At 71.0% G+C, this 109,820-nt stretch carries 120 protein-coding genes, 2 tRNA genes and 2 pseudogenes (1 of these 124 only partly in view); 61 read left to right on the forward strand and 63 right to left on the reverse strand.

Going from position 1 to position 109,820, the window contains the following annotated elements:
- Positions 1–1,194: the 5' portion of a glycerol kinase GlpK gene (gene glpK, locus FHP06_RS04330; protein WP_147684158.1), read on the reverse strand. Its footprint begins 300 nt before the window's first position; 1,194 of the gene's 1,494 nt are visible here — the first part of the coding sequence; it begins with the start codon at positions 1,192–1,194; its stop codon lies beyond the left edge, outside the window.
- A gap of 162 nt (positions 1,195–1,356) precedes the next feature.
- Positions 1,357–2,346 carry a pirin family protein gene (locus FHP06_RS04335; protein WP_147684160.1) on the reverse strand — a complete coding sequence of 330 codons (990 nt, stop codon included), beginning with the start codon at positions 2,344–2,346 and terminating at the stop codon, positions 1,357–1,359.
- Positions 2,347–2,417: 71 nt separating this feature from the next.
- Between FHP06_RS04335 and FHP06_RS04340 the strand changes: the two genes are divergently transcribed.
- Positions 2,418–3,092: a DNA alkylation repair protein gene (locus FHP06_RS04340; RefSeq protein ID WP_147684162.1), complete on the forward strand. Its 675-nt coding sequence runs from the start codon at positions 2,418–2,420 to the stop codon at positions 3,090–3,092.
- Here the strand turns inward: FHP06_RS04340 and FHP06_RS04345 are convergent.
- Positions 3,076–3,711, reverse strand: a complete 636-nt coding sequence (locus tag FHP06_RS04345; protein WP_147684163.1) for a UdgX family uracil-DNA binding protein — start codon at positions 3,709–3,711, stop codon at positions 3,076–3,078. The two genes, FHP06_RS04340 and FHP06_RS04345, sit on opposite strands and share 17 nt — an antisense overlap.
- A gap of 17 nt (positions 3,712–3,728) precedes the next feature.
- Here FHP06_RS04345 and FHP06_RS04350 point away from each other — a divergent pair, with 17 nt between their 5' ends.
- A complete protein-coding gene (locus FHP06_RS04350) occupies positions 3,729–5,249 on the forward strand; it encodes a phytoene desaturase family protein (protein WP_147684165.1) in 1,521 nt (506 codons plus the stop codon).
- Between the two features lie 25 nt (positions 5,250–5,274).
- Positions 5,275–5,350, forward strand: a tRNA-Lys gene (locus tag FHP06_RS04355).
- 42 nt (positions 5,351–5,392) lie between these two features.
- On the opposite strand, the gene FHP06_RS15890 is transcribed toward FHP06_RS04355, so the two are convergent.
- Positions 5,393–5,563 (reverse strand): hypothetical protein, encoded by a 171-nt coding sequence (locus FHP06_RS15890; RefSeq protein ID WP_187271775.1) that lies wholly within the window; start codon positions 5,561–5,563, stop codon positions 5,393–5,395.
- Positions 5,564–5,655: 92 nt separating this feature from the next.
- Positions 5,656–7,155: an adenylate/guanylate cyclase domain-containing protein gene (locus tag FHP06_RS04360; protein ID WP_147684166.1), complete on the reverse strand. Its 1,500-nt coding sequence runs from the start codon at positions 7,153–7,155 to the stop codon at positions 5,656–5,658.
- Between the two features lie 78 nt (positions 7,156–7,233).
- On the opposite strand from FHP06_RS04360, the gene FHP06_RS04365 reads away from it, so the two are divergent.
- Together FHP06_RS04365 and FHP06_RS04370 are read left to right on the forward strand one after the other, a co-directional pair.
- Positions 7,234–8,505: a magnesium transporter MgtE N-terminal domain-containing protein gene (locus FHP06_RS04365; protein ID WP_147684168.1), complete on the forward strand. Its 1,272-nt coding sequence runs from the start codon at positions 7,234–7,236 to the stop codon at positions 8,503–8,505.
- Complete coding sequence (locus tag FHP06_RS04370; protein ID WP_147684170.1) at positions 8,498–8,992, forward strand: DUF1003 domain-containing protein; 495 nt, start codon at positions 8,498–8,500, stop codon at positions 8,990–8,992. The genes FHP06_RS04365 and FHP06_RS04370 overlap by 8 nt, the downstream gene beginning before the upstream one ends.
- Here the strand turns inward: FHP06_RS04370 and FHP06_RS04375 are convergent, their stop codons facing one another.
- Positions 8,993–9,295 (reverse strand): YciI family protein, encoded by a 303-nt coding sequence (locus tag FHP06_RS04375; protein ID WP_147684172.1) that lies wholly within the window; start codon positions 9,293–9,295, stop codon positions 8,993–8,995.
- Positions 9,295–9,636 (reverse strand): ArsR/SmtB family transcription factor, encoded by a 342-nt coding sequence (locus FHP06_RS04380; protein WP_187271776.1) that lies wholly within the window; start codon positions 9,634–9,636, stop codon positions 9,295–9,297. Before FHP06_RS04380 ends, FHP06_RS04375 begins: the two co-directional genes overlap by 1 nt.
- 88 nt (positions 9,637–9,724) lie before the next feature.
- Here FHP06_RS04380 and FHP06_RS04385 point away from each other — a divergent pair, with 88 nt between their 5' ends.
- Together FHP06_RS04385 and FHP06_RS04390 are read left to right on the forward strand one after the other, a co-directional pair.
- Positions 9,725–10,897: an Mrp/NBP35 family ATP-binding protein gene (locus FHP06_RS04385; RefSeq protein ID WP_147684176.1), complete on the forward strand. Its 1,173-nt coding sequence runs from the start codon at positions 9,725–9,727 to the stop codon at positions 10,895–10,897.
- A gap of 9 nt (positions 10,898–10,906) precedes the next feature.
- Positions 10,907–11,233 carry a sec-independent translocase gene (locus FHP06_RS04390; RefSeq protein WP_147684178.1) on the forward strand — a complete coding sequence of 109 codons (327 nt, stop codon included), beginning with the start codon at positions 10,907–10,909 and terminating at the stop codon, positions 11,231–11,233.
- A 4-nt stretch (positions 11,234–11,237) separates the two neighbouring features.
- Here FHP06_RS04390 and FHP06_RS04395 read toward each other — a convergent pair whose 3' ends face one another.
- On the reverse strand, positions 11,238–12,041 hold the full coding sequence (locus FHP06_RS04395) for an anti-sigma factor family protein (protein WP_187271777.1): 804 nt from the start codon (positions 12,039–12,041) through the stop codon (positions 11,238–11,240).
- Between the two features lie 34 nt (positions 12,042–12,075).
- Positions 12,076–12,642, reverse strand: a complete 567-nt coding sequence (gene sigE, locus FHP06_RS04400) for an RNA polymerase sigma factor SigE (protein WP_147684182.1) — start codon at positions 12,640–12,642, stop codon at positions 12,076–12,078.
- 230 nt (positions 12,643–12,872) lie between these two features.
- Here sigE and FHP06_RS04405 point away from each other — a divergent pair, with 230 nt between their 5' ends.
- Positions 12,873–13,409: an O-methyltransferase gene (locus FHP06_RS04405; protein ID WP_456236635.1), complete on the forward strand. Its 537-nt coding sequence runs from the start codon at positions 12,873–12,875 to the stop codon at positions 13,407–13,409.
- A gap of 67 nt (positions 13,410–13,476) precedes the next feature.
- Here the strand turns inward: FHP06_RS04405 and FHP06_RS04410 are convergent, their stop codons facing one another.
- From FHP06_RS04410 to dapE, 6 genes are all read right to left on the reverse strand, one after another.
- Positions 13,477–13,821: a hypothetical protein gene (locus FHP06_RS04410; RefSeq protein WP_147684185.1), complete on the reverse strand. Its 345-nt coding sequence runs from the start codon at positions 13,819–13,821 to the stop codon at positions 13,477–13,479.
- A 7-nt stretch (positions 13,822–13,828) separates the two neighbouring features.
- Positions 13,829–13,990 (reverse strand): DUF3117 domain-containing protein, encoded by a 162-nt coding sequence (locus FHP06_RS04415; protein ID WP_019145023.1) that lies wholly within the window; start codon positions 13,988–13,990, stop codon positions 13,829–13,831.
- Positions 13,991–14,057: 67 nt separating this feature from the next.
- On the reverse strand, positions 14,058–14,579 hold the full coding sequence (locus tag FHP06_RS04420) for a hypothetical protein (RefSeq protein WP_147684187.1): 522 nt from the start codon (positions 14,577–14,579) through the stop codon (positions 14,058–14,060).
- Positions 14,580–14,593: 14 nt separating this feature from the next.
- Positions 14,594–15,139 (reverse strand): DNA-3-methyladenine glycosylase I, encoded by a 546-nt coding sequence (locus FHP06_RS04425; RefSeq protein ID WP_330999600.1) that lies wholly within the window; start codon positions 15,137–15,139, stop codon positions 14,594–14,596.
- 235 nt (positions 15,140–15,374) lie between these two features.
- Positions 15,375–16,115 (reverse strand): LOG family protein, encoded by a 741-nt coding sequence (locus tag FHP06_RS04430; protein WP_147684191.1) that lies wholly within the window; start codon positions 16,113–16,115, stop codon positions 15,375–15,377.
- Positions 16,100–17,161, reverse strand: a complete 1,062-nt coding sequence (gene dapE / locus FHP06_RS04435; RefSeq protein ID WP_147684193.1) for a succinyl-diaminopimelate desuccinylase — start codon at positions 17,159–17,161, stop codon at positions 16,100–16,102. The genes FHP06_RS04430 and dapE overlap by 16 nt, the downstream gene beginning before the upstream one ends.
- Before the next feature lie 36 nt (positions 17,162–17,197).
- On the opposite strand from dapE, the gene FHP06_RS04440 reads away from it, so the two are divergent.
- On the forward strand, positions 17,198–18,562 hold the full coding sequence (locus tag FHP06_RS04440) for a DHA2 family efflux MFS transporter permease subunit (RefSeq protein ID WP_222706358.1): 1,365 nt from the start codon (positions 17,198–17,200) through the stop codon (positions 18,560–18,562).
- Positions 18,559–19,062 (forward strand): mycothiol transferase, encoded by a 504-nt coding sequence (locus FHP06_RS04445; RefSeq protein ID WP_147684194.1) that lies wholly within the window; start codon positions 18,559–18,561, stop codon positions 19,060–19,062. The genes FHP06_RS04440 and FHP06_RS04445 overlap by 4 nt, the downstream gene beginning before the upstream one ends.
- Here FHP06_RS04445 and FHP06_RS04450 read toward each other — a convergent pair.
- Positions 19,059–19,751, reverse strand: coding sequence for a VOC family protein (locus FHP06_RS04450; RefSeq protein WP_147684196.1), 693 nt, complete (start codon positions 19,749–19,751; stop codon positions 19,059–19,061). The two genes, FHP06_RS04445 and FHP06_RS04450, sit on opposite strands and share 4 nt — an antisense overlap.
- A 13-nt stretch (positions 19,752–19,764) precedes the next feature.
- Positions 19,765–20,367, reverse strand: coding sequence for a VOC family protein (locus tag FHP06_RS04455; RefSeq protein WP_147684198.1), 603 nt, complete (start codon positions 20,365–20,367; stop codon positions 19,765–19,767).
- 33 nt (positions 20,368–20,400) lie between these two features.
- Here FHP06_RS04455 and dapD point away from each other — a divergent pair, with 33 nt between their 5' ends.
- Both dapD and FHP06_RS04465 read left to right on the forward strand, forming a co-directional pair.
- On the forward strand, positions 20,401–21,360 hold the full coding sequence (gene dapD, locus FHP06_RS04460) for a 2,3,4,5-tetrahydropyridine-2,6-dicarboxylate N-succinyltransferase (RefSeq protein ID WP_147684200.1): 960 nt from the start codon (positions 20,401–20,403) through the stop codon (positions 21,358–21,360).
- Positions 21,357–22,181 (forward strand): hypothetical protein, encoded by an 825-nt coding sequence (locus FHP06_RS04465; RefSeq protein ID WP_147684202.1) that lies wholly within the window; start codon positions 21,357–21,359, stop codon positions 22,179–22,181. The genes dapD and FHP06_RS04465 overlap by 4 nt, the downstream gene beginning before the upstream one ends.
- Here FHP06_RS04465 and FHP06_RS04470 read toward each other — a convergent pair.
- Positions 22,178–24,157, reverse strand: coding sequence for an ATP-dependent helicase (locus FHP06_RS04470; protein ID WP_147684204.1), 1,980 nt, complete (start codon positions 24,155–24,157; stop codon positions 22,178–22,180). The two genes, FHP06_RS04465 and FHP06_RS04470, sit on opposite strands and share 4 nt — an antisense overlap.
- Positions 24,158–24,213: 56 nt before the next feature.
- Between FHP06_RS04470 and FHP06_RS04475 the strand changes: the two genes are divergently transcribed.
- Entirely contained in the window at positions 24,214–24,456 is a 243-nt protein-coding gene (locus FHP06_RS04475) for a mycoredoxin (RefSeq protein ID WP_147684206.1), read from the forward strand.
- Here the strand turns inward: FHP06_RS04475 and FHP06_RS04480 are convergent.
- From FHP06_RS04480 to moeZ, 7 genes and pseudogenes are all read right to left on the reverse strand, one after another.
- Entirely contained in the window at positions 24,441–25,643 is a 1,203-nt protein-coding gene (locus tag FHP06_RS04480; protein WP_147684208.1) for a cytochrome P450, read from the reverse strand. The genes FHP06_RS04475 and FHP06_RS04480 overlap by 16 nt on opposite strands.
- Positions 25,644–25,752: 109 nt before the next feature.
- The gene (gene nudC / locus FHP06_RS04485; RefSeq protein WP_230973405.1) at positions 25,753–26,610 is read right to left on the reverse strand and encodes an NAD(+) diphosphatase; all 858 of its coding nucleotides are present in this window, start codon (positions 26,608–26,610) and stop codon (positions 25,753–25,755) included.
- Positions 26,611–26,614: 4 nt separating this feature from the next.
- The gene (locus tag FHP06_RS04490) at positions 26,615–28,720 is read right to left on the reverse strand and encodes a 3'-5' exonuclease (RefSeq protein ID WP_456236636.1); all 2,106 of its coding nucleotides are present in this window, start codon (positions 28,718–28,720) and stop codon (positions 26,615–26,617) included.
- 51 nt (positions 28,721–28,771) lie between these two features.
- A pseudogene (locus FHP06_RS16350) lies at positions 28,772–29,728 on the reverse strand (UvrD-helicase domain-containing protein); the annotation flags it as partial.
- A complete protein-coding gene (locus FHP06_RS04495) occupies positions 29,725–32,847 on the reverse strand; it encodes an ATP-dependent helicase (protein WP_222706359.1) in 3,123 nt (1,040 codons plus the stop codon). The gene FHP06_RS04495 and the pseudogene FHP06_RS16350, both read right to left, overlap by 4 nt.
- On the reverse strand, positions 32,840–33,178 hold the full coding sequence (locus FHP06_RS04500; RefSeq protein WP_147684215.1) for an MGMT family protein: 339 nt from the start codon (positions 33,176–33,178) through the stop codon (positions 32,840–32,842). Before FHP06_RS04500 ends, FHP06_RS04495 begins: the two co-directional genes overlap by 8 nt.
- 34 nt (positions 33,179–33,212) lie before the next feature.
- Positions 33,213–34,385 carry an adenylyltransferase/sulfurtransferase MoeZ gene (gene moeZ, locus FHP06_RS04505; RefSeq protein ID WP_222706360.1) on the reverse strand — a complete coding sequence of 391 codons (1,173 nt, stop codon included), beginning with the start codon at positions 34,383–34,385 and terminating at the stop codon, positions 33,213–33,215.
- Positions 34,386–34,506: 121 nt separating this feature from the next.
- On the opposite strand from moeZ, the gene FHP06_RS04510 reads away from it, so the two are divergent.
- Entirely contained in the window at positions 34,507–35,145 is a 639-nt protein-coding gene (locus tag FHP06_RS04510) for a TetR/AcrR family transcriptional regulator (RefSeq protein ID WP_147684219.1), read from the forward strand.
- Positions 35,146–35,147: 2 nt separating this feature from the next.
- Complete coding sequence (locus tag FHP06_RS04515) at positions 35,148–35,381, forward strand: DUF3107 domain-containing protein (protein WP_147684221.1); 234 nt, start codon at positions 35,148–35,150, stop codon at positions 35,379–35,381.
- Here FHP06_RS04515 and FHP06_RS04520 read toward each other — a convergent pair.
- A complete protein-coding gene (locus FHP06_RS04520; protein ID WP_147684223.1) occupies positions 35,370–36,068 on the reverse strand; it encodes a ferritin-like fold-containing protein in 699 nt (232 codons plus the stop codon). The two genes, FHP06_RS04515 and FHP06_RS04520, sit on opposite strands and share 12 nt — an antisense overlap.
- Positions 36,069–36,088: 20 nt before the next feature.
- On the opposite strand from FHP06_RS04520, the gene FHP06_RS04525 reads away from it, so the two are divergent.
- The gene (locus FHP06_RS04525; RefSeq protein WP_222706361.1) at positions 36,089–37,450 is read left to right on the forward strand and encodes a DEAD/DEAH box helicase; all 1,362 of its coding nucleotides are present in this window, start codon (positions 36,089–36,091) and stop codon (positions 37,448–37,450) included.
- Between the two features lie 9 nt (positions 37,451–37,459).
- On the opposite strand, the gene FHP06_RS04530 is transcribed toward FHP06_RS04525, so the two are convergent.
- Both FHP06_RS04530 and FHP06_RS04535 read right to left on the reverse strand, forming a co-directional pair.
- Positions 37,460–38,125 (reverse strand): L,D-transpeptidase, encoded by a 666-nt coding sequence (locus FHP06_RS04530; protein ID WP_147684225.1) that lies wholly within the window; start codon positions 38,123–38,125, stop codon positions 37,460–37,462.
- Between the two features lie 9 nt (positions 38,126–38,134).
- Complete coding sequence (locus FHP06_RS04535) at positions 38,135–38,887, reverse strand: ParA family protein (RefSeq protein ID WP_187271778.1); 753 nt, start codon at positions 38,885–38,887, stop codon at positions 38,135–38,137.
- A 23-nt stretch (positions 38,888–38,910) separates the two neighbouring features.
- Between FHP06_RS04535 and FHP06_RS04540 the strand changes: the two genes are divergently transcribed.
- The gene (locus tag FHP06_RS04540) at positions 38,911–39,669 is read left to right on the forward strand and encodes an SDR family NAD(P)-dependent oxidoreductase (RefSeq protein WP_147684229.1); all 759 of its coding nucleotides are present in this window, start codon (positions 38,911–38,913) and stop codon (positions 39,667–39,669) included.
- Here the strand turns inward: FHP06_RS04540 and FHP06_RS04545 are convergent.
- The 8 genes from FHP06_RS04545 to FHP06_RS04580 form a co-directional block, all read right to left on the reverse strand.
- Positions 39,653–40,486 (reverse strand): PHP domain-containing protein, encoded by an 834-nt coding sequence (locus tag FHP06_RS04545; RefSeq protein ID WP_147684231.1) that lies wholly within the window; start codon positions 40,484–40,486, stop codon positions 39,653–39,655. The two genes, FHP06_RS04540 and FHP06_RS04545, sit on opposite strands and share 17 nt — an antisense overlap.
- A 16-nt stretch (positions 40,487–40,502) precedes the next feature.
- Positions 40,503–41,069 (reverse strand): histidine phosphatase family protein, encoded by a 567-nt coding sequence (locus FHP06_RS04550; protein ID WP_147684233.1) that lies wholly within the window; start codon positions 41,067–41,069, stop codon positions 40,503–40,505.
- A gap of 1 nt (position 41,070) precedes the next feature.
- On the reverse strand, positions 41,071–42,108 hold the full coding sequence (locus FHP06_RS04555; protein WP_147684235.1) for a MaoC family dehydratase: 1,038 nt from the start codon (positions 42,106–42,108) through the stop codon (positions 41,071–41,073).
- Positions 42,105–42,578 (reverse strand): general stress protein, encoded by a 474-nt coding sequence (locus FHP06_RS04560; RefSeq protein ID WP_147684237.1) that lies wholly within the window; start codon positions 42,576–42,578, stop codon positions 42,105–42,107. The genes FHP06_RS04555 and FHP06_RS04560 overlap by 4 nt, the downstream gene beginning before the upstream one ends.
- 157 nt (positions 42,579–42,735) lie before the next feature.
- Positions 42,736–43,929 carry an acyl-CoA dehydrogenase family protein gene (locus FHP06_RS04565; RefSeq protein ID WP_147684238.1) on the reverse strand — a complete coding sequence of 398 codons (1,194 nt, stop codon included), beginning with the start codon at positions 43,927–43,929 and terminating at the stop codon, positions 42,736–42,738.
- Positions 43,930–43,952: 23 nt separating this feature from the next.
- The gene (locus tag FHP06_RS04570; protein ID WP_147684240.1) at positions 43,953–44,651 is read right to left on the reverse strand and encodes a phosphocholine cytidylyltransferase family protein; all 699 of its coding nucleotides are present in this window, start codon (positions 44,649–44,651) and stop codon (positions 43,953–43,955) included.
- A gap of 8 nt (positions 44,652–44,659) precedes the next feature.
- Positions 44,660–45,511, reverse strand: a complete 852-nt coding sequence (locus tag FHP06_RS04575) for a DMT family transporter (RefSeq protein ID WP_222706362.1) — start codon at positions 45,509–45,511, stop codon at positions 44,660–44,662.
- On the reverse strand, positions 45,508–47,352 hold the full coding sequence (locus FHP06_RS04580; RefSeq protein ID WP_147684242.1) for a vWA domain-containing protein: 1,845 nt from the start codon (positions 47,350–47,352) through the stop codon (positions 45,508–45,510). Before FHP06_RS04580 ends, FHP06_RS04575 begins: the two co-directional genes overlap by 4 nt.
- Before the next feature lie 125 nt (positions 47,353–47,477).
- Between FHP06_RS04580 and FHP06_RS04585 the strand changes: the two genes are divergently transcribed.
- From FHP06_RS04585 to FHP06_RS04635, 11 genes are all read left to right on the forward strand, one after another.
- The gene (locus FHP06_RS04585) at positions 47,478–48,296 is read left to right on the forward strand and encodes a hypothetical protein (RefSeq protein WP_147684244.1); all 819 of its coding nucleotides are present in this window, start codon (positions 47,478–47,480) and stop codon (positions 48,294–48,296) included.
- Positions 48,293–49,015, forward strand: coding sequence for a Flp pilus assembly protein CpaB (gene cpaB, locus FHP06_RS04590; protein WP_147684246.1), 723 nt, complete (start codon positions 48,293–48,295; stop codon positions 49,013–49,015). Before FHP06_RS04585 ends, cpaB begins: the two co-directional genes overlap by 4 nt.
- Complete coding sequence (locus FHP06_RS04595) at positions 49,015–50,598, forward strand: AAA family ATPase (RefSeq protein WP_147684248.1); 1,584 nt, start codon at positions 49,015–49,017, stop codon at positions 50,596–50,598. Before cpaB ends, FHP06_RS04595 begins: the two co-directional genes overlap by 1 nt.
- Positions 50,595–50,957 (forward strand): TadE/TadG family type IV pilus assembly protein, encoded by a 363-nt coding sequence (locus FHP06_RS04600; protein ID WP_147684250.1) that lies wholly within the window; start codon positions 50,595–50,597, stop codon positions 50,955–50,957. The genes FHP06_RS04595 and FHP06_RS04600 overlap by 4 nt, the downstream gene beginning before the upstream one ends.
- Positions 50,954–52,306: a CpaF family protein gene (locus tag FHP06_RS04605; protein WP_147684252.1), complete on the forward strand. Its 1,353-nt coding sequence runs from the start codon at positions 50,954–50,956 to the stop codon at positions 52,304–52,306. Before FHP06_RS04600 ends, FHP06_RS04605 begins: the two co-directional genes overlap by 4 nt.
- Positions 52,306–53,226, forward strand: coding sequence for a type II secretion system F family protein (locus tag FHP06_RS04610; RefSeq protein WP_147684253.1), 921 nt, complete (start codon positions 52,306–52,308; stop codon positions 53,224–53,226). Before FHP06_RS04605 ends, FHP06_RS04610 begins: the two co-directional genes overlap by 1 nt.
- A complete protein-coding gene (locus FHP06_RS04615; RefSeq protein WP_147684255.1) occupies positions 53,226–54,119 on the forward strand; it encodes a type II secretion system F family protein in 894 nt (297 codons plus the stop codon). The genes FHP06_RS04610 and FHP06_RS04615 overlap by 1 nt, the downstream gene beginning before the upstream one ends.
- A complete protein-coding gene (locus FHP06_RS04620) occupies positions 54,112–55,263 on the forward strand; it encodes a sensor histidine kinase (RefSeq protein ID WP_147684257.1) in 1,152 nt (383 codons plus the stop codon). The genes FHP06_RS04615 and FHP06_RS04620 overlap by 8 nt, the downstream gene beginning before the upstream one ends.
- A 67-nt stretch (positions 55,264–55,330) precedes the next feature.
- On the forward strand, positions 55,331–55,978 hold the full coding sequence (locus FHP06_RS04625; RefSeq protein WP_147684259.1) for a response regulator: 648 nt from the start codon (positions 55,331–55,333) through the stop codon (positions 55,976–55,978).
- A 116-nt stretch (positions 55,979–56,094) separates the two neighbouring features.
- Complete coding sequence (locus FHP06_RS04630) at positions 56,095–56,304, forward strand: hypothetical protein (RefSeq protein WP_147684261.1); 210 nt, start codon at positions 56,095–56,097, stop codon at positions 56,302–56,304.
- On the forward strand, positions 56,304–56,936 hold the full coding sequence (locus FHP06_RS04635; RefSeq protein WP_147684263.1) for a pilus assembly protein TadG-related protein: 633 nt from the start codon (positions 56,304–56,306) through the stop codon (positions 56,934–56,936). Before FHP06_RS04630 ends, FHP06_RS04635 begins: the two co-directional genes overlap by 1 nt.
- Here the strand turns inward: FHP06_RS04635 and FHP06_RS04640 are convergent.
- Positions 56,933–57,277, reverse strand: a complete 345-nt coding sequence (locus FHP06_RS04640) for a DUF192 domain-containing protein (RefSeq protein ID WP_147684265.1) — start codon at positions 57,275–57,277, stop codon at positions 56,933–56,935. The genes FHP06_RS04635 and FHP06_RS04640 overlap by 4 nt on opposite strands.
- Positions 57,278–57,294: 17 nt before the next feature.
- Between FHP06_RS04640 and FHP06_RS04645 the strand changes: the two genes are divergently transcribed.
- From FHP06_RS04645 to FHP06_RS04675, 8 genes and pseudogenes are all read left to right on the forward strand, one after another.
- Positions 57,295–57,684, forward strand: coding sequence for a hypothetical protein (locus FHP06_RS04645; protein ID WP_147684267.1), 390 nt, complete (start codon positions 57,295–57,297; stop codon positions 57,682–57,684).
- Between the two features lie 4 nt (positions 57,685–57,688).
- Positions 57,689–58,273 (forward strand): hypothetical protein, encoded by a 585-nt coding sequence (locus FHP06_RS04650; protein ID WP_147684269.1) that lies wholly within the window; start codon positions 57,689–57,691, stop codon positions 58,271–58,273.
- Between the two features lie 82 nt (positions 58,274–58,355).
- Positions 58,356–59,651 (forward strand): hypothetical protein, encoded by a 1,296-nt coding sequence (locus FHP06_RS04655; protein ID WP_147684271.1) that lies wholly within the window; start codon positions 58,356–58,358, stop codon positions 59,649–59,651.
- Positions 59,651–60,067 carry a DUF3592 domain-containing protein gene (locus FHP06_RS04660; protein WP_147684273.1) on the forward strand — a complete coding sequence of 139 codons (417 nt, stop codon included), beginning with the start codon at positions 59,651–59,653 and terminating at the stop codon, positions 60,065–60,067. The genes FHP06_RS04655 and FHP06_RS04660 overlap by 1 nt, the downstream gene beginning before the upstream one ends.
- A 221-nt stretch (positions 60,068–60,288) precedes the next feature.
- The gene (locus tag FHP06_RS04665) at positions 60,289–60,957 is read left to right on the forward strand and encodes a DUF222 domain-containing protein (protein WP_147684275.1); all 669 of its coding nucleotides are present in this window, start codon (positions 60,289–60,291) and stop codon (positions 60,955–60,957) included.
- Positions 60,890–61,477, forward strand: a complete 588-nt coding sequence (locus tag FHP06_RS04670) for an HNH endonuclease (protein WP_147684277.1) — start codon at positions 60,890–60,892, stop codon at positions 61,475–61,477. Before FHP06_RS04665 ends, FHP06_RS04670 begins: the two co-directional genes overlap by 68 nt.
- Positions 61,478–61,497: 20 nt before the next feature.
- Positions 61,498–61,671, forward strand: a complete 174-nt coding sequence (locus FHP06_RS16100; RefSeq protein WP_222706363.1) for a hypothetical protein — start codon at positions 61,498–61,500, stop codon at positions 61,669–61,671.
- 18 nt (positions 61,672–61,689) lie between these two features.
- A pseudogene (locus tag FHP06_RS04675) lies at positions 61,690–62,277 on the forward strand (inositol monophosphatase family protein); the annotation flags it as partial.
- Positions 62,278–62,350: 73 nt separating this feature from the next.
- Here the strand turns inward: FHP06_RS04675 and FHP06_RS04680 are convergent.
- Positions 62,351–63,730 carry a WS/DGAT/MGAT family O-acyltransferase gene (locus FHP06_RS04680; RefSeq protein ID WP_230973407.1) on the reverse strand — a complete coding sequence of 460 codons (1,380 nt, stop codon included), beginning with the start codon at positions 63,728–63,730 and terminating at the stop codon, positions 62,351–62,353.
- A gap of 110 nt (positions 63,731–63,840) precedes the next feature.
- On the opposite strand from FHP06_RS04680, the gene FHP06_RS04685 reads away from it, so the two are divergent.
- From FHP06_RS04685 to FHP06_RS04695, 3 genes are read left to right on the forward strand one after another with little or no spacing between them, the layout of a single operon-like run.
- Positions 63,841–64,893 (forward strand): alpha/beta hydrolase, encoded by a 1,053-nt coding sequence (locus FHP06_RS04685; protein ID WP_147684280.1) that lies wholly within the window; start codon positions 63,841–63,843, stop codon positions 64,891–64,893.
- Between the two features lie 9 nt (positions 64,894–64,902).
- A complete protein-coding gene (locus FHP06_RS04690) occupies positions 64,903–65,352 on the forward strand; it encodes a hypothetical protein (RefSeq protein ID WP_147684282.1) in 450 nt (149 codons plus the stop codon).
- Complete coding sequence (locus FHP06_RS04695) at positions 65,349–67,613, forward strand: FdhF/YdeP family oxidoreductase (protein WP_147684284.1); 2,265 nt, start codon at positions 65,349–65,351, stop codon at positions 67,611–67,613. The genes FHP06_RS04690 and FHP06_RS04695 overlap by 4 nt, the downstream gene beginning before the upstream one ends.
- A gap of 48 nt (positions 67,614–67,661) precedes the next feature.
- Here the strand turns inward: FHP06_RS04695 and FHP06_RS15895 are convergent, their stop codons facing one another.
- The gene (locus FHP06_RS15895; protein ID WP_187271779.1) at positions 67,662–68,900 is read right to left on the reverse strand and encodes an LPXTG cell wall anchor domain-containing protein; all 1,239 of its coding nucleotides are present in this window, start codon (positions 68,898–68,900) and stop codon (positions 67,662–67,664) included.
- 489 nt (positions 68,901–69,389) lie between these two features.
- On the opposite strand from FHP06_RS15895, the gene FHP06_RS04705 reads away from it, so the two are divergent.
- Positions 69,390–70,439 carry an HpcH/HpaI aldolase/citrate lyase family protein gene (locus FHP06_RS04705; RefSeq protein WP_147684286.1) on the forward strand — a complete coding sequence of 350 codons (1,050 nt, stop codon included), beginning with the start codon at positions 69,390–69,392 and terminating at the stop codon, positions 70,437–70,439.
- The gene (locus FHP06_RS04710) at positions 70,439–71,314 is read left to right on the forward strand and encodes an HpcH/HpaI aldolase/citrate lyase family protein (RefSeq protein WP_147684288.1); all 876 of its coding nucleotides are present in this window, start codon (positions 70,439–70,441) and stop codon (positions 71,312–71,314) included. The genes FHP06_RS04705 and FHP06_RS04710 overlap by 1 nt, the downstream gene beginning before the upstream one ends.
- 28 nt (positions 71,315–71,342) lie before the next feature.
- Here FHP06_RS04710 and FHP06_RS04715 read toward each other — a convergent pair whose 3' ends face one another.
- The 3 genes from FHP06_RS04715 to FHP06_RS04725 all read right to left on the reverse strand — a co-directional run bounded on the left by FHP06_RS04715 (position 71,343) and on the right by FHP06_RS04725 (position 73,393).
- Positions 71,343–71,603, reverse strand: coding sequence for a hypothetical protein (locus tag FHP06_RS04715; protein WP_147684290.1), 261 nt, complete (start codon positions 71,601–71,603; stop codon positions 71,343–71,345).
- Positions 71,604–72,057: 454 nt separating this feature from the next.
- Positions 72,058–73,143, reverse strand: coding sequence for an FUSC family protein (locus FHP06_RS04720; protein ID WP_269140120.1), 1,086 nt, complete (start codon positions 73,141–73,143; stop codon positions 72,058–72,060).
- Position 73,144: 1 nt separating this feature from the next.
- Positions 73,145–73,393, reverse strand: a complete 249-nt coding sequence (locus tag FHP06_RS04725; RefSeq protein ID WP_147684294.1) for a DUF3618 domain-containing protein — start codon at positions 73,391–73,393, stop codon at positions 73,145–73,147.
- 48 nt (positions 73,394–73,441) lie between these two features.
- On the opposite strand from FHP06_RS04725, the gene bcp reads away from it, so the two are divergent.
- From bcp to FHP06_RS04755, 6 genes are all read left to right on the forward strand, one after another.
- Positions 73,442–73,918 carry a thioredoxin-dependent thiol peroxidase gene (gene bcp, locus FHP06_RS04730; RefSeq protein ID WP_147684296.1) on the forward strand — a complete coding sequence of 159 codons (477 nt, stop codon included), beginning with the start codon at positions 73,442–73,444 and terminating at the stop codon, positions 73,916–73,918.
- Positions 73,919–73,948: 30 nt separating this feature from the next.
- Complete coding sequence (locus FHP06_RS04735; protein ID WP_147684298.1) at positions 73,949–74,317, forward strand: VOC family protein; 369 nt, start codon at positions 73,949–73,951, stop codon at positions 74,315–74,317.
- Positions 74,318–74,421: 104 nt separating this feature from the next.
- Positions 74,422–74,506, forward strand: a tRNA-Leu gene (locus FHP06_RS04740).
- Between the two features lie 16 nt (positions 74,507–74,522).
- Complete coding sequence (locus tag FHP06_RS04745; RefSeq protein ID WP_147684300.1) at positions 74,523–75,152, forward strand: LysE family translocator; 630 nt, start codon at positions 74,523–74,525, stop codon at positions 75,150–75,152.
- A gap of 29 nt (positions 75,153–75,181) precedes the next feature.
- Complete coding sequence (locus FHP06_RS04750; protein WP_147684302.1) at positions 75,182–76,456, forward strand: DUF4032 domain-containing protein; 1,275 nt, start codon at positions 75,182–75,184, stop codon at positions 76,454–76,456.
- Positions 76,453–77,262, forward strand: a complete 810-nt coding sequence (locus FHP06_RS04755; RefSeq protein ID WP_147684303.1) for a carbohydrate kinase family protein — start codon at positions 76,453–76,455, stop codon at positions 77,260–77,262. The genes FHP06_RS04750 and FHP06_RS04755 overlap by 4 nt, the downstream gene beginning before the upstream one ends.
- Here the strand turns inward: FHP06_RS04755 and FHP06_RS04760 are convergent.
- Positions 77,259–77,684, reverse strand: coding sequence for an SRPBCC family protein (locus FHP06_RS04760; protein ID WP_147684305.1), 426 nt, complete (start codon positions 77,682–77,684; stop codon positions 77,259–77,261). The genes FHP06_RS04755 and FHP06_RS04760 overlap by 4 nt on opposite strands.
- Positions 77,685–77,726: 42 nt before the next feature.
- On the opposite strand from FHP06_RS04760, the gene FHP06_RS04765 reads away from it, so the two are divergent.
- From FHP06_RS04765 to FHP06_RS04775, 3 genes are all read left to right on the forward strand, one after another.
- Positions 77,727–78,188: a tRNA (cytidine(34)-2'-O)-methyltransferase gene (locus FHP06_RS04765; RefSeq protein WP_147684307.1), complete on the forward strand. Its 462-nt coding sequence runs from the start codon at positions 77,727–77,729 to the stop codon at positions 78,186–78,188.
- A gap of 29 nt (positions 78,189–78,217) precedes the next feature.
- Positions 78,218–79,873: an APC family permease gene (locus FHP06_RS04770; RefSeq protein ID WP_147684309.1), complete on the forward strand. Its 1,656-nt coding sequence runs from the start codon at positions 78,218–78,220 to the stop codon at positions 79,871–79,873.
- A 77-nt stretch (positions 79,874–79,950) separates the two neighbouring features.
- Entirely contained in the window at positions 79,951–80,676 is a 726-nt protein-coding gene (locus tag FHP06_RS04775; protein ID WP_147684311.1) for an SGNH/GDSL hydrolase family protein, read from the forward strand.
- On the opposite strand, the gene rdgB is transcribed toward FHP06_RS04775, so the two are convergent.
- From rdgB to FHP06_RS04815, 8 genes are all read right to left on the reverse strand, one after another.
- Positions 80,673–81,269 carry an RdgB/HAM1 family non-canonical purine NTP pyrophosphatase gene (gene rdgB / locus FHP06_RS04780; RefSeq protein WP_147684312.1) on the reverse strand — a complete coding sequence of 199 codons (597 nt, stop codon included), beginning with the start codon at positions 81,267–81,269 and terminating at the stop codon, positions 80,673–80,675. The genes FHP06_RS04775 and rdgB overlap by 4 nt on opposite strands.
- Positions 81,266–81,988, reverse strand: coding sequence for a ribonuclease PH (gene rph / locus FHP06_RS04785; protein WP_147684314.1), 723 nt, complete (start codon positions 81,986–81,988; stop codon positions 81,266–81,268). The genes rdgB and rph overlap by 4 nt, the downstream gene beginning before the upstream one ends.
- A gap of 22 nt (positions 81,989–82,010) precedes the next feature.
- Positions 82,011–82,775: an MBL fold metallo-hydrolase gene (locus FHP06_RS04790; RefSeq protein WP_147684316.1), complete on the reverse strand. Its 765-nt coding sequence runs from the start codon at positions 82,773–82,775 to the stop codon at positions 82,011–82,013.
- An 82-nt stretch (positions 82,776–82,857) separates the two neighbouring features.
- Positions 82,858–83,667 (reverse strand): glutamate racemase, encoded by an 810-nt coding sequence (gene murI / locus FHP06_RS04795; protein ID WP_147684318.1) that lies wholly within the window; start codon positions 83,665–83,667, stop codon positions 82,858–82,860.
- 13 nt (positions 83,668–83,680) lie between these two features.
- Entirely contained in the window at positions 83,681–84,658 is a 978-nt protein-coding gene (locus FHP06_RS04800; RefSeq protein ID WP_147684320.1) for a ribose-phosphate diphosphokinase, read from the reverse strand.
- Between the two features lie 22 nt (positions 84,659–84,680).
- The gene (locus FHP06_RS04805; protein WP_147684322.1) at positions 84,681–85,628 is read right to left on the reverse strand and encodes a PLP-dependent cysteine synthase family protein; all 948 of its coding nucleotides are present in this window, start codon (positions 85,626–85,628) and stop codon (positions 84,681–84,683) included.
- Positions 85,625–85,945, reverse strand: a complete 321-nt coding sequence (locus FHP06_RS04810; protein WP_147684324.1) for a MoaD/ThiS family protein — start codon at positions 85,943–85,945, stop codon at positions 85,625–85,627. The genes FHP06_RS04805 and FHP06_RS04810 overlap by 4 nt, the downstream gene beginning before the upstream one ends.
- Positions 85,945–86,442, reverse strand: coding sequence for a Mov34/MPN/PAD-1 family protein (locus FHP06_RS04815; RefSeq protein ID WP_147684326.1), 498 nt, complete (start codon positions 86,440–86,442; stop codon positions 85,945–85,947). The genes FHP06_RS04810 and FHP06_RS04815 overlap by 1 nt, the downstream gene beginning before the upstream one ends.
- Before the next feature lie 67 nt (positions 86,443–86,509).
- Between FHP06_RS04815 and FHP06_RS04820 the strand changes: the two genes are divergently transcribed.
- Entirely contained in the window at positions 86,510–86,911 is a 402-nt protein-coding gene (locus FHP06_RS04820) for an OsmC family protein (protein ID WP_147684328.1), read from the forward strand.
- On the opposite strand, the gene FHP06_RS04825 is transcribed toward FHP06_RS04820, so the two are convergent.
- Together FHP06_RS04825 and clpS are read right to left on the reverse strand one after the other, a co-directional pair.
- A complete protein-coding gene (locus FHP06_RS04825) occupies positions 86,895–87,467 on the reverse strand; it encodes a DUF2017 domain-containing protein (RefSeq protein WP_147684329.1) in 573 nt (190 codons plus the stop codon). The two genes, FHP06_RS04820 and FHP06_RS04825, sit on opposite strands and share 17 nt — an antisense overlap.
- Positions 87,464–87,769, reverse strand: coding sequence for an ATP-dependent Clp protease adapter ClpS (gene clpS / locus FHP06_RS04830; RefSeq protein WP_147684331.1), 306 nt, complete (start codon positions 87,767–87,769; stop codon positions 87,464–87,466). The genes FHP06_RS04825 and clpS overlap by 4 nt, the downstream gene beginning before the upstream one ends.
- Positions 87,770–87,815: 46 nt before the next feature.
- Between clpS and FHP06_RS04835 the strand changes: the two genes are divergently transcribed.
- Positions 87,816–89,108, forward strand: coding sequence for a nicotinate phosphoribosyltransferase (locus FHP06_RS04835; protein ID WP_230973409.1), 1,293 nt, complete (start codon positions 87,816–87,818; stop codon positions 89,106–89,108).
- Entirely contained in the window at positions 89,105–89,659 is a 555-nt protein-coding gene (locus tag FHP06_RS04840) for an isochorismatase family protein (protein ID WP_147684335.1), read from the forward strand. Before FHP06_RS04835 ends, FHP06_RS04840 begins: the two co-directional genes overlap by 4 nt.
- On the opposite strand, the gene FHP06_RS04845 is transcribed toward FHP06_RS04840, so the two are convergent.
- The 5 genes from FHP06_RS04845 to FHP06_RS04865 all read right to left on the reverse strand — a co-directional run bounded on the left by FHP06_RS04845 (position 89,656) and on the right by FHP06_RS04865 (position 95,836).
- Positions 89,656–90,696, reverse strand: a complete 1,041-nt coding sequence (locus FHP06_RS04845; protein ID WP_147684337.1) for an LLM class flavin-dependent oxidoreductase — start codon at positions 90,694–90,696, stop codon at positions 89,656–89,658. The two genes, FHP06_RS04840 and FHP06_RS04845, sit on opposite strands and share 4 nt — an antisense overlap.
- 122 nt (positions 90,697–90,818) lie before the next feature.
- Positions 90,819–93,284: an amidohydrolase family protein gene (locus FHP06_RS04850; protein ID WP_147684339.1), complete on the reverse strand. Its 2,466-nt coding sequence runs from the start codon at positions 93,282–93,284 to the stop codon at positions 90,819–90,821.
- 48 nt (positions 93,285–93,332) lie between these two features.
- Positions 93,333–94,985, reverse strand: coding sequence for a DEAD/DEAH box helicase (locus FHP06_RS04855; protein WP_147684341.1), 1,653 nt, complete (start codon positions 94,983–94,985; stop codon positions 93,333–93,335).
- Complete coding sequence (locus tag FHP06_RS04860) at positions 94,978–95,256, reverse strand: DUF3039 domain-containing protein (RefSeq protein WP_147684343.1); 279 nt, start codon at positions 95,254–95,256, stop codon at positions 94,978–94,980. The genes FHP06_RS04855 and FHP06_RS04860 overlap by 8 nt, the downstream gene beginning before the upstream one ends.
- 31 nt (positions 95,257–95,287) lie before the next feature.
- The gene (locus FHP06_RS04865) at positions 95,288–95,836 is read right to left on the reverse strand and encodes a YqgE/AlgH family protein (protein WP_147684345.1); all 549 of its coding nucleotides are present in this window, start codon (positions 95,834–95,836) and stop codon (positions 95,288–95,290) included.
- Between the two features lie 17 nt (positions 95,837–95,853).
- On the opposite strand from FHP06_RS04865, the gene FHP06_RS15900 reads away from it, so the two are divergent.
- A complete protein-coding gene (locus tag FHP06_RS15900; protein ID WP_187271782.1) occupies positions 95,854–96,624 on the forward strand; it encodes a MerR family transcriptional regulator in 771 nt (256 codons plus the stop codon).
- A 63-nt stretch (positions 96,625–96,687) separates the two neighbouring features.
- Here the strand turns inward: FHP06_RS15900 and FHP06_RS04875 are convergent, their stop codons facing one another.
- Complete coding sequence (locus tag FHP06_RS04875) at positions 96,688–97,173, reverse strand: hypothetical protein (protein ID WP_147684346.1); 486 nt, start codon at positions 97,171–97,173, stop codon at positions 96,688–96,690.
- A 131-nt stretch (positions 97,174–97,304) separates the two neighbouring features.
- Between FHP06_RS04875 and FHP06_RS04880 the strand changes: the two genes are divergently transcribed.
- Complete coding sequence (locus tag FHP06_RS04880; RefSeq protein WP_147684348.1) at positions 97,305–97,982, forward strand: TetR/AcrR family transcriptional regulator; 678 nt, start codon at positions 97,305–97,307, stop codon at positions 97,980–97,982.
- Here FHP06_RS04880 and FHP06_RS04885 read toward each other — a convergent pair.
- Positions 97,979–98,995: a DUF3048 domain-containing protein gene (locus FHP06_RS04885; RefSeq protein ID WP_187271783.1), complete on the reverse strand. Its 1,017-nt coding sequence runs from the start codon at positions 98,993–98,995 to the stop codon at positions 97,979–97,981. The two genes, FHP06_RS04880 and FHP06_RS04885, sit on opposite strands and share 4 nt — an antisense overlap.
- A gap of 196 nt (positions 98,996–99,191) precedes the next feature.
- On the opposite strand from FHP06_RS04885, the gene FHP06_RS04890 reads away from it, so the two are divergent.
- Positions 99,192–103,709 carry an ATP-dependent helicase gene (locus tag FHP06_RS04890; protein ID WP_222706364.1) on the forward strand — a complete coding sequence of 1,506 codons (4,518 nt, stop codon included), beginning with the start codon at positions 99,192–99,194 and terminating at the stop codon, positions 103,707–103,709.
- On the forward strand, positions 103,696–104,475 hold the full coding sequence (locus tag FHP06_RS04895) for a DNA-formamidopyrimidine glycosylase family protein (protein ID WP_147684362.1): 780 nt from the start codon (positions 103,696–103,698) through the stop codon (positions 104,473–104,475). Before FHP06_RS04890 ends, FHP06_RS04895 begins: the two co-directional genes overlap by 14 nt.
- On the opposite strand, the gene FHP06_RS04900 is transcribed toward FHP06_RS04895, so the two are convergent.
- Positions 104,432–105,913, reverse strand: a complete 1,482-nt coding sequence (locus FHP06_RS04900) for a flavin-containing monooxygenase (RefSeq protein WP_147684364.1) — start codon at positions 105,911–105,913, stop codon at positions 104,432–104,434. The two genes, FHP06_RS04895 and FHP06_RS04900, sit on opposite strands and share 44 nt — an antisense overlap.
- Positions 105,914–106,012: 99 nt before the next feature.
- Here FHP06_RS04900 and FHP06_RS04905 point away from each other — a divergent pair, with 99 nt between their 5' ends.
- Genes FHP06_RS04905 through FHP06_RS04915 form a run of 3 tightly spaced genes read left to right on the forward strand, consistent with a single transcriptional unit; the run spans position 106,013 to position 108,512 of the window.
- Positions 106,013–106,597, forward strand: coding sequence for a vitamin K epoxide reductase family protein (locus tag FHP06_RS04905; RefSeq protein ID WP_187271784.1), 585 nt, complete (start codon positions 106,013–106,015; stop codon positions 106,595–106,597).
- A 60-nt stretch (positions 106,598–106,657) separates the two neighbouring features.
- Entirely contained in the window at positions 106,658–107,560 is a 903-nt protein-coding gene (locus tag FHP06_RS04910; RefSeq protein ID WP_147684367.1) for a glycoside hydrolase family 16 protein, read from the forward strand.
- A gap of 58 nt (positions 107,561–107,618) precedes the next feature.
- On the forward strand, positions 107,619–108,512 hold the full coding sequence (locus FHP06_RS04915; protein ID WP_147684369.1) for a glycoside hydrolase family 16 protein: 894 nt from the start codon (positions 107,619–107,621) through the stop codon (positions 108,510–108,512).
- 1 nt (position 108,513) lies between these two features.
- Here the strand turns inward: FHP06_RS04915 and FHP06_RS04920 are convergent, their stop codons facing one another.
- Together FHP06_RS04920 and FHP06_RS04925 are read right to left on the reverse strand one after the other, a co-directional pair.
- On the reverse strand, positions 108,514–108,768 hold the full coding sequence (locus tag FHP06_RS04920) for a 4a-hydroxytetrahydrobiopterin dehydratase (RefSeq protein WP_147684371.1): 255 nt from the start codon (positions 108,766–108,768) through the stop codon (positions 108,514–108,516).
- Between the two features lie 2 nt (positions 108,769–108,770).
- Entirely contained in the window at positions 108,771–109,343 is a 573-nt protein-coding gene (locus FHP06_RS04925) for a hypothetical protein (protein ID WP_147684373.1), read from the reverse strand.
- A gap of 62 nt (positions 109,344–109,405) precedes the next feature.
- Here FHP06_RS04925 and FHP06_RS04930 point away from each other — a divergent pair, with 62 nt between their 5' ends.
- Positions 109,406–109,816, forward strand: a complete 411-nt coding sequence (locus tag FHP06_RS04930; RefSeq protein ID WP_222706365.1) for a hypothetical protein — start codon at positions 109,406–109,408, stop codon at positions 109,814–109,816.
- The last annotated feature ends 4 nt before the right edge of the window (positions 109,817–109,820 follow it).

Raw genomic sequence — 109,820 nt, forward strand, 5'->3', positions numbered from 1 at the left:
GCCGGCGTCCGCGACCATCGCCTCGACGACGTCCGCGCTCTGGTGGCAGATCGCCTCGAGGGCGGCGCGGGCGAGGTGCGCCTTGGTGTTGAAGCGGGAGAGCCCGACGATCGCGCCCCGGGCGTCGGAGCGCCAGTACGGGGCGAAGAGCCCGGAGAACGCGGGGACGAACGCGACGCCGCCGGTGTCGTCGACGCTCGCGGCGAGCGTCTCTGACTCGGCGGCGTCGTCGATGATGCCGAGCTGGTCGCGCAGCCACTGGATGGCCGAGCCGGTGACGGCGATCGAGCCCTCGAGCGCATAGGCCGCGGGCTGGTCGCCCAACCGGTACGCGACCGTGGTGATCAGCCCGTTCTGCGAGCGGACGATCTCCGTCCCGGTGTTGAGGACCAGGAAGTTGCCGGTGCCGTAGGTGTTCTTGAGGCCGCCGGCGTCGAAGCAGGCCTGGCCGACGAGGGCGGCGTGCTGGTCGCCGAGGTCACCGGCGACCGGCACCTCCGCGCCGAACGGACCGTCGGCGCGGGTGTTGCCGTACACCTCCGAGCTCGACCGGATCTCCGGGAGCATCTGGCGCGGGACGCCGAACAGCCCGAGCAGCTCGTCGTCCCAGTCGAGCGTCTCCAGGTCCATCAGCATCGTGCGGCTGGCGTTGGTGACGTCGGTGAGGTGCTCGCCCGTGAGGTTCCAGATGACCCAGGTGTCCATCGTGCCGAACAGCGCGTGCCCGGCCTCGGCGTCGGCGCGGACCCCGTCGACGTTGTCGAGGATCCACTTGAGCTTGCCGCCGGCGAAGTAGGCCGCGGGCGGCAGACCGGTGCGTTGCCGGATCAGGTCGCCGTGGCCGTCGCGCTCAAGCTGCTTGACGATGCCGTCGGTGCGGGTGTCCTGCCAGACGATGGCGTTGCCGTAGGGCTCGCCGGTGCGGCGGTCCCACACGACGGTGGTCTCGCGCTGGTTGGTGATGCCGACGGCCGCGAGGTCGGCGGCCGTGATGCCGGCCGCCTCGAGCCCGCCGCGGACGACGTCCTGCGTGCGCGCCCAGACCTCCGCGGCGTCGTGCTCGACCCAGCCGGCCTGCGGCAGGATCTGCTCGTGCTCGAGCTGGTGCCGGCCCACCTCGGCACCCGCGTGGTCGAAGACCATGAAGCGGGTGCTCGTGGTGCCCTGGTCGATCGCGCCGACGTACTCAGACATGGGCCAACCCTAGGGTCTCGCTGAGACGCGGTTTACCCGGTTCAGTGGGTAAACCGACACATCACCGGGCAAATCTGCCCGGTGATGTGTCAGGTTGCCGTGGGAAGTCCGCGACGCCCGTCGGTTTACCCACTGAACCGGGTAAACCGACAACGAGTGACGTCAGTCGTCGGGGTTGAACTCCCCGTGCACCTCAGCGTGCGGAACGCTCGGGATGGTGCCGAGCTTGCCCTTCTGGAAGTCCTCGAACGCCTGCAGGACCTCGGCCTTGGTGTTCATCACGAACGGGCCGGCCCAGGCGATCGGCTCACGGATCGGCAGGCCGCCGAGCACGATGACGTCGAGCGTGGGGTGACGGCCCTCCTGCGTGCTGTCCGCGCCGACGGTGATCGTCTCGCCGTGCCCGAGCACCGCGAGCTGGCCGGTGCGGATGGGACGGCGCTCCTTGCCGACGTACCCGTCGCCGTTCATGACGTAGACGAGGGCGTTGAAGTCGGTGCGCCACGGCAGAGTCATCTCCGCGCCCGGGGACACGGTCGCGTGCACCATCGCCATCGGCGTGTGCGTGCTGCCCGGCCCCTTGATGCCGTCGACCTCACCGGCGATGACGCGGATCAGCGCGCCGGCGTCGTGCGAGGCGCCGAGACCGACGTCGCCGCCGCGGATGTCCTGGTAGTGCGGCGGCAGCCACTTGTCGGCCTTGGGCAGGTTCACCCACAGCTGGAAGCCGTGGAACAGGCCGCCCCTGACGACCAGCCACTCCGGCGGCGCCTCGATGTGCAGCAGCCCCGAGCCGGCCGTCATCCACTGGGTGTCGCCGTCGGTGATGGTGCCGCCACCACCGTGGCTGTCCTGGTGGTCGAAGACGCCGTCGATGATGTACGTGACGGTCTCGAAGCCGCGGTGCGGGTGCCACGGCGTGCCCTTGGGCTCGCCCGGCGCGTAGTCGACCTCACCCATCTGGTCCATGTGGATGAACGGGTCGAGCAGGCTCGGGTCGACGCCGGCGAACGCGCGGCGGACCGGGAAGCCCTCGCCCTCGTAGCCCTGCGGGGCGGTGGTGACGCTGACGACCTGACGGTCCTCGGCATCGGGGCGGGCGGCCACGGTGCGGGGCAGGACGGTCCAGTCGGGTGCGGTGACGGCGGGCATCTCAGTCTCCTTCGATTGACTTCAATCTAGTTCAACATTCAACTAGCGTCAATATTCCCTAGAGTCGTGGCGTGGACCAGCTCGTCTCGACCGTACGCGCTCAGCTGCGCGAGCAGGCCGATTCCGCCCTGGCTCCCGGGCAGCAGACGTACATGAAGTCGGCCATGCCGTTCCTCGGCGTGCGGGTCCCCCAGGTCCGACGGCTCACGCTCGCCGCCGCGCGCTCGCACCCGCCGGCGGACGTCGAGGCGCTCGAGCGGGCCGCCCGCGCGCTGTGGGACGAGGCGCAGTACCGCGAGGAGCGCTACGCCGCGACGGCCCTCACCGGGCTCCCGATGGCGCGCGGCCGCCTCGAGCTGATGGACCTGCACGAGCACATGGCCGTGACCGGCGCCTGGTGGGACCACGTCGACGACATCTCGCACCGGATCGGCGCGACGCTCGCGGCCCATCCCGAGGAGACGGCTCGCATCGTGCGTCGTTGGATCGCGTCCGACGACCTCTGGTTGCGACGGCTCTCGATCATCTGCCAGCTCGACCGCGGCGCGGACACCGATCGCGCCCTGCTGACCGAGGCCGTCGACGCCGCGGCCTCGAGCGACGAGTTCTTCCTGCGCAAGGCGATCGGCTGGGCGCTGCGCCAGCACGCCCGGGTCGACCCGGACTGGGTGCGCGCGTTCGTCGGCGAGCGCGAGGACGCCCTCAGCCCGCTGTCGCAGCGCGAGGCGCTCAAGCACCTCCGGTGAGACCGGCGGCAGCTCGCAGGTCGTCGACGATCGCGGCGATCCCCGCCTCGCGCTCGTCGCGGTCCCGGGTGCGCAAGACCGACGACGGGTGACTGGTGACGACGACCGGCACACCGAGGTCCGGGGCGTCGATCGGCGTCCCGCGCTCGGCGCCGATCCGCACCGGTCGTCCGAGCACGGCGCGGCCCGCCGTGGCCCCGAGACACACGACCACGTCCGGGCGCACGGCGGCGAGCTCGGACTCCAGCCAGGGGCGGCACGCCTCGATGTGCGCCACCGCCGGCTTCTGGTGGATCCGCCGCTTGCCGCGCTGCTCGTGACGGAAGTGCTTCACCGCGTTGGTCAGGTAGACCCTCGTGCGGTCGATGCCGGCCTGCTGCAGCGCGTCGTCGAGGACGCGGCCGGCCGGGCCCACGAACGGCTCGCCCTCACGGTCCTCGACGTCACCGGGCTGCTCGCCGACGAGCATCACGGTGGCCGACCGAGGTCCGGCGGAGAACACGACCTGCGTCGCGTCGACCCACAGCTCGCACCCGCGGCACGACTCCGCGGCCTCGCGCAGCCGTGGGAGCGACCGGGTGTCGGGCACCCACTCCTCCGCTCCCGGCCGGTCAGCCATGCACCTAGTGTCGGACCATGGCAGCGGAGTCGCATGACGTCCTGATCGTCGGTGGTGGCCACAACGCGCTGGTCGCCGCCACCTACCTGGCCCGCGCCGGGCTCGACGTCGTCGTGCTGGAGCGGCTCGACCACGTCGGCGGCGCGGCGGTGAGCACGCCGTCGTTCGGCGGCCACGACGCCCGCCTCTCCCGGTTCTCCTACTTGGTGAGCCTCATGCCGGACGCGCTGATCGAGGAGCTCGGCCTCGACCTCGAGCTCCGGTCGCGGCCCACCGCGTCGTACACGCCGTACGACGGCGGCGGCCTGCTCGTCGAGACCGACGAGGGCGAGGCCACGCGTGCGTCGTTCCGTGCGCTGACCGGCTCCGACGCCGAGCACGACGCCTGGCAGCGCTTCTACGCCGACGTCGCCACACTCGCCGACGCCGTCGCGCCGACCTTGCTGGGCCCGCTCCCCCACATCGGCGACGTCCGGGACAAGGTGGAGATGGCCACGTGGACGGACCTCGTCGACGAGCCGATCGGCCGGGCCATCGAGCGCCGGTTCGCGAACGACCTCGTGCGCGGCGTCGTCGGCACCGACGCCCTGATCGGCACGTTCGCCTCCTTGCACGACCGGTCGCTCGTGCAGAACCGGTGCTTCCTCTACCACCTGGTCGGCAACGGCACCGGCGAGTGGCGCGTGCCCGTCGGCGGCATGGGCGCGGTGACCGGCGAGCTGGAGCGGGTCGCCCGCGCAGCAGGTGCCGAGATCCGCACCGGCTGCGAGGTCACCGCCGTGGACGCCGGTGACGACCGGGTGACCGTGCGCGGCGACGGGTTCGAGGTGACCGCCGGCTGGATGCTCTCGGGTGTCGCGCCGTACGTGCTGGCCGGGCTGGTCGGCGACCGGACGCCGCCGCCGAAGCCGTCGGGCGCCCAGCTCAAGGTGAACGTCCTCGTCTCGCGGCTCCCCCGCTTGCGCTCGGGCGACGATCCGGCCGTCGCGTTCGCCGGCACGTTCCACGTCAACGAGTCGATGTCGCAGGTGGAGGCGCTGCACGCTGCCGCGAGCCGGGGAGAGGCGCCGTTCGCGTCGGGCGAGCTGTACTGCCACACCCTGACCGACCGCTCGATCCTCGGACCTGAGCTCGCGGCGTCGGACGCGCAGACACTCACCTGGTTCGGACTGCACGCGCCGTACGAGAACCTGCCCGACGAGTCCGCCGGCGAGGCCGCGTACCGCCAGTTCGTCGAGGCACTCGACGCCCATCTCGCCGAGCCGCTCGAGCCGCTGATCCTGGCCGTGGAGCACAAGACGCCGGCCCAGGTGGAGGCCGCGCTGAACATGCCCGGCGGCCACATCTTCCATGGCGACCTGCAGTGGCCGTGGCTCGAGGAGGGCGAGAAGCCGCACACCCCGGCGGAGCGCTGGGGCGTCGCGACGAGCCATCCGCGCGTGCTGCTGTGCGGCAGCGGAGCACGGCGCGGCGGCGCCGTCAGCGGCCTCGCGGGCCACCACGCGGCGCACGCCCTCCTCGATTTCATCGAGGCGTGACCCGGCTGCTAAAGTCGACCTTCGCGCACCCCTAGCTCAATTGGCAGAGCAGCTGACTCTTAATCAGCGGGTTCAGGGTTCGAGTCCCTGGGGGTGTACCAGACTTCCTTCGCGCGGCGCCGAACCCCGACATCTCGGGTGGATCAGGCGCCGTTCGCCATTCGGGGCTCCTGCGCCATGGCCGGGGCCGGCATCGGGGCCCGGGCCAGCTCGACGCGGATGTCGACGCCCGCAGGCGGGTCGAACGCGCTCAGCAGACGCGCCATCGTGCGGCGGACGACCAGGTAGGGAAGCGGTGCGTGGGTGGTGGACATGGCGGAGCTCATTTCTCCCGTGCACGTGAGCAGCTGATTGCGCAACCGCCGAACCAGCGTGCGGTGCACACGGACGCGGCGCAAATCGGCGGCTACGCCACGGCGTGCACCCGGATCGGTGCCGACTTCCCCTTCAGCTCGTGCTCACCGCGGTCCACGAGCACCGGCGGCTGCTCGAGCCCGTCGACGGTGTGCTGCGTCAGCAGGATCGTGTCCCCCGTCGCCTTCGTGAGCTGCTCGACCCGGGCCGCGACGTTGACGGTGTCACCGATCAGCGTGAACTCGAGCTTCCCGCCCCCGCCGATCGTCCCGGCGATGACCGTGCCGGTGTTCACGCCGATGCCGATGCGAACGTCCCCGCCGAACCGTTCGTCGACGAGCTCGTGGATGTGGACCGCCGACGCGACGGCCGCGTCAGCGTGGTGATCCAGCGCGATCGGCGCACCGAAGACCGCGAGCGCGCCGTCGCCGAGGTACTTGTTCACGTGCCCGCCGGCCTCCAGCACCGTCGGGACGACGATCTCGAACAGCGCGTTCAGGTGCGAGACCGTCACCTCCGCCGGGTTCGCCTCGGCGAAGGGCGTGAAGTCGCGGATGTCGATGAACATCACGGTCACCTCGCGGCGCTCACCCGCGAACACGTCGTCGCCCTGTTCCAGGAGCCGGGTGGCGAGCGCCGGGTCGACGTATGACCCGAAGGCGGCCCGCAGGCGCTCCCGCTCGGCCAGTCCGGCCTGCATCCGGTTGAACGACGCCGCCAGGGCACCCAGGTCGTCGTCCTGCACCACCGGCAGCCGCTGGGTGTAGTCGCCGGCCGCGACGCGCTCGGTGCCTTCGGCGAGGTCACGGAGCGGTCGCAGAGCGGGCGCGAAGGACGTCCCCACCGTGATCGGCACGGCGAAGCCGATCGTGAGCCCGACCGCGATGACGATCGACAGGATCGCTCCGCGGTCGCCGATGGCGTCGAAAGCCACTGCGAAGGCCGCCCCGGCGAACGAGAAGGCGAACGCGGTGGCGAGCGTGGCCAGGTTGGACCACGTCGCGAACGTCGGCCGCGACCGCGGCAACTTGTCACCGACATCCGAGTCGCCGGCGATCGCGATGCGCGCAGGACGCAGGAGCGCCTCGGCGAACTGGTGGAGCGCGATCGCTTGCACCGCGATGGTGATGGACGCCCCGGCGACCGCGTACTGCGCGAGGTCGGGACCACGCTCACCACCGATCGCCCCGACCGTGCCACCCATGCCCGCCCCACCGAGGCCGTAGACGAGGGTGCTGCGGACCAGGCTGATCCGCCCCCAGGCGTAGGTCGCCGCGAGGGCCGCGACGCGGTCGGTTCGTTCGCCCGCGGCCCAACGCTCGACCGGGCGCCACACCCGACCACCCGGACGCTCGATGAGCGCGAGGGCGATCAGACCGAACGCGAGCCCGAGTGCGACCGCCACCGCGTAGTGACCGGCGTCCGTCATCCCTGTCAGGACGATCGCGACCGTCACCCAGATCGGCAGGATCACCGTGTTGCCGACGGCGAAGACGGCCCACGAGTAGTGGGGCCCGTGCCGGTCCCAGACCCACTGCCAGACGTGCTCCACTCGCGGAGCGTACGTCCGGCCCGAGGTGCCGCGCCGGGGTTTCCCGGTGACCGCCGTCCCCGCCGGTAGGGTCGGAGCGTGAGCGCAACGCCCAGTCGGATCTTCCTGTCCCGGATCGTCGGGCAGGCCGTGTTCGACCCCGCGGGCGACCAGGTGGGCAAGCTCCGCGACGTCGTCGTCGCCGTGCGCACGGCGCGCCAGCGGCCGCGTGTCGTCGGCCTGGTGGTCGAGGTGCTCGGCCGCCGCCGCGTGTTCCTGCCCATCACCCGGGTGACGTCGCTCGACTCGGGGCAGGTCATCACCACCGGCGTGCTCAACGTCCGCCGGTTCGAGAAGCGCCGCCACGAGACGCTCGCCATGCACGAGCTCGTCGACCGCGTCGTCACGCTGCCCGACGACCGGCGCGGCACGGTCTACGACCTCGCCATCGAGCAGGATCCGCGGCACGACTGGTTCGTCAGCCACCTCGCGGTGCAGGAGGGCGGCAAGCGCTTCGGCCGCCGCGGGCCGACGCAGGTCGTCGAGTGGGACGAGGCCAGCGGGCTCGCCGGCGAGGAGCCGAGCCAGGGCGCCACGCACCTGCTCGCGATGATGGACGAGATGCGGCCGGCCGACCTCGCCAACGCCCTGATCGACCTGCCGCCCAAGCGCCGCACCGAGGTCGCGGGCGAGATGGGCGACGAGCGGCTCGCCGACGTGCTGGAGGAGCTGCCCGACGCGATCCAGGTCGAGCTGCTCGGGGTGCTCGACCCGGAGCGGGCCGCCGACGTGCTCGGCGAGATGGACCCCGACGACGCGGCCGACCTGCTGGGTGAGCTGCCGCTCGCCACGTCGGAGCACCTTCTGCAGCTGATGGAGCCCGACGACGCCGAGGACGTCCGCCGCCTGCTCACCTACGAGGACCGCACGGCCGGCGGCATGATGACCACCGAACCGGTCATGCTGCCGCCCGACGCCACCCTGGCCGAGGCGCTGGCCCGCGTGCGCGAGCCCGAGCTCGGCCCGGCGCTCGCATCGATGGTCTACGTCTGCCGCCCGCCCGTCGAGACGCCCACCGGGCGCTTCCTCGGCGTCGTGCACTTCCAGGCGCTCCTGCGCGAGCCGCCGTCGACGCTCGTGGGCCAGCTCGCGGACAACGACATCGACTGGCCGCGGCCTGACGCGAGCCTGGAGCACGTCGCCAGCCTGCTCGCGTCGTACGACATGGTCGCTCTGCCCGTGGTGGACGAGAACCAGCACCTGTTGGGCGTCGTCACCATCGACGACGTGCTCGACCACCTCCTCCCCGAGGGCTGGCGCGAGCGCGACGCCGACGCGACCGCGGCCGAGGAGGTGGCCTCCCATGGCTGACACCGGCCGCCTCGACCAGCCGCGCGCCCGCCGCCGCTCGCTGCGGCCGCGTCAGGACGCCGACCGCCTCGGCCGGTTCTCGGAGTCCTTCGCCCGGTTCATGGGCACGGCGACGTTCCTGGCCTGGATGACGCTGGTCATCGTCGTCTGGATCATCTGGAACTCCTCCTGGGGCCCGGACCGGCCGCGCTGGGACGAGTACCCGTTCATCTTCCTGACGCTGATCCTGTCGCTGCAGGCGTCGTACGCCGCGCCGCTCATCCTGCTCGCGCAGAACCGGCAGGAGTCCCGCGACCGCGTCCAGCAGGAGCAGGACCGCGAGGCCACGGCGCAGTCGCACGCCGACATGCAGTTCCTCGCCCGCGAGGTCGCGAGCCTGCGCCTCGGCATCGGCGAGGTCGCCACCCGCGACTTCATCCGCGGCGAGCTGCGCGGCCTCCTCGAGTCGCTCGAGGACGACGACCGCGACGACGACACCGACGACTGACTACATCGGTACCGCTTCGAACACCTGGATGGAGCGCACGATCGGGTGCGACAGCGCGATCTTCTCGGCGGCGTCGAGGTCGGGGGCGTTGATCAGCGTGTAGCCGGTGACGCCCTCGTCGGACCGCTCGATGTCGGTGGTGCCGTCGGCACTCACCTGGCGGCCGAGCGAGAACGGGTTGCCGGCGTCGATCACCGCGTCGCCGAGCGACGCGAACCACTCGATCCAGGCGGCGGAGCTCTCCTCGGTGGGCACCTGGTCGCGGGTGCCTTGGTACAGCAGCACGAACTTCTTCATGGTCATCAGCCCTTCTCGGCGCCAGCTCGGGCGAGGTGGCGGTCGTAGTTGGCCAGCGACGCGTCGTCGCTGCCCCAGTAGGTGTGGAACTGCGCGAGCCAGTCCTGCAGGCCGCGCATGGCGTTGCGTTCGAGCGTCAGGTAGGTGGTCCGCCCGCGCTTGCGACGCGTGACGAGCCCGGCGTCCTCGAGCACGGCGACATGCTTGTGGATCGCCGGCAGCGACAGGTCCCGCATGTCGGCCAGCTGGCTGATCGCCATCGGCTGGAGGCCGAGGACGTAGACCATCTCGCGCCGGTGCTTGTTGGCCAGGGCGGCCAGCACGTCGTCGAGGTCCTGGGGAATCATCGCGCTCCAATAGTTAACTTCTGAGTTAACTGTAGGGAGTCCGCCAGCGCCGGTCAAGGGCCAGACGCCGGCCCGTACGATGGAGGACATGGCTTCCGTCACCGAAGAGCAGGTCCGCGAGGCGCTCAGCGCCGTCAACGACCCGGAGATCAAGCGTCCGATCACCGAGCTCGGCATGGTCGACGCCGTCACGATCAACCCTTCGACAGGGTCCGGGAGCGCGGAAAGCGTCACCGTGCGCCTGCTGCTCACCGTCGCCGGCTGCCCGCTCAAGGACACGCTGAACCGCGACATCACCGCCGCCGTCAAGGGCATCGCCCCGGAGGCCGACGTCGTGGTGGACATGGGCGTCATGACCGACGAGCAGCGCAAGTCCATGCGCGACCAGCTGCGCGGCAGCCACAGCGACCGCGAGATCCCGTTCGCCAAGCCCGGCTCCCTCACCAAGGTCTACGCGATCGCGTCCGGCAAGGGCGGCGTCGGCAAGTCCTCGGTCACCGTCAACCTCGCGCTCGCCATGGCGCAGCGCGGCCTGAAGGTCGGTGTCATCGACGCGGACATCTACGGCCACTCGATCCCCGACATGCTCGGCGTCGGCGACCGCCGCCCGACCCAGGTCGAGGACATGATCATGCCCGTCCCGGTGCCCAACGCCACGGGCACCGACATCCAAGTCATGAGCGTCGGCATGCTGAAGCCGCGCAAGGACCAGGTCGTCGCATGGCGCGGCCCGATGCTCGACCGCGCGCTCGTCCAGATGCTCAGCGACGTCTTCTGGGGCGACCTCGACGCCCTCCTCCTCGACCTCCCGCCCGGCACCGGCGACATGGCCATCAGCCTGGGCCAGCACCTGCCGAACGCCGAGGTCCTCGTGGTCACCACGCCGCAGCAGGCCGCCGCGTCGGTGGCCGAGCGCGCCGGCACGATGGCGTCGATGATGCACCAGCGCGTCGTCGGCATCGTGGAGAACATGTCGTACCTCGTCACCCCCACCGGTGACCGCATGGAGATCTTCGGGTCCGGCGGCGCCGCCACCGTCGCGAAGACCTTGAGCCACCGCTTCGGCTACGACGTCCCGGTGCTCGGCCAGGTGCCGCTCGACGAGAAGCTGCGCGTCGGTGGCGACACCGGCGAGCCGATCGTGGTCAGCGACCCCGACACCGAGGCGGCCAAGGTGCTGCAGGGTGTGGCCGACCAGCTCAGCGGTCGCTCGCGCGGCCTGGCCGGGATGCAGCTCGGGCTCTCCCCCGCCGGACGCTAGAGTCCCAGCATGTTCGGGATGGGCTGGCCCGAGATCGCCCTCATCGGCGTCGTGGCCATCATCGTCTTCGGACCCGACAAGCTGCCCGACCTCGCCAAGCAGGCGGGCCGCTTCGTGCGCACCGTGCGGCGGATGGCGGAGAACGCCAAGAACGACCTCGGCCGCGAGATGGGTCAAGACCTGTCGAACCTCAACCTCCGCGACCTCGACCCCCGCGAGGTCGTCCGCCGAAACATCCTCGACGCCCCGGCGTCGAAGCCGCGGACGCCGACGTCCTCGAACGACCGGCCCCTGAACCCCGGCGAGCAGCCGCCGTTCGACGCCGAGGCGACCTAGAAGATCAGGCCGCCGACATCCAGGTGGTCATCCGGTTCAGGCCGTTGCCCACCTTCTGCACCAGGTCCGGCTCGTCCTCGGGCCGAGGCAGATCGGCGATGGCGCCGGTCAGCGCCGAGTCGTCGAGGTCCGTGACGATCGTGTACGTGATGCCGTCGGCGTCCCAGGTGACGACGCGCGGGTGGCCGTCGCGCACCCAGACCCGGTGGTCGGCGTAGCGCCGCTGCTCGAAGCCGCGCAGCGCGTCCTTCGACAGCACGCCGGTCTGCTCGAACAGGTTCAGCAGCTGCCCGTCGCCTGCGTAGACCAGGGCGACGGTGCTGCCGCGGCTCTGCCAGCGGCCGGCGACCCGCTCGAGCCCGGCGCCCAGCTGCGCGTGGCAGGGCCAGCCGTACTCGTCGAGCTCGTCCAGGGCATCGGTGGTCAGCGAGCCGGTGGGCCGGCCGACCTCGACGTATTCGGCCGTGTAGCGGTCGAACGGTGGCGTGACCTCGTCGGCCACGGCGTCCTCGGGCGCTCCGATGATGTACGCGACCGCCACGACCGCCATCGACGCGCCGAGCACGACCAGGCTGGCGCCGAGGAAGGACGAGCTGAGGAGACGGTTCAGCCATGAGGGGCTGCTCGGCGGAGCCTGGGGCAGGGTGCTCAGCGACTCCAGCAGGCCGGGCGGCGGCTCCGGAGCGAAGACCTCACGCATGCGTGCCTTGAGCTGCTGCTGCTGGTGGACCGCCAGACGGCAGTCGACGCACCCCTCGAGGTGTGACGCAGCAGCATCCATGGCCTCGGGCGACAGCTGCCCGTCCACGAATGCTGCGACATCGTTCCCGAGGTGCGCCAAGTCAGGCTCCGATCGGTCCGAGGACGCGGGTGCGGCCACGACCGGGCGCGCGGTGGGCCAGGGCGTCGCGCAGCTGGGTCCGGCCGCGGTGGATGCGCGAGCGGACCGTGCCGAGCTTGATGCCGAGCACGTGGGCGATCTCCTCGTAGCTGAGCCCCTCGATGTCGCAGAGCACGACCGCGACGCGGAACTCCTCGGGCAGCGACGCCAGCGCCGCCTCGATGTCCGGGTCGAACGCGGCGTCGTGGACGACGGCCTCCGGCAGCACCTCCTCGCTCAGGAGGCGATCCTCGGCGCCCTCGGCGAACGCATCCATCCGGATGCGCGAGGTGCGGCGCACGCGGTCGAGGAAGAGGTTGGTGGTGATCCGGTGGATCCAGCCGTTGAAGTTGCCGGGCTCGTACGAGTCGAGCGAGCGGAAGACGCGGATGAACACGTCCTGAGTGAGGTCCTCGGCGTCCTGACGGTTGCCGGTGAGCCGGTACGCGAGCCGGTACACCCGGGCGGAGTGCTCCGCCACGATGTCGTCCCAGGTGGGTGTCCGGGTTTCCACGTCGTCTGCTTCCATGCCTCGATCGTCGATCTTCTGCCTGAGAGAACGCCCAGAGCAGGCTGACCGTTCCCCATTTTCCACCGGAGTGGGATCCCGCGCTCGGCGCGCGTGTCTCGCTAGGCTGAGCCCGAGTACTGACGAAGGAGCCGACCATCGCCACCGAAGCCAGCCTCGAGTACGTCGAGAGCTACCTGAGCGAGGACGACCACCTCGCGGCCGCGCGGCGACGCGCCGAGGAGGTCTCGGTGTCCCCGATCGGCCCCGCCGGCGGTGCGGCCCTCCAGTTCCTGGCGTCCGTCCTGGGCGCCAAGGCCGTGGCCGAGGTCGGCACCGGCACCGGCGTCTCCGGTCTCTGGCTGCTGCGCGGCATGGCGTCCGACGGCGTCCTCACGTCCGTCGACCTCGAGGCCGAGAACCAGCGTCACGCGCGGGAGGTCTTCACCGAGGCCGGCATCGCTCCACAGCGCTTCCGCCTGATCGCCGGGTCCGCGCTCGATGTCATGCCCCGGCTCACCGACGCGGCCTACGACCTGGTGTTCCTCGACGGCGACAAGGTCGAGTACGGCGAGTACCTCCAGCAGGCGCTGCGGCTCGTGCGGCCCGGCGGCGTCATCGCGTTCGACAACGCGCTGTGGCACGACCGGGTGGCCGACCCGACGCAGCGCGACCCGCAGACCGCCGCCATCCGCGAGCTGCTCCAGCAGGTGGCCAACGACGAGCGACTGCGCCCGGTGCTGCTGCCCGTCGGCGACGGTCTCCTCGCCGCCCAGCTGATCGGTTGACGTCCTTTCGACAAGCTCAAGGACCGTGGGTGAAGCGAGCCTCGGTGGTTGAGCCTGTCGAAGCCACCTAGCGCTCGAACGTCGCGGACGCGCGGAAGCTCTCCGGACCCTCCACGACGGCGACGATCTCGCACGCCTCGATGGTCACCGGCGCGCTGCCGATGATCCGGCTCCCGGGCGACTCGGCGGCTCCGGCCTCGAACCGGGTCTGGAACGCCTCGCGGGCCTCGGCGGTGGCGAAGGCGTAGCTGCCCTCGAACCACTCACCGGGGCGAGCGCGCCAGGACTTGAACCGCAGGCCGTCGAGGCCAGCGAAGTTCGCGAACGAGACGTCCTCGACGTAGGCGCGCAGCTCGTCGAGGACGTCAGGTGCGGCGCCGGCGAGCGACCACCGCACCGTGAGACCGTGCATCAGCGGGTCAGACAGCCTTGAGGGCGTCGCCCAGCGTCGCGGCCTCCTCGTTGTTCAGCTCCACCACGAGACGGCCTCCGCCCTCGAGCGGGACGCGCATGACGATGCAGCGTCCTTCTTTGGTGACCTCCATCGGTCCGTCGCCGGTCCGAGGCTTCATGGCCGCCATGGATTCCCCTCTCGTCTGGGCGTCCCACCGGGCAGCGGGACATACAGACCATTATCGCCCATGGTGCCTAGGCCGTGCGCGTCGCCTCGGACTCCCAGGCGACCAGCTCGGCGCGGGCCCGCTTCTCGGCGGCCTCGCTCGCGGCGAGGGCCTGACGGAGCTGTTGGAGCTCGGCCTCGAGCGCTGCGGCGCGCTCCTGCTCGTCGGCGAGCGACTGCCCGAGCTCGTCACGACGACGCTCGGCGGCTGCGATGGCGGCCTCGAGGCGCTCGACGCGGGCCTGCCGCGCTGCCACCTTGGCGGCCATGTCCTCGGCGAACGCGATCTGCTCCTGCGAGCGGGCCTTCACCCGGTCGCGGTACGCGGACGCCTGGAGGGCGCGGTCGCCGGCCCACTGCCGGCGGACGGCGCGGACCTGCGACCGGGTGACCAGGGTGGCCACGACGCCGGCCACGACGGCGTAGACGCCGGTGGCCACGAGGACGGTGGTGGTGCCGACCACGACGCCGGCCGCGACCGCTGCCGCAGCGCTGACCAGGAGGACGGCGGCGACGACGGAACGGGGGGATCGGGAGGCACGCGACGACATGCCGCCAGCGTACGTCAGCGAGTGGGTCGAAACGCGCAACCCGCGAGGTGGTCGTCGACCATTCCGGTGGCCTGCATCAGGGCGTACGCGGTGGTGGGTCCGACGAACCGGAACCCGCGTCGCTTGAGCTCCTTGGCCATGGCCGCGGATTCCACCGTCTGGGCCGGGACGTCGGCGAACGTGACCGGGGCGGGGCGCGCCGGCGGCGCGAACGACCACAGCAGGTCGCTGAACGACTCGTCCATCGCCAGGATCGCGCGGGCGTTGTTGATCGTGGCCTCGATCTTGAGCCGGTTGCGGACGATGCCGGCGTCCGCCAGCAGGCGATCGACGTCGGCGTCGCCGTACTCCGCCACGGCGGTGGGGTCGAACCCGTCGAAGGCCGCGCGGAAGCCCTCGCGCTTGCGCAGGATGACCGCCCACGACAGGCCGGACTGGAACGCCTCCAGGCTCAGCCGCTCGAACAGCGCGACGTCACCGCGCAGCTCGTGCCCCCACTCGGTGTCGTGGTACTCCTGCATCGCCGGGTCGGCGCCCCAGGGGCAGCGAACGACGTCCATGGGCCTCATCCTCTCCGCCCGGCCGCGGTTTACCAGGTTCAGTAGGCAAATCCGCACTCCTCAGGGCAGATCTGCCGTGAGGGGTGCGAGGTTCCCTTGGTAGGTGATGTGAGGTGGTGACGTCGGACCGTCACAGCCCGACGCCGTGACGTAGAACGTACCGAGGCAAACCGACACATCACCGGGCAGATTCGCCTTGAGATGTGGAACCTTCCCTACAGAACCTGGTAAACCGTCATCCCGGCGCGACGGCGTCGAAGAACTCGACGGCCTCGTCGACGTCGTCGGTGAGCTTGAGCATGTCGAGGTCCGGGGCATTGATCTTGGACGACTGGAGCATCGTGTCGCGCAGCCAGTCGATCAGGCCGCCCCAGTACGCGGTGTCGAACAGCACGATCGGGAACGACGTGACCTTCTGCGTCTGGGCCAGGGTGAGCGCCTCGAACAGCTCGTCCATCGTGCCGAAGCCACCGGGCATCACGACGTAGCCCTGGGCGTACTTCACGAACATCGTCTTGCGCACGAAGAAGTAGCGGAAGTTGATGCCGAGGTCGACCCAGTCGTTCAGGCCTTGCTCGTGCGGCAGCTCGATGCCGAGACCGACGGACACGCCGCCGCACTCGCTCGCGCCGCGGTTGGCGGCCTCCATGACGCCGGGGCCGCCGCCGGTGATGATGCCGTAGCCCCGCTGGCAGAGCTTCTCCGCGATGAGCCGCGTCTTCTCGTACGTGGGGTCGTCGGGCTTGATCCGGGCCGAGCCGAAGATGCTGACGGCCGGGCCGAGCTCCGCGAGCGCGCCGAAGCCCTCGACGAACTCCGCCTGGATGCGCAACACGCGCCACGGGTCGGTGTGCACCCACTCGCCGGGGCCGCGGGAGTCCAGCAGCCGCTGGTCCGTGGTGCTCGTCTCGAGGTGACCGCGGCGCAGCCGGACCGGTCCCTTGTGACTCTCGCGCTCGATCATCTCGTCAGCCATCTGGTCAGTGCCTCCTCGACCGCCGTCAGGTGTGCCACCGGCACGTGCTCGTCCGCCTTGTGGGCGTACAGCGGGTCGCCCGGTCCGTAGTTCACCGCCGGCACCCCGAGCTGGCTGAACTGGGCGACGTCGGTCCAGCCGAACTTGGGCGCCACGTCGACGCCGATCGCCTCGATGAAGGCCGCGGCGGCCGGACGGTCCAGTCCGGGGAGCGCGCCGGGCGCGCTGTCGGTGACGACGAGCTCGTACCCGTCGAACAGGTCGCGGACGTGCGCGAGGGCCTCGGACTCGCTGCGATCGGGCGCGAACCGGTAGTTCACCGAGACACGCGCCTCGTCGGGGATCACGTTGCCGGCGACGCCCCCGCTGATGCCCACCGCGTTCATGCCCTCGCGGTAGAGCATCCCGTCGATGGTGACCTGGCGCGGCTCGTAGCTCGTCAGGCGCGCCAGGACGTCCGACGCCGCGTGGATCGCGTTGACGCCGTTCCAGGACCGCGCGGAGTGGGCACGCTCTCCGCGGGTGACGACGTCCACCCGCATCGTGCCCTGGCAACCGGCCTCGACCTGGGCGTTGGACGGCTCCATGAGGATCGCGAAGTCGGCGGCCAGCAGGTCGGGGCGCTCCCGGGCGAGGCGGCCGAGACCGTTGAACTCGGCCGCGATCTCCTCAGCCTCGTAGAAGACGTAGGTGACGTCGCGGGTGGGCTCCGGAACGGTGGCGGCCGTCCGCAAGGCGACGGCCACACCGCCCTTCATGTCGCAGGAGCCGAGGCCCCAGAGGACGTCCCCGTCGAGGCGCGACGGCAGGTTCGCGTTGGCCGGGACCGTGTCGAGGTGACCGGCGATCACCACGCGCTCGTCGCGGCCCAGCGAGGTGCGGGCGACGATCGAGTGCTGGTCGCGGACGACCTCGAGGTGCGCCAGCGGGGTCAGCGCGGCCTCGACGGCGTCGGCGATCTCCTGCTCCTGCTGACTCTCGGAGGCGATGTCGACCAGGTCCGCGGTGAGGGTGACGACGTCGCGGGAGAGGTCGAGGCTTGCCATGGCCCCACTCTCCCACGCGAGGCACAGTGGGTAGTGATGAGCAACGAACAACGGGGGCGGCTCGTCCTGCTCGTGATGTGCGTCGGGTACTTCCTCGTCCTCCTCGACGTGACGGCGGTCAACGTCGCCCTGCCTCGCATCGACGCGGACCTGGGCGCCGGGGTGGACGGGCTGCAGTGGGTGGTCGACGCGTATGCCGTGGCGCTGGCAGCACTGTTGCTGGTCGGCGGGGCGGTCGGCGACGTCCGGGGTCACCGGCGGATCGTGCTCCTCGGGCTGGGGATCTTCGCGGCTGCTTCCCTCGCCTGCGGACTGGCGCCGACCATCGGCGTGCTCCTGGCGAGCCGCGCGGTGCAGGGTGTGGGAGCCGCGCTGCTCCTGCCCGGGACGCTCGCGATCGTCGTCGACAGCGCACCCGACCGGCGGGCGCGGGCCCGAGCCATCGGCGTGTGGGCCGCCGTGGGCAGCTGCGCGCTCCCGGCCGGGCCGATCGTGGGCGGCGCGCTCGTCGACGCGGTCGGCTGGCGCTCGGTGTTCCTGATCAATGTTCCGATCGCGGTGGTCGCGGGAGCGGTGGCCATCCGCATCGTCGCCGACGACCGGCCGGCGACCCGGCGTCGCGTGGACTGGGCCGGAGCGACCCTGGCAGCGCTCACCCTGGCCTCGCTCGTCTTCGCGATCATCGAGCTCGGGCGGACCGGGCCAGGACCTACGGCTGACGCATCGATCGTGGCGGCCCTCGCACTCGGCAGCGCCTTCGTGCTCGCCGAGAAGCGGCAGGCCGATCCGATGCTGCCGCTCTCGCTGTTCCGGCGCCTCGAGTTCACCAGCGCGACACTGATCGCCGGGGCCATGAACCTGGGCACGCTCGGCCTGCTGTTCGTCGTCACGCTCTACCTCCAGTCGGTGCACGGCGACTCCCCGCTCCGCGCCGGCGTCGCGCTGCTCCCGCTGTTCCTGCCGCTCACGGTGATCGCGCCGATCTCCGGCCGATGGACCGCTCAGCAAGGCCCGCGCGTGCCCATGGCCGCGGGCCTGCTGCTCGCCGGAGCCGGCGTGGCGCTGATGACACGGCTGGAGCCGGACTCGTCGTACGCCGTCCTGCTGCCGGCGACCCTCGGTTGGGGCATCGGCATCGGCCTGCTGACGCCCGCGGTGGTGGCCGCCGCTGTCGGCGCCGCCGATCCCGCGAGGTCGGGCCTCGCCTCCGGCGTCAACAACACCTCGCGGCAGGCCGCCGGAGCCGTCGGCGTGGCGGCCTACGGCGCGGCGGCCGGACGACCGGCCCACACGGTGGCGTTCGTCGCCGGCCTGCACCAGCTCGCGGTTGCCACCGCGATCCTGTTCGGGATCGCCGCCCTCGTCGCCATCGCCACCACCACCCCAGGAGGAGACCCATGACCGACACGATCACCCTGCTCGACGACGCCTTCGACCGGGTCGCCGAGCTCGTGCGCCGTACCTGCGCGGATCTCGACGAGGAGAGCGCGACGTTCCGCGTCGACCCGGAGGCGAACACGCCGACCTGGCTGTTGTGGCACCTCAGCCGCGTCCAGGACGACCACGTGGCCGAGCTCGCGGGCGTCGACCAGGTCTGGGAGCAGTGGCGGGACCGGTTCGGCCTGCCGTTCGACGACCATGCCACCGGCTACGGGCAGAGCAGCGACGACGTCGCGGCCGTGCGCGTGGCGCCGGACCTGCTCGCCGGCTACCACGCCGACGTCGACGCGATGACGCGCTCGTACCTGCAGCGTCTGGACAGCGAGGAGCTGGCCCGCGTCGTCGACGAGCGCTGGGACCCGCCGGTCACGGCGTCAGCGCGGCTGGTCAGCGTGCTCGGCGACTGCCTGCAGCACGTCGGCCAAGCGGCCTACGTGGTCGGAGTCGCGCAGCGCTCCTAGACGTCCGCGGGCGCGAAGACGCAGAACTCGTTGCCCTCGGGGTCGGCCATGACGGTCCAGCGGATCTCGTCGTCCGGCTCGCGCAGCACGGTGGCACCGGCGGCGACCAGGTCGTCGACGGTGCCGTCGGCGAGCGTGACGTCCCAGTGCACGCGGTTCTTGACCGTCTTGGGCTCGGGCACCGGGACGAAGTCGAACGACTCCACCGGCGCCCCGGGGATGTTGTCGATCCAGTACCAGTCGTTCTCCGGCTTGGAGCCGAGGTCGCCGCCCCAGACGCTTTGCCACCACAGGGCGATGGCCTTCGGGTGGGCGGCGTCGACGACGACGTCCTTGAGCCGGAGCTCGCCCGGGTTGTCGACGACGAAGACACAGAACTCGTTGCCCTCCGGGTCGGCGAACACCGTCCAGGGGAACTCGCCGGGCTCGCTGAGCCGCGGCAGCTGCTCGAACGGCTCGAGCGACGAGGCCACGACGTCGAGGTGCACCCGGTTCTTCACGGGGTGCGGCTCCGGCACGACGCACGGCCAGATGGTGTGCTGCGGGTACGGGCCGACGAGGGCGATGCCGTCGGGATCGTCGGCCCCGAGGTCCTTCACCGAGAGCCCCAGCGTGGGCGCCCAGAAGTCACGGGCGACCGCGATGTCGTTGACGTCGATGCAGAGGTCCTTGTACGTCACCAGAGGCATGGGCCCAACCTAGTCACGGGACCAGACAGAACTCGTTGCCTTCGGGGTCGGCGAGATCCGTCTCGCTGAGCACGGTCGCGCCGGCGGCGACCAGGTCGTCGACCGTGCCGCCGGCGAGCCGGACCTCCCACCGCACGCGGTTGGGCACGGTCTTCGGCTCCGGCACCGCGGCGAAGTCGAGGCCCTCGAACGGCACGCCGGGCAGGCCGGTGATCGACCAGCAGTCCTCGTCGTCCACGCTGAGCTCGCCGCCGAGCACCCCCTGCCACCAGCGTGCGGACACCTCCGCGTCGACGCAGTCGACCTCCACGGCCTTGAGCCGGTACTCCCCCGGGGAGTCGACGACGAACACGCAGAAGTCGTCGCCCTCCGGCGCGTGGAACGTCGTCCACGGGAACCGTCCCGGCTCGTTCACCAGCTCGAGCCCCTCGTACGGCGCCAGCGAGGCGTCGAACACGTCGAGGTGCACGCGGTTCTTCACCGTGTACGGCTCGGTCACGACCTCGGTGCGGACCGTCTGCTCGAGCGCGGAGCCGAGCGTCGGCGCCCAGAACTGCTCGACGACCGCGAGGTCGTTGACGTGCATGCGGATACCGGCGAACGTCACCAGAGGCATCAACTCATCGTATGCCCCGATACGTTGGGAGCCATGACCGAGCAGTCCTCCCCCGGCGCTCACGCCTGGGGCGTCGCGACCCTCACGGACGGCGCCTCGAACAGCGGTCGCGTCCTCGACGTCTGGTACCCCGAGCCCCGGCTCGGCGCGGCTCCGGAGCGCACGCGCGAGCCGGAGGAGCTGACGGCGTTGTCGGGCGAGGACAAGGTCCGGCAGGTCCGGACCGTCGTCGTGCACACCGTCATCGACGACCTGCAGCAGCCGCCCACCGACGCCTACGACGTCTACCTGCGACTGCACCTTCTGTCGCACCGGCTCGTGCAGCCCCGCGGCCAGAGCCTCGACGGCATCTTCGGGCTGCTCACCAACGTCGTCTGGACGTCGATCGGTCCGTGCGCCGTCCCGGGGTTCGAGACCACACGCGCCCGCGCCCGTGCCGCCGGGATCCCGCTGCAGGTGACCAGCATCGACAAGTTCCCGCGCATGACCGACTACGTCGTGCCGTCCGGCGTCCGCATCGCCGACGCCGACCGCGTGCGCCTCGGGGCCCACCTCGCCGAGGGCACCACCGTGATGCACGAGGGCTTCGTCAACTACAACGCCGGCACGCTCGGCACCGCGATGGTGGAGGGCCGCATCTCCGCCGGCGTCGTCGTCGGCAACGGGTCCGACGTCGGCGGTGGCGCCTCGATCATGGGCACGCTCTCCGGCGGCGGCACCACCGTCATCAGCGTCGGCGAGAACAGCCTGATCGGCGCGAACGCCGGCATCGGCATCTCCCTCGGCAACGACTGCGTCGTCGCCGCCGGCACGTACGTCACCGCCGGCAGCAAGGTGCGGATGCCCGACGGCAGCGTGGTCAAGGCCGCCGAGCTGTCCGGCCAGGACGGCATCCTGTTCCTCACTAACACCGAGACGGGCGTCCTCGAGGCCCGGCCGCGAGGCGAGCGCACCGGCATCGAGCTGAACTCCGAGCTGCACGCCAACGAATGAGGTTGCGCTGGATCGTCGTCGCCGGACTGCTGGTCGCGGGGCTGCTCGTCGCCATCGTGGTCCGTGACCGCGAGCCCGCCCGCAGCGAGTACTGCGTCGCCGACGTCGGCACGACGCGGGCCCAGATCGACCTGGAACAGGCCCGCTGGACCACCCTGATGTCGGCCGTCGCCCAGCGCCGCGGCATGCCGCCCCGCGCCACGACGATCGCCATCGCCACGGCGTTCCAGGAGTCGAAGATCCACAACATCGACTACGGCGACCGCGACTCCGTCGGCCTGTTCCAGCAGCGGCCGTCCCAGGGGTGGGGCACGCGCGAGCAGATCCTCGACCCATTCCACTCGATCGCGAAGTTCTACGACGGCCTGGCCAAGGTGAAGGGCTACGGCTCGATGGCGATCACCGACGCCGCGCAGCGCGTGCAACGGTCCGCCCATCCCGGCGCCTACGCCCAGCACGAGGACTACGCCCGCGCGCTTGCCTCGGCCCTGCGCGGCTACAGCCCGGCGTCGTTCACCTGCCAGGTCGAGGAGCGCGGCGGCGGCCGGGCCCTCGGCGTCGCCGACGACCTCACGAAGGCGTTCGGCGAGGTCTCGGTGAACGTCGAGAAGAACACGCTCGCCGTCCCGCTGTCCGGCAAGGCTGCCGACGTGCGGGCGCGCGGGTGGATGTTCGCGCACTACCTGGTGGGCAACGCCGCCCGGCTGCGGATCACCGAGATCTCCTTCGACGGGAGACGGTGGACTGCTGCTGACTCCCCGGACGGCTGGGTGAAGGACGGCGACGCACGGGCCAACCGGGTGTCGGTGGACGCCAGCTAGTTGTTGACCAGCGCCAGCACCTCGTCGGCGTAGCGCTCCAGCTTGGCCGGCCCGACGCCCGGGACGTCGGCGAGTGCCGAGGAGTCGCTGGGCCGCGACGCCGCGATGGCGAGCAGCGTGGCGTCGTTGAAGACCGTGTACGCCGGTTTGCCGGTGTCGGTGGCCTGCTGGAGCCGCCAGGTCTTGAGCCGCTCGAACAGCGCGCGGTCCTCCGGCGGGAGCGCGGCCACGACGGACGCCTGCCGCTTGCGGGCCGTGCGCTTGGACGAGACCTGGCGTGACGGGTGGTCGGCCGGGAGCAGCGGGTCGAGGAACCGGCTCGGCTTCCGCTGGCCTCGGCCGCCCGGCTTGCGGGCCGCCGACCAGGAGATGACGAGGACCTGCCGAGCGCGGGTGACGCCGACGTAGAACAGCCGGCGCTCCTCCTCGACCGCCTCCGGGGTGTCGGCCTGCACGTACGGCACCATCCCCTCGTGCATGCCGGCGCAGAACACGGCGTCCCACTCCAGGCCCTTGGCCGAGTGCAGCGTGGCCAGGGTGACGCCGTCGGCCGCGGGAGCGTGGGCGCTCTGGGAGCGGCGGTCGAGGTCGGCGACGAGCATGGTGAGGTCGGCCGACGCGTCGGACTCGGCGAGGTCGGCGGCCATGGAGACGATGGCGTGCAGGGACTCCCAGCGGTCGCGCACCGCGCCGGCGCCGGCCGGCGCCTCGTCGGTGTGACCCATGCTCGCCAGCACGGCCCGGACCTCCTCGACGAGCGCGCCGTCCTGACCGGCCCGGGCGGCGCCGCGCAGCAGCGTGACCGCCTGACGGACCTCGGCCCGTTGGAAGAACCCCTCGCCTCCGCGCAGGGTGTACGGGATGCCGCGCTCGCCGAGCGCCTCCTCGAACGTCTCGGACTGCGCGTTGATGCGATACAGGACTGCGATCTCGCGGTACGGCACACCGTCGTCGTGCAGCTGCGCGATCTCGTCGGCGATGGCCGCGGCCTCGGCGACCTCGTCGGGGTGGCCGACGTAGGTGACCGGGTCACCCGGTGCGGCCTGGGCCTGCAGGGGTGCGATGTTCCCGCGGCCGAACACCGCGTTGGCGACGGCGACGACCTGCGGGGTGGAGCGGTAGTTGCGCACCAGCTCGAGCCGCTCGGCCTCGGGGAACTTCCGGGTGAAGTCGGTCAGCAGGCGGGGCGACGCACCGGCGAACGAGTAGATGGTCTGGCGCGGGTCGCCGACGACGCAGACGTCGTCGCGGCCGCCGAGCCAGAGGTCGAGCAACGTGGACTGCAGCGGGTTGACGTCCTGGAACTCGTCGACGACGAACCAGCGGTACTGACGCCGCACCTGCGCGGCGACGCGCTCGTCGTCGGCCAGGATGGCGGCGGTGATGAGGAGGATGTCCTCCATGTCGATGCGGCCGCGCTCACGCTTGACGTCCTCGTACGCGGCGAGGAGCGCGGAGACGTCGGCGGGGGTCATGCCGGCCACCTCGCGGTGGGCGCGCGCCGCGGCCTGCGGGTAGTCGGCGGCGCGGACGTTGCTGACCTTGGACCACTCGATCTCCGCGGAGAGGTCGCGCATCAGGGCGGTGTCGCCGCGCTCGCCGACCCGGCGGAGCGCCTCGCCGACCAGCGCGAACTTGGACTGCACCACCTCGGGGAACTCGCTGCCGTAGACCTGCGGCCAGAAGTACCGGGCCTGCCGGAGCGCTGCGGAGTGGAACGTGCGGGTCTGGACGCCCGGGGCCTCGAGCTGGCGCAGCCGTTCTCCCATCTCTCCGGCGGCGCGGCGGGTGTACGTGACCGCCAGCACCTCCTGCGGGCGGTACAGACCGGTGGCGACGCCGTAGGCGATCCGGTGCGTGATGGCCCGTGTCTTGCCCGTGCCGGCACCGGCCACGACGCACACCGGACCGCGCAGGGTGGTGGCGACCTCGCGCTGCTCGGGATCGAGGCGTTGCAGCAGGTCGTCGGGAATCATCGGGGGTCCGAAATGGTTGACATCAGCGCCAGAGTAATCGCCTGAGGAGACACTCGATGACCGCCCAGTTCACGCTCTACTCCACCCCGTGGTGCGGCTACTGCCACCGCTTGAAGGGGCAGCTGCAGCGGGAGGGCATCGACTTCGTCGAGGTCGACATCGAGCGCGACGAGGCCGCCGCGATCACCGTCATGAACATCAACCAGGGCAACCAGACCGTGCCCACCCTGGTGTTCGAGGACGGCACCGCGCTGACCAACCCGTCGGTCGCGCAGGTGAAGGCTCAGCTCACGTCCTGATCCCTGCGGGTCCCGGGCGTGAACCGGATCGGGAACCGCACCGGCCCGGTGTTGCCGGAGACCGGCAGCCACTCGCCCGGACCGTCCGGCCGGGCGTCGGGCATGCGTGCTGCCAGCAGTGGCAGGGCCACCGACATGTCGACGCGGGCCACGAAGTGGCCGAGGCAGTGGTGCACGCCGGCGCCGAACCCGAGGTGCGGCGGCCGGACCTGCGTGATGTCGAACGCCGGGTCGGGCATCGCCGACGGGTCGGTCCCCGCCGCGTGTGAGATGACCTGGACGATGCCGCCGGCCGGGATGTGCAGCCCGCGGAAGTCGACGTCCTCGACGGCCTCCCGGGTCACCCACGTCACCGTCGGGTTCACCCGCATGACCTCCTCGACGGCCTGGCGACCGAGGTCCGCTCGCTCGCCGAGCAGCCTCCACTGGTCCGGGTGGGCGAGCAGGGTCTGCAGGGCGAGGCCGATCTGGTTCCGCGTCGTCTCCATGCCCGCGAAGGCGAGGAAGACGAGCGCGACGCTCAGCTCGTGCCGGTCCAGCCGGCCCTCGTCGGTGTGCGCCTGGAGGAGCGTCGTGACGAGGTCGTCGCGCGGGTTGGCCGCGCGGTCCTCGATGACCGCCTCGACGTAGCCCTCCAGTCCGGTCAGCGCAGCCTCGATGACCGGCACGTCGCGCGCGACGTTGACGCCGAAGCTCTTGCCGAGGTCGTCGGCCCAGTGCGCCACCTGCGGCCAGTCGTCCTCAGGCAGCCCGAGCAGGATGCAGATGATCCGCGCGGCATAGGGCTCGGCGAACTCCGAGACGAGCTCGACCTCCCCGCGCTCGACGAATCCGTCGATCAGCTCGTGCGCCAGCTTCTGGAACGTCGGCGACATCGCGGCGATGGTCTTGTTCCGGAACGCCGGCCGCAGCAGCGTGCGCAGCCGGGCGTGGTCCTCGCCCTCGAGGCTCAGCAGCGTCTCCGCCCACCAGTCGGAGAACAGCCCGGAGTGGATGCCGTTCTGCGCCGGCCACTTCGCGTTGCCCTGGATGAACCGCCGGTCCTTGAGGATCGCCTGCGCCTCGTCGTACCGGAGCACCGCCCACCCGAGGTTCGTCTCGACGTACCAGTCGTCCTCCCGCGCCGCATGCACCTGTGGCGCTGTGACGTCGAACGTCGGGTCGGAGAGGTCGAAGCGCGCCGGCATGGCGTCAGCGTAGTGAGGCGCTCGGCCCCGGCCCCGAGATTTGCTCCGCCAACCACCACCAGTCACCCACCGCGTGGTGGTCAGGGGAGCACATCTCGTGGCCCCGGGCTCACCACTTGCCGCTGATCTCGCCGCCGTGCCACTCGTTGACGAGCCAGCGCGAGATGGACACGAGCGGCGGGAGCAGGAGCTCGTTCGCCTTGCTCAGCTCGGTCATCTCCGCGCGGGTGAACCAGCGGGCCTCCTCGATCTCGTTGCCGTCGACGCGGATGTCATGCGACAACGCCGTGCCGAAGAAGCCGAGCATCAGGCTCGACGGGAACGGCCACGGCTGGCTGCCCGCGTACGTCACCTCGCCGACCTCGACGCCGACCTCCTCCATCACCTCGCGGCGCACCGCGTCGGGCAGTGACTCCCCCGGCTCCACGAAACCGGCGAGGGTCGAGAACCGGTTCGGGGGCCAGACCTTCTGCCGGCCGAGCAGCGCGCGGTCGTCGCCGTCGGTGATGAGCATGATCACCGCCGGGTCCGTGCGCGGGAAGTGGTGCGTGCCGCACGACGGGCACTGGCGCACGTGTCCGGCGTCGTGCACCTCGGTGGGGGAACCACAGTTCGAGCAGAAGCCGTTCAGCTGGTGCCACCGCGCCAGACCGACGGCGTGGACCGCGAGCGAGGCGTCCTCCGGGGCGATCGTGGGGCCCACCATGCGCAGGCTCTGCGGATGGAGGGAGTCGTCGACACGATCGACGACGACCGCGGCGTACGACTCGCCGTCGCGCTCGCCGAGGAACAGCCACTCGCCGTCCGGAGCCTGGTCCGCGGGGATCCAGCGGATGCCGCCGGTCTCGTCAGTCGCGAGGTGCTCGCCACCAAGGACCATCACCTTGAGGTCGCCCTCGCGCCAGGCCTCGTTCAGGCGGCGATGCGCGGCGCGGTCGTGCTGCGTGCTCTGGAACGCGTAGTCCACGTCCTCAACCTAGACGGAGCAGCCTCACGAGCTCGTCGCGGCCGGGCAGCTGGTCCGGCGTGAACCGCTGCACCTCGTCGAGGCGGACGTAGTAGAACGCCGCGCTCACCCCGGACGGGTCGACGCCGGCCAGCTCCGACCAGGCCAGCCGGTACACGGCGAGCTGGAGCGGGTCGGCCGAGGCGGTGGCGTTGGTCTTCCAGTCGACCACCTCGAACCCCGCATCGGTGGCGAAGACCGCGTCGATCCGGCCGATGACCTGCTCGCCGCCGACGTCGAACGCGAACGGCACCTCGACGCCCACCGGGGTCAGGTCGGCATACGGGCCGGCGAGGAACAGCTCCTTGATGCGGTCGAGCTCGGCGTCGGTGTCGACGTCGGCGTCGCCGCGGCCGGGCAGCTCGGTGGGGTCGAGCAGCGGCTGGATGCCGTAGTGGGCCTCGACCCAGGCGTGGAACCGCGAGCCGAATCGGGCCGCCTCGGACGGAGCCCGCGGCACCGGCCGGGCCAGGGACCGGGCGAACGCCTGCTCGTCGTCGGCCAGCGCGAGCACCTGTGTGGCGGACAACGCAGACGGCAGCGGCACGACGACCGGGCCGGCCGCGAGCTCTTCCTCCGCGCGCCAGGCCGTCACCTCGGCGTCGAGCTTCTCGAGCGTGGCGAGCTCGGCGGCCTCGTCCTCGTCGCCCGTGGGATCGGCCGGCGGGTGGTCGACCGCCGCGCGACGGGCCGCCATCTCGGCGGGCTGGCGCGGCCAGGCGACCGGCTCGACGTCCAGCTCCGGGTTCTTCCCGCCGAGCGGGCCGTCGTCCCACACGTCGACCGTTCGCCCCTGGCCGCGGCAGACGTCGGCGACCTCGAGCAGGAACGGCGAGACCTCGTACGGGTTCTTCGCGCGGCGCCCCCAGCGGTGACCGCTGACGTGCAGCGCGGTGCGGGCACGGGTGAACGCGACGTAGGCCAGACGGATCTCCTCGGAGAGGTCGTCGTCGCGGAACTGCTCGATCAGCTGGGACAGACCCTTGTTCGACCACTCCGGCAGGCTCGGCAGGACGTCGGCGTCGCCGCGCAGCGGGTACGGGAAGCCCTTGGAGGTGGACGTCCAGCGGTCGCGACCGCGCGTGGACGGGAACGTGCCCTTCACGACGAGGGGGACGAAGACGCGGTCCCACTCGAGGCCCTTGGCGGTGTGGATGGTGAGCACCTGCACGGCACCCGGCCGGGCGCGGTCCGGCACCTCGAGGCCCTGGCCGAGCTCCTGCTCGGCGCGGAGGTAGGCGATGAACCCGGCGAGGGAGTCGATGTCGCTGCGGCCGCCGACGTCGGCCGCGACGTCGACGAGGCGGGCGAGGTCGTCGGACGCGCCGGTGTCGAGCAGGGCGGTCTCGATGTCCAGGTCGAGCCGGCGGATGGCCGCCTGCACGATGTCGGCGATCGAGCCGCCCAGCGACCGGCGCACGGTGCGGATGACGGCAGACACCTCCGCGAACCGTCGCAGCGCCTCGGCGGAGTATGCGAGATCGCCCGGGTCGTCGACCGCGTCGGCGAGCGAGACGATCTCGGTGGGGTCGCTGCCCGCGACGGCCGCGGAGAGCTTGCCGCTCAGCGACTCGTCGGGCTCCGGCTCCAGCTCGCGGGCCAGGGTGGAAGCCCGGTGGCCGAGCATGGCCAGGTCGCGGGCACCGATCCGCCAGCGGTCGCCGGTGAGCAGGCGCAGCATCGCCGGGTTGGCCGTGGCGTCGGCGACGACCTCGAGCAGGCTGACGACGTCGCCGACGTGCGGCAGGGTGAGCAGGCCGGCGAGTCCGACGACCTCGGCGTCGACGCCGGCGCGGCGCAGTCCGGCCGTGATGACCGGCATCTCCTCACGCGTGCGGAGCAGGATGGCGACCGACTCCGCGGGGTCGGCCGCGCGCGCCGCGGCCACCCGCTTGACCAGCGCGTCGAGCTCCTCGGTGATCGTCGGGTGCAGCTCCACGGTGACGTCCGCACGGCCGAACGTGGTGTTCTCGTCGGGCAGCAGCGGCTCGAGCTCATCGTGCCGCTCGAAGTACGGCTCGGCCACCCGGTTGGCGACGGCCAGGATGTCCGGATGGCAGCGGCGGCTCACCCGCAGCCCGTACAACGGCCCCTCGGAGCCGTCGGCCGCCGGGAAGTGCTGCCGGAAGCGCGCGATGTTGTCCGACGACGCGCCGCGCCAGCCGTAGATGCCCTGCGTCGGGTCGCCGACTGCCGTGATCGGGTGCCCGTCGCCGAACAACCCCTGCAGCATCAGCCGCTGGGCGACCGAGGTGTCCTGGTACTCGTCGAGCAGCACCACGCCGAACCGCTCGCGCAGGATCTCGCCGACCTCCGGGCACTCGATGCCGAGCCGCGCTCCCCCGGCCATCTGGTCGGAGAAGTCCATGACGCCGGCCATCAGCTTGTCGGCGCGGTACGCCTCGACCAGCCGCGTGAGGTCGATGCGCTCGAGCGCTGCGGCGCGTGCCTTGGTGAGGTCGTTGGTCAGCTTGGGCAGCGCGTCGATGACGGCGACGACCTGCTGGTCGTGCTCGCGCAGCTTCTCGGGAGTGACCAGGTGCTCCGACAGCGCGCCGTCCAGCGCGAGGACGCGGTCGACGGTGGCAGCCAGCAGGATCGTCAGGTTGGGCAGCGGCTCGCGGTACCGGCGCACGACGCGCGCCGCCCGCTGGAACCGCGTGGCGTCGGACGTGACCAGCAGGTCGGTCTCGAGGCCGAGCCGCAGGCCGTGCTCGGTGATCAGCGACCCTGCGAACGCGTGGTACGTGGAGACGACGGGCTCGCCGTGCTCGTCGAACAGCGTGCGCATCCGCTCGGGGTCGCCGGCAGCGAGGAGGCTGGTGCGGACGCGGTGCCCCAGCTCGGCCGCGGCCTTCTTGGTGAACGTCAGGCCGAGCACCTGGCCGGGCGGCACCTCGTCGTGGCCGACCAGCCAGACGACCCGGGCCGCCATCACCGTGGTCTTGCCCGAGCCGGCACCGGCGACGATGACGCCGGGCGCGGTCAGTGGTGCGGTGATCGCCGCCATCTGCTCCGCACTGAACGGGATGCCGAGCAGCTGGCGGAGGTGGTCCTCGTCGCGGACGAACCGGCTCATGCGACGTCACCCACGGTGGGGCCGCCGTCGTGCTGAGCCGGGCAGGAGCGACGGAACGGGCAGCGGTCGCAGTGCTGGTTGAGGGTGGCGGCGAACCGCTCGAGCCGCACCGCGTCCCGTGACGTGGCGATGAGGTCGTCGGCGAAGAACGGCTCACCGTCGCGCGGCGCGTCCTGCTCCTGGACGACCGGCATGCCCGGGTCGGCCTTGAGCTCCTTGCGGAGGTGCACCAGCTCGGCACCGCCGCTCTGCGTGTGCTCCGGCACGGCGCCGTGCAGCACGGCGACCTGGTAGACGCCGAGCTGCGGGTGCTGCGAGATCTCCTCGACGGTGGGCTTGTTCTTGCCGGTCTTGAAGTCGACGACGTGCACGCGGCCGTCGGCGTCGACCTCCACACGATCCATCGAGCCGCGCAGCCGGACCGTGTCCTCACCGACCGGCACATCGACGACGAACTCGTGCTCCGCGCCCACGGTGGTGCGGTCGCCGCGGTCCTGGTGCCAGCGGACCAGCCGGCGGACGGCGGCCGCCGCCTCGTCGCGCTCGCGGGCCGCGATCCACGGGGTGTCGTAGTCGAGCTGGTGCCAGATCGAGTCGAGGTGGGCGATGAGCTCGGTGGCGTCGGCATCGACGGTCAGCTGGTCGACCAGCTCCTTGGCGAGGACGTGGATGGCTGAGCCAAAGCCCTGCGCGGTGCTGGTGGGCTCGGTGCCCTTGGCCTCACGGGACAGGAACCAGCGCAGCGAGCACAGTGAGAGGTCGGAGACGGCCGATCCGGACAGCGCGAGCGGCTCGTCAGCAGGACGGATCGGCACGTCGGCCTGGGTGTGCTCGCGGATGCCCCACCAGGTCTCCGGGTCGGCGGCCGGAACGACGTCGCGCAGCTCGCGCAGGCGGCTCGATGCCCCGGCCCGCACGGCCGGGGTGGCACCGCGCTCGGCCAGCCACCGCAGCTGCGTGACCGCGCCGCGCAGGGTGACCGGGCGCATCGGACGGCGCAGCGGCTCCGGCGACGACCGGGGCACCCCGTGCTCGATCAGCTCCTCGACGAAGCGGGACGGCTGCTCGCCGTCGCTCGCCATGCTCTCGACCGCCGTGACGACCAGGCGCCGCTTGGCACGCGTCATCGCCACGTAGAACAGCCGGCGCTCCTCGGCGAGCAGGCTGCCGAAGCTCGGCGGCCGGCCGTCACCCCGCGGGTCGAGCCGTTCGGTGCGGAGCAGGGTGCCGGCCGTGCGGGTGGCCGGCCAGCGGCCGTCCTGGACGCCGGCCAGCACGACGAGGTCCCACTCCAGGCCCTTGGCGCGGTGCGCCGTCATGACGCGGACGGCGTGCGGTCGCGTCCCCCGCTCGGCGAGCGTGTCGCCCGGGATCTCCTGGCCCTGCAGGCCGTCGATGTAGGCGGCGATCTCGACGCGGGCCCCTCGCTCCTGCGAGCGCGCGGCGTCGTCGAACAGGGCCACCATCGCGTCGAGGTCGCGGTGCGCCGACTCGTCGCCGTGGTCCGCGGCGGCCGACAGCCGGCGCGGCCAGCCCGTGCCGTCCCACAGCGCCCAGAGGACGCGCTCGGCCGTGGCGCGGTCGGTGATCAGCGCAGCGGCCTTCTGCAGAGCCGTCGCGAGCCGTGCGGCCGGGCCGTCGGGCATGCCGAGCGGCTCGGCCAGGCGCTCGGCGACGACCTCGCGGGAGTCGCGCAGCACGCCGTTCTCCTCGGCGTCCTCACGTCGGAGCGTGCGAGCCAGCCGGCGCATCTCGCTGGGGTCGAGGTGGCCGAGCGGCCCGGTGAGCAGCGCCTCCGCCTCCTCCGGCACCAGCGGCCGGCCAGCGGCGAGCGCCATCGCGGCACGGGCGGCGAGCAGCAGCGACCGGACCGCGGGCTGCTCGGCGAGCGGGATCTCGTCGCCGGCCACCTCGACCGGCAGGCCGACGGCGCGGAGCGCCCGCTCGTACGGTCCGAGCGACTCCCGGCCGGTGCGGACCAGCACGGCCATCTGGTCGAACGGCACCCCGTCGTCGAGCGCGGCGCGACGCAGCAGCGACGCGATGTGCTCCGCCTCGGCCCGTGGATCGGTGGCCGTGAGCACCTCGATCGACCCGTCGGCGTCGTCGGGCTCGGGGTTCCGGAACGCGGCGAACTGCTCGGCCGACAGCGATCCGGTGACGCCGATCCGGTTGATGATCGCCCGCGACGCGGCGCTCAGCGTGGGCCCGAACCGCCGGGTGCGCTGCAGCGCGAGCGTGGTGGCCGGCCGCTGCGGGGTGCCGAAGATGTCCGGGAAGTCCCAGATGCCGCGGACGTCGGCGCCGCGGAACGCGTAGATGGACTGGTCCGGGTCGCCGACGGCCACGAGCTCGGTGGCCGGGCCGACGAGTCGCTGCAGCAACGCCACCTGCGCCGGGTCCGTGTCCTGGTACTCGTCGACGACGAGCAGCCGCGGCTGCGGCACCTCCTCGAGCGACGTGGCGTCGTCCACGAGACCCGAGTAGTCGGTCTCGCCGGCGATGGCGAGCACCTGCTCGTACTCGGTCCAGAGGTCGGCGACGGGGTGCCAGGCGGCCTCGCCGCGCTCGTCGGCGAGCCGGTGCACGTCGGACGGGTCGAGGCCGTACGAGCGGGCGCGGCCGATGAAGTCGGCGAGCTCACGGGAGAAGCCACGCGTCCGCAGGGCCGGCTGGAGCTGCTGCGGCCAGGTGACGCGGCCCATCTCGGTGGCGCCGAGCAGCAGCTCGGACAGCCGCCACAGCTGCTCCGGCGCGCTGAGCAGCCGCAACGGCTCGGCGAACTGCTCCGGCGGCGCGGCCTGGCGCACCAGGGCGTAGCAGTAGGCGTGGAACGTCATGGCCGGCACGACGCCCTTGCCGGGCAGGCGGCGCGCGATGCGGGCGCGCAGCTCCTGCGCCGCCTTGCGCCCGAACGTCAGGACGAGCGCGTCGGCGGGGTCGAGGCCGCGCTCCACCCTGTCGACGACGAGCTCGACGAGCGTGGCGGTCTTGCCGGTGCCCGGCCCCGCGAGGACGAGCAGCGGGCCACCCCGATGATCGACGACGGCTTGCTGGCTGGGATCGAGCTGAGGCGGCGCGTCCCCCGGCGGCGGGGGCTGCAGGACGTACTCAGGCACGGGCTCCATCAGACCAGAGGGCTCGGACAACGTCGACGTGCCCACGCACCACCGGCGTGCCCTCGGCGCGCCAGTGCTCCTGGGCGTCGGTCATCAGGTGCGGCGGGAGCGTCCCGTTGGCCCGGACGACGCGCCACCAGGAGACCGCTGCGCCCTCCAGCGACATCACCCGGCCGACCTGCCGCGCCCCGCCCTCGCCGAGCAGGTCGGCGATCCAGCCGTACGTGACGACGTGACCGGGCGGGATCGACTCCACCACCGACAAAACGCGTTCCGTGAAGTCCCCGTCCTCGCTGGCAGTGACGTTTTCGCCCTTGTTTTCCGGATTCATGGGCGAAAACGTCACGCTCAGCGGGAGGGCGCGGTCAGTACGCGGGCTGCGACGGGTCGATCTGGTTGACCCAGGCGGAGACGCCGCCACCGACGTGCACGGCGTCCGCGTAGCCGGCGCCCTTGAGCACCGCGAGCGCCTCGGCGGACCGGACACCCGTCTTGCAGTACAGGACCGCCTGCTTGTCGGACGGGACCTTCTCCAGCGCCTTGCCGTTGAGGAACTCGCCCTTGGGGATCAGCACCGAGCCCGGGATCTTGTTGATCTCGTACTCGCCCGGCTCCCGGACGTCGACGAGGACGAAGTCACGTCCGCCGTCGTGGCGCTCCTTGAGCCAGCCGTCGAGCGTGTGCACCGAGATGGTGGAGTCGGCGGCGGCGTCGGCGGCCTCGTCGCTGAGCGCGCCGCAGAAGGCCTCGTAGTCGCTCATCAGCTCGGTGGGCAGGACGCCGTTCGGGTCGCGCTGGATCTTCAGCGTCGAGTACCGCATCTCCAACGCGTCGTAGACCATCAGGCGGCCGATCAGCGGGTCGCCGATGCCGGTGATGAGCTTGATGGCCTCGGTGACCATGATCGAGCCGATCGACGCGCACAGGACGCCGAGCACGCCGCCCTCGGCGCACGACGGGACCATGCCGGGCGGCGGGGGCTCCGGGTACAGGTCGCGGTACTGCGGACCCTCCTGGGCCCAGAACACCGACACCTGGCCCTCGAAGCGGTAGATGGAGCCCCAGACGTAGGGCTTGCCGAGGATGACCGCGGCGTCGTTGACGAGGTAGCGCGTCGCGAAGTTGTCCGTGCCGTCGAGGATCAGGTCGTACTGGCTGAAGATGTCGAGCACGTTGTCGTTGTCGAGACGTTCGTTGTGCTGGACGACCTTCACGTACGGGTTGATCTCGGCCACTGACTCCGCCGCCGACTGGGTCTTCGGCTTGTCGAGGTCGGACTGCCCGTGGATGACCTGGCGCTGCAGGTTCGACTCGTCGACGACGTCGTCGTCGATGATGCCGAGCGTGCCGACGCCGGCCGCGGCGAGGTAGAGCAGCGCGGGGCTGCCGAGACCGCCGGCGCCGATGATCAGCACCTTGGCGTTCTTGAGCCGCTTCTGTCCGTCCATGCCGACGTCGGGGATGATCAGGTGCCGGCTGTACCGACGGACTTCGTCGATCGTCAGCTCATCGGCGGGTTCCACGAGTGGCGCGACCACGGGATCTCCTTCTACGGGGGTTTCTCCAGTCAACAGTGGCTCGACCCTCCATGTTCCCCGACCGGTCACCACAAGGGACCGCTCGTCCGGATCGTGGGCAGGCACCGTCTAGTGTTGAGGCGTGACCGAAGCCCCGCCGGTGCGACCCCGCACCAACCGCCTCCCGCGGTCGGCCCGACGCGCGCAGCTCCTGCAGGTCGCGCTGGGCGTGTTCGTCGAGCAGGGCTACCACTCCGCGTCGATGGACGAGATCGCCGAGCGGGCGGGCGTCTCCAAGCCCGTGCTCTACCAGCACTTCCCCGGCAAGCTCGACCTCTACCTCGCGCTGCTGGAGACGTCGTGCGACACCGTGGTGGCCGAGGTCAAGGAGGCGCTCGCCTCCACCACCGACAACCGCCGACGCGTGCAGGCCACGATGGAGCTCTGGTACGACTACGTCGCCGACCAGGGCGAGGCGTTCCGGCTGGTGTTCGAGTCCGACCTCACCAACGACCCCGCCGTCCGCACCCTCGTCGACCGCGTGATCGACGAGTCCGCGTCGGCGATCGCCGAGATCATCCACGAGGACACCGGCCTGCCGGGCCCGGCCGCGCACCTGCTGGCCGTCAGCCTGGTCGGCATGGGCCACGTGGGCGCCCGCAACTGGCTCTCCACGGACTCGGCCCTGAGCCGGTCCGAGGCCGCCGAGCTCGCAGCCGGCCTGGCGTGGCGCGGCATCGGTGGATTCCCGAAGGACCCCGACCAGAACGAAGGAGACTGACCATGGAGGTCAAGATCGGCGTCCAGAACGCCGCGCGCGAGCTGTCCGTCGAGACCGACGGCGACGCCGACTCGGTGCTCGACGCGCTGCAGCAGTCGATCAAGGACGAGTCCGTCTTCAGCCTGACCGACGACAAGGGCCGCACCGTCGCGGTCCCGGCCGACAAGGTGGCGTACCTCTACTTCACCGACAACTCCGGCCGCAAGGTCGGGTTCGGCCTCGTCTCAGGCGGCTAGACCCAGCGTCTCCATGCGGGCCGCGTGCGCCTCGGTGATCCGGGTGAACATGCGGCCGATCGCGGCGAGGTCCATGCCGGGCCGGTCGATCCCGCCGACGAGCACCGTGCTCAGCGCGTCGCGCTCGGCCACCACCATCTGGGCCTGGCTCAGCGCCTCGCCCATCAGGCGTCGGCCCCACAGCGCCAGGCGTCCGCCGACGCGGGGTTCGGCCTCGATCGCCGCGCGCACCTGGTCGACGACGAACTCGGAGTGGCCCGTGCCGCTCATCGTGTCCAGCACGAGCTCGCGCGTGCTCGGGTCCAGGTACGTCGCGACCTCACGGTAGAAGTCGGACGCGAGCCCGTCGCCCACGTACGCCTTGACCAGGCCTTCCAGCCAGTCCGACGGCGACGTCTGGCGGTGGAACCGCTCGAACGTGTCACGGAACGGCGCCATCGCGTCGAACGGGTCCTCGCCCATCTCGACGAGCCGGTCGCGGAGCTGCTCGAAGTGCCCGAACTCCGCCACCGCCATCGCCGCGATCTCCACCTTGACCCGGAGGTCGGGCGCCATGCGGGCGTCCTCGGCGAGCCGCTCGCAGGCGCTGATCTCGCCGTAGGCGAGGACGCCGAGCAGCTCGACGATGCCGGTGCGGTAGGTGGGGTCGTCGAAGGCCGATGGTGCGGCGGTCTCGGTCGGTGCCATGGCCGATACGATAGGACGAAATGACTACCTTCAAAGATCTGGGCGTGATGCCCGAGATCGCCGACGCACTCGACGCGGTCGGCATCACGAATCCCTTTCCCATCCAGGAGATGACGCTCTCGGTGGCCCTCATGGGTACCGACCTCATCGGCCAGGCTCGAACCGGCACGGGCAAGACCCTCGCGTTCGCCATCCCCGTCATCCAGCGCACCGTCGCGCCGCACGACCCCGACTACGACCAGCTCGCCGCCCCCGGCAAGCCGCAGGCTCTGATCGTCACGCCCACCCGTGAGCTGACGATCCAGGTCGCCAACGACGTCGAGACGGCGTCGTCCAAGCGCGGCACGCGCAACCTGACCATCTACGGCGGTGTGCCCTACGAGCCGCAGCTCGACGCGCTCAAGTCCGGCGTCGACATCGTGGTCGGCACCCCCGGCCGACTGCTCGACCTCGCCAACCGCGGTGCGCTCGACCTCTCCCACGTGAAGTCGCTCGTGCTCGACGAGGCCGACGAGATGCTCGACCTCGGCTTCCTGCCCGACGTCGAGGCGATCCTCGCCAAGACGCCGGAGCTGCGCCAGACGATGCTGTTCTCGGCCACCATGCCGTCGGCGATCGTCGGCCTCGCCCGCAAGCACATGCGGCACCCGATGAACATCCGCGCGGAGGCGCCGGACGAGGACCACATGGTCCCCACCACCGCGCAGTTCGTGTGGCAGGCGCACGACATGGACAAGCCGGAGGTCGTGGCCCGCATCCTGCAGGCCGAGGACGTCGGCCGCGTCATCATCTTCACGCGCACCAAGCGCACCGCCCAGCGCGTCGCCGACGACCTCGCCGACCGTGGCTTCCCGGCCGCCCCGCTGCACGGCGACATGGCGCAGACGGCCCGTGAGAAGGCGCTCCAGCGCTTCCGTGACGGCAAGATCAACATCCTCGTCGCCACCGACGTCGCCGCCCGCGGCATCGACGTCGCCGGCATCTCGCACGTCATCAACTACAACTGCCCCGAGGACCACAAGACCTACGTGCACCGCATCGGCCGCACGGGTCGCGCGGGCGCCTCGGGCATCGCGGTGACGTTCGTCGACTGGGCCGACCTGACGCGCTGGAAGCTCATCAACAAGGAGCTCGACCTGCCGTTCGACGAGCCCCAGGAGACGTACTCCACGTCGGAGCACCTGTTCCACGACCTCGGCATCCCGCACGACGCCAAGGGCCGCCTCAAGCCGGCCGCTCCCAAGGAGCCGCGCCGCGAGGCTGGGTCGCGTCCCCGCTCGGAGGGCCAGAAGTCCTCGTCGGGCGGTGGCCAGCAGCGCAGCCGCAACCGGCGTCGCCGCAACCGCACCCGCGGCGGCGAGGCCGTCAAGAAGGCCGAGTAGACCCGACCGTCAGGCCGTGACGACGACCGGCGTGCCCACCGGAGCGAAGTTCCACAGGGCGATGGCGTCGTCGCGCCACTGACGCACGCACCCGGCCGACAACGGGGTGCCGAGCTGGGCCTTGGTCTGCTCGAGCTTCCCGGACCGGTCCACGGGAACGGTGTGGAAGCCGATCGGCGCGGTCCAGCCGGTGGCGAACCGCACGAAGTACTCCATCGTGCCGCTGGAGTCGAACGCGGTGGCGTGCCGCTGCTTCGACTGCACGCGGTACGAGCCGGGGTCCAGGTTGTCGAACTTGCTGCCGGAGACCAGGTAGGTGCGGTCGACCTTGCCGTCGTCGCCCACCAGCCACACGCGCTGCTGCGACTCCGAGAACACGATCCGGCGTCCGGATCCCGATGCCTGCGGCAGCGCGACGGACACGGTCTTCGCCGCGGGCGTCACCTCCGGCTTCGGGGCCGGCAGCGTCAGCGCGTCCATCGAGGCACGCTCCAGCGAGCTGACCCCGGCGGCCGCCGCGGGCGGCGTGGTGGCGCGCAGGTGCGGCAGCACGCCGACGGCCGCGGCGCCGATCACGACGGTCAGCATGATCGCGCCACCGAGCGCGCCGATCCGACGCCGGCGTTCCGCCCGGTGGCGGGCGGCTCGACGTGAGTTCGGGCGGCGCTGGTTCACCCCTCGATTCTAGGCGAGGAGAGAGGCCGCAACCTGGCGATACGCCTCAGCGCCCTTGTGCGTCCTGCTGGTGCCGAGGATGGAGCGACCGAATGCCGGGGCCTCCGCGAACCGGATGGTCTTCGGGATGGCCGGCTCGATGATCGGCAGCTCGTAGGTCTCCTGGATCGCAGTGATCACCGCCTGCGCGTGCCGGGTGCGGCCGTCGAACATCGTCGGCAGCACGCCGAGGACGTGCAGCTCGGAGTTCACGAACTGCTTCACGTCGTGGATCGTGTCGAGCAGCTGGCCGACGCCGCGGTGCGACAGCGTCTCCGCCTGGAGCGGGATCAGCACCTGCTGGGCGGCCGAGAGGGCGCCGACGGTCATGACGCCGAGCGTGGGCGGGCAGTCGATGAGGATCCAGTCGTACTCGTCCGCCACCTTGGTCAGCGCCACGCGGAGACGCTGCTCGCGGCCGGTGCGGCTGACCAGGGCCTCCTCAGCCTGGGTGACGGTGATGTTGCTCGGGAGCAGGTGCATCCCGTCGTCGGTGACGACGATGGCGTCCTCGGTCTTCGAGGTGCCCAGCAGCACGGCCCCGACGGTGACGTCGACGTCCTCGGGATCGATGCCGAGGGAGAAGGTCAGGCCGCCCTGCGGGTCGAGGTCGACGAGCAGCACACGCTGCTTCTTCTCGGTGAGTGCTGCACCCAGGGAGGCGACGGTCGTGGTCTTGCCGACGCCGCCCTTCTGGTTCACCACCGCGATCGTCGTCGTCATAGGTGGCACGCTACCGTTTCGCCATGAGAGGTCGCGCGCTGATCACCGGGCCCACTGCGGGCATCGGGAACGCGTTCGCGCGGGAGCTGGCCAAGCGTGGTCACGACCTCGTCCTGGTGGCCCGCGACACCGCCCGGCTGGAGAAGATCGCCGCCGAGCTGCGCGAGAAGCACGGCGTCGCCGTCGACGTCATCACCGCCGACCTCACCACCGACGACGGCCTCGCGGCGGCGGTCAACGCGCTCACCGACACGTCGCACCCGGTCGACCTTCTGGTGAACAACGCCGGGTCGTCCATCGCCGGCTGGTTCGGCACCACCGACATCGTCGAGGAGGACCGCCACCTCGACCTCATGGTCCGTGCTCCCATGCACCTGATGGACGCCGCGATCAAGGCCATGGCGGGTCGCGGCCACGGCGAGATCATCAACGTCGCGAGCGTCGCCGCGTTCACGCCGCGCGGCACGTACTCCGCGCACAAGGCGTGGATGGTGAACCTGTCGCGCTGGGCCCACATGCAGTACTCCGACGCCGGCCTCACGATCATGGCGCTGTGCCCGGGCTTCGTGCGGACCGAGTTCCACCAGCGCATGGGCGCCGACACCTCGACGATCCCGCGCTGGATGTGGCTGAAGGCCGACAAGCTCGTGAAGGCCGCACTGAAGGACCTCGACAAGGGCAAGTCGCTGTCGATCCCGTCGGTCCGCTACAAGGTGCTCGCGACGATCTCCCAGTACGCGCCGAAGTCCGTGGTCATGCGGGCGGCTAAGCGGGGGCGCTGAGCAGCCGCTCCAGCTGGTCGGGCGCGGTGGTGTTGGCGCCGAGCGCGAAGGCCTCCGACTTCCCGAGCCCGTGGTAGTCGCTGGACCCGGTGACCACCAGGCCCAGGTCCTCGGCGAGGCCGCGCAGCTGCGCCCGCTGGTCGGCGTCGTGGTCGGTGTGGTCGACCTCGAGTCCGTCGAGTCCTGCGGCGCACAGCTCGGCGATGCGCTCCGCGGTGAGCACGCGGTGGCTCCCCCGTGACCACGGGTGCGCCAGCACCGTGACGCCGCCGGCGGCCGAGACGAGGCGGATGGCCTCGTCGGTCGGCACCGCGTAGCGGCTCACGTAGCCGGGCCGTCCGGGGTTGAGGTAGGCGTCGAACGCCTCGTTCCGGTCGGCGACGACGCCCTTGTCGACGAGCACGTCGGCCACGTGCGGGCGGCCGGACGCCTCCGCGGCACCCGAGCGGGCTCGCACCTCGGCCTCGGTGATGTCGATGCCGACCTCGTTGAGGGCGGCGATGATGCGCGGGAGCCGGTCGTCGCGGCCGCCGAGGATGCGGTCGAGCTCGGCGAGGAGCGGCGCGTCGGTCGGGTCCATCTCGTAGCCGAGCAGGTGGATGCTCTTGTGCTCCAGCTTGGTGGAGATCTCGATGCCCTTGACCAGCCGGACGCCGACCTCGTCGGCGGCGGCCTGCGCCTCGACCCAGCCGACGGTGGTGTCGTGGTCGGTCAGCGCGACGACGTCCAGCCCCACCCGAGCGGCGTTGCGCACCAGCTCACCCGGGGTGTCGGTGCCGTCCGAGCGGTTCGAGTGGGTGTGGAGGTCGATGCGCACGGGCTCAGGCTAGCGATCAGCCTGGTGCCGGAACGTTCCAGCGCAGCAGGACCGGGTACTCGTGCTCGTGGCCGAGGACGGAGCACGTCGCGGTGTCGAGCCGGAAGAACCGGCCCTCGGCGACCGGCTGGTCGAGCCAGCGAGCGGCGAGGACCCGGAGTGCGTGTCCGTGCCCGATGACGAGGGTGTCGCCGTCGACCGCCCTGGCGCGGGCCACGACGCGGTCGAGCCGCGCGCCGACCTCCTCGGCAGTCTCGCCGCCGGGCGTCGGGTGGGTCCAGACCGTCCAGCCCGGCACCGTCTCGCGGATCTGCTGGGTGGTGATCCCCTCGTAGTCGCCGTAGAACCACTCGGCGAGGTCGTCGTCGACCTCGGCGTCGGGGAAGCCGGCGAGCTCGGCGGTGCGCCGGGCTCGCAGGCGCGGGCTGACCAGGACCTGCGCCAAGTCCCACGTCGCGAGCACGCCACGCAGCGCTCGTGCAGCGTCCTCCCCCGCCGTCGTCAGCGGGAGGTCGGTGACCGACGTGTGCCGGCCGGCCGCGCTCCACTCGGTCTCGCCGTGACGGACGACGACGACGCTCACGTCAGGCCTGTGGCGCGAGGGCCCAGTAGTCGAGGTCGAGCAGCACGCCCTCGGCGTACTTGCCGTCCTCGGTGCGCAGCATCATCGACTCGTCGCGGCCCTTGGTGGCGACGAGGCGGAGGCGCAGTGCGCCCACGCCGGGGGCGTCGACGTCGGCCTTGTCGAGCACCTCGGACCATGCGTAGACGGTGTCGCCCGCGAGCGCCGGGGCTGTGTGGGCTCCGGCGTTGATGGCGGCGATCAGCTGCGCGTTGGCCAGCCCGTTGAAGGACAGCGCTCGCGCCATCGAGATGACGTGACCGCCGTAGACCAGCCGGGTGCCGTCGGGACGCGCCTCGGTGTTGAAGTGCACCTTGGCGGTGTTCTGCCACAGGCGCGTGGCGAGCATGTGCTCCGGGTCGGTGAGCGTGACGCCGTCGACGTGGTCGATCTTCTCGCCGACCTCGTAGTCGTCCCAGCGGTGCGGCTCGCCGGCGGCGGCAAAGTCGTAGCCGGTGAAGTCGAGACCGTCCGGGATCACGAGGTCCTCGGCGGCGACGGCGTCGGTCAGCTCGGGGACCACGGTCTCCGGGGCCGGGGCGTCCTGGTCACGCTTGTGCACCATCACCCAGCGGGCCCAGTCGATCGCGACCTCACCGCGCTGGTTGGTGGCGGTGGAGCGGACGTAGACGACGCCCGTCTTGCCGTTGGAGTTCTGCTTGAGGCCGATGACCTCGGACGACGTGCGGAGCGTGTCGCCCGGCACGACCGGACGGTGGAACCGGCACTCGGCGTAGCCCAGGTTGGCGACCGCGTTGAGCGACACGTCGGGGACGGTCTTGCCGAACGCCACGTGGAAGCCGATGAGCTCCTCGACCGGGTGCGGGTCCAGCCCGACCGACGCGGCGAACTCCGCCGACGACGGGATCGCGAATCGCGTCGGGTAGAGCGCGGTGTACAGCGCCCGGTCGCCCTCGGTGATCGTGCGCGGCGTCGCGTGCTCGATCACCTGCCCCAGCGTGAAGTCCTCGAAGTAGTTGCCGGGGTTGGTCTTGCTCACAGGATGGTTCTTCCCGGCATCTTGGCCAGCAGCTCCTGGCCCTGGGCCAGGAACTTGTGCTCGACCAGCACCTCGTACTTGGTGGCGACGACCTTCTGGACGGAGCTGAAGTCACGCTGTCCGCGCGTCGCGGCGTAGCCGAGCAGGCTCCAGACCACGCCGAACACCACGCCCAGCAGGACGGCGCCGAGCACGGTGCCGAGCCAGCTGCCCTCCTCGGCGAAGATCCCGACCAGCAGGCCGATGAGCAGGCCGAGCCACGCACCCGACGCGGCGCCGGCCAGGGCGACGCGACCGTTGGTGAGACGACCCGTGACCCGCTCCACCTGCTTGAGGTCGGTGCCGACGATCAAGCAGTTCTGCACCGGGAAGTGCTCGTCGGACAGGAAGTCGACGGCCTTCTGCGCCGCGGCGTAGTCGTCGAACACCCCCAGCGACTGCGGGTACTGCAGCTCGAAGATCTCAGGCATGGGTTCGATCGTAGTGGTGCGGCCCCGATCCCCGGCCCTCTCCCCGGGCGTGATCTCGATACGCCCGCTCGCAGAGCTCGCAGGCACTCGATCACCGAGGGCCCGGTGGTCGAGTGCGCCCGCGAGCGCCAGCGAGCTGGGCGTGTATCGAGACCACTCAGGCCTTGTAGTCCTCCAGCAGGCGGCGGCCGATGATCATCTTCTGGATGTCGGCCGTGCCCTCGCCGATCAGGAGCATCGGGGCCTCGCGGTAGAGGCGCTCGATCTCGTACTCCTTGCTGAAGCCGTAGCCGCCGTGGATGCGGAACGAGTCCTCCACGACGTCGCGGCAGTACTCGCTCGCGAGCAGCTTGGCCATGCCCGCCTCGAGGTCGTTGCGCTTCCCGGCATCCTTGATGCGGGCGGCCTTCACGACCATCTCGTGGGCGGCCTCGACCTTGGTGCCCATCTCGGCGAGACGGAACAGGACGGCCTGGTGGTCGGCGATCTTCTTGCCGAACGTCTCGCGCTGCTGCGAGTAGGCGATGCCCAGCTCGAAGGCACGAGTCGCGAGGCCCACGGCACGGGCGGCGACGTTCACGCGGCCGACCTCGACGCCGTCCATCATCTGGTAGAAGCCCTTGCCGGGCTCGCCGCCGAGGATCTGGTCGGCCGAGATCTTGTGGCCCTCGAAGACCATCTCCGTGGTGTCGACACCCTTGTAGCCCATCTTCTCGATCTTGCCCGGGATGGTGATGCCCTGAGCCGTCTCGCCGAAGCCGGACTCCTTCTCCACCAGGAAGGTGGTCATGTTCTTGTAGACCGAGTCGGCACCCTCGTCGGTCTTCACCAGCACCGCGACGAGGTTGGCCGAGCCGCCGTTCGTCAGCCACATCTTCTGGCCGTCGATCGTGTAGTTGCCGTCGTCGCCCTTGACCGCCTTGGTGGAGATGGCGGAGACGTCCGAGCCGAGCGACGGCTCCGACATGGAGAAGGCGCCGCGGATCTCACCGGTGGCCATCTTCGGCAGGTACTTCTGCTTCTGCTCGTCGGTGCCGTGGTGCATCAGCATGTAGGCGACGATGAAGTGCGTGTTGATGACGCCGGAGACGCTCATCCAGCCGCGGGCGATCTCCTCGACCACCAGCGCGTAGGTGAGCAGCGACTCGCCGAGCCCGCCGAACTCCTCGGGGATCATCAGGCCGAAGATGCCGAGCTCCTTGAGGCCCTCGACGATGTCCGTCGGGTACTCGTCCTTGTGCTCGAGCTCGGTGGCGACGGGAAGGATCTCCTTCTCGACGAACTGGCGGACGACCTTGAGGATCTCCTGCTGCTCCTCGGTCAGACCGTCGGTGGTGGCGAGACGCGCCATGGGGGGCTCCTTAGGGGCTAGGGCTAGGCGAGGGACTCGTTGGCGCGCACGAGGTCGGCGTCGAAGTCGACCTCGATGGCGGGGAACTGGGAGATGTCGATGGGAACGATCTTGAGGCCATCCGCCTCGATCGCAACCTCGATGCCACGCTCGAAGTAGTCCTGGTCGTCGCAGGCCTCGAGCTGGGCGATGAGCGCCGCCTTCTCGGAGGGGGCGACGTAGTTGATGCCGACTGCCTCGCCGAGGCCGCCGACGACCGTCTTGGAGAGCTCGGCGATGTTGCCGGCGTCGTCGAGCGTGTACTTGACCTCTTCGTCGGCGACGGAGTCGGTGTTGACCGAGACGAAGCTCTGGCCGGCCTCGATCGACTCGCTGAGCAGGCCGAGCAGGTCGGGGTGGAACACGACGTCGCCGTTCAGCCACAGCACCCCCGACTCGCCGGTGAGCTGCAGCGCCTTGAGCAGGCTCTTGCTCGTGTTGGTGGTGTCGTAGAAGGGGTTGTAGACGAACGAGCAGTCCGCGTTGTCCTCGATGATCCAGTCGAGCTTGTAGCCGACGACCACCGTGATGCGCAGGTCGGGACCGAACGTCTCGCGCAGCAGGGAGATCTGGCGCCGCATGATCGTCTCACCCGTGGTCAGCTTGGTGAGCGGTTTCGGGTGGGGTCGGCCGAGCCGGGTACCCATGCCCGCCGCCAGGATGACGGCCTCGAAGGACGGCATGTTCCTCCCTAGAGTTGACCCGCCGACTCTACCGGGCGGCGGACGGTCACGATCACCAGGCCAGCGAGGATGAGACCCAGGCCGACGTACACACCGACCGCCGGCGACTGGTCGAGGAACACCCCGGCGAGCAAGGCGGCGCCCGGCACCTCGAGCAGCAGGAGCAGCGAGATCAGCGTCGGGCTCATGACCGCGAGCAGGTGGTTGAGGATCGAGTGGCCCAGCAGCTGGGCGCAGATCGTGACGGCCACGAGCAACCACCACGCCTTGGCCGAGTAGCCCGTCAGATCCACGCCGGTGACCAGGCAGACCACCAGCAGCACCGCGGCGCAGATGCCGTAGCAGGCGACGACGTAGGCCAAGGTCGACGTGCGGGTGCGTACGCCCTCCCCCGCGACCAGGTAGACCGCGGCGCCGAGGCCACCGAGCACTGCGAGGGCGTCGCCGGCCAGCGCCTCCTTGGAGATCGTGAAGTCGACGCCGGTCACCACGAGCACCCCGGCGACGGCGATGGTCAGGCCGAGGAGCACCCCTCGGCGGATGGTGGCCCCGCGCCACCGGTCGACGAGCACGACCCACACGATCTGCGTCGTCACGAGAGCCGTCGCGGCCGCGACCGACGTGTGCTTCAGCGCCGAGACCCAGGCCGCGAAGTGGACGGCCAGCGCGAGCCCCGCGACGACCGTCGCCCGGTCGGGGCGGGTCAGCTCACCGCGAGCGGCTCCGTACGGCGCGAGGACCGCGGTCGCCATCGCGTTGCGCCAGAACGCGATCGCCAGCGCGGGCGCAGCCGTGCCCGCCATCAACGGCCCCGACGCCGAGACGCCGAGCACGGCGATCGCAGCGAAGAGCCAGTTCACCCGTCGACGGTAGTGGCATCACTGTCACGACGACGACGGAAGGCCGCGAGGAGCCCGGCGATCAACGCGGCGAGCACCACGAGGCCGCCGACGATCCAGCCCCAGCCGACACCCCCGTCGTCGCTCTGCGCGTCGTTCGCGGACTGCTTGGGCTTCGACGCGTACTGCGGCTCGCCGGTCTTGTCACCGGTGACCGCGACGCTCAGGGTCACGGGGACCTCGCCGACCTTCTCGTCCACCGTGGGCGTGGACGTGAAGAGGGTCAGCGCGCAGTAGTGGTCGCCGTCGAGGGCGTCGGCGCGGATGCGCTCGTCCGACGAGGTGCGGTTCTGGTACGCCACGGTGGGCCCGGCCACGTGCAGCGGCTGGTTCGCCGCGCCCGCGTACTGCACCCGGTTCGTGGTGGCCGACGGGTCGGTGACCAGCGCCTTCGTGGGTCCGTAGACGTTGGCGAGCGCGACCTCGAAGTAGCCGCCGCCCTTGAGCGCGTCGCCCGCCTGCGGCGTGGACCCGAGGGTGAAGTCGCAGACCGGCTGCTGCCCCCACCCGACGTCCGGCACGCGGTAAAGCAGCGTCTCCCCGGGCAGGATGCTGTCGGAGTACAGGCCCGGCGCGACCGGCGGTGCTCCCGCGAAGCTCGGCGACCCGAGCGCCGGCTGGGCCTCCCCCGACGCCTTCGGCGCGGTGGCGTCGTCGGAGTAGCCGGACGACTCGCTCGCACCGGGCAGTCCCTCGGTGGTCTTCACCGCGGGCTCGGTGCGGACCAGCACCTCGAGCGGCTTCACGCCCTCCACCTGGGGAGGCTCGACGCTGACGACGTACGGGCCCTTGCCGCAGTCCTTGCGGTCCGCAGGTGTGGACGTGAGGTCGACCGCGTACGGCGCCTTCTGGTTGACCGACCCCTGCACGGAGATCGAGGCGGAGTCGCCGCACTCCGTGCCGTCGGCCGACGTCAGCGAGATGGACAGGCCCTCGGTCGCCGACAGCTCCGGCGAGGTGGTGCGGGTCGAGGCGCTGACGTGCAGCGTGCCCTTGCCCGGGTCGGGGACGGTGTAGTGCTCGGCACCGGTGTCGCCGATCGTGTCGAGCCACTGGCCGTCCTCGATCTCCGGGGCGTCCGCCGACGCGGACTCCGCGCCCTCGACCGGCAGGCCGGCCTCCTTGTAGCCGCGGGCGGCTCGCACCGACGTCCGCGTCAGCGTGCTCGGCAGGTCCTCGATGTCCGACACGTCGTAGTACGTGCCACCGCCGGCCGACGCAACACAGGTGAGCTGGCTGCGCGACTTGGCGTCGACCTGCAGGCCGACGACGTCCACGTAGAAGTCGGCACCCTTCTTCTTCAGGTCGCGCGCGACCTTGCACGGGTCGCCGCCGCAGTTCTCCTCGCCGTCGGAGACGAGCACGATGCTGCGCGGGCCCTCCTTCGGCAGGTCCTTGTACGCCTGCTTCAGGCTGTACGCGATGGGGGTGTTGCCGAGCGGCTTCAGCTTGTCGATCCCGGCCTTCAGCTTCGCCTTGTCGACGTCGCCGACCGGCACGAGCAGCTCGGAGTCCTTGCACGACCCCTTGCCGTCCTCGATGGTCGAGCCGTAGACGCGCAGGCCGACCTTCGAGTCGTCGGGCAGTCGGTCGACCACCGTGCGGAGGCTCTTCTGCGCCGCCTTCATGCGGGTCTGACCGCCCGCGGACTCCTTCATCGATCCGGAGCCGTCCAGCACCAGGATCAGTGAGCCCCCGTCCTGGCCGAGCACCGACTCGTCGTCCGCGCTGGCAGGTGCGGCCACCGACAGCAGACCGGCGACGAGGCATGCGACGACAGAGCCATGAATCCCCCGAGTCATGGAGGCAGTCTGGCACAGGACGTTTTGGGGGCCTGACGTGCGGCGGTGTACGTTACGTCAGTCGTCAACGCGGCTCGGGCACCATGCCGGGCCGCTCACCGGGGGGTGCGTCAATGGGCAGCCGCATGGTCCTGGCGACCCCGTTGAGGTCCTCCTTGGGACTCTCCGGCGAGCACGACGGCCTCGCCGTCGTCGATCTCCGCCACCCTGACGCGGTCGAGTCCGTCCTCGGGCGCCTCCACGACGGCGGCGACGTCCCGATCGTCACCTGCGCGGCCGCCGACGAGGAAGCCGTCCGCCGGCTCATCACCTTCACGCAGATCCGCTACCCCGGGTTCCGTGCCTGCCTCGAGCCGCTGCCCGGCACCCCGCTCGCCGTCGGCGTCGTCTCCTCCCTCGTCGACGACCTGCACGGCGACGACGTCTTCGCCTGGCGCCTCGCCGCGCTCGACCTGCTGCGCGCGTCGCTGTGGTCCGCAGTGTGGCTGCCGAGCGTCACCGGCCTCTCGACGCCGACGCCGTCCCTGTTCCAGCACGTCCGTTCCTGGCTGCCCGGCTCGGGCTTCCTGGCGGTCGCCGCCCCGGAGCCGCGCGTCCTGCCCGCTCGCTCCGCCCCGGTCTCCGGCGTCGAGGCCCGGCCCGACTCCGCCCTGATCCACTCCCCGCTGACGCGGCCCACCTGGGTCGTCGACGCCGTCGCGAAGGCTGTGCAGCCACAGTCCGTCAGTGCCGTGGAGACCGTCCGTGAGCCGATCGACGTCTACGGCACCGAGGCCGCGGTCGAGCTGGTCGCCGTCCCGGTCTCCTTCGCGTCGGCCTCCCGGCCCGACTCGGCGGCCGTCGTCGCCTGTCCGGCGTGCGGCGTCCGCCACGCTCGGCCCACCTGCCCCGTCTGCAAGATGAGCGCCCAGCCCGGGCGCGCGACCCAAGGAGCTCGTCCGTGAACCCCCGTCAACGACGTGGCGTGATCTTCATGCTGCTCGCCGGCCTGACGGCCCTCATCCTGTTCTTCGTCGCGGTGAACTACGTCAGCTCGGTGAACGCCAAGGTGTCGCCCACCGTCACGGTCTACCAGGCGGCCAAGCAGATCGACGCGTACTCCGTCGTCGACGAGGGCGACCTCGAGGCCGTGAAGGTCCCCAAGAAGTGGACGTCGCCGGAGACCATCGACGAGAAGCGCACCCTCGTCGGCCGCCGGGTCAGCTTCAACGTCGCCAAGGGCACGTACCTCGGCACCGACATGCTCCTGCCGCCGTCGTCGCTGAACCGCGACGAGCGCGAGATCGCCCTGACCGTCGACGCCAAGACCGGCATCGCCGGCCGCGTGCGCTCCGGTGACTTCGTCGACGTGTACGCCGTGTTCGGCGAGGACGCCGGCCGCGGCGCGTCGCGGGTGCTCGTGCGCGGTGTCCGCGTGGTGTCGGTGCGCGGCATCGAGACCCGCAGTGAGACGTCGTCGCGCGACGAGCTCGAGCAGCAGCAGGTCATCCCGGTGACCCTGGCGCTCAAGCCCACGGCGGCCCTGGCCGTCACGTACGCCGACGCGTTCGCGAAGTCCGTCCGGCTCGTCGGCCTCCCGCCGGAGGCCAACGCCCAGAACCGCTCGTCGGAGCGCTCCTCCATCGACGCCGACGACCTGTCACTCCCGGGAGGTGGCGGCTGATGTCGCACAGCGTCCTCATCGCAGCAGCCGAGCAGACCACCGGCTACGAGCTCCGCGCCCGGGTCGAGGAGCTCGAGGACTTCTTCGTCATCGACCTCGCCGACTCCACCGAGCGGCTGCACCGCCTGGTCGCGCAGCACGACCCGGAGATCGTGCTCGTGCACGACGCCCTCGGGCCGGTCCCGGTGCTGCAGACCATCCGGGACGTCGTGGCCCGTCGTCCCGGCACCGCCATCGTGCTGGTCACCGACGACGTCTCCCCCGCGTCGTTCACCGCGGCCATCGACGCCGGCGCGCGCGCCGTCCTGCCCGACCCGATCACCCACGAGGAGCTCGAGCTGCGGCTCACCGCGGCCGCCGACTGGGTGGTCCAGATGCGGCGCCACCTCTCGGCCGAGGCGCTCGACCCCGAGCTCGGCTCGCGCGGCCGGCTCGTCAGCGTCGTCGGCGCCAAGGGCGGCGTCGGCACGTCCACGATCGCCGTCCACCTTGCGCACGACGCGGTCACCCGCGTGCCCGGGCGCAGCGTCTGCCTGCTCGACCTGGACCTCGACCACGGCGACGTCTCCGACCTGCTCGGCATCACGCACCGCCTCGACGTCTCCGACCTGGCGAAGGTCGCCGACGACCTCACCGCCCAGACGATCGGCTCGGCCATCCACCGCGGGCCCACCGGCCTGTCCACCCTCCTCGCGCCGCAGCGCATCGAGGACGTCGGCGAGGTGGGCGAGCGGGAGACGGTGCTGATCCTCGCTGCCGTCCGGCGCCAGTTCGACCTGGTGATCGTCGACTGCGGCGCCTCAGTGACGCCCGCGTCGGCCGCGGCCGTCGAGTCCGCGGACGACGTCCTCCTGGTCACCACGCCGGACCTGCTGGCGCTGCGCGGCGCGCACCGCGTCGCCGAGCAGTGGAAGCGGGTCGGCGCCCGGTCGATCGAGACGGCGAAGATCGTGCTCAACCGGGTCAGCCGCGACAGCGACATCCAGCCCGACACCGCGGCGCGGCTGCTGCCGGCAGCGCCCCTGGAGGTCACGCTCCCCGACGCGTTCAAGACGCTGCAGCGCGGGCTGAACCACCAGGACCCGGCCCAGATCCAGGCCAAGGCCTGGTGGAGCCGCATCGAGGACCTCGCCGCCGAGGTCGACACGGTCCCGCGCGAGCGCCGGTCGGAGTCGCGCGGGCGGCAGCGCAAGTCGCTGTTCCGTCAGCGCAAGGAGGCCGAGCCCACGACGGAGCCGGTCGCCGAGGAGGGCCAGGCCACGCTCGAGTTCGTCGGCACGATCTGGCTCGTCATCACCCTGATGGTCGTGATGTGGCAGGTCGCCCTGTGGGGCGTCTCGGCCGCGTTCACCAGCCACGCCGCCGACGAGGCCGCACGCGAGGCCGGCCTCGGCAGCAGCATCGAGAAGATCACGGACGAGGCCGAGAACTCGGTGCCGACGTGGTTCCGCAGCGACATGCACGTCACGCGCACGGCCAGCGGCACGGTGAAGGTCCGCAGTGAGCTGCCGATCCTCCTGCCGGCGGTCAGCGTCGACGGCCTGTCGTTCACCTCCGAGGTCGAGGTGGTGGAGGAACGGTGACTGCTCGGCAGGGGTGCCGGGCCCTGGGCGGCAAGAATGAGCAGGGCACGAGCACGCTCGAGGTCGCGGGCATGGCGCCGCTGGTGGCGCTGCTCGTCCTCATCCTGGTGCAGTCGGCGGTGACGCTCTACGCCGTCACCACCGCCCAGACCGCGGCCCGCCAGGGGGCGCGGGCGATGTCGCAGGGCGACGCCCCGTCCGGTGTCGTGCGCGGCTCCGTGCCCGACTGGATGGACGTCACCACGACCACGTTCGGGCCCGGCAGCGGCGTGAAGGTCGTCGTCGACGTCCCCGACCTCATCCCCGCCATGAACCTGACGATCACCCGCAAGGCGGTCATGCCAGGAGACAGCCCATGAGACGCAACACCTTCGGCGCCGGATCGGTGCGCCAGAGCGACCCCGAGAGCCGCCCCGACAACGTCCTGGCCGAGGAGGCCGACGACGCTCTGGTGGCGGACTTCCGCGAGAAGCTGCTCGACGAGATCGACCTGACCGAGCTGTCGAAGCTCGACCTGACCCAGCGACGCGCCCGTCTCGAGCGGGTGATGACCCACCTCGTCGCGAGCAAGGGACCGCTGCTCTCCAGCCGCGAGCGCACCGCCCTGATCCGCCGCGTCGTCGCGGAGGCGCTGGGTCTCGGCGTGCTCGAGCCCCTGCTCGCCGACGACGCCATCACCGAGATCATGGTCAACGGTCCGGACCAGATCTTCGTCGAGCGCAACGGCCAGGTGCAGCTCGCGAACGTCCGGTTCGTCAACAACGAGCAGCTGCTGCAGACCATCGACCGCATCGTGTCGCAGGTCAACCGCCGCGTCGACGAGTCCAGCCCGATGGTCGACGCCCGTCTCCCCGAGCGCGGCGAGCGCGTCAACGTCATCCTCCCGCCGCTGTCCCTCGACGGGCCCGTGGTCACCATCCGCAAGTTCCCCCGCGCGTTCACGCTGGAGGAGCTGATCGGCAACGGCACGCTCGACGCCGACACTGCGCGGCTGCTCGGCGCCTGCGTCCGCGCGAAGCTGAACATCCTGGTGTCCGGCGGCACCGGCTCCGGCAAGACGACGCTGCTGAACTCGCTGTCGGCGTTCATCCCCGACCGCGAGCGCATCGTCACCATCGAGGACGCCGCCGAGCTGTCGCTGCAGCAGAACCACGTCATCCGCCTGGAGTCCCGCCCACCGAACGTCGAGGGCAAGGGCCAGGTCACGATCCGCGACCTCGTTCGCAACTCGCTGCGCATGCGGCCTGACCGCATCGTCGTCGGCGAGGTCCGCGGCGGCGAGACGATGGACATGCTCTCGGCGATGAACACCGGTCACGAGGGGTCGCTGACGACGATCCACGCCAACAGCCCGATCGAGGCGCTCAGCCGCGCCGAGACGCTCGCGAGCATGAGCGACCTCGAGCTGCCGTTCGCCGCCGTGCAGGAGCAGGTGAACAACGCGATCGACATCATCGTGCAGCTCGACCGCGGGCCCACGGGCTCGCGCCGCGTCAGCGAAGCGGTGTACGTCGCGTCCAAGGGGCGCGAGCCGTACCGCCTGCAGCCGATCTCGGTGTTCGAGCTCGACGACTCCGTCGGCCCCAACGGTGAGCTGCACGGCCGGCACCGCATCCGCGCACTCCCCCTCGCCCTGGCCCGACGCCTCCGCCACACCGGCGAGGAGTTCGTCGTGAACCCCGAGGCGGCACCGGAGGAGTCCGCCTGATGGCCCTGACCCTCCTGCTCGTCTGCGTCGTCCTCGCCCTGGTCATCTACGCGCTGTTCCAGTTCTGGACCGACCTCGGAGAGCAGGCGCAGGTGCTGCGGGCGGTCAACCCCGACCTGGTCGAGACGGCCGCGCTGCAGCGACGCACCCGGCTCGACCGGGCCGTCGTCCGCAGCCCGTGGGGGCCGCAGGTGCAGGACGCGCTCATGCTCACCGGGCTGTCCCTGTCCCCCAGCCGGTTCGTGATCGCGTGTGCCGTCATCTGCCTCACGATCGGGTTCGTCCTCGGCCTGATGCTGTCGTGGCTGCTCTTCCCGGTCGGCGCGTTCCTCGGCTTCCTGCTCATCCGGCAGTACGTCCGGCGTCAGCGCGAGCGGCGCAAGGAGGACTTCATCGCCCAGATGCCGGAGCTGGCGCGCACCCTCTCCAACGCGTCGTCGGCCGGCCTGTCCATCCGGACGTCCGTGGCCATGGCCGCCGACGAGCTGTCCGAGCCGGCCCGTACCGAGCTGCGCACCGTCTCCGAGGAGCTGAACCTCGGCGTCCCGCTCGACCAGGCGCTCTCGGACATGGAGCGCCGGCTGCCGTCGCGCGAGCTGGCGATCCTGGTGAGCTCGCTGATCGTCAGCGCCCGCTCCGGCGGCGCCCTCGTCAGTGCCCTCCGCGACATCTCCGACACCCTCGAGACCCGCAAGGAGGTGCGGCGCGAGATCCGCACCACCTACGCCCAGACCGTTGCCACCGCGTACGCGGTCCTGGGCGTCGGCACGCTGTCGCTGTTCCTGCTCGAGGGCCTGCACTCCGGCACCGTCGACGCGATGCTGCGCAACCCCATCGGCACGGCGTCAATCGTCTTCGCCGGGGCCGTCTACGCCGGGAGCATCTGGGCCATCCGCCGCATGACGAGGATCGACATCTGATGTTCCCCCTCGTCTTCGGCCTCGCCCTCACCGGCTGCTTCGTGCTGTTCGTCGTCGGCTGGCGCATGGCCGGCGCCGACACCCTGGCCAACTGGGACGTCGCCGACATCATGCTGCTGCGCGACGAGAACCGGCGGAAGCGTCGCGCCGGACCCGTCGACCGCCTGGCCCGACGGCTCGCCCCGCAGCTCTCGATCCTGCTCGGCCCTCGCATCCTGGCCAACATCCGGCGCCGCATCGACCTCGCCGGCCGGCCCGAGGGCATGACGGTCGAGTCGTTCCTGCAGCTGATCGTCAAGTACGGCCTGTTCCTCGGCACGGCTGCGTTCGCGTTCATCCTGCTCGGCAACTTCCTGTCGGCGATCATCGCGATCCTCGCCATCCCGGTGCTGCCGTTCACCCGGCTGTCCGGGCAGCAGCGCAAGCGGCGCACCCAGATCGACGACGACCTCCCCGACTTCCTCGACGTCCTCGCGGTCACCGTCGGTGCGGGCATCGGCTTCCGGTCCGCGCTCGACCGCGTGTCGGCCCGGTTCACCGGCCCGCTGCGCGACGAGCTGAGCTTCACGCTGCACCAGCTCGACGTCGGCGTGCCGCGTCGTCAGGCCTTCACGAACCTGCGCGACCGCAGCGACTCCGAGGCGATGGGCTCGTTCGTCTCGGCGTTCCTGCAGGCCGAGGAGCTCGGTGCGCCACTGGCCGAGACGCTGTCCGGCATCGCCCAGGACAGCCGGCGCGAGGCGTCGCAGCGGGCCAGGCAGCGTGCGGCCCGCATGGTGCCGCGCGTGACGCTGCTCGTGTCCACGGTCATGGTGCCGCCGAGCATCATCATGATCGTCGTCGGCCTCTACCTCGGCTCGGACGTCGACTTCGGGAGCCTCTTCAATGGATGAGCAGCCTCTCGTCGAGCGGATCGTCCGCTTCGCGTTCCTGATCCGGCTCGCCGCGCTGCTGCTCGTGGTCTTCGTCCCGAGCGAGATCAGCCGATCGCCCGTCGGCCTCACCGCGGTCGGATTCATCACGCTGACCAGCGCGTTCGGCCTCTACGTCACCTCGTCGTTCACGAGCAGCGTGTCCGCGCACCCGATCCTGCTGGTGCTCGACGTGCTGGTGGCGTCGGTGATCGGCGCCGTCGTCGGCCCGGACAGCCCGCTCATGCTCTACACGCTGAGCACGGCCGTGCTGATCGGCATCCTGCTCAGGCCGCGCACGGGGGTCATGGTGCTGGCCATCCTGCTGTCGTCGTTCGCGCTCGTCGGCATCGCGCAGTCCGACCCGGCCCCGATCGCCACCCAGGTCCTGCTCCCGGTCTGCTGCGTGACCGTGTGCGCGCTCGGCACCATCACGCGGGTGCTGCACACGACGGCGATGCGCGAGGCCGCGGAGGTCCGGCGGCTGAGCGAGGACGCCGCCCGCGAGCGCGAGCGCGCCCGGCTGGCCCGCGACATGCACGACTCCGTCGCCAAGTCCCTGCACGGCATCGGCCTGGCCGCCGCGGCACTCCCCACCTGGGCCGAGACCGCGCCCGAGCTGCTGCCGGAACGGGCCCGTGAGCTCCAGCAGGCCGCCGAGGTGGCCTCGCAGGACGCCCGCGAGATCCTCGTCGACCTGCGCACCACCACCGACGACCGCACCCTCGCCCAGCAGCTGCGCGCCATGACCGACGACCTCGCCCAGGGCGGCGTCAAGGCCGAGCTGACCGTCGAGGGCATCGGCGACTGCGACCACGCCATCAAGCGCGAGCTGGTCAGCATCGCCGGCGAGGCCGTCGAGAACGTCCGCCGGCACAGCGGCGCCCGCACCGTCGAGCTGAGCTGCGTCGGCACCGACGGCGAGATCGTCGTCCGCATCACCGACGACGGCCGCGGCTTCGAGCCCGGCCACACCCCCGACGGCCACTACGGCCTGGTGGGGATGCGCGAACGCGCGGAGGCGGTCGGCGGCCGCCTCGAGGTGACCTCGGCGCCAGGCCGCGGCACCACGGTCGAGGTGCACGCACCTCGCCAGTCAGCATCACTTCCGGGGGGAACACGATGAGCACCCCACGGCGTTCTTCGCCTCCCCCGCTTCGCTCCGCCGTCGAACAACACCGAGGGGACCCCGCATGACCGATCCGATCCGCGTGCTGGTGGTCGACGACAACGCCGTCGTCCGCATGGGCCTGCGCAACCTCCTCGACGCCCGCGAGGAGATCGAGGTGGTCGGCGAGGCCGACAACGGCGAGGACGCCGTGAAGGAGAACCTCCGGCTCGAGCCCGACGTCGTGCTGTGCGACGTGCGGATGCCCGGTCTCGACGGCGTCGGCGCTGCCACCCAGATGTCGCCCACCACCAACGTCCTGATGCTCACCTACTCCGACGACCTCGACGTCATCCGCGGCGCGATGGCCGCCGGCGCCAAGGGCTACCTCGTGCACGGGGCGCACCAGCCTGACGAGATCGTCGCCGCCGTCGTCAGCGCGTCGCGGGGCTCGTCGGTGCTCGGCCCGGCGGCGGCGAAGGCGTTGCTGACCGATCCCGCGCCGGCCCCGTCGGTCGACCGCTCCCGCTGGGGACTGACGGCCCGCGAGGGCGAGGTGATGGAGAAGGTGGCCCTCGGCCTCACGAACCGCGAGATCGCGAAGGCCTGCTTCCTGGCCGAGAAGACGGTCAAGAACCACCTCAACAACATCTTCCCGAAGCTCGGCGTCACCACCCGGGCCGAGGCGGTCAGCGTGTGGCTCGGCGCCGCCAGACCCACTGAGAACGCCTGAGAAGTTGGGCCCGGCTTGGGCCTTCGGGCCCATGAAAGCGGGCTTCCGGGCCACCTAACGTCGTGGTCATCAAGGACCTCCCGAAACACCAGAAGCTCACCAACAAAGGGGAAACCATGTACGACCAGGCTCTGAAGCTCTACAGCACGATGATCGCCCTCACCGTCGCACCGAAGGACGAGAAGGGCCAGGGCACGCTCGAGTACCTCGGCATCGTCATCATCGCCGCGCTGCTCGTCACCGCCATCGTCGGTGCGGTCAAGGGCGTCGACATCGCCAAGGTGGTCACCGACCAGATCAAGAAGATCACGGACCTCGGCGGCTGATGAAGCTCCGTCCCACTCAGCAGGGAGATCGCGGCGCCGCCGCGGTCTCCCTGCTGACGGTCGGGATCATCATCTCCCTCGCGATCATCGCGGTGATGGCGATCCCGCTCACCCAGGCGTCGGACGCGAAGGCGAAGAGCCGGTCCGCCGCCGACGCCGCCGCCCTCGCCGGCGCCGACCACGTCCGCCTCGAGCTCAAGGAGCAGCTGTCCCTCAAGGGCTGGCTCGGCGGCTGGGGCAACCTGCCGATCTTCGACGGCGGTCTTGCCGCCGCGCGAACGTACGCCGAGCGGAACGACGCCACCCTCGTGGCCTACCAGCGGCCGTCGTTCGACAACGGCTTCACCGCCTACGCCCGCGTGGAGGGCCGCACCGTCAAGGGCGAGGTCACCCGCAGCGAGGCGTGGGCGAAGCTCTCGCTCCCGGACTGCCAGAAGAAGGACGACCCGGAACCCACCGAGCCGCCCCCGGACGACGACGAGGACGACGACGACGAGGACGAGCCGCCGCCCCCGCAGGGCTGGGAGTGTGCCGGCATCGAGTTCGACGTCCCGGTCGAGGGCCCGCCGCACCTGAGCGTCGACATCATCGACGCCCTGTTCAACGACTCCAACGCGAAGCTGGTCGACTAGTCGTGACCTGCCTCCACGACCGAGCCGGGCTTCAGGCCCCACGGCTCGAACGCCCCGGCCTCCGCCTCGATCACCGAGCGGCACCGCAGCTTCACGGCCGACAGCCGACCCGGGCGCATGGTCTGCGTGTGCAGCACGACGCCGTCCTTGTCCACGAGCGCGACGTCGATCGCGAATCGCATGCCGAACGTGTGCACGTGGCGGCACGGCCGCAGCCAGAACGCCCCGTCGACCCTGTCGCGCCTCAGGAGCCCGTGCCGTCGCCTGCCGAAGGTGTCCGCCAGCTCCAGCGGCGCCACCTCGCGTCCGTCGACCAGCAACGAGTCCCCCGTCGTGTTCACAGTGGAAAGGTAATCGCATGAGAGCCCGCATCGTTCTCGGGACCGCCCTGACCGGGGCCGTCCTGGCCATGGTCGCCGGGGTGATCGGCGGCCTCGTGGCCGCCGACCAGCTCTCCGTCGACGGCGGCGTGGGCGTCCGCGCGTTCCTCGTCGTCGCCGCCCTCGCCGTCACCGCCGTGTTCTGGTGGCTGCGGATGGAGCCGGGCGACAAGCCCGAAGCACTCTTCGCCGGCCTCATGGGCGCGTGGCTGCTCGCCATCAACACCTGGAACGGCCACGGGTTCGTCGCCCAGGTCTTCACCGACTCCTACGGCCTCGCCGCCGTGATCGACCTCGTGCTGTGGGCTGCCATCTCCTACGGCCTGGTCGCCGTCCTCGTCCGTACCTCCACACCCGCCAGGAGCTGACCCGATGCTGCGCATCCCCGTCACGATCGCCGTCCTCGCCCTCTTGCTCGCGTCCTGCGGCTCCGACGGCGGCGACGTCCCGTCCGACCAGCCGGTCAAGCCGCTGAGCGCGACGCCGAGCGGGTGGGACACCACCGACCTCGACGCCGTCACCGTCGCCACGCCGCCGGAGTGGACGAAGCTGGAGACCCAGCAGCTGTCCAAGACGCTGGAGTCCACCACCTGGCGCTCGGCCGCCCTGCCCGACGGGACGTCGGCGTCCGGGGCCGAGGTGCGCGTCATCAGCACGCCGCAGCAGTCGGCCAAGCGCGCCGCGCGAGCCCTGGCCATCGACGCGACGGCCCAGCTCCAGGGCGGCTCCATCGAGCCGGTCAAGGTCACCTGGCCGGACGCGAAGAGCGCCTACTTCCTCAGCTACACGGCGAAGACCGGCAAGCCCGGCGAGGAGAAGTCCTTCGCGACCCGCACGCTCGTGCTCGATCTGGAGGACGGCCGCCAGGTGCAGGTGACGGCGCTCTCCGGCGACCCGGCCACCACGAAGGTCCCGGCCCAGGTCCTGGGCACCGTCACGGTCACGACTGGGTCCTGATCGGGCCGTCAGGCCCATGCGTCCGGTCGACCGGGCGCCCTACCGTCACAGCACCACGCAAGACACAGACCAGGGGAAACGCATGTTCATCGGGGGAAAGCCGCGCAGTGAACGCGGTCAGGGCTCGCTGGAGTCCGTCGGGATCGTCGTGCTCGCGGCGATCCTGGCGACGTCGATCGTCGGCGTCGTCGTGCAGGCCAGTCCGAACCTGCGCGACAACGTCGCCTACCAGCTGTGCCGGATCGTCCACGTCGTCGACGGCGGCGGCTGCGACAAGCCGGGCGACCTCCGCACCGCCGACGAGCGTGTCCCCGACGAGCCGTGCGTGTCCGGCTCGCAGAGCATCTCCGCCGAGGCGTCCGCATCGGTCGTCGTCACGGTGAAGCGCGGCTACTCGTTCCTGATCGAGCGGATGTCCGACGGCACGTACAAGGTCACCCGCGTCGACACCCTCGGCGTCGGCACCGGCGTCGGGCCGGGCATCGACATCAGCCTCACCCTGGACGGCAAGAAGTACGGCGTCACGGCCATCGCCTCGGCCGACGCCATGCTCGCGGGGAAGATGGGCGAGACCTGGTACGCCGACAGCGAGGACGGCGCCAACGACATCATCAAGGACGTCATCGCGAACGACGTCGTCGACGAGGTGGTCCCCGATGCCGGCGTCGGACCGTTCAAGGCTCCGAACCCGGTGAAGTGGGCGATCAAGAAGCTCATCGGCGAGCCGGGCGACCCGGACGAGGAGTACGCCGAGGGCGGCATCGAGGGCAGCGCCGAGGCCACCGTCTCCGGCATCACCGCCGGCGCAGGTGCCAACGTGAAGGCCGAGAACTACCTGGGCGGCAAGAAGACGCCGGACGGCTACACCGCCTACTTCCGGGCGGGCATCTCCGGCAGCGCCTGGGCGAACGTCCTCAACGCCGAGGGCACCAACTACGACGGCGCGTCCGCGATGGCCGGCGGCGAGATGCTCGCCGAGCTGAACTTCGACAAGAGCGGCAAGCCGACGTCCATCAAGATGACCACCACGGTCACCCTGGACGCGGCCACCCAGGACGGCGTCGCCGAGACCGACGACCAGAAGGTCACCGAGTACTCCTTCGAGGTCCCGCTCACCGGCGACCCCGTCCACGACGCCCCGCTGTACGCCGCGCTCGCCAGCCCGGTCGCCCTGCCCGGGTTCATCGACGAGGCGCGCAAGAACGGCTACGCCACCCAGAACGTCTACTCGCAGGACCCGAACACCTACGGCCTGAACGTCGGCGGCGAGCTGCTCGGCGAGTACGGCGGGTCGATCTCCGGCGACGTCACCAACAAGGACCTCCAGGAGGCCCTGTACTGGGACGGCGAGAAGATGGCCCCCCGCCCGGACTGCTGATGCAGACCTGGCAGGCCATCCTCCTGATCACCGGCGTGCCGGTCGGCCTCGGCCTGGTGTTCTGGACGATCGCGACCCTGCGCACCCGCATGACCCGCGACTGGGTGCGCACCACCGGGCTCGTGGTCGACCGGCGCACCGGCCGGGCCGACGGCGGCATGCCGGCCATCTACCCGACGTTCCGGTGGCAGGACGGCCACGGCAACGTGCACCAGCGCACCTCGTCGGTCCGCGCGTCCCTCGGACCGGCCCCGGGCAAGCAGGTGCCGGTGCTCTACGACCCGATCGAGCCGTCCCGCGGGATCATCGACAGCTACGTCCAGAGCGGCCGGATCTTCTACCTGGTCGGCGGCATCCTGCTGGGGCTCGGCCTGGTCGCGGGGCTGCTCGCGACGTACCTCGCCTGGTCGATCTAGGGGTCTGAGCGCTTTCGTCGCCGATGTGCGCTCGGCGGTGAGCAGGCGTCCACCGTCCTGGCGTGTCGGCACATCAGCGTCCGCCACCCAGGTCGATCCGCGCATACCGCTGATCGCTCCTCACGGTTGTCGGTGGCGAGTGCTAGCGCGACCTGCAGAAAACCCTGAATTCACAGGGTTTTCCACTGGTATTCGAACGCTCGTTCGAGTAGAGTGGGAGCATGTTCGGGGGAACGACCACCACCATCGCGGCGATGCGCGACGCAGCGCGGGCGATGACGTCGGTGGCGGTCTCCACGGCCGACGAGCTCCGGGCCCTGGCCGCCGCGCGCGACGCGATCGAGGCCGCGATGTGCGAGCGGCTGGCCGAGATGGACCAGACCAAGGCTCACGAGGACGAGGGCGCGTCGTCGATCCGGACCTGGGGTCGCCGTGAGCTGCACCAAGACGCCGGTCGCACCGTTGCGATGGTGCGTGCCGCGTCCACGTTCCGGGACCTGCCGGCGGTAGCCGTCGCGGCTCGGGCGAGCCAGATCAGCTTCGAGCACGTCCAGGCGTTCACGTTCGCGCTCAAGCACGTCGGTCGCGCCGAGACCATCGCGTTGGCCGAGCCGTTGCTCGACGTCGCCAAGACCGTCACGCCCGGTGAGCTGTTCGCGAAGGTCCGTCAGGCCAAGGCCGTGATCCACGGCGAGGACCTGGACAAGGCCTGGCTGCGCGGCATGGCCAAGCGCGACATCAAGATCACCCGCTGCGGCGACGGCTGCTCCGCCGCGGCTATGCCCCTCGTGCGGCGGCTCCATTGTCACCGGATTCCTGGACGTGGAGACCGGCGCCAAGCTCAAGACGATCCTGACCAACCTGTCGGTTCCGCGCGACGCCGGCGATGAGCGCAGCCCGGCCGAACGCCGGATGGATGCCCTCGACGACGTCTGCACCAGCGTCCTGGAGAACGGTCTGCCGGCCGACAACGGCATCAAGCCGCACGTCTTCGTCACCGTCGAGGCCGACACCCTCCAAGCCATGGCCGACCAGGCCGCCGCCAACACCCTGGACCTGGACCTGAAGCCGGCGCACCTCGAAGGATTCGGCCCGATCGGACCCCAGCTCCTCGACCACCTCCTCTGCGGCGCCGAGATCACCCCCATCCTCATCAAGACCATCGGCGCCAACACCGAAGTCCTCGACGTCGGACGCACGGAGCGCTACGCCACCCTCAAGCAGGCCACAGCGATCCGCCTCAGACAAGGCGGCGTGTGCGCCTCACCCGGATGCCACCACCCCATCGCCCACCTCCACCACGAACGATGGTGGTCACGAGGCGGCCCCACCGACCTCGACAACCTCGTCGGCCTCTGCCGAAAGTGCCACACCCTCGTCCACACCGGACAGCTCCAGCTCACCGGATGACCGCGTGATTCGATGAGGCGGTGACCGATGACCGATCCGACGTCGAGGTGGCGATCGCAGCCGCCCAGGCCGGCGCAGGCGTGCTGATGGACATGTATGGCACGGCGCTCGAGCAGGACGCCAAGTCCGCCACCGACTTCGCCACCGCCGCCGACGTGGCGTCCGAGCGAGCGATCCTCGACATCATCCGCTGAGCTCGGACCGACGACGGATTCGTCGGCGAAGAGCTTGGCGAGGTCGGCCGCGGCAGCCGGGTCTGGCTGGTGGATCCCTTGTGCGGCACCCTCAACTTCGCCGCCAGGACGACCACGTTCTCCGTCAACGTCGCCCTGGTCCAGGACGACGCGACGACAGCAGCCGCGGTGAGCCACCCACCGAGCGGCGAGGTCCACTGGGCCGCGGACGGGTCGTTCGGCATGCTCGGGCGCGAGGGTGCGACGACTACGACACCGAACCGGCTCGTCGACATCAACGCGGACGGCCCTCTCGACCGACCCTTCGTCGGCGCTCAGCTCGCCGCCGACCCCGACCTCCGTGGACAGTTCAGCCCCCGGGTCGAGTCCACGACCCTCGCCCTCGCCTGGGTCGCGACCGGGCAGCGTCTGGCCTACCTCACCGACGGCATGCACCAGGGCAGCGTGCACTTCACCGCCGGGATCGCCCTGTGCGATGCTGCCGGGTGCGTCGTCACCGACTTCGACGGGAACGCCGTCCACACCGGACCTGGGATCGTGGCGGCCGCCGACGCCGAGACTCACACCACACTCCTGGCGTTGATCGCGAGGTACCGGGCCCGCTAGCCCCAGGCGGCCTCGAGCTCGGCCAGTGCCGTCTCGAAGATGCGTGAGCAGTCGCTGGAGCAAGCTCCAGCGATCAGCCCCACGCCGATTCCAGCTCCGACAGCGCCGTCTCAAGGTGAGTGAGCAGTCGCTGGAGATGAGGGACAGACTTCCGGCAGCCGATGAGGCCGAAGTCCAGGTACGCGTCGCGGCTGCAGAGGGTGATGTTGATGGCCTGGCCGTCGAGCACGATCGAGACCGGGTACATGCCGTCGAGCCGGGCGCCGTTGTAGTACATCGGCTCGTTCGGGCCGGGGACGTTGGACACGATGACGTTGAACGGCGGCCGCGCGTACTTGATGTAGCCGGGCACCGGCGCCAGCGCGAGCGGGAACACCTGCAGGGCGGAGTAGGCCAGGATCTGCGTCGGGGTCAGGCCGCCCAGGACCTTCTTGGCCGACCGGGACGACAGCGCGATCTCCTCCAGGCGCGTGGGGCCGCTGTCGACGTCGGTCGCGAGGTTCACGATCACCGCGCCCACCGCGTTGCCGTCCTTCGACGACGACTGGCCCGCCGACTCCGACCTCAGGGCCAGCGAGACCGGCACCATCGCGGTCATCGGCTCGTCCGGCAGGGCGTGCTGCTCGAGCAGGTACTCGCGCAGCGCACCGGACACCATCGCCAGCACGACGTCGTTCATCGTGGTGGCCGACGACTTCGCGACCCGCTTGATCCGGTCGATCTCCCACGACTGCGCGGCGAACCGTCGGGCTCCACCGACCCGGCCGTTGAGGATGGTCTTCGGAGCGCGCGGCATGGCGACGTCGCCGTCGCGGAACATCTGGCCGGCCGCCTTCAGCGCCACCGGCAGCAGCCCGGCGGCCTCACCACCCAACGCGCCGACACTGCGCAGTGCGCCCAGCACCGGCTCCAGCCCACGCTGCTCGACGTCCTTCGACGGCTTGCGGCTCGGCAGCGCCCACGGCGGCACGCAGTCGCGCCCGTCCGGGTCCTTGGACAGCGAGCGCTGCATCAGCCGCAGGGCCGAGACGCCGTCGACCATCGAGTGGTGGATCTTGTTGTAGACCGCGATGCGCCCGTCCTGCAGGCCCTCGACGACGTGCGTCTCCCACAGCGGGCGGTGGCGGTCGAGCAGCCCGCCGTGCCAGCGGGACGTCAGCTGCAGAAGCTCCCGGATGCGTCCTGGCTGAGGTAAGGCAGAGTGGCGCAGGTGGTAGTCGAAGTCGATCGTGTCGTCGTAGGTCCACCAGGCGTTGCCGAGGGAACTCACCGGCTCGGCCGGACGCTTGCGGAACAGCGGCGAGACGTTGTCCGTGGCCCGGAACGAGTCGAGCAGCTCGCGCACGAACTCGGGACCGGAGTCCTCGGGCGGCTCGAAGAGCTGCAGGCCACCGACGTGCATGGGGTGCTCTCGCGACTCCGCGAGGAGGAACATCGCGTCAGTCGGCGGCATGAACGACATCCGGGAAACCTCCCTCATCGGGGACCACGCTCGCACTACGCTAGCGATCGGACGTGCTGCACGTCACTCGACGTCGGTTCGTCCCCGGACGAAAGGGCCCCATGGGTAACCATCTGACGCTCGCCGCCGAACCGCGTTACTTCCGGGCCACGAGCCTCCAGTCCAAAATCCTCGGGCAGACGTTGCGCCACACGATCCGTCCGGTCCTCGGCGTCTGGGCCAAGCTCCCCTTCGACCTGTTCCCGCCGAACGTCATCGAGCAGATCGCCCGGCTCCTCCCCGTGCACGAGGGCACCAGCTGGCGCGGCGTCGACCTCGGCACCTGTGGCAGCGAGTGGCTGATGGCCAAGGACGTGAAGGACCTGGCCGCCGGCAACAAGAAGGCCATCGTCTACTTCCACGGCGGCGCGTTCCTCACCTGCGGCCTCAACACCCACCGTCGGCTCGTCTCGCGCATCTCGTACGCATCCGGACAGCCCGTCCTCAACGTCGGGTACCGCCAGATGCCGCGCGAGCCGATCGCCGAGTCCGTCGCCGACGGCGTCCGCGCGTTCGAGTGGCTGATGCAGCAGGGCTACCAGGCCGAGGACATCACCATCGCCGGCGACTCCGCCGGCGGCTACCTCGCCTTCAGCGTCGCCCGCGCCGTGCTCGACGAGGGCTGGGGCCGCCCGGCCGGCGTCGTGGCCATCTCACCGCTGCTCGACATCGACTCCGAGCGCAAGCGGTCGCACCCGAACGCCGACGCGTGCGAGGTGTTCCCGCTCAACGCCCTGATCCGGTTCACCGACGTCACCCTGCGCATGGACACCCGCCGCGGCATCAACGGCCGGCGCGTCTGTCCGGTCAACATGCCGTTGGCCGACATGCCGCCGTCGCTCATCCACATCGGCTCCAACGAGATCCTGATGGCCGACGCCGAGCTGATGGCCAACCGCCTCGTGGCCGCGGGCGTGCCCTGCGACCTGCATATCTGGGAGAACCAGGTCCACGTATTCCACGCTGCCGCGTCGTGGCTGCCGGAGGCGCGCCAGGCGATCGACGAGATCGCCCTGTTCCTCCAGCGGGTGGCCGACGGCTCGATCGAGGCCCCCGCGGCGGCGCCGCGTCGCACCGCCAAGCGTCGGACCGTGCAGCGCGCGGCGGCCCAATAGATTGAGCGCATGACCCAGCTGGACGTCGTCGCCGAGCTCGCGAAGAAGTCCGGGCTGCTCTGGATCCGCCATGACGACCGCACGTACCCGGTGTGGCACGAGTGGATCGCAGACGAGGACGGCGGTGGGGCGGTCTGCGTCGTGGGCGACGGCGGCGAGCAGCCCCTGCCTCCTGTGGCCGACGGCGGGGTCGTGACCCTGCTGCTCCGCGCGAAGTCCGACCGGCACCTCGTGGCGTCGGTCGACGCCACGGTCGAGCAGATCTCCCCTGACGACGACCGCTGGCCGGCGATCACCGACACCTTGAAGTCCGGCCGACTGAACCTCCCCGACTCCGACAACGCGGTCGAGCGCTGGGCCCGGGAGTCACGCGTCCTGCGCATGGTCCCGCGGGAGCCGGTCGCCCTCGCGAGCGAGATGGCGACCGACCGGGCGCGGACCTACCCTCGACTCGCATGACCGAGATCCATCGCCCGAAGACCGCCGCGGCCGGGGTCACGGGTGTCCGGGTGGCTCTCCAACGGTCGCTCTCGAGCATGGGGATCTCCCGTTCTGCCCGAACCCTGCTGCGCGTCAACCAGATCGACGGCTTCGACTGCATGAGCTGCGCGTGGCCCGACCCGGACCCGGAGCACCGGCACACCGCGGAGTTCTGCGAGAACGGCGCGAAGGCCGTCGCCGAGGAGGCCACCAAGCGGCGGGCGACTCCGGACTTCTTCGCCCGGCACTCGATCGCCGAGCTCGACGGGCACGACGAGCGCTGGCTCGGCGAGCAGGGCCGCATCACCCAGCCGATGGTGAAGCGACCGGGCGGCTCGCACTACGAGCCGATCGAGTGGGACGCCGCGTTCACGCTGATCGGCGAGCACCTGAACCGACTCGGGTCCCCGGACGAGGCGATCTTCTACACCTCCGGGCGCACCTCCAACGAGGCCGCGTTCGTCTACCAGCTGTTCGTCCGCGCCTTCGGCACCAACAACCTGCCCGACTGCTCGAACATGTGCCACGAGTCCACGAGCATCGCGCTCGCGGAGTCCATCGGCATCGGCAAGGGCAGCGTCAGCCTGCGCGACGTCTACGACGCGCAGTGCATCGTGATCGCCGGCCAGAACCCGGGCACCAACCACCCGCGGATGCTGCAGGCGCTGGAGACCGGAAAGCGCCGCGGCGCGAAGATCATCGCGATCAACCCCCTCCGCGAGGCCGGACTCGTCAACTTCCGCAACCCGCAGAAGCCGCGCGGTGTGGTGGGCAAGGGCACCGACCTCGCCGACCTGCACCTGCCGATCCGCGTGAACGGCGACCTCGCCCTGTTCCAAGCCATCGGCTCGCTCCTCGTCGAGTGGGACGCGCTCGACCACGACTTCATCGAGGCTCACACGCACGGGTTCGAGGCCTGGGCGGAGCACGTCCGGAACGTCGACCGGCTCGTCGTCGAGCAGGCCACCGGCCTCACCTGGGCGCAGATCACCGAGGCGGCCCGCATGATCGCCGCCTCCGACGCCACGATCTACTGCTGGGCCATGGGGCTCACGCAGCACCGCAACGCCGTGGCCACCATCAAGGAGGTCGCGAACGTCGCGCTCGTCCGCGGCGACATCGGCAAGCGAGGCGCGGGCCTGTGCCCGGTGCGCGGCCACTCGAACGTGCAGGGCGACCGGACGATGGGCATCTGGGAGCGCCCGCCTGACCACTTCCTTGACGCCCTCCAGGCCGAGTTCGGCTTCGACCCGCCCCGCGAGCACGGCTTCGACACCGTCGATGCGATCCGCGCCCTGCGCGACGGACGGGCGTCCGTGTTCGTCGGGCTCGGCGGCAACTTCATCCACGCCGCGCCGGACACCCCGGTCACGCGTCGTGCGCTGGAGTCGGCCGCCCTCACGGTGCAGATCTCGACGAAGCTCAACCGCTCGCACCTCTCCTGCGGCGACACCGCCCTGATCCTCCCGACGCTCGGTCGCACCGAGAAGGACGTGCAGGCGAGCGGCGAGCAGTTCGTCTCCGTCGAGGACTCGATGTCCGCGGTGCACGCGTCGCGGGGCCCGCTCGCCCCGGCCAGTCCGTACCTGCGCTCGGAGGTCGCGATCGTGACCGGCATCGCGCACGCCACCCTCGGCGACCGTCACGGGATCGACTGGCCCTCGTTCGCTGCCGACTACTCGCGCATCCGCGGGCACATCTCGCGCGTGGTGCGGGGCTGCGACGACTACGAGACCAAGGTCGACCGTCCGGGCGGGTTCGTCCTGCCGCACCCGCCCCGCGACAGGCGCGAGTTCCCCACCGACAGCGGCAAGGCGGAGATCGCGGTCTCTCCCATCGACGTCGTGCAGGTGCCCGACGGCCACCTCCTGCTGCAGACGCTGCGCAGCCACGACCAGTTCAACACCACGATCTACGGCGACAGCGACCGCTACCGGGGCATCGAGAACGCCCGCAACGTCGTGCTCGTCCACCCGGACGACATCGCCGCGCTCGGCCTCGTGGCCGACCAGCCCGTCGACCTCACCACCCGCTGGGAGGACGACGACGTCCAGCGGGTGGTCCGCGACTTCCGTGTCGTCCCGTACGAGACCCCGCGCGGAACCGCGGCCGCGTACTACCCCGAGGCCAACCCGCTCGTGCCGCTCGACTCCACGGCCGTCGGCAGCAACTGTCCGGCGTCGAAGTCCGTGGTCATCCGCGTGCTGCCGGCCGGCGAGGTCGACCGTCCGGGGGCATGAAGAAGGGGAGCCGGCCGAGTCCGACTCCCCTCCTTCAGATCCCTTTCCTTACGAGCGCTTGCCCGTCAGGATCCAGGCCCAGCCCTGGCGCCGGCTCTTGCCGCGGTGCGACTTCAGCTCACGCGTGGTCAGCACCTCCTGCGTCCAGGTCATCGGCGCCGGCGACGGAGCGCCGACCGGACCGGAGCCGGCAAGACCGAGCGAGGCGCGGGCGCTGAGGAGCAGCACACCGCCGACGGTCAGACCGGCGCCCATGAGGAGGATCCACGGCGAGCTGCCGCCCGTGTTCGGCAGGACGGCCTCGTCCTCCGGCTCGATGCAGTCGGCTGCCGACCCGGCGTCACCAACCACCTCGTGGACGGCGTCCGGACCGAACTCGAAACCGTCCTTCGGGGTGAACACCAGGTCCCACGGACCGTTCTGGCCGTCGCCCTCGACGAACTCCCACGTGTAGCCACCGTCACCGGCGAGCGGGACGATGCGCGTGGTGTCGTCGGCATTGACGTCGACGAGGTCGCCGGTGCAGCGGTCGGTCAGCACGAACGACGGGTTCGTCGGATCGCAGCGACCACCGTCGATGTCCGGATCCACCACGACCTCCCAGGTCCAGTCGCCAGGGGCCAGGACGAAGCCCGGCAGCGCGACGGCGGTGATGTCGTACGTGTCAGCTCCGTGGAACGGCGGATCGATGACGTAGTCCACACCGGGGACGTTCGGGATGTTGAGCGTGCCGTCCTCGGTGCACGTCGGCGGGTTGGCCGTCGGCTCGAGCGGCGTCACGGTGGTCACCTCGACGTCGGTCAGGTTGCAGCCGTTCTCCCAGATCGCGATGCCGGCGTCGTTCCAGTTCAGACCACCGAAGCCGAGGTCCGGGATCGGCGGGATGATGTCGCCCCAGTCGTCACCCTGCACCATGGAGTCGTCGAACACCGGGCCGGTGTGGCCGGCGTGACCATGAAGGTCGCCCTCAGCAGCCGGGCGGTTCTGGACGTACGGGTTCTTGACGGCCGAGGTCGCGTGACAGATCGTCACCTTCTCCTTCGGCGCGGCAGGCTTGGCGATCGCAGCCTTCGCCTCGGGGGCGGGTGCCTCCTCGGCCGGAGCAGCCTCCTCAGCCGGAGCAGCCTCCTCAGCCGGAGCAGCCTCCTCAGCCGGAGCGGCCTCCTCAGCCGGAGCGGCCTCCTCGGCCGGAGCAGCTTCCTCGGCAGGTGCCTCAGTCGTGGTCTCAGCCGACGTGGTGACGGTGTCACCGGCGGCGGCGTCCTCAGCGCTGGCGGGAGCGGCCATGAAGGCGCTGCCGGCAACGATGGCGAGGACTAGAAGAATCCTTTTCATCGCGATCTCTCTTTCTCGGGAAGTGATGCGGAACGGGACCACTGATCGGTCCCCCTGGTGATCAGTGGTCGGTCGCGCACCTCGATCCCGCCTGCGACGCGGCCGGTGTGCGGACAGCACGAAGCGGGTGACGAGCCTCGAGCTCGCCACCTGCGGCACCGCGGTTACGTCGGCGGTACGACGGGGACCTGAGTCGCACGGACCCTCTCCTGTCGGTCCCTCCCACGGAGAATCGTATTGATCCAGGTAGACCGCGCACCATAGACAGCAAGGACGAGCAGGAAATGGTCCTAAAGAACTAGTTTTGAGCCTCTGACCAGCGCAAACTCGATGCTTGACGCAACGACGTCGAGTGCGGAAGGCGGCCAGCGCACCCGTCCCACACGCCCCGCTGGTCCACCTCTGTGGGGCGCCGGGAACCAGGCTCGACATACTGGGGGAATGCGACCCCCTCGTACGTTCCTCCGTCCGCTGGCCGTCGGGGCTCCGGCGCCGGTCACCGAGATCCCGGTGAAGCCGTCCCGGATGATCCACTTCTTCGACCCGAGCAACGAGAAGATGGCGGCCAAGGTGCCGGACATCGCCGCGAAGGTGGACATCATCCTCGGCAACCTCGAGGACGCCATCAAGACGGAGATGAAGGAGGCCGCGCGACAGGGCCTCGTCGACATCGCGAAGAAGACCGACTTCGGCGAGACGCAGCTCTGGACCCGCGTCAACAGCCTCGACTCCCCCTGGGTGCTCGACGACCTCACCACCCTGGTCACCGAGATCGGCGACAAGCTCGACGTCATCATGGTGCCGAAGGTCGAGGGCGCCCAGGACATCCACTACGTCGACCGGCTGCTCGCCCAGCTCGAGGCGCGTGCCGGCCTCGACCGCCCGATTCTCGTCCACGCGATCCTGGAGACCGCGCAGGGCATGGTGAACGTGGAGGAGATCGCCGGCGCCAGCCCGCGCATGCAGGGCCTGTCGCTCGGCCCGGCCGACCTCGCTGCCAGCCGCCGCATGAAGACGACGCGCGTCGGCGGCGGCCATCCCGGCTACCTCGTGCGCACCGACCCGGTGTCCGACGACCTCACCGAGGGCCGCACCACCGCTCAGCAGGACCTGTGGCACTACACGATCGCGCGGATGGTCGACGCGTGCGCGGCGCACGACATCCTCCCCTTCTACGGGCCCTTCGGTGACATCAAGGACGTCGTCGCCTGCGAGGATCAGTTCCGCAACGCGTATCTCCTCGGCTGCGTGGGCGCCTGGAGCCTCCACCCCGTGCAGATCGACATCGCCAAGAAGGTCTTCTCCCCCGACCCCGCCGACGTCGCGCACGCCAAGCGCGTCGTCGAGGCCATGGGCGACGGCTCCGGCGCCGTGATGATCGACGGGAAGATGGAGGACGACGCCTCCTGCAAGCAGTGCCTGGTCATGCTCGACCTCGCCAAGGCGCTGGCCGAGCGCGACCCCGAGCTTGCGGAAGCGTACGACCTCTGATGGCTGAGCAGACGCTGCGACCGCGCCGCTCGGTCCTCTACATGCCGGGCGCCAACGAGCGCGCCCTCGAGAAGGCCAAGGGCATCGACGCCGACGCGCTCATCCTCGACCTCGAGGACGCCGTCGCTCCGGAGTCCAAGGCCGAGGCGCGCGACCGCGTGTGCGCCGCCGTCCAGTCCGGCGAGTACGGGCACCGCGAGCTCGCGATCCGCGTCAACAGCATCGGCACCGAGTGGCACGAGGCGGACATCGCCGCCGCGGCCGCCGCCGGACCGGACGCCGTGCTCGTCCCGAAGGTCGGTTCCGCCGAGGAGGTGCGCACCCTGGTCGGCGCGCTCGAGTCGGCCGGCGCCCCGGACCACACCCAGCTCTGGGCGATGGTCGAGACCCCAGCGGGCCTGCTGCACGTCGAGGAGATCGCCGCCGCGCACGAGCGGCTGACCGTGCTCGTCATGGGCACCAACGACGTCGTGAACGAGACGTACGGGCTGCACGTCCCGGGCCGCAACCCGCTCGTGCTGACGTCGCTCTCGCTATGCCTGCTCGCCGCTCGGGCCGCGGGCAAGGTCATCATCGACGGCGTCTACAACGACGTGAAGGACCTCGAGGGCTTCGAGGCCGAGGCCCGGCAGGGCCGCGAGATGGGCTTCGACGGCAAGACCCTCATCCACCCGAGCCAGGTCGAGCCGGCGAACGTCGCGTTCGCACCGTCGGCCGAGGACGTCGAGCACGCCCAGCAGATGATCGCCACCTTCGAGGAGGCGAAGGCCGCGGGCCAGGGCGTCGTGACGTTCAACGGCCGCATGGTGGAGGAGCTGCACGTGCGCGATGCACGCCGCATCCTCGCCTTCCACGAGGCCATCACGAGCCGCTGACCCGCGGCCCTTCTATCCATTGAGAGGTTCAGCGACTGAACCACATGCCGTTCCGCTCATTGATCACCGCGCGCTTGCGCGCCTGCGCCTTACGACGCTGACGGACACGCTCGAGGAGCACAGCGCGGTCGATCTCACTCGTGTCATCCCAGGCGCGCTTGCCGCGGACCCGGCGGGACTCGAAGATGGCCACTGCCTTCACCCCCTTCCCGTCGTCCGTAGCGGTGCTCGGGGTCGGTTTCGTGGGGTTCTGTGCGGGCATGAGTCGTAGATCGGTGTTCGTGGTCATGGCGCGCCTCCTTTCTGGTTGGGGGATGGATGGACAAACAAAAACGCTCCGGAATCGGGTTCCGGAGCGTTGGGTCGACGAGCGACGAGAGGTTACGTCGAGGTCGGAGCTCCGGAGGTGGAACCGGCGGTGAGCATGGCGTCGCCACGGTCCGTGATGACGGCCGGGACGAACAGCGTGATGTTCTGCATGGGTCCACCTCCTTCGATGTGTTCTCGCCCCGAGCGGGGCGAAGTGCTGACGTTAGCGCAGGTCGGCACCCCTTGTCGATGCGACGGGCCGACGAGCGCGACTCTCGGTGGTCGAGTGCCTCGCGAGCCCCAGCGAGTGAGGTGTATCGAGACCACGACTGAAGCGAGCCTCATGCCCCACCGGGTCTCGATACGCCGGGCGGCTTCGCCGCAACGCACTCGACCTGGCCGGACGCTCGCGCGCAGAGCGCGCTCGGTCCGTCTCAAAAGTCAAGGCGCTCGTCGATCTCGTCGCGGGTGTAGCCGCTGGCGTAGAGCAGGTCGGCGGCGAGCGAGCGGACCTGGGCGGCGATGGCGGCGCTGTTCATCGTGACGGCTTCGGGCAGCGCGAGCGACGCCATGCGGGCGGCCTGCACGAGCTCGTTGCGGGCCTCCTCGAAGTCGTCCTGCTCGGAGAGGTCGTCGGCGAAGACCTCCACCGCGGCGGCCAGGGCGTCGACCGCCAGCGCCATGTCGGGCGAGATGGCCTCGCGGTGCCGCAGCAGCGCCGACGTCTTGCGCGCCAGGACGCGCGCGTCGCGCACGGCGTTGTCGACGTCGAGCACCGCTGAGGCGTAAAGCTCCACGTGCTGACGTTGTCGCCAGCGGATCGGGGACATCCTCGCCACCTCGGCGGCGTTCTGCGTCGTCGAGCGCATCGAGTCGACCATGTGCTGCATGCCCCGGGCACTCGCCAGTGCGCGGTCGGCCTGGGTGCTGTCGTCCTCGCGCAGCCCCGACGCCACGAGGGTGAGCACTGCCGCCAGCCGGGTGAGGATGCCCTGGACCTCGCGGTCGATGTCGCGCACCGGGTGACGCGGGATGGCCAGCACGCACAGCAGTCCGACCAGCCCGCCGACGAGCGCGTCGCTGAACCGCGTGACGGCCGGGTTGCCCGATCCGGGCGGCGGCAGGACCGCGGTCAGCAGCACCGAGGATGTCGCCGCCTGGGTCAGGGCGATGCCGGTGAGTCCGAGGATCGTGCTGATCGCGACCGCGAGAACGACGACGAGCGCGATCTGCCAGGCGCCGCGACCGATGGCGAGGATGAGCAGCTCGCCCACGAGCACGCCGGTGGCGACGCCGATGACCAGCTCGATGACAGTACGGAGGCGTGCGCCGCCGCCGGCCATGAGCGTGATGATCGCGGCGATGGGCGCGAAGAAGGCCTGCCGGTGGTCGAGGGCGTCGGTGGCCACCAGATAGGCCACGGCCGGCCCGATCGCGAGGCGGAGCAGCAGGCGCCAGCGGCGTCGCAGGATCTGCCAGCGGTCCGCCAGCGAGACCTCGGGCGCACGCAGGCGGGCCAGGTCAGCGCACCAGACGACGGAGGATGACGATCGCGGTGACCACCGCGGCGGCGCCGGCCACCACGGGCACGACCGTTTCGAGCCGCACGGAGCCCTGCTCGTCGACGAACCGGCCCTTGACCGACGCCAGGCCACGGCGCGCGATGCTCTTGGGATGAGCGCGGTCGACCAGGGCGTCGACGGTGTCGGCGAGGTGGAGCCGGGTCTCCTCGATCTCACGGACGAGTCGGGTCGTGTCGGCCTTGGCCACGGGATGCCTCGCTCTTCTCGGGTGGACGTCTACGTCAGGATAGGGCCCATGACGACGCGACTGCAGCCCGGAGACCCCGCACCCGACTTCACCCTGCCCACCGACACCGGCGAGACCGTCACCCTCTCCGACCTGCGAGGGCGCCGCGTCATCGTCTACTTCTACCCGGCCGCCCTCACCCCGGGCTGCACGAAGCAGGCGTGCGACTTCAGCGACAACCTCGACGCGCTCAAGGCCGAGGGCTACACCGTCCTCGGCATCTCTCCGGACCAGCCGGAGAAGCTCGCGAAGTTCCGTGAGAAGGAGGGCCTGACCATCACGCTGCTCTCCGACGTCGACAAGGAGGCGCTCCTCGCCTACGGCGCGTTCGGCGAGAAGAAGCTGTACGGCAAGGTCGTCGAGGGCGTGCTCCGCTCGACGTTCGTCGTCGACCCGGACGGCAAGATCGAGGTCGCGCAGTACAACGTCAAGGCCACCGGCCACGTCGCCAAGCTGCGCCGGGACCTGGGGCTCGACGCGGCCTGAACTGTCACCGCACGCGGCTAGCGTCGGGACATGGACTACAAGCTCGAAGTCGTCTTCGTCCCGGTCAGTGACGTCGACCGCGCCAAGGAGTTCTACGTCGACAAGGTCGGCTTCAACGCCGATCACGACCAGAGCCCGGGCGGCGGGATCCGGTTCGTCCAGTGCACCCCGCCGGGCTCGGCCTGCTCCATCGCGTTCGGCACCGGCCTCGCCGACGCCGTCCCCGGCAGCATCCGCGGCCTGATGCTCGTCGTCGACGACGCCGACGCCGCCCGCGCCGACCTCGCCTCCCGTGGTGTCGAGGTCAGCGAGGTCGACGAGCAGGCGTGGGGCCGGTTCGTGTACTTCGCCGATCCCGACGGGAACACCTGGAACGTGCAGGAGCTGCCCAAGAGGTGACTTGCTCGTCTGCCGCTTCTGCGGCCGGCGACTCCCGCTTCGGCCGGGCTGGGTGACGGAGACACAACCTCGCGCTGGGTTCCCTTAGTCTTCGTGGAGTACGGGCCGAAGTGGTGGAACTGGCAGACACGCGGCGTTTAGGTCGCCGTGCCCTCGGGCGTGCGGGTTCGAGTCCCGCCTTCGGCACCACGAGTAGGCTTTTTCCGTGGTCAGTCTCGGAGCCGTCGTCGGGGTCGCGCTCATCGCGCTCGGCCTCGTGCTGACGCCCGGGCCCAACATGATCTACCTTGTCAGCCGGTCCCTGTCGCAGGGCCGGGCCGCCGGGCTCGTCTCGCTGGCCGGTGTCGCGTGCGGCTTCCTCGTGTACCTGGTCGCGACGTCCATCGGGCTGGCGGCGCTGTTCGCCGCGGTCCCGGCCCTGTTCGTGATCGTCAAGCTCGCCGGCGCCGCCTACCTGCTGTACCTCGCGTGGAGCATCGTCCGGCCTGGCGGCCGCAACGTCTTCGCCGGCGACCACGACCAGCCCGGGCACTCGACGCGCCGGCTGTTCTCCATGGGCCTGGCCACCTGCCTGCTGAACCCGAAGATCGCGCTGATGTACGCCGCGCTGCTGCCCCAGTTCGTCGACCCGTCGGCCGGGCCCACGGCGGTGCAGCTGCTCCAGCTCGGCCTCGTCCAGGTGGTTGTCGCGGTCACCGTGAACGCCGCCTGGGTCGTGGCCGCGGCGTGGGTGGCGGCTCTCCTCCACGAGCGGCCGGTGGCCCAGCGGATCCAGCGGTGGATCACCGCCTCGGTGCTCGGCGGGTTCGCGGTGCACCTCGGCACGACCTCCTGACCAGGCGCGAGCGCGTCTAGGCTGGCGGCATGGTCCAGGCCACGCCGGAGATCCTGCTGCGGGCGCCGAGCCCGGACCTGCTCTCGCTGCCGTGGGACCTGCCGCTGGCGGACTGGACGATCGTCGAGGCGCCGTTGCGCGACGTCTCCGTCGGTCCGAGCCGACACCTGGTCAAGTTCGTCGAGGCCGACGGGAAGCTGTGGGCCGTCAAGGAGCTGTCGCCACGGCTTGCCCGCAAGGAGTACGAGGTCTTGCGGAGGCTCGAGGACATGGACCTGCCCGCCGTCCGCCCGGCCGGGCTCGTGATCCAGGCCGACCGCGAGACGGCACTCCTCGTCACGCGCTTCCTGGAGTCGTCCTGGCAGTACCGCCGCCTGTTCATGCGGCTGCCGCCCGACCAGCCGAAGCACCGCGAGCGACTGCTCGATGCGATGGCGGGACTGCTCGTCGAGCTGCACCGCCACGGCGTCTTCTGGGGCGACTGCTCCCTGGCCAACACGCTGTTCTCCCGTGACGGGCAGATCCTGCAGGCCTGGCTCGTGGATGCGGAGACCAGCGAGATCCACCCGCGGCTGACCGACGGCCAGCGCCAGCACGACCTCGAGATCCTCACCGAGAACGTCGCGATGGGCATGATCGACCTCGCGGCCCGGCTCGAGCGGGACCCCGAGATGAACACCACCCTCGTCGCCGAGGCGCAGGGCATCGCCGACCGCTACACGCAGCTGTGGGAGCTGCTGAACTCCGAGCCCACCTTCGCCTACGACGACCGCTACCGGATCGAAGGCGCCGTGCGTCAGCTCAACGAGCTGGGCTTCATCGTCGACGAGGTGGCGTTGGAGCCCGTCGACGGCCAGGAGATCCGGCTGCACGTCGCCGTCGGCGGCCGCGGCTACCACTCCCGGCACCTGCGCGAGCTCACCGGACTCGCCGTCGGCGAGGGCCAGGCCCGACCGCTGCTCGCCGACCTGCACGCCTACCAGGGCCACATCAGCCGCGAGTCCGGCGAGGACGTCAGCGAGGAGGACGCCGCGGCCCGCTGGCTGGTCGAGGTCCTGCGGCCCAACATGCGCCGCGCCCACGCCGAGATCGGCGAGGTCGGGACGGCGGTCCAGGCCTACTGCGACCTGCTCGAGGTGCGCTGGCTGCTCAGCGAGGAGGCCGGCGAGGACGTCGGGTTCGACGCCGCGCTCTCCGCCCTCGGCCAGAAGGCGCCCACCCACTCCGCCGCGACGATGAGCGTCGCCGACGCACCCACCGGGACGTTCCCGGCCATCACCGACGACGAGGAGGACCCGGCATGATCCTGGTGATCGGCGAGGCGCTCGTCGACGTGGTGGACGGCGTGCCGCACCCCGGGGGCAGTCCGACGAACGTCGCGGTCGGACTCGGCCGGCTCGGGCTCGACGTCACGCTCGTCGCGACCCTCGGTGACGACGAGCACGGCTCCCTGCTGCGCCGCCACGTCGAGGCGGCCGGTGTGACCGTGCAGGCCACCGCGGCGGACCGCACGTCCAGCGCGATCGCCAGCATCGGGCCGGACGGCGCCGCCACCTACGAGTTCGACATCGCCTGGGATCCCGGGCGGATCGACGTCCCGCCGGGCGTGACCGCCGTGCACGTCGGGTCCATCGGGGCGGTGCTCGAGCCCGGGGCGGCGGCGGTCGAGAAGCTCGTGCTCGACCTGCCGTCCGCGACCCGGGTGTCGCTCGACCCGAACGTCCGGCCCGCGCTCGTGGCGGACCGGGCCGAGGCGGTGGCGCGGCTCGACCGGCTCGCCGCGCGCGCCGACGTCGTGAAGGTCAGCGACGAGGACCTCGCCTGGTGGCACCCGGACACGTCCGAGGACGAGCTGGTGGAGCGCTGGCTCGCCGGCACGACGTCGCTGGTGGCCGTCACGCGCGGCTCGGCCGGCGCCACGCTCGTCACGGCGGAGGAACGCCTGGACGTCCCGCCGGAGCCGGTCACGGTCGTCGACACCGTCGGCGCCGGCGACGCGTTCATGGCCGGGCTGCTCGGCGCGCTGGAGCGCGGCGAGCGGACCGTGGCTGAGATCGGCGTGGCGGCCGCACACTCGGCCGCGCTCGCCGTCGGGCGTGCCGGACCTTAAGGAACGAGCTTGCCGATGTTCTTGCCGAGCTGCATCGTCAGCACCTTGCCGACGATCGGGGCCAGGCCGGGCACCTTGGCGTCGAAGCCGATCCGGTAGTCGAGGACCGTGCCGCCGTCGGCGGTCGGCGTCAGGCGCTGCACGCCCCAGTGGCCGGTGAGCGGCGTGCCCTTGCTGACCTTGTACTCGATCAGCGTGTTCGGCTCGGCCGCCGTGACGGTCTCCTCGAACGCCGGCAGCGGGCCGATCTTGAGCCGCCGCGTGGTGCCGGGGCCGTTGCGCGACGTGTCGCCGTCGCAGACCCGGGTGATCTTGCAGCCGAGGACCGGGCCGAGGTTCTCGTGCTCGGCGAGGGCCTCGAAGACCGTGGCGGGGTCGGAACGGAACGTGTGGGTGACGTGGACGCGCTGGGGGGCTGCCATGGTCGGGGAGTCTAGGGGATGGGCTGGCTACGCTGACGAGCGATGTTCCGCATCCTCTTCCACGAGCCCAGCATCCCCGGCAACACGGGGAACGCGATCCGGCTCGCAGCCGCCACCGGTGCCGAGCTGCACCTCGTCGAGCCCCTCGGCTTCACCCTCGACGACGCCCGGCTGCGGCGCGCCGGCCTCGACTATCACGACCTCGCCGTCGTCACGGTCCACGCCGACCTCGACGCGGCCTTCGCGTCCTTCGGGGACGCCCGCGTCCTCGCCTTCACCACGAAGGCCGAGCGCCGCTACACCGACGTCGCCTACGAGCCGTCGGACGTGCTGCTGTTCGGGACGGAACCGACCGGGCTCCCGGACGACGTCCTCGCTGATCAACGCATCGACGAGCACCTGCGGCTGCCGATGCTGCCGGGGCGACGCTCGATGAACCTGGCGAACTGCGCCTCCATCGTCGTCTTCGAGGCGTGGCGCCAGCACGATTTTTCGGGTGCATAGGGAGACGATCTACGGGGTACTGCTGAGGCATGGCCACCACCACGTCTGCTGAACCGCACCTCAAGCGCCACGTGGGAGTCGTCGGACTCCTCTTCGCCAGCGTCGGCTCGATCATCGGCTCCGGATGGCTCTTCGGCGCCCTCGACGCCTCCAAGGCCGCCGGACCCGCCGCGATGATCTCCTGGGCCCTCGGCGGGTTCCTCATCCTGCTGCTCGCCCTGGTCTACGCCGAGCTCGGCACCATGTACCCGCTGTCCGGCGGCGTCGTCCGGTATCCGCACATGTCGTACGGCACCTTCGCCAGCTTCACCAGCGGCTGGATCACGTATGTCGCCGTCGTGACCACCGCGCCCATCGAGGTCGAGGCGGCCCTGCAGTACGGCACCAAGTACGCGGAGTTCACCAAGGAGCACTGCCTCTCGGCCTGCAAGAGCGACGCTCCCGAGGTCGTCCACACGCTGACGCCGCTCGGCTACGCGGTGGCGGTCCTGCTGATGGCGCTCTTCGTGGTCGTCAACTACTACGGCATCCGCTGGTTCGCCCGCATCAACAACGTGCTCGTCTGGTGGAAGCTCGGCGTCATCCTCCTCGTCATCGCGGCGTTCTTCGTCACCGCGTTCCACGGGAGCAACTTCACCGACCACGGCTTCAAGCCCGAGGGCTGGCACGGCGTGTTCACCGCGATCGCCACCAGCGGCATCGTGTTCTCCTATCTCGGCTTCCGGCAGGGCATCGAGCTCGCCGGTGAGACCGACAACCCGCGCCGCAACGTGCCGATCGCGGTCGTCGGCTCGGTGGTGCTGACCGGCCTCATCTACATCGCCCTGCAGGCCGCGTTCATCGGCTCGATCGACCCCGGCACCCTCGCCAAGTCCGACGGGTGGGCGAACCTGAGCTTCACCAACGACTTCGGGCCGCTGGCCGCTGTGGCGACAGCGCTCGGCCTCGGATGGCTGGCGACCGTGCTCTACGTCGACGCCGTCGTCTCCCCCGGCGACACCGGCCTCATCTACACGACGATCACGTCGCGCATCTCGTTCGCCATGGCCCGCAACGGCAACGCCCCTCAGGCCCTGGCCAGGACGACGGACCGTGGCGTCCCGCTGGTCGGCCTGATCGCGGCGTTCGTGATCGGGCTGTTCATGCTGCTGCCGTTCCCGAGCTGGCAGCAGCTCGTCGGCTTCATCACGTCCGCGACGGTGCTGTCGTTCTCGTCCGGCCCGCTCGTGCACGCCGCCCTGCGGCAGCAGGACCCGGAGAAGGAGCGCCCGTTCCGCCTCCCCGGCGGCCACCTCATCCCCCTGCTCGCGTTCTGGGGCTCCAACCTGATCGTCTACTGGTCCGGCTGGACCGTGGTCTGGAAGCTCATGGTCGCCGTGCTGATCGGCTTCGCGCTGCTCGCGATGATGGCGGTGTCCGGCCAGCTCGGCCAGCGCCACCTCGACCTGCGCTCCGGGCTCTGGGTCTTCCCGTGGCTCGGCGGGCTCACGATCGTGAGCTACTACGGCGACTACGGCGGCGGCCAGGGCACCATCGGCTTCGGCAGCGGCATCGTGATCCTGGGCCTGCTGTCGGTCGCCGTGTACGTCATGGCCTTCGTGTTCCGGCTCAGCCCGGAGCAGGCCCAGACGTACATCGAGGAGAGCCTGGAGGAGGCCAAGGTCGAGGACCAGGAACTGGTCTGACGACACCTTCTCCATTCGTCTGACGGGGCCCCGAGAGGGACATATCCTGCTGCCCTCTCGGGAAAGAAAGTCAGCAGATGTCCCTGTCCAGAACGGCGATCCGCGCCGCCCTCGTCATCGCCGTCACTGCGGGGCTCCTCGCCATCTGGCAGAGCGCGCGCGGCGGTGAGACACCCACGCTCGCGCCCGCCGTCAAGCACGGAACCTCGACCACGCTGACCCGCCTGTACCCGAACGGGATCGTCGTCGTCGGCGACTCCATCACGGCGCGGTACAACGACGAGCCGGGCGACGCGGAGCAGGGCTGGTGGAGCATCGTCGGCCGCCACTTCGGCGCCCACGTCACCACCTACGCGCAGTCGGGCTCGGGCTACCTCCGTCAGGGCAAGCAGTGCTCCGGCGACCGGTTCATCGACCGGCCCCAGGCCTTCCGGCACACCGCTCCGTCGCTGTTCATCGTCGAGGGCGGCCGCAACGACTGGTCGATCTGCCTGGAGGGTCAGCACGTGCCGGCGACGGACCAGCAGATCGCCGAGGCGGTCGACCACTACCTCGACGTCCTCCAGCGGCAGCTGCCGCGGTCGACGCGCATCGTGGTGCTCGGCCCGCCGTGGGGACCCGAGTCCCCGTGGGACGGCAAGCGGGTCACGTCGATCGTCCACACCGCCGCCCAGCGGCACGGCCTGAAGTACGTGAGCACCACCGGGACGCTCGACGACCCGGCGCGCGTCGTGGACGGTGTGCACCCGAACCGTGACGGCAGCACCGCGCTCGCCGAGCGCGTGATCTCCGCGCTCTCCTAGGTCAGGGCGGCGACGACGGCCGGCGCGATGGTGCGCAGCGCGCGACCGCGGTGGCTGATGGCGTCCTTCTCCTCGGCCGGCAGCTCGGCGGTGGAGACGTCGTAGCCGTCGGCGGCGAACAGCGGGTCGTACCCGAAGCCGCCGTCGCCCTGCTCACCGCGCAGGATCCGGCCCGGCATCTCGCCGTGCTCCACGACCTCGGCGCCGTCGGGCGTGCACAGTGCCACCGCGCAGCGGAACACCGCGCCTCGACGTTCGTCCGGGACGTCGGAGATCTGCGTGAGGAGGAGCCGGTTGTTCTCCGCGTCGCCCTGGCCGCTCCAACGCGCCGAGAGCACGCCGGGCATGCCGTTGAGGGCGTCGACGCAGAGACCGGAGTCGTCGGCCAGCGACGGCAGGCCGGTGGCGGCGAGGCAGGCCCGCGCCTTGATCAGGGCGTTGCCCTCGAAGGTGGGCTCGGTCTCGGCCGGCTCGTCGAACGGCTCGACGTCGTCGAGGCCCAGCACCTGCACGCCGGGCACGATCGGCTCGAGGATGCGGCGCAGCTCGGCCAGCTTCTTCGCGTTCCGCGACGCGAGCACAACACGCGTCACGAAGCGAGCGCCTGCTGCTGCAGGTTGGTGAGGTCGGCGCAACCCTTCTCGGCGAGACCCAGCAGGGTGTCGAGCTCCGCGCGGTCGAACGGCGCGCCCTCGGCGGTGCCCTGGATCTCGACGAACGACCCGCTGCCGGTCATGACGACGTTCATGTCGGTCTCGGCCCGGACGTCCTCGACGTACGGGAGGTCGAGCATCGCGGTGCCGTCGATGATGCCGACGCTCACGGCCGCGACGGACTCCACCAGCGGCTCTCCCGCCAGCAGACCGTTCTCGCGCAGGTGCGAGACGGCGTCGGCCAGGGCGACGTACGCACCGGTGATGGCCGCGGTGCGCGTGCCGCCGTCGGCCTGCAGGACGTCGCAGTCGATGGTGATGGTGTTCTCGCCGAGCGCCGTGTAGTCGATGGCGGCGCGCAGGGAGCGGCCGACCAGGCGCGAGATCTCGTGCGTGCGGCCACCGATGCGGCCCTTGACCGACTCACGGGCCGAGCGGTCGTGGGTGGCCTGCGGCAGCATCGCGTACTCGGCGGTGACCCAGCCGAGGCCCGACCCCTTGCGCCACCGCGGCACACCCTCGGTGGCGCTCGCGGCGCACAGCACCTTGGTGCGGCCGAACTCGATCAGGCAGGAACCCTGCGCGTGGTCGAGCCAGTGGCGGGTGATGGTGACGGGTCGGAGCTGGTCGACGGCGCGGCCGTCCTCGCGAGAGGTCATGACCGCGAGCGTACCCAGCGGGTCAGACCTCGTAGACGGCCCCGGTGTCGACCAGCTCGAGGGGACCGTTCCAGGTGGACTTGGCGTCCGCCTCGACCTCCGCGCGGTCGGTCCAGGCGGGGATGTGCGTGAGCAGCAGGCGCCCGACGCCGGCGGCCGTGGCCGACGCGCCGGCCTGCGCGCCGGTGAGGTGGAGGTGCGGCGGGTTCACCGACGACTCGACGAACGACGCCTCGCAGAGGTAGACGTCGGCGCCGGCGGCCATCCGGTCGAGCTGCTCGCACGGCCCGGTGTCGCCGGAGTACGCCAGCACCTTGCCGTCGCACTCGATGCGCATCGCGTACGCCTCGACCGGGTGGTCGACCTCCACCGCGGTGACGGTGAACGGGCCGATCTGCACGACGTCGCCGTCCTGCCAGTCGTGGCACGAGAAGTGCTCGAGGATGCCGGGGTCCGGCTCCGGTCCGTAGGTGCGGGCGAGGAAGCGGTCGGAGCCCGCCGGCGCGTAGAGCGGGACGCGGCCGTGGGTGCGGCCGCCGGGGTGGTACCGGCTGACCACGTAGAAGCACGCGAGGTCGAAGCAGTGGTCGGCGTGCAGGTGGGAGACGGCGACCGCGTCGACGTCGCGGACGTCGGTGAACCGCTGCAGCGGACCCAGGGCACCGTTTCCGAGATCGAGCAGCAGGCGGAACGTGCGGCCCTCGAACGGAGCCTCGACGAGATAGCAGCTGGCCGCCGAGTCCGGCCCGGGGAACGACCCCGCACACCCGATGATGGTGAGCTTCACAAGTGCCTCCCTCGCCAAATGACAACACGTGTCGGGGTCCCCGCGGAAGCGCGAGCTTGCGAGCGGTTTCGTGGGGTGACATTCATGCTGGCACTACCCAGGAGAACTGGTCGACCGAATTCAGTTCTGGACCCAGGAACCGACGGCCGAGGACGCCGAAGTCGTCCGGTTTTCCCGTGGTCAGGAAGCGGTGCTGCGGCGGAGAGTGATCCAGGTCACGTTCCAGACCGTGGCTCACGAGCAGCGCGTAGACGTCGTTGGCGGTCTCGTCGGCGCTCGACACGAGCGTCACGTCCGGGCCCATGACGTAGGCGATGGCGCCGGCGAGGAGCGGGTAGTGCGTGCACCCGAGCACCAGGGTGTCGACGTCCGCCTCGACAAGCGGCTCGAGGTACTCGTGGGCGACGGCGTCCAGCTCCGGCCCGCTGGTGACGCCGGCCTCGACGAGCTCGACGAACCGTGGGCACGCCTGCGTGTGCAGCTCGATCTGCGGGTTGGCGGCGAACGCGTCGTCGTACGCACGCGACGTCGCCGTGGCCTGCGTGCAGATGACGCCCACCCGGCCGTTGCGCGTGACGCTGACCGCCTTGCGGGTGGCCGGCACGATCACCTCGACGACCGGGACGTCGTACCGCTCGCGGGCGTCGCGGAGCACGGCGGCGCTTGCGGAGTTGCACGCGATCACCAGCACCTTGACCCCCTGCTCGACCAGGTGGTCGAGGCACTCCAGCGCGAACTCGCGCACCGCGGCGATGGGCTGCGACCCGTACGGCTGGCGCGCCGTGTCGCCGAGGTAAAGGACCGGCTCGTGCGGCAGCTGGTCGATCACCGCCCGGGCGACCGTGAGCCCTCCGAACCCGGAGTCGAAGATCCCGATCGGTGCGTCCGCCATTGTTCGAGCGTACCTACAAGGGAAGCTTCGGCTGAGGTGGTGCGTGGGCCGGGTCGACGCCGTCGAACAGGCTGGACACGGACTCGCCGGCGTGGATGCGGGCGATGGCCTCGGCGAAGAGGCGGGAGACGGTGCGGACCTGCAGCTCGGGCCAGTCGGCCGGCGGCGGGACGGTGTCGGTCGTGACGACCTCGGTGATCGACGGGTGGTTGCGGAGCCGCTCGACGGCCTTGCCGGTGAACAGTCCGTGGGTGCAGGCCACCGACGCGGACCGGCAGCCCTCCTCCTCCAGCTTGTCCATGAGCTCGACGATGGAGCCGCCGGTGGCGATCTCGTCGTCGAGCACGATCGCGGTCTTGCCGGCAACGTCGCCGACGATGGCGTCGATGACGACCTTGTCGTCGGCCTGGCGCTGCTTGCTGCCGGCTGCGACGGGGACGCCGAGGAGCCGGGCGAACAGCGACGCCGTCTTGGCGTTGCCGAGGTCGGGCGACACGACGACGACGTCGGTGAGGTCGCGGCCGCGGTAGTGGTCGGCGAGCTCGCCGATCGCGGTGAGGTGGTCGACGGCGGTGCTGAAGAACCCGTGCACCTGCGGCGCGTGCAGTGTCATGGTGACGACGCGGTCGGCGCCCGCGGTGCTGAGCATGTCGGCCACGAGCCGGCCGCCGATGGAGATGCGCGACGCGTCCTTCTTGTCCGAGCGCGCGTAGGCGTAGTGCGGGATGACTGCCGTGACGGACGCGGCGGACGCACCACGCGCGGCGTCGATCATCAGCAGCAGCTCCATCAGGTGGTCCTGCGTGGGCGGGACCAGCGGCTGGATGATGTAGACGTCCTTCTTGCGGCAGTTGGCCAGCAGCTGGATCTGCAGGCAGTCGTTGCTGAAGCGGACGGTGTCGGACTGGCTCAGCGGCTGTCCGAGCTCGGAGCAGATCTTCTCGGCGAGGGTCCGGTGCGCGCTGCCGGAGAACACCACGATCTCGCTCACGGGCACGAGGCTACCCCACGGCTCAGGCCCAGAGCTGGCCTTCCAGACGGTCCTCCGCCTCCTCGAGCGTGCCCTCGTAGGCACCGGTCGACAGGTACTTCCAGCCGCCGTCCGCGACGACGAACGCGATGTCCGCCGACTCGCCGTTCTTGACGCACTTGGTCGCCTGCGCGAGGGCCGCGTGGAGGATGGCGCCGGTGGAGATGCCGGCGAAGATCCCCTCGGACTCGACGAGCTCGCGGGTGCGGCGCACGGCGTCGCGCGGGCCGACCGAGAAGCGCGAGTCGATGAGCGACTCGTCGTACAGCTCGGGCACGAAGCCCTCGTCGAGGTTGCGCAGGCCGTAGACCAGCTCGCCGTACCGCGGCTCGGCGGCGACGATCCGGACGTCCGGCTTGTGCTCGCGGAAGTAGCGGCCGACGCCCATCAGGGTGCCGGTGGTGCCGAGGCCGCCGACGAAGTGCGTGATGTCGGGCAGGTCGGCGTGGATCTCCGGGGCGGTGCCCGCGTAGTGCGCGTCGGCGTTGGCCGGGTTGCCGTACTGGTAGAGCATCACCCAGTCGGGGTTCTCCTCCGCGAGACGCTTGGCCACGCGGACGGCCTCGTTGGAGCCGCCCACGGCCGGTGACGGGATGATCTCCGCGCCCCACATCCGGAGCAGCACGCGCCGTTCCTCGGAGGTGTTCTCCGGCATCACGCAGATCATCCGGTAGCCGCGCAGCGACGCGACCATGGCCATCGAGATGCCGGTGTTGCCGCTCGTGGGCTCGAGGATCGTGCTGCCGGGCTTCAGTCGGCCCTCGGCCTCGGCCCGCAGGATCATGTGCAGTGCCGGGCGGTCCTTGATCGAGCCGGTGGGGTTGCGGTCCTCGAGCTTGGCCCAGAGGCGCACGTCGTCGGACGGCGAGAGCGTCGGGAGGCCCACCAGGGGCGTGTTCCCGACCGAGTCGACGAGGTTGTCGAATCTCAAGGCAGGGGTGCCGGGCCCTGGGCGGCAAGATCGGCACCGCCGGCTACGGCCGGGAGGATGACGATGGTGTCGCCGTCGGAGACGGCGGTGTCGAGACCGCCGGTGAAGCGGATGTCCTCGTCGTTGACGTAGACGTTCACGAAGCGGCGGACCGCCCAACCATCTGCAGAGTCCTCGAGCAGGCGCTCCTTGATGCCGGTGTGGTCGGCCTCCAGCTGCTCGACGACCTCGCCGACGGTGGAGCCGGAGCTCTCGACGGCACGCTCGCCGCCGGTGTACGGGCGGAGGATGGTGGGGATGCGGACCTCGATGGCCATCAGGACACTGCCTTCTTCTGCTCGGGGGGCGCGGCGGGGGTGCCGGGCCGTGGGCGGCTGATCTGCTCGTCTTCGTAACGTTCGACAACGGTCACTTCTTCCTCGGTGACCTCGCCGTCGACGATCCGATAGGACCGGAAGTCGACCGGACCGGACTCGTGCGCGCCGTCGCGCGTGGAGACCAGGACGTAGTGGGCGTTCGGCTCCTGGGCCAGGTTGATGTCGGTGCGCGACGGGTAGGCCTCGGTGGCCGTGTGCGAGTGGTAGATGACCACCGGCTCCTCGTCGTTGTCGTCCATCTCGCGGTACAGCCTCAGCAGGTCGCCGGAGTCGAACTCGTAGAACGTCGGCGACATGGCGGCGTTCAGCATCGGCACGTGCCGGGCCGGCCGGTCCGACCCGATGGGGCCTGCGACGACGCCGCACGCCTCGTCGGGGTGGTCGCGACGGGCGTGCTCGATGATCGCGTCATGGGTCGCGCGGTCGATGATCAGCACGTCTCCCAGGCTATCGGCGCGGCCCGAGGCCTGGGCGCCCGCCCGAAGCGTGGACCATGATGTCTCCATGCCCACGATCTCAGCGACTTTTCGCACCATCGAGGGGACCCAGGCCGCCCGCGGTCGAACCGGCGACCACGAGATCGTCGTGGACCGACCGGACGGCGTCGCCGGCGGAGCGGGCCTCGGCCTGAACGGCGGCCAGCTGCTCGCCCTGGCGCTGGGCGGCTGTCTGGCGAACGACCTTCGGTACGCCGCCGAGGCGGCCGGGGCGTCGCTGGGCGATGTGAGGGTGGACGTGGATCTGGACGTCGAGGACGGTCGCGTCACCGGCGCCACGGTCTCGCTCGGAGCCACGGGCGCCGACCTGTCCGACGTGTCCTCCGTCGTCGCCCGGGCCGTCGAGATCTCGACAGTGCTGGACGCTGTGCGTCAGGGCTTCCCGGTCGAGGTCACGGCAACGACGTGACGAGCGTCTCCTGGACGTACCCGAGCCAGTCGTAGAGCTCGGTCATCGCGACGACGGCCTCGTCCTCGGAGCGGGCGAGCAGCATCGCGTCGTCGTCGTCCTCGATGCCCAGCCGCACGGCCAGCGAGAGCCGGATGTCGGTGAGCGATCGCAGCCACGACTGGGCGGCCTCGGCGTCGAGCTCGACCTCGAGGGTCTCCTCGTCGTCGACGTCGTCGAGCCCGGCGGCCACGAGTGCGGCGAGGATCGCCTCAGCATTCGCGACCTTGGCCGACGTCAGGGACCGCTCGGTGAAGCGGCGGAACTCCGCGCTGTCCTCGGCGTCGTCGCGGTAGGCGTCGGGCAGCAGCCGCTGCAGCACCGGGTCCTCCGGCGGCAGGGACGGCCCGCCGAGCCCGAGCTGGCCCGCGAGTGGGTCGGCCTCGGACTGCGACTCGCCGTTGCGGTCGCGCAGCAGCTCGACGACCTGACCGGCCAGGCTCGCGAGCACCTGCGCCTCCCCCGGCTCGAACGTCGCGACGAGGCCGCCGCGACGACGGCGCTTGAACGGCTTCACTCGTCCGCCCGTTGCAGCGTGGCCCACAAGCCGTACTCGTGCATGGCCTGCACGTGCCGCTCCATCTGCTCGCGACTGCCGCTGGACACGATCGCCTTCCCCTCGTGGTGCACCGCGAGCATCAGCTCGGTGGCCTTGGCCTCGGTGTAGCCGAAGTAGTTGCGGAACACGTACGCGACGTACGACATCAGGTTGACCGGGTCGTTCCAGACGATGGTGACCCACGGGTTCTCGAGCTCGACGACCTCGCTGACGTCGGGCTCCTCGATCTCCACGGGGGTCGGGGTGGTCACGCTTCCCATTGTGGCCCAGTCGAGTCATGAGCCCAACGGGCCTACGGTGAGTCCCGTGACCACCGCGCTGCTCACCGATCACTACGAGCTCACCATGCTCCAGGCCGCGCTCGCCGACGGCACCGCCGAGCGCCGGTGCGTGTTCGAGCTGTTCGCCCGGCGGCTGCCCACGGGGCGCCGCTACGGAGTCGTCGCGGGCACCGGACGGGTGCTCGACGCGCTGGAGTCGTTCCGCTTCGACGACGCCGCCCTCGCCTGGCTGCGCGAGAAGGACGTCGTCGACGCCGCGACGATCGACTGGCTGGCGTCCTACCGCTTCAGCGGCGACGTCTCCGGCTACGCCGAGGGAGAGGTGTACTTCCCGTCGTCTCCGGTGCTGGTGGTCGAGGCCTCGTTCGCCGAGGGCGTGCTGCTGGAGACGGTGATCCTGTCGATCCTCAACCACGACTCCGCGATCGCGTCGGCCGCGGCCCGGATGATCGGCGCCGCCGGCGACCGGCCGTGCATCGAGATGGGGTCGCGGCGCACGCAGGAGTGGTCGGCCGTGGCGGCGGCGCGGGCGGCGTACGTCGCCGGGTTCGCGTCGACCTCGAACCTCGAGGCGGGCCGCACCCACGGCATCCCCACCACCGGCACGAGTGCCCACGCGTTCACGCTCCTGCACGACACCGAGCGCGACGCGTTCACCGCTCAGGTCGAGTCGCTCGGCGCCGGCACCACGCTGCTGGTCGACACCTACGACGTCGCCGAGGCGGTAAAGGTCGCCGTGGACGTGGCCGGGCCGTCGCTGGGGGCGATCCGGCTCGACTCCGGCGACCTGCCCTCGCTCGCCAGGTCCGTGCGCAAACAGCTCGACGAGCTGGGCGCCACCGACACCCGCATCCTCGTCACCAGCGACCTCGACGAGCACGCCATCGCCACGCTCGCGGCCGCGCCGGTCGACGGCTACGGCGTCGGCACGGCCTTGGTCACCGGGTCCGGTGCCCCGACCTGCGGCTTCGTCTACAAGCTCGTCGCACGGGCCGACGACTCCGGCGAGCTGGTGCCCGTCGCGAAGAAGAGCACGGACAAGCTGTCCGTCGGCGGCCGCAAGTGGGCCATGCGCCGGCTGAGCGCGAAGGGAGTGGCCCAGGCGGAGGTCGTCGGCATCGGCGCGGAACCGGAGTCCGACGGGAACGACCGGCCGCTCATGGTGCCGATGGTGACGGCCGGTGAGCGGGTCCACCACGACACGCTCGACGACGCCCGCGCCCGGCACCGCAACGCCCTCGCCGAGCTGCCCGCGGCCGCCCGGCGCCTCTCGCCGGGCGAGCCGGTGATCGACACGTTCTTCGAGGAGGACACATGAGCAGAGCACTCGTCGTCGTCGACGTCCAGAACGACTTCTGCGAAGGGGGCTCCCTCGCCGTCACGGGCGGGGCGGCCGTCGCGCAGCGGATCGCCGACGTCGTCGCCGAGGGAGCCTACGAGACCGTGGTCGCCACGCGTGACCACCACATCGACCCGGGAGACCACTTCTCCGACACCCCCGACTTCGTCGACTCGTGGCCGCCGCACTGCGTCGTCGGGACCGAGGGCGAGCACTTCCACCCGCTGCTGGCAGACACCCGCTTCGACGCGGTGTTCCTCAAGGGCGAGTACGCGGCCGCCTACTCCGGCTTCGAGGGCGTCTCGGAGGACGGCACCGCGATGACGGCCTGGCTCCAGGCCCACGGCGTCACCGAGCTCGACGTCTGCGGCCTCGCCACCGACTACTGCGTCCGCGCCACCGCGCTCGACGGCGCCCGCGAGGGCTTCCGCGTGCGCATGCTCGAGGACCTCAGCGCCCCGGTCTCCGCCGACAACCTGCCGAAGGTCCACGAGGAGCTGGCCGCCGCCGGCGTCGAGCTGGCCTCCTAGACGAGCTCCTTCGCCAGCAGCTCGAGGGTGGTCTCGCGGGCTGGTGAGGCGGTGGGGTCGGTGCCGCGACGGGCGGAGGCGACGGGGTGGATCATCACCTCGTCGACGCCGAACTGGGCGGCGAGCTCGCGGACCTGACGGGCGGCGTCCTTGGGCGTGCCGACGACGGCGCGGGCCAGGCCGGAGTCGACGATGGCCTGCTCCTGCGGCGAGAGGTCGGCGTCGAGGGCGTCCTCGACGAGGTCGAGCGGGCGGAGTGGCTGGCCGGTGCGGAGCCGGGCCATCGACTGGAGGTTCGGCACCATCAGCGCCTGCGCCTCCTCATGGGTCTCGGCGACGGCGGCGTTCACGGTCAGGAACGTGACGGGCTCCGGCGCGGCGTCGCTCGGCACGAACTCCGTGCGGTAGGTCTCGAGGGCCTCGGCGGTGCCCTGCCCGGAGAAGTGGTGCGCGAACACGTACGGCAGGCCCTTCGCGGCCGCGAGGTGCGCCGAGTACATCGACGAGCCGAGCAGCCACAGGCGCGGGACGGTCTGTGCCGCGGGCGTCGCCTTGAGCACGTACTGCTGGTCGCGCGGCAGCACGACCCGAGCACCCGCCGTGCCCATCAGCGCGACGACGTCGTCGAGGTACTGCGGGAAGTTCTGGACGTCCCTGTCGTCGCGGCCGGCGGCACCACGCAGGGCGTACGACGTGACCGGGTCCGAGCCGGGCGCCCGGCCGATGCCGAGGTCGATGCGGCCCGAGTGCGCCGCCTCGAGCAGCGCGAACTGCTCGGCGACGGCGAGCGGGGCATGGTTCGGCAGCATCACGCCTCCGGACCCGATCCGGATCGACGACGTCTGCGCCGCCAGGTGCGCGATCAGCACCGGCGGCGACGTCGCCGCCACGGCCGGCATGTTGTGGTGCTCGGCCACCCAGTAGCGCTCGAAGCCCAGGCGGTCCGCGGTCTGCGCCAGCCGCACGGACGCGGCCAGCGCGTCGCCGGTGGTCTGGTCGGTGCGGACGGGGACGAGGTCGAGCACGGAGAGACGCATAGGAAGGTCAACGCACCGGGCCGTTGTGATCCTTCCCCGAGTCTCCGCGATATGTGACGCCCAGGGCGTCATGGGCCTCGTTTAGCGCCTTGAGCGTCACATTTCGCGAAGACGGGGGCGGGTCAGGACGTGCTGACGACCTTTCCGGCCGGCGAGAACCGGACGGTCACGTGGGCGGTGGCGCCGTCGGTGCCGGCGGCGCAGTAGGTGAACTCGTCGCCGAGGCGCGAGTGGGGCTGGCCGACGGACCGCAGCACCTGCTCGACGGTGGAGCCCACGGCCACGCCCTTGACCTGCGCCACCGGGCGAGCGGCCTGCGGGTCGCGGCAGGCGTCGTTCGTGACGCCCTCGGCCCGCTCCCACATCTGCAGGTAGGCCTCGACGCCGCGCGCCATGTCGTCGGCGATGTCGTCGCCGGCCTGCTTGCGGAGGTCCTCGATCCAGTCCGGGTAGAGGCCGTAGTGCGCGACGCCGTCGACGTTGATGTCGTAGACCCGCTGGCCGCTGACCTGCTGGTCGATCGTGACGCCGCCGAGCCCGGTGAACGGGTAGGTGACCTTGTTCGGTGCGTCCGCACCGCGCGGGTTGCCCTGCGCGCCGAGGCCGTTGATGTCGGCGCCGTAGCCGAACCCGAAGTAGTAGCGCGGGTCGGCCCAGGCCAGGTGTTGCTGCCACTTCTCGACGAAGCCCTTGCTGTCACCGGCGTACGGCGTGATCATTCCGCCGGCCTTGTAGATCCGCGGATACGCATCCGGCGTCGACCACGAGTGGCTGGAGATGACGCCCGGGTAGTCGAGCCGCTCGGTCACGTCGAGAGCAGACTTCCGTGCCTTCACGCTCATGTGGTCGGGGTCGAAGATCATGTGCTTCTGCGCCATGCGCTCGATCGTGTGGTCGCCGAGCGACGTCAGGCCGCGGTTGTTGCACGTCGGGCCGCCCGGGTAGACCGGGAGCACGCCGCCCAGCTTGAGCCCGGCGATGGCGCCGAACAGCTGGTCCTGCGCGGGGACGCCGGCCGGCAGCGCGGTGAGCTGGGTCAGGTCGTGCACGCCCTCGGGGTTGTCCTTGCAGGACTGCATGTCCCAGAACGACCCGGTCTCGAGGAAGTTCGCCAGGTTCACCAGCGGGGCGATCGCGCCGGAGTCGCCGGCGACGCCCGCCAGCGCGTTGTCGAACTTGTTGACGAGCTCCATCTGCCGCACGCCCATGTCGTACGCGTCGTCGAGGCGCTGGTCGATCTCGTCGGCGGTGCAGAGCGGCCGGTCGCGCTTCTCGATGCAGCCGAAGACGGCGCTCGTCTCGATGCCCATGACGACCGCCATCCGGCCGGAGTTGATGACCTGCCGAGCCTGGAACGGGTCGGTGACGATGCGGTACCAGCCGCGGCCGGGGCCGCCGTACTGCGCGTCGATGTAGCGCTCGAGCTTGCGCATGTCGTCGGCCTGCAGCTTGAGCGACTTGGTGTCGTCGCAGGAGTTGCGGCCCAGCGGGTAGATCTTGCAGAGCTGGTCGTTCTCGACGAGCAGGTTCACGAGCATGCGCTGCCCGCCGCGCCACGAGCGCTCCAGCCACTTCCAGTACGTGCCCTCGTGGGTGAGCGACTCCGGGGCCGGCCAGTCCTTGAACGTCGGCCAGCCGACCGGGTCGTGCGTGCCGACCGGGAGGCCGGTGCGAGTGAAGTTCTCGAGCACGGCGCCGGTCCCGTTGGCGAGCTGGTGGTCCGGGCAGTCCTTCAGGGCGAACGCGACGCCGTACGGGTGCCACGGGCGGCCGCAGTGGACGTTGCCGCCGAGGAACTCGAACGCCATGCCGTGCGTGTGGCCGTCGACGTAGCCGCGGACCTCCTGGTACGCCGTGGTGCCGCCGAACGGGGCGCCTGTGACGTTGACGTCGACCTCCGGCCAGTCCTGGCAGCCGGTGGTCAGACGCAGCGAGAACGGCGTCGGGGTCTTGTCCGTGGCCAGCGCTCCACCCAAGGCACGTACCGACAGCGCGCGGCTCACCGACGGCACCGTGAACGTGAACGTCGAGCCCGACTTGGTGGCGGTGAAGTCCGCGCTCTTGCTCGGCGCGGCCGACGACTGCACGGTCAGCGGCTTGACGTCGACGAACTCCTTCGCGGAGTCGAACAGCAGGTAGCTGCCGAGATCAGTGGCCTGGAAGTGGAACGGCTCGGCGCCCGAGACCGACGCGGCACTCGCGGCGTAACCGGTCTTCGTCCGCACCACCCACTTGCCGCTCGGTGCTTGCAGCGCGTAGCAGCCGTTCGCCATCGCGTAGACGTCCTCCGGCACCGTCGCGTGGTGCCGCAGCTCGGCGGCCTGCGTCGGCACCAGCTCGGGATCGGCCTCGGCGCGCTGCGCTGCGACCGCGTCCTCGTGCGCCGACGCCTGCGTCGCCGTGGTCGGGTCCTTCGTCGCGTCACCCTCCGACGGGGCGCGCGAGATGGCGTTCTTCAGCTCGACCGTCGTCGGCCCGTGGAACTGCTGGACCCATGCGGAGTACGCCGGGAAGGTGGCGATGGTGACGGTGGTCGTGACGACGGCCACCAGGATCGGCCAGCGGTGGCGGTGCTGCAGGATGCGCATGGGTCTCCTCGCTACTTGCCGGTCACAACGAGTTACGACCCGCTCAGGTCACGAGGAAGCGCGCAATGCCCACTGCCGCAGGAGGTCGATCCGCTCGGTCAGCTGGGCCGACGTGGCCTGAGCCGCCGGCGGACCCCCGCACTCGCGACGCAGCCGGTGGTGCGTGACGCCGTGCGGCTCGCCGGTGCGGTGGTGCCACGCCGTCACGAGAGCGTGCAGCTCGCGCCGCAGCTCGGCGCGCTTCTCGAACAGCGCGTCAGTGGTGGCGGCCTGGTCCTTGACCTTCGGGCGCTTGGTGCGCGACGCCCGCAGGAGGTCGGCCACCTGGTCCGGCTCGAGCAGCCCCGGGATGCCGAGGAAGTCGAGCTCGTCGTCGTCGACGCCGGCGTAGCCGCCGTACTCGCCGCCCTCGTAGACGACGCGGTCGAACGACGCCTCGCTGCCGAGCGCGCGGTACTCCTCCAGCGCGTCGGGCGTGGACTCCGTGCGCTCGGCCCGCGCGAGCAGGTCGGCCTCGTCCTCCACCTTCATGCCGATGACGTGGTCGCGCTCGGCCTCCAGGTCGCCGGCGAGCGCCAGGACGGCGGGGACGCTCGGCACGAAGATCGACGCGGTCTCGCCCTTGCGCCGGGCTCGCACGAACCGCCCGACCGCTTGGGCGAAGTACAGCGGTGTCGATGCCGTGGTGGCGTAGACGCCGACCGACAGCCGCGGGACGTCGACGCCCTCGCTCACCATGCGCACCGCCACCATCCACGGCGACGTGCCGGCCGCGAACTCGGCGATGCGGGCGCTTGACCCGGCGTCGTCGGAGAGCACGAGCGTCGGTTCCTGCCCGGTCACCGAGGCGAGCAGCGCTGCGTACTGGCGCGCGAGCTCCTGGTTGCCGGCGATGACCAGACCGCCGGCGTCGGGCACGCCGCGGCGGACCTCCTGGAGACGGCTGTTCGCCGCCGACAGCACCGTGGGCACCCAGGACCCGGCCGGGTCGAGCGCCGTGCGGAGAGCCTGGGCGGTGGCGTCCTTGGTCAGCGGCTCGCCGAGCCGGGCGGACATCTCGTCGCCGGCTCGCGTGCGCCACTGCATGGTCCCCGAGTACGCCATGAAGAGGACGGGACGGACGACGCCATCACGCAGCGCCGGTCCGTACCCGTAGACGTAGTCGGCGCGGCTCTCCAGCGACCCGTCCGGCATCGGCTCGTACGTGACGAACGGGATCTGGCTGCTGTCGGAGCGGAACGGCGTGCCGGTGAGCAGGAGGCGGCGGGTGGCCGGCTCGCAGGCCTCCCGCACCGACTCGCCCCAGGTGAGGGAGTCCCCGGCGTGGTGCACCTCGTCGAGCACGACGAGCGTGCGGCGGCTCTCGATGCGCACCCGATGCCCGGTGGGGTTGGCCGCCAGTCCGGCGTACGTGACGACGTAGCCGTCGAACTCGCTGCTGAGCTGTCCGGTGAGGTTCGGCTCCAGGCGGATGCCGGCGCCGCTGGCCGCGTGCGCCCACTGCGTCTTGAGGTGCTCGGTGGGCGCGACGACGACCAGACGGTCGACGGCGCCGTCCGACAGCAGGCCGGCGGCGAGGGTGAGGGCGAAGGTGGTCTTGCCAGCTCCAGGCGTCGCCACCGCGAGGAAGTCTCGTGGTCGCGATCGAGCGTAGAGCTCGAGCGCCTCGCGCTGCCAGACCCGGAGGGCCTGGCTACGCATCAGACGGTGAGTCCCCGTCCTTGTCGCCGGGGCCGTCGGACAGGCCCTCCCAGATCTCCTTGCACTCCGGGCAGACCGGGAACCGCTCGGGGTCGCGGCTGGGCACCCACACCTTGCCGCACAGCGCGATCACGGGCGTGCCCATGACCATCGCCTCGGTCAGCTTCTCGCGCGGGACATAGTGCGAGAACCGCTCGTGGTCACCGTCCTCGGGGCGCAGGTCGGTGCGCTCGTCGTGGACCGTCTGGGTGCCGCTGCCGAAGAATCCCACGCGCCGATCCTAGCCCGGCCGGAGTCGCCGTTCAGTTCGCGCCAGGATCGTCCGGGAACGTCGCCCAGAAGCGGACGTCGTCGTCCTGGCGTCGCAGGACTTCTCGCCAGAGCGTCTCCGGCGTGGGCGAGGTGAGGTCGTGGTCCAGGGCGTCGACGACGATCCAGGACCCCTCGGCGAGCTCGTCCTCGAGCTGCCCCGATCCCCACCCGGCGTACCCCGCGAACACCCGCAGTCCGGCCAGCTGACCGTCGCCGGGCAGCGGACCCTCGAGGTCGACGAGGCCGACGCGGCCCGCCATCTGCCGCCAGCCGTGCGGCGGCGTCGCGTCCGCCAGCACTCCGACGGCGAGGGCGGAGTCCATGGCCACCGGACCGCCGTCGAACAGGCACACCGGCGCGTTGACGAACGCGCCCCAGGCCGGCAGGACGTCGTCGACGTCGGAGTCGAGCGGACGATTCACGATGACACCCAGCGCGCCGTCGTCGTCGTGGTCGAGGACGAACACCACGCTGCGCAGGAACGGCCCTCCGGCGATGGCCGGGGTGGCCACCAGCAGCCGTCCTCGCAGGGTGTCCATGGTCCTATGATGCCCACATGGCCGACCCCTCGCCGGTACCTGAGGAATTCACCGTCGACGAGCTGGCAGCCCGAGCCGGGATGACCGTGCGCAACGTGCGCGCGTACGCCAGCCGGGGCCTCATCGACGCCCCGCGCCTCGAGGGCCGCACCGGCTACTACACCCGCGACCACCTGCAGCGGCTCCAGCTGATCCGCGAGTTCATCGACCGCGGCTACACGCTCGCCGCCGTCGAGCGGGCGGTGCAGCGGAGCCCGCGGACGTCGGCCGGCCACACGCTCGACCTGCTGAAGCTGCTCGACGAGCCGCACCGCGACGTCGAGCCCGAGGAGATGACGCGTGAGGCGCTCGCCGCGCTGGCCGGCGTGGCGCGCGACGACGGCCTGATCGACGCGCTGGCCGAGCACGGCCTGGTCGAGTGGGTGGACGACGACCCGGAGGTCGTCCGCCTCCTCCAGCCGAACGTGGTCCGGGCCGGGGCCGCTGCGGTGATGCTCGGGCTCACGCCCACGTCCGTGATCGCGCTGTTCCCGCTGCTGGAGCGGCACCTGCGCACCATCGCCGACGCCCTGGTGGCGCGGGCGGTCGAGGAGATCGTGCAGCCGTTCCTCGCCGAGGGTCTTCCCGACGAGCAGTGGCCCCGCATCCTGTCGAGCATCGAGAACCTGCTGCCGGTGGCCAGCCAGGTGACGCTCGGGATCTTCCGCAACCAGCTCAGCGAGGCGATCGACACCGAGCTCGGCGCCCAGATCAGCCAGCTCGGCGGACGGCCTCCGAAGGACGAATGACCCCGCGTCCGGCACCCGAGGGAGGGGGAAGGGTGCCGGCGCGGGGCAGCTGTGGTGGTGCCGTCAGGCCGCGAGGGCGCCGCGCAGGCGCCCGATGAAGCCGAGGGGTCGGTCGTCGGCCTCCGCCGGAGCGGCGAGGGCCGCGTCACGGGCGGCGTCGACGATCTGCTGACCGGGCACACCCGAGGCCTCCGCGAGGAAGGCGCGCTCGAGGCCGAAGGCCTTGGTGAGCTCGGGACGGTGCGCGTTCGCGTCCAGCAGGGCGCGGGCGCCGGGCATGGCCTCGGCAGCGCGGATCCAGGCCGTGATCGCGGTCATCTCGGAGGTGTCGTCGCCCTCGGTGAGCTGGAGCTCCATCTGGCCGTTCAGGCGCTGGAACCACATCAGCTGCACGTCGAGGAGCAGGTCGGTGGCGTCGTCGAAGACCTCGCGGGCCTCCGGGACGGCGGTGAAGACGTCGTCGACGGTCAGCTCGTCGCGGCGCCGGTCGGCGAGCGCGAGGACCTCCCGCAGGACGGGCTTGCGACGGTTGTAGGCATCCCAGGTCATGGTGTGCTCCTTGTTCGCGCTTGCCCAAGAGTCCATACTCTCGGTACGTACTCTCAGTATGTTGGGTGCCTCGGCCGGAGACAAACCGTCGGTATGTGATGCGCACCACCACGTGGTTACGATGACGATCTATGCCGAGCACACCCAAGGTCTCGCCGGGCACGGTCCTCCGGGCCGCCCGCAAGTCCACCCGACGCCAGGACTACTCCTCCGGCACCAAGCGCGCGCTCCTCGACAACGCGGCCACGCTGTTCGCCAGCCAGGGGTACGCGGGCACGTCGCTGGACGAGGTCGTCGCCGCCGCGCGGGTCACCAAGGGCGCTCTGTACCACCACTTCCCGAGCAAGCTGGCCCTGTTCGAGAGCGTCTTCGAGCGCCTGCAGGAGAAGACCACCCAGACCATCGAGAAGAAGATCAGCAGGGTCAAGGACCCCTGGGAGCGCGCCACCATCGGCCTCGAGGCGTTCATGGAGGCGTGCCGCGAGCCGCAGTTCCGGCGCATCTGCCTGCAGGAGGCCCCCGTCGCGCTCGGTCACGAGCGCTGGACTGAGGCCGAGCGGGCCGCGTCCCTGGGCATCGTCCAGCGCACGGTCGACCAGCTGCTGGCCGACCTCGGCGGTGCCGGCGACCTCGGCGAGGCGTTCGGGATCGTCTTCTACGGCGCCATCAGGTCCGCGTCGGAGTACGTGGCCGACGCCGACGACCCCGATCTCGCCGCTGCGCACGTCCAGGCCACGATCGGGGCGATCCTGGCCGGCATGCGGCTGCTGCCGTCGATCGGCGAGGCCTCCGTGCCCGAGGCGGGTTAGCCCAGGGCGAGCTTGCCGGCGCCCTTGGGCACCATCTCGAACCACACGTGGCCCGGGGTGATGGTCACGGGCTCGCCGTCCTTGCCGGTGAACCGGACCTGGCTGTCGAGCGACGACTTGTGCCAGGTGGTCTCCGTGGCCTCGTTCCCGTGCAGGATGACGGCGCGGCCGGTGCCCTTGATGATCGTCTCCGGCACGGGGTTGCCGGCGGGGTCGCGGTAGCCGGCGTCGCCGACCTTGCAGAACATCACGATCAGCGTGTCCGCGGCGAAGTCCTGCCCGCGGGCGGCGTGCCCGTTGGTGCGTTGCCAGGTCTTGCCGGCGAGCCTCCAGGTGGTGCGCGTGCCACCGGAGAACTTCACGGCCGCCTTCGTGGCCTTCTTCGGCGGCGCCGCGGAGGCAGAGGCGGAGGGTGACGGCTTCGCGCCGGGCGGCGTCCAGCTCAGGTACGGGCCCGGGATGTCGCGGACCTTGGCCTTCCGGTTGAGGCGCTGGAGGTTGATCATGCGGTTGTACGGGCGGCTCTTGGCCGGGTCGCTGCTGAAGCCGGGGGCGCCGTGGTCCTCGGAGAAGACCTTCACGCCGGCCTTCTTCACGATGCGGTAGGTCTTCGGGGCGCCGCCTGACGCGACGATCTGGCCCGCGACGGGAGAGGCGATGCCGATGTCCGTGGCACGCATCGAGCGGACGTGCCCGACGTTCTTGGGCAGCGTCGAGTAGTAGAAGGCGGCGAGGCGGGTGAGGCCGCCCTCGACGAGCTCCTCGACGACCATGTCGGCCCGGTTGAGCCCGTACTGTGGGGACCCGTTGGCGGTGTTCTCGATCTTCACCACGAAGACCGGGTTGTCCGGCCGGCCCTTGAGCGGCAGGCCCGTGACCGGCGAGATCTCGACCAGCTTCTCGCTGGACCCCTTCTTCGCGGGATCGGCCTTCGGCTCGTCGTCGGACGACGACGAGCACCCCCCGGCCAGGAGTGCGAGGGCGACCAGAGACACGAGTCCACGCAGCTTCATGCGGCCCAGCATGCCTCAGGCGTGGATCCGTTCCGGGTACCCCCCTCGGCGCGCCCGGCGGGGGTTCCGGGCCGTGGGCGGACGACAGCCCGGCGGGGGTTCCGGGCCGTGGGCGGACGACAGCCCGGCGGGGGTTCCGGGCCGTGGGCGGACGACAGCACAGCGGGTGTCTGACGTTGCTGGAACGATGGAGCGTATGTCCCCCCTCGACCGCTTCGCGCCGGCCACGCGCGAGTGGTTCTCCCAGACCTTCGCGGCCCCCACGGCCGCGCAGGCGGGGGCGTGGGAGGGGCTCGACGCGGGCGACCATGTGCTGGTCGTCGCGCCCACCGGGTCGGGCAAGACGCTGGCCGCGTTCCTGTCGAGCATCGACCGGCTGCTTCATGAGCCCAAGGGCGGCGGGGGTGCTGGGCCACGGGCGGCTGATGGGCAGAGCACCCGGGTCCTCTACATCTCGCCGCTGAAGGCGCTGGCGGTCGACGTCGAGCGGAACCTGCGGTCGCCGCTCGTCGGCATCACCCAGGCCGGGGTGCGTCGCGGCGAGCCGTTCCACGACGTCGCGGTCGGCGTCCGGTCCGGCGACACCACGCAGCAGGAGCGCCGACGCCTGGTCAGCCAGCCGCCCGACATCCTCATCACCACCCCGGAGTCGCTGTTCCTGATGCTCACCTCGGCGGCGCGGGAGTCGCTGCTGAGCGTCGACACGGTCATCGTCGACGAGGTGCACGCCGTGGCCGGCACCAAGCGCGGCGCGCACCTGGCCCTGTCGCTGGAGCGCCTCGACGCGCTGCTCGACAAGCCCGCGCGGCGCATCGGGTTGAGCGCCACCGTGCGTCCGCACGAGGAGGTCGCCCGGTTCCTCGGCGGCCGCGCGCCGGTCCGCATCGTCGCGCCGGAGAGCGAGACGCTGCTCGACCTCGCCGTCAACGTCGCCGTCGACGACATGACCGACCTCGGCGAGGCGGGCTCCATCTGGCCGCACGTCGAGAACGACCTCATCGACCGCGTGCTGGCGGTCCGCTCCACCATCGTCTTCTGCAACTCCCGCGGCCAGGCCGAGCGACTCACCGCCCACCTCAACGAGGCGTACGCGGAGCGGCTCGGCATCGAGAAGCCGGACGACTCCACCCGGCCACCCGCCCAGCTGATGGGTGGAAGCGCCACCTCCTCCGGCGCCGAGCCGGTGCTGGCGCGAGCGCACCACGGCTCCGTCAGCAAGGAGCAGCGGGCCGTCATCGAGGACGACCTCAAGTCCGGTCGGCTGCGGTGCGTGGTCGCCACCTCGAGCCTCGAGCTGGGCATCGACATGGGTGCCGTCGACCTCGTCGTGCAGGTCTCCACCCCTCCGTCGGTGGCCAGCGGCCTCCAGCGCGTCGGCCGCGCCGGTCACCAGGTCGGTGAGGTCAGCCGCGGCGTCGTCTATCCGACGTCGAGGCACGACCTCGTCGGGTCCGCCGTCACGGCCGAGCGCATGCGCGCCGGCCTCATCGAGCAGCTCGTCGTCCCGGCCAACCCGCTCGACGTCCTCGCCCAGCAGACCGTCGCCGCCACCGCGCTCGAGCCCGTCGACGTCGAGGAGTGGTTCGACGTCGTCCGCCGCGCCGCCCCGTACGCCTCGCTCCCCCGGTCGGCCTACGACGCCACGCTCGACCTGCTGTCCGGCCGCTACCCGTCCGACGGCTTCGCCGAGCTCCGGCCGCGGGTCGTGTGGGACCGCGACGCCGGCACCCTCACGGGGCGTCCCGGCGCGCAGCGCCTCGCCGTCACCAGCGGCGGCACCATCCCCGACCGCGGCATGTTCGCCGTGACCCTGGCGGAGGGGGTGGAGGACCCCGGCGGGGGTGCCGGGCCCCGGGCGGCGAACAGCAGAGCGCCGAGACGAGTCGGCGAGCTCGACGAGGAGATGGTCTACGAGTCCCGCGTCAACGACGTCTTCGCGCTCGGCGCCACCAGCTGGCGGATCCAGGAGATCACCCACGACCGGGTGGTCGTCACCCCGGCGTTCGGCGAGCCGGCTCGACTGCCGTTCTGGAAGGGCGACGCCATCGGCCGTCCGTACGAGCTGGGCGAGGCCATCGGCGCGTTCGTGCGCGAGCGGCTCTCGGGCGAGCGGCCCGACCACCTCGACGATCGCGCGCACGCCAACCTCGCCGGCTTCATCAAGGAGCAGCGCGAGGCGGCCGGGGTCGTGCCCACCGACCGCACCCTCGTCGTCGAGCGGTTCCACGACGAGCTCGGCGACTGGCGGGTCGTGCTGCTCTCGCCGTACGGCCGCCGGGTCCACGCCCCGTGGGCGCTCGCGGTCGGGGCCCGCATCCAGGAACGGTTCGGCATCGATGGCTCGGTCGTCGCGTCCGACGACGGCATCGTCGCCCGGCTGCCCGACGTCGGCGACGGCAATCCACCCGATCCCGGCGGGGGTGCCGGGCCGTGGGCGGCAGATGGATTCGCTGAGATCTTCGTCTTCGAGCCGGACGAGCTGGAGAAGATCGTCACCGCCGAGGTGGGTGGATCGGCGCTGTTCGCGTCCCGGTTCCGCGAGTGCGCGGCCCGCGCCCTGCTGCTGCCGCGGCGCAACCCCGGCGCCCGCGCGCCCCTCTGGCAGCAGCGGCAACGCGCGGCCCAGCTGCTCGACGTCGCGCGCGAGCACGCCGACTTCCCGATCCTGCTGGAGACGGCGCGGGAGTGCCTGCAGGACGTCTACGACCTCCCGGCGCTCGCCACGCTGGCCCGGCGCATCGCGTCGCGCGAGGTGCAGATCGCCGAGGTCACGACCGAGCGGGCGTCACCGTTCGCCCAGACCCTGTTGTTCGGGTACGTCGCGTCCTTCCTCTACGAGGGCGACACCCCGCTCGCCGAGCGCCGCGCAGCCGCCCTGACCCTCGACCCCACCCTGCTCGCGGAGCTGCTGGGCCGGGCGGAGCTGCGTGAGCTGCTGGACCCGGAGGTGCTGGAGCACACCGAGGCGGAGCTGCAGCGCCTGGCGGCCGATCGCCGGGCCAAGGGCGTCGAGGGCGCGGCCGACCTCCTGCGTCAGCTCGGACCACTCACCACGGCCGAGGTGCAGGCCCGGCTCGTCGAGGGCGACGCTGCCGCCTTCCTCGCCGAGCTGCGCGACGCCCGGCGCGCCATCGAGGTCGCCGTCGCCGGCGAGACCCGGTGGGCGGCGGTCGAGGACGCCGGCCGGCTCCGCGACGCCCTCGGTGCGGCGATCCCGCTCGGCGTCGCCGAGGCGCACCTGACCCCGGTCAACGACCCGCTCGCCGACCTGCTGTCCCGCCACGCGCGCACGCACGGCCCGTTCACGACCGCCGAGGCAGCCACTCGGTTCGGGCTCGGCACCGCGGTCGTCGGCGACGTCCTGAAGCGACTGGCCCGCGACGGCCGCCTCACCGAGGGCGAGTTCCGACCGCAGACCACCGGCGCGGAGTGGGTCGAGCCCGGCGTGCTCCGCCGGCTGCGGAGTCGTTCTCTCGCCGCCGCCCGGCAGCAGGTCGAGCCGGTCGAGCCGGTGGCCATGGCCCGCTTCCTGCCCGCGTGGCAAGGCGTCGGGTCGCAGACGCGAGGGGCCGAGGGGGTCCTCTCGGCCATCGACCAGCTGGCCGGCGTCGCACTGCCCGCCTCAGCCTGGGAGAGCCTCGTGCTCCCTGCACGCGTCGCCGACTACTCCCCCGCCATGCTCGACGAGCTGCTCGCCGCGGGCGACGTCGTCTGGACCGGCGCGGGCAGCCTGCCCGGCCGCGACGGGTGGATCCAGCTGCACCCGGCCGACCTCGTGCTCCCCGCCCAGCGCGACGTCGTCGAGCCCGACGAGCTCGGCGCCCAGCTGCTCGAGGCCCTCGACGGCGGTGGCGCGTTCCTGTTCCGCCAGATGATGGCATCAGTCTCTGAGACCGATACGTCGTTGCTCACCGAGGCGCTGTGGCAGCTCGTCTGGGACGGCCGTGTCGCGGGAGACTCGTTCGCCCCGGTGCGCGCCCGCCTCAGCCGGTCATCGCGTGCCCGGATCCGCGGCCGCGCCGTGCGCGCCACACCGCCCACCGTGTCCGGCCGGTGGTTCCGGCTCGAGCCCACGCACGCCGACCCCACCCGCCGCCAGCTGGCCCGCACCGAGGCGCTGCTCGCCCGCTACGGCGTCGTCACGCGCGGGTCGGTCGTCGCCGAGCAGACGCCGGGCGGGTTCTCGGCCAGCTACCGCGTGCTCCGCGAGCTCGAGCAGACCGGCGCGTGCCTACGCGGCTACTACGTCGACACGCTCGGCGCCGCGCAGTTCGCGGCGCCTGCCACCGTCGACCGCCTCCGCTCGTTCCAGAGAGACCCGGCCGACGAGGTCGACGCCGTCGTGCTGGCCGCGACGGACCCCGCCAACCCGTTCGGTGCGGCACTGCCGTGGCCGGAGGTACACGACGCCGAGGGCTCCAGCCGGCACCGGCCGGCGCGCAAGGCCGGGGCCGTCGTCGTGCTGCACGACGGCCACGCCGTGCTGTTCGTCGAGCGGGGCGGCCGCACCGTGCTGGTCCTGGACGAGGACCCTGAGCGACTCGGTCCCGCCGCCCGCGCGCTGGCCGCCGCGGTCCGCACGCGGCGCATCGACCGCCTCACCATCGAGTCCGCCGGCGGACGCCCTGTCTCGGACACCGACCTCGGTGCGGCCCTGCGCGAGGCCGGCTTCGACCTCCACCCCAAGGGCCTCAGGCTCGATGCCCGAAGGTGACACCGTCTGGCAGGCGGCCCGTCGCCTGCGGGAAGCCCTCGAGGGCCGTGAGCTGACCCGCTCGGACTTCCGGGTGCCGCAGTGGGCCACCCTCGACCTGAGCGGCCAGGTGGTCGACGAGGTGGTGAGCCGCGGCAAGCACCTGTTCACCCGCGTGGGCGAGGTCTCCATCCACACGCATCTGAAGATGGAGGGCGTCTGGCACGTCTACCGGCACGGAGACAGGTGGCGTCGACCCGCGCACATGGCCCGACTCGTGCTCGAGACCGCTGAGCACCAGGCCGTGGGGTTCTCGCTCGGCATCGTCGAGGTGCTGCAGCGCGACGCCGAGGACGACGCCATGAGCTGGCTCGGTCCCGACATGCTCGGGCCCGACTGGTCGCTCGAGGAGGCCGTCGCTCGCATCCAGGCTGACCCGGACCGGCCCGTCTTCCTGGCCCTGCACGACCAGCGGAACCTCGCCGGGTTCGGCAACGAGTACGTCAACGAGATCTGCTTCCTGCACGGGCTGCTGCCCACCCGGCCGGTCCGCGACGTGCCCGACATCGGCCACGTGGTCGACCGCGGCCGCAGGCTCCTGGTCGCCAACCGTGAACGCGTCGGGCGGGTCTTCACCGGCGACGCGCACCGCGGCGCGTCCACCTGGGTCTACGGGCGGTCCAAGCGTCCGTGCCGGCGCTGCGGCACCCGGATCCAGGAGGGCGAGCTCGGCGACGACCCGCTCAGGCGGCGCGTCGTGTACTGGTGTCCGCGCTGCCAGACCTGACCTGCCACACCATCGCGTCGTCGAGGTCGGTGCGGCGGTGGTCCCAGGCGTCGAGGAACCAGTTCTGCCGGATCGTCCACGGGCTCTCCGAGCCCTGCTGGGGCAGCAGGTGCTTCACCCGCTGCACGTAGCCGGACTTCAGGTCGAGGATGGGCGCGGGCTCACCGGAGGCCCCGGCCGGGTCGGGCATGCCGTAGGCGTAGCCCTTCTCGTCCATGTGGTTGAGCAGGCGGGCCACGTACTGCGACGTGAGGTCGGCGCGCAGGGTCCAGGAGGCGTTCGTGTAGCCGACGCACCACGCGAAGTTCGGGATGCCGCTGAACATCATCCCCTTGTAGGTGAACGTCTCGTGCGGGTCGATGACCCGGCCGTCGACGACCACGTCGATCTGCCCGAACGTCACCACCTGCAGGCCGGTGGCGGTGACCACGATGTCGGCGTCGAGGTGCTCGCCGGACTCCAGGTCGATGCCGGTCTCGGTGAACGTCTTGATGTGGTCCGTGACGATCGAGGCCTTGCCGCGCCGCAGCGTCCGGAACAGGTCGCCGTCGGGAACGATGCACAGGCGCTGGTCCCAGGGGTTGTAGTGGGGCGAGAGGTGCTTGCGGTCGAAGCCCTCCGGCAGCCGCCGGTCGGCCATCCGCATCAGCACCTTGCGCGCCAGCTTCGGGAACCGCTGGCAGAACACGTAGAACCCGATGGCCATCGCCGCGTTCTTGATCCGGGTCAGCCGGTGCGCCAGCCCGTTCGGGAGCACCCGGCGCATGGCCTTCGCGATCGGGTCCCGCTTCGGCAGCGCGGTGATGTACGTGGGCGACCGCTGCAGCATCGTCACGTGCTTGGTCCGGTCGGCCATCGACGGGATCAGCGTCACGGCGGTGGCGCCCGACCCGATGACGACGACCTCCTTGCCGTCGTAATCGAGGTCCTCCGGCCAGAACTGCGGGTGCACCACCTGGCCCTGGAAGTCGTCCAGACCCGGGAAGTCCGGCGTGAAGCCCTCGTCGTAGGAGTAGTAGCCGCTGCACAGGTAGAGGAACGACGCGGTCAGCTCGACCGAGCCGTCATCGGTGCTGGCCTCCACGGTCCAGCGCGCGTCGTCCGACGACCACGACGCCCGCGTGACCCGGTGGCCGAAGCGGATGTGCTGGTCGATGCCGTTCTCGCGGGCGGTCTCCTCGATGTACGCCCGGATGTCAGAGCCGTCGGCGATGGAGTTCTCGTGCGTCCACGGCTTGTACGGGAAGCTCAACGTGTACATGTCCGAGTCCGAGCGGATGCCGGGGTACCGGAACAGGTCCCACGTGCCGCCCATCGCCTGGCGCGACTCGAGGATCGCGTAGGTCTTGCCCTCGGTCATCGTCTGCAGCCGGTAGGCCGCCCCGATGCCGGACAGCCCGGCTCCCACGATCAGGACGTCGACGTGGTCCGTGCCCATGGCGCTCCTCGATTGAGATACCAACGGTATGTGAAATGAGGCTAGCCCGGCTCACCAGACGCGTCAAACGCCCAGGGAGGCCCGGTTACGATTCCCCGTGTGCGTCCCACCACATCCCGACCGCTCGCGGCACTGCTGACGATCGGCGGGGCCCTCGGCCTCGTCGCGGCCTTCCAGCTCACGGTCGACAAGTTCGTCCTGCAGCAGAACACCATCGACGGCAAGCAGACGTCGCTCGGCTGCGACTTCAGCGCGTTCATCAGCTGCGGCGACGTGATGCAGTCCGACCAGGGCGAGGCGTTCGGGTTCCCCAACTCGATCATCGGCCTGATCGGCTTCAGCGTCGTGGTCACGCTCGGGGTCCTGCTCTGGTCCCGCGTGGAGCTGCCGGCCTGGGTGCGTGGCGGCCTCCAGCTGGGCGTGATCTTCGGCATGACCTTCGTCACGTGGCTGCAGTTCCAGAGCATCTACCGGCTCGACCGGCTCTGCCCGTGGTGCCTCGTGGTCTGGACGGTGATGATCCCGATGTTCGTGGCCGTGACCTCGTGGAACCTGCGCGACTGGCGGCCGGAGAACCCGGTCAGCCGATTCCTGGAGAACTGGACGGTCCTCGTCGTCCTGCTCTGGTACGTCGCGGTCGCGAGCGCCGTCTGGTTCCACTTCGGCGACAGGTTGTGGGCCTGAGCAGCGCAGCGCTGCTACCTTCAGAGATCTTCCCGATCGGGGCCGGCCGAAGGACCCACGATGCGCCACTCCCGCCGCGCACTCGGCATCGCGTCACTCCTGGCGTTGCTCCTCCTCGCCTGCCTGACCGTCCCCGCGCAGGCCGCGACGACGCCGTACGACGGCTGCGGCGGCAAGGAGAAGATCTGGGCCGGCGGGTCCCGGTTCACCTGCGTCTTCACCGACGACTTCTCCGGCACGACCCTCGACCGGTCGAAGTGGGAGGTCACGCTGACGGAGACCGACGGGTTCCACTCCGGCTGGGAGTGCTTCATGGACGACCCGGCGACCGTGGGCGTCCGTGACGGCGCGCTGAACCTCACCACCACCACCGTCGATCCGTTCATGTGCGGCGTCTTCGGCAGCCGCTTCCCGTCGTCCTGGCCCAGCGGCCAGGTGACGACGCGCGACCGCCTCGAGATCGTGCGTGGTCGGGTCGAGGTCCGTGCAGCGTTCATCCAGGGGCCCGGCGTCGGCCTCCACAGCGCGATCTGGATGTGGCCGACCGACTCCAAGCGGTACGGGCCGTGGCCGGCCTCCGGCGAGATCGACATCGCCGAGTACTTCTCGTCGGTCCCGGACCGGGTCTTCCCCTTCATCCACTACATGTCGGCTCGCCCCGACCGGAACGCCACCAGTGCACGGTGCCGGGTCCGCGATCCTGGGGCGTTCCACACGTACACGCTCACCTGGACGACGCGGACGATGACGGTCGCGGTCGACAAGCGCACCTGCCTGCGGGACACCTGGCGCCCGGCGGCGCCGCTGAAGTCCCCCGCCCCGTTCGACCAGCCGTTCTACCTCGTCCTGACCCAGGCGCTCGGCCGCGTCGACGGCCAGAACCCGTTCCAGCCCGGGGTCACCCAGCTCCCGGCGACGATGCAGGTGGACAGCGTGTACGTCTGGAGCCAGCCGCCCGCCTGACCGCTGGCGGCCTGCTACCTTGACCGTCCCGTCGGGGGTCGACGACCAGGAGGATCACGTGGACCGCACCCGACGTGTGGGCGCAGCGATCGTCGCAGCGGCCCTGCTGCTCGCACCGGCTCCCGCCGACGCCGCGAAGAAGCCTCCGCCTTCCTCGACCACGTCCAAGGCCTGTGGCGGCAAGCAGTCCATCACCGTCGACAAGACCGGGTGGACGTGCAAGTTCTCCGACGACTTCGACGGCACCAGCCTCGACCGCAGCAAGTGGGAGGTCGTGCGGACCGACGCGGCCGGCTTCCACGCCAGCTGGGAGTGCTTCATGGACGAACCGGCGAACGTGGCGGTCCAGGACGGTGTGTTGAACCTGACCGCTCGGACCGTGCCCGGCTTCGCCTGCGGCGTGCCCGGCTACCGCTACTACACGCAGTGGACGAGCGGCATGGTCAGCACGCGTGGTCACCTCGAGCGCACCTACGGGCGGTTCCAGATCCGGGCCGCGTTCGCGCGGGACACCGGTCCCGGCGTGCACAGCGCGGTGTGGCTCTGGCCGACGGACCCGCAGCGGTACGGCGCCTGGCCGGCGTCCGGCGAGATCGACGTCGCGGAGTACTACTCGTCCGTGCCGGACCGCGTGTACCCGTACGTGCACTACCAGCCCACGACGTTCGACTACACCGCGACGAGCGCCAAGTGCTTCGTGACCAACCCGTGGGAGCTCCACACGTACACGCTGACGTGGACCAGGACGACGATGACGATCGACGTCGACGGCACCACCTGCTTGAAGAACTCGTGGAAGCCGGCACCGCCGCTCAAGGCGCCCGCGCCGTTCGACCAACCGTTCTACCTGAACCTCACGCAGGCGCTCGGGTCCGCGCAGAACCCGTTCGACCCGGCCGTGACGAAGCTGCCGGCGACCATGAAGGTCGACAGCGTCTACGTGTGGGGCTAGCTCAGGACTGCTGGGCGAGCTCGTCCAGGACGCCGGCCAGACGCAGGTCCCGGTCGGTGACCGCACCGGTGTCGTGGCTGGTCAGCCGCACGTCGACGCGGTTGTAGACGTTCGTCCACTCCGGATGGTGGTTCATCTCGTCGATCGGGCCGGCCGCCCGGTTCATGAAGGCGATCGCGGCGGCGAAGTCGGCGAACTCGAACCGCTTGGTGATCGCGTCGCCGTCCTCGGTCCAGCCCTCGGGAACGTCGGTCATCGCTACCTCCTCTGCGAGACGGAGTCGTAATACGCGCTGGACTCCTTGCGCCACAGGAACACAAGGATGGCGCCGGCCAGCACGAGGTTGATCAGGGAGAACGAGATGGTGAAGCCGTCGGCCTGGGGCGACGCGAGGGAGAACAGCGTCGAGAGCAGGTTCAGGCCGCCGAAGACCGTGGCGACGACTCGCGCCCACGAGCGACCCTGGCCGTTCTTCCAGGCCATCCAGAGCCAGAGGAGGACGGCGATGATGCCGCCGATGACGCCTGCCACGATGGCCACGCTGTAGGCGGCGTCGACGGTCGACTGGCTCACGTTCGGGTCCGAGTCGCGCAGGGAGTCCTCGATCGAGTCCTTGAGCGACCCGATGGTGGCGATCGACACGATCGTGCCGAGCGCCGACAGCCCGGCGCCGACCTGCATCAGCCGGACGGCCGTGCGGATGGACTGGGGACGCTCCGGCTCCGGCTGCGTGGCGGACGGATACTCCGCCGGCGGCTGACCGGCGGAGAACGTCTCGCCGCCCTCGCCCGGGTACTTCGGATACTGCGGCTGCGGGTCCTGGTCGCTCATCGTCCGACCCTAGTGCGGCCCCGCCCGCGTCACACCTCGGGGTCCTGCGTCGTTCTGGAGGTATGACGAACCGCATCCCCATGGCCGCCGCGGCCTTCCTGACCGTCACGGCACTGTACGTCGGAGGCTGGGCGGGCCTGTTCCCCCGCTCGTTCTACGACGACTTCCCCGGACTGAACCGGTACTGGGTCTCCGTCGACGGCCCGTACAACGAGCACCTGGTCCGCGACGTCGGCGGCCTCTACCTCGCGCTGGCTCTCGCCGGCATCCTCGCCCTCCTGTGGCGCGACCGCCGCTCGATGGTGATGCTCGGCGCCGCCTGGGCGATCTTCAGCGCCCTGCACCTCGGCTACCACCTCGACCACCTGGACCCCCTCTCCACGGCGGACAAGATCGGCGAGGTCGCTGCCCTGAGCATCTCGTTCGTGCTCGCACTGGTCCTCATCGCGACCCCGCGGCGGCTCCACGCATGACGAA

Source organism: Aeromicrobium terrae (genome assembly GCF_008039565.1).
In the GTDB taxonomy this organism is placed as follows: domain Bacteria; phylum Actinomycetota; class Actinomycetes; order Propionibacteriales; family Nocardioidaceae; genus Aeromicrobium; species Aeromicrobium terrae.

Bases quoted from the DNA above. Each gene is read 5' to 3' on its own strand.
- FHP06_RS04445 (WP_147684194.1), top strand. From the start codon at position 18,559: ATGACCGACACGATCACCCTGCTCGACGACGCCTTCGACCGGGTCGCC.
- FHP06_RS04895 (WP_147684362.1), top strand. From the start codon at position 103,696: ATGCCCGAAGGTGACACCGTCTGGCAGGCGGCCCGTCGCCTGCGGGAA.
- FHP06_RS04820 (WP_147684328.1), top strand. From the start codon at position 86,510: ATGCCCACGATCTCAGCGACTTTTCGCACCATCGAGGGGACCCAGGCC.
- FHP06_RS04345 (WP_147684163.1), bottom strand. From the start codon at position 3,711: ATGGCTGACCGGCCGGGAGCGGAGGAGTGGGTGCCCGACACCCGGTCG.
- FHP06_RS15895 (WP_187271779.1), bottom strand. From the start codon at position 68,900: ATGGCCGCTCCCGCCAGCGCTGAGGACGCCGCCGCCGGTGACACCGTC.
- FHP06_RS04415 (WP_019145023.1), bottom strand. From the start codon at position 13,990: ATGGCGGCCATGAAGCCTCGGACCGGCGACGGACCGATGGAGGTCACC.
- FHP06_RS04705 (WP_147684286.1), top strand. From the start codon at position 69,390: ATGCGACCCCCTCGTACGTTCCTCCGTCCGCTGGCCGTCGGGGCTCCG.
- FHP06_RS04430 (WP_147684191.1), bottom strand. From the start codon at position 16,115: ATGGCTGACGAGATGATCGAGCGCGAGAGTCACAAGGGACCGGTCCGG.
- FHP06_RS04420 (WP_147684187.1), bottom strand. From the start codon at position 14,579: ATGTCGTCGCGTGCCTCCCGATCCCCCCGTTCCGTCGTCGCCGCCGTC.
- FHP06_RS15900 (WP_187271782.1), top strand. From the start codon at position 95,854: ATGGCCGACCCCTCGCCGGTACCTGAGGAATTCACCGTCGACGAGCTG.
- FHP06_RS04840 (WP_147684335.1), top strand. From the start codon at position 89,105: ATGAGCAGAGCACTCGTCGTCGTCGACGTCCAGAACGACTTCTGCGAA.
- FHP06_RS04520 (WP_147684223.1), bottom strand. From the start codon at position 36,068: ATGGCACCGACCGAGACCGCCGCACCATCGGCCTTCGACGACCCCACC.
- FHP06_RS04385 (WP_147684176.1), top strand. From the start codon at position 9,725: ATGGCTTCCGTCACCGAAGAGCAGGTCCGCGAGGCGCTCAGCGCCGTC.
- FHP06_RS04735 (WP_147684298.1), top strand. From the start codon at position 73,949: ATGGACTACAAGCTCGAAGTCGTCTTCGTCCCGGTCAGTGACGTCGAC.
- FHP06_RS04410 (WP_147684185.1), bottom strand. From the start codon at position 13,821: ATGCACGGTCTCACGGTGCGGTGGTCGCTCGCCGGCGCCGCACCTGAC.
- sigE (WP_147684182.1), bottom strand. From the start codon at position 12,642: ATGGAAGCAGACGACGTGGAAACCCGGACACCCACCTGGGACGACATC.
- FHP06_RS04750 (WP_147684302.1), top strand. From the start codon at position 75,182: ATGGTCCAGGCCACGCCGGAGATCCTGCTGCGGGCGCCGAGCCCGGAC.
- FHP06_RS04610 (WP_147684253.1), top strand. From the start codon at position 52,306: ATGGCCCTGACCCTCCTGCTCGTCTGCGTCGTCCTCGCCCTGGTCATC.
- FHP06_RS04475 (WP_147684206.1), top strand. From the start codon at position 24,214: ATGACCGCCCAGTTCACGCTCTACTCCACCCCGTGGTGCGGCTACTGC.
- bcp (WP_147684296.1), top strand. From the start codon at position 73,442: ATGACGACGCGACTGCAGCCCGGAGACCCCGCACCCGACTTCACCCTG.
- FHP06_RS04630 (WP_147684261.1), top strand. From the start codon at position 56,095: ATGTACGACCAGGCTCTGAAGCTCTACAGCACGATGATCGCCCTCACC.
- FHP06_RS15890 (WP_187271775.1), bottom strand. From the start codon at position 5,563: ATGTCCACCACCCACGCACCGCTTCCCTACCTGGTCGTCCGCCGCACG.
- FHP06_RS04565 (WP_147684238.1), bottom strand. From the start codon at position 43,929: ATGGCGCGTCTCGCCACCACCGACGGTCTGACCGAGGAGCAGCAGGAG.
- FHP06_RS04540 (WP_147684229.1), top strand. From the start codon at position 38,911: ATGAGAGGTCGCGCGCTGATCACCGGGCCCACTGCGGGCATCGGGAAC.
- FHP06_RS04755 (WP_147684303.1), top strand. From the start codon at position 76,453: ATGATCCTGGTGATCGGCGAGGCGCTCGTCGACGTGGTGGACGGCGTG.
- FHP06_RS04350 (WP_147684165.1), top strand. From the start codon at position 3,729: ATGGCAGCGGAGTCGCATGACGTCCTGATCGTCGGTGGTGGCCACAAC.
- FHP06_RS04680 (WP_230973407.1), bottom strand. From the start codon at position 63,730: ATGCCGCCGACTGACGCGATGTTCCTCCTCGCGGAGTCGCGAGAGCAC.
- FHP06_RS04660 (WP_147684273.1), top strand. From the start codon at position 59,651: ATGCAGACCTGGCAGGCCATCCTCCTGATCACCGGCGTGCCGGTCGGC.
- FHP06_RS04580 (WP_147684242.1), bottom strand. From the start codon at position 47,352: ATGACTCGGGGGATTCATGGCTCTGTCGTCGCATGCCTCGTCGCCGGT.
- FHP06_RS04605 (WP_147684252.1), top strand. From the start codon at position 50,954: ATGAGACGCAACACCTTCGGCGCCGGATCGGTGCGCCAGAGCGACCCC.
- FHP06_RS04635 (WP_147684263.1), top strand. From the start codon at position 56,304: ATGAAGCTCCGTCCCACTCAGCAGGGAGATCGCGGCGCCGCCGCGGTC.
- FHP06_RS04715 (WP_147684290.1), bottom strand. From the start codon at position 71,603: ATGACCACGAACACCGATCTACGACTCATGCCCGCACAGAACCCCACG.
- FHP06_RS04595 (WP_147684248.1), top strand. From the start codon at position 49,015: ATGTCGCACAGCGTCCTCATCGCAGCAGCCGAGCAGACCACCGGCTAC.
- FHP06_RS04335 (WP_147684160.1), bottom strand. From the start codon at position 2,346: ATGCCCGCCGTCACCGCACCCGACTGGACCGTCCTGCCCCGCACCGTG.
- FHP06_RS04690 (WP_147684282.1), top strand. From the start codon at position 64,903: ATGACCCAGCTGGACGTCGTCGCCGAGCTCGCGAAGAAGTCCGGGCTG.
- FHP06_RS04645 (WP_147684267.1), top strand. From the start codon at position 57,295: ATGAGAGCCCGCATCGTTCTCGGGACCGCCCTGACCGGGGCCGTCCTG.
- FHP06_RS04855 (WP_147684341.1), bottom strand. From the start codon at position 94,985: ATGCGTAGCCAGGCCCTCCGGGTCTGGCAGCGCGAGGCGCTCGAGCTC.
- FHP06_RS04910 (WP_147684367.1), top strand. From the start codon at position 106,658: ATGCGCCACTCCCGCCGCGCACTCGGCATCGCGTCACTCCTGGCGTTG.
- FHP06_RS04710 (WP_147684288.1), top strand. From the start codon at position 70,439: ATGGCTGAGCAGACGCTGCGACCGCGCCGCTCGGTCCTCTACATGCCG.
- FHP06_RS04375 (WP_147684172.1), bottom strand. From the start codon at position 9,295: ATGACCATGAAGAAGTTCGTGCTGCTGTACCAAGGCACCCGCGACCAG.
- FHP06_RS04615 (WP_147684255.1), top strand. From the start codon at position 53,226: ATGTTCCCCCTCGTCTTCGGCCTCGCCCTCACCGGCTGCTTCGTGCTG.
- FHP06_RS04930 (WP_222706365.1), top strand. From the start codon at position 109,406: ATGACGAACCGCATCCCCATGGCCGCCGCGGCCTTCCTGACCGTCACG.
- FHP06_RS04925 (WP_147684373.1), bottom strand. From the start codon at position 109,343: ATGAGCGACCAGGACCCGCAGCCGCAGTATCCGAAGTACCCGGGCGAG.
- FHP06_RS04810 (WP_147684324.1), bottom strand. From the start codon at position 85,945: ATGGCCATCGAGGTCCGCATCCCCACCATCCTCCGCCCGTACACCGGC.
- FHP06_RS04620 (WP_147684257.1), top strand. From the start codon at position 54,112: ATGGATGAGCAGCCTCTCGTCGAGCGGATCGTCCGCTTCGCGTTCCTG.
- FHP06_RS04770 (WP_147684309.1), top strand. From the start codon at position 78,218: ATGGCCACCACCACGTCTGCTGAACCGCACCTCAAGCGCCACGTGGGA.
- FHP06_RS04845 (WP_147684337.1), bottom strand. From the start codon at position 90,696: ATGCGTCTCTCCGTGCTCGACCTCGTCCCCGTCCGCACCGACCAGACC.
- FHP06_RS04370 (WP_147684170.1), top strand. From the start codon at position 8,498: ATGGCTGACACCGGCCGCCTCGACCAGCCGCGCGCCCGCCGCCGCTCG.
- FHP06_RS04390 (WP_147684178.1), top strand. From the start codon at position 10,907: ATGTTCGGGATGGGCTGGCCCGAGATCGCCCTCATCGGCGTCGTGGCC.
- FHP06_RS04890 (WP_222706364.1), top strand. From the start codon at position 99,192: ATGTCCCCCCTCGACCGCTTCGCGCCGGCCACGCGCGAGTGGTTCTCC.
- FHP06_RS04880 (WP_147684348.1), top strand. From the start codon at position 97,305: ATGCCGAGCACACCCAAGGTCTCGCCGGGCACGGTCCTCCGGGCCGCC.
- FHP06_RS04650 (WP_147684269.1), top strand. From the start codon at position 57,689: ATGCTGCGCATCCCCGTCACGATCGCCGTCCTCGCCCTCTTGCTCGCG.
- FHP06_RS04685 (WP_147684280.1), top strand. From the start codon at position 63,841: ATGGGTAACCATCTGACGCTCGCCGCCGAACCGCGTTACTTCCGGGCC.
- FHP06_RS04570 (WP_147684240.1), bottom strand. From the start codon at position 44,651: ATGCCGTCCTTCGAGGCCGTCATCCTGGCGGCGGGCATGGGTACCCGG.
- FHP06_RS04515 (WP_147684221.1), top strand. From the start codon at position 35,148: ATGGAGGTCAAGATCGGCGTCCAGAACGCCGCGCGCGAGCTGTCCGTC.
- FHP06_RS04760 (WP_147684305.1), bottom strand. From the start codon at position 77,684: ATGGCAGCCCCCCAGCGCGTCCACGTCACCCACACGTTCCGTTCCGAC.
- FHP06_RS04625 (WP_147684259.1), top strand. From the start codon at position 55,331: ATGACCGATCCGATCCGCGTGCTGGTGGTCGACGACAACGCCGTCGTC.
- FHP06_RS04500 (WP_147684215.1), bottom strand. From the start codon at position 33,178: ATGAATCCGGAAAACAAGGGCGAAAACGTCACTGCCAGCGAGGACGGG.
- FHP06_RS04425 (WP_330999600.1), bottom strand. From the start codon at position 15,139: ATGGACGTCGTTCGCTGCCCCTGGGGCGCCGACCCGGCGATGCAGGAG.
- dapE (WP_147684193.1), bottom strand. From the start codon at position 17,161: ATGGCAAGCCTCGACCTCTCCCGCGACGTCGTCACCCTCACCGCGGAC.
- FHP06_RS04535 (WP_187271778.1), bottom strand. From the start codon at position 38,887: ATGACGACGACGATCGCGGTGGTGAACCAGAAGGGCGGCGTCGGCAAG.
- FHP06_RS04440 (WP_222706358.1), top strand. From the start codon at position 17,198: ATGAGCAACGAACAACGGGGGCGGCTCGTCCTGCTCGTGATGTGCGTC.
- rph (WP_147684314.1), bottom strand. From the start codon at position 81,988: ATGACCTCTCGCGAGGACGGCCGCGCCGTCGACCAGCTCCGACCCGTC.
- FHP06_RS04465 (WP_147684202.1), top strand. From the start codon at position 21,357: ATGAGGTTGCGCTGGATCGTCGTCGCCGGACTGCTGGTCGCGGGGCTG.
- FHP06_RS04455 (WP_147684198.1), bottom strand. From the start codon at position 20,367: ATGCCTCTGGTGACGTTCGCCGGTATCCGCATGCACGTCAACGACCTC.
- FHP06_RS04920 (WP_147684371.1), bottom strand. From the start codon at position 108,768: ATGACCGACGTTCCCGAGGGCTGGACCGAGGACGGCGACGCGATCACC.
- clpS (WP_147684331.1), bottom strand. From the start codon at position 87,769: ATGGGAAGCGTGACCACCCCGACCCCCGTGGAGATCGAGGAGCCCGAC.
- FHP06_RS04525 (WP_222706361.1), top strand. From the start codon at position 36,089: ATGACTACCTTCAAAGATCTGGGCGTGATGCCCGAGATCGCCGACGCA.
- FHP06_RS04775 (WP_147684311.1), top strand. From the start codon at position 79,951: ATGTCCCTGTCCAGAACGGCGATCCGCGCCGCCCTCGTCATCGCCGTC.
- FHP06_RS04450 (WP_147684196.1), bottom strand. From the start codon at position 19,751: ATGCCTCTGGTGACGTACAAGGACCTCTGCATCGACGTCAACGACATC.
- FHP06_RS04875 (WP_147684346.1), bottom strand. From the start codon at position 97,173: ATGACCTGGGATGCCTACAACCGTCGCAAGCCCGTCCTGCGGGAGGTC.
- FHP06_RS04585 (WP_147684244.1), top strand. From the start codon at position 47,478: ATGGTCCTGGCGACCCCGTTGAGGTCCTCCTTGGGACTCTCCGGCGAG.
- FHP06_RS04900 (WP_147684364.1), bottom strand. From the start codon at position 105,913: ATGGGCACGGACCACGTCGACGTCCTGATCGTGGGAGCCGGGCTGTCC.
- dapD (WP_147684200.1), top strand. From the start codon at position 20,401: ATGACCGAGCAGTCCTCCCCCGGCGCTCACGCCTGGGGCGTCGCGACC.
- FHP06_RS04865 (WP_147684345.1), bottom strand. From the start codon at position 95,836: ATGGACACCCTGCGAGGACGGCTGCTGGTGGCCACCCCGGCCATCGCC.
- FHP06_RS04665 (WP_147684275.1), top strand. From the start codon at position 60,289: ATGTTCGGGGGAACGACCACCACCATCGCGGCGATGCGCGACGCAGCG.
- FHP06_RS04480 (WP_147684208.1), bottom strand. From the start codon at position 25,643: ATGCCGGCGCGCTTCGACCTCTCCGACCCGACGTTCGACGTCACAGCG.
- FHP06_RS04560 (WP_147684237.1), bottom strand. From the start codon at position 42,578: ATGCCTGAGATCTTCGAGCTGCAGTACCCGCAGTCGCTGGGGGTGTTC.
- FHP06_RS04470 (WP_147684204.1), bottom strand. From the start codon at position 24,157: ATGATTCCCGACGACCTGCTGCAACGCCTCGATCCCGAGCAGCGCGAG.
- murI (WP_147684318.1), bottom strand. From the start codon at position 83,667: ATGGCGGACGCACCGATCGGGATCTTCGACTCCGGGTTCGGAGGGCTC.
- FHP06_RS04850 (WP_147684339.1), bottom strand. From the start codon at position 93,284: ATGCGCATCCTGCAGCACCGCCACCGCTGGCCGATCCTGGTGGCCGTC.
- FHP06_RS04885 (WP_187271783.1), bottom strand. From the start codon at position 98,995: ATGAAGCTGCGTGGACTCGTGTCTCTGGTCGCCCTCGCACTCCTGGCC.
- FHP06_RS04695 (WP_147684284.1), top strand. From the start codon at position 65,349: ATGACCGAGATCCATCGCCCGAAGACCGCCGCGGCCGGGGTCACGGGT.
- FHP06_RS04765 (WP_147684307.1), top strand. From the start codon at position 77,727: ATGTTCCGCATCCTCTTCCACGAGCCCAGCATCCCCGGCAACACGGGG.
- FHP06_RS04655 (WP_147684271.1), top strand. From the start codon at position 58,356: ATGTTCATCGGGGGAAAGCCGCGCAGTGAACGCGGTCAGGGCTCGCTG.
- FHP06_RS04380 (WP_187271776.1), bottom strand. From the start codon at position 9,636: ATGATTCCCCAGGACCTCGACGACGTGCTGGCCGCCCTGGCCAACAAG.